This is a genomic window from Tepidicella baoligensis (genome assembly GCF_013432195.1).
Classification (GTDB): Bacteria; Pseudomonadota; Gammaproteobacteria; order Burkholderiales; family Burkholderiaceae_C; genus Tepidicella; species Tepidicella baoligensis.
Map to the genome: position 1 here is coordinate 1 of NZ_JACCDB010000007.1, position 115,343 is coordinate 115,343.

The 115,343-nt window shown below is 64.9% G+C and carries 94 protein-coding genes and 3 tRNA genes (1 of these 97 running past the window's edge); 60 read left to right on the top strand and 37 right to left on the bottom strand.

The annotated features are described in order from the left end of the window. The first annotated feature begins 37 nt into the window (after positions 1-37). Positions 38-114: transfer RNA gene (locus tag HZS63_RS08675), tRNA-Asp, on the top strand. Positions 115-159: 45 nt separating this feature from the next. Here HZS63_RS08675 and cobA read toward each other — a convergent pair. Continuing rightward, entirely contained in the window at positions 160-966 is an 807-nt protein-coding gene (cobA, locus tag HZS63_RS08680) for a uroporphyrinogen-III C-methyltransferase (protein ID WP_180683636.1), read from the bottom strand. A 165-nt stretch (positions 967-1,131) separates the two neighbouring features. On the opposite strand from cobA, the gene tsaD reads away from it, so the two are divergent. The 24 genes from tsaD to HZS63_RS08800 all read left to right on the top strand — a co-directional run bounded on the left by tsaD (position 1,132) and on the right by HZS63_RS08800 (position 24,193). After that, on the top strand, positions 1,132-2,187 hold the full coding sequence (gene tsaD / locus HZS63_RS08685) for a tRNA (adenosine(37)-N6)-threonylcarbamoyltransferase complex transferase subunit TsaD (protein ID WP_180683637.1): 1,056 nt from the start codon (positions 1,132-1,134) through the stop codon (positions 2,185-2,187). Positions 2,188-2,414: 227 nt separating this feature from the next. After that, positions 2,415-3,665 carry a branched-chain amino acid ABC transporter substrate-binding protein gene (locus HZS63_RS08690; protein WP_180683754.1) on the top strand — a complete coding sequence of 417 codons (1,251 nt, stop codon included), beginning with the start codon at positions 2,415-2,417 and terminating at the stop codon, positions 3,663-3,665. A 158-nt stretch (positions 3,666-3,823) separates the two neighbouring features. After that, positions 3,824-4,090: a 30S ribosomal protein S15 gene (gene rpsO / locus HZS63_RS08695; RefSeq protein WP_180683638.1), complete on the top strand. Its 267-nt coding sequence runs from the start codon at positions 3,824-3,826 to the stop codon at positions 4,088-4,090. A gap of 220 nt (positions 4,091-4,310) precedes the next feature. After that, positions 4,311-6,440 carry a polyribonucleotide nucleotidyltransferase gene (gene pnp / locus HZS63_RS08700; protein ID WP_180683639.1) on the top strand — a complete coding sequence of 710 codons (2,130 nt, stop codon included), beginning with the start codon at positions 4,311-4,313 and terminating at the stop codon, positions 6,438-6,440. A gap of 22 nt (positions 6,441-6,462) precedes the next feature. Next, positions 6,463-7,461, top strand: coding sequence for an NAD(P)H-quinone oxidoreductase (locus tag HZS63_RS08705; RefSeq protein WP_180683755.1), 999 nt, complete (start codon positions 6,463-6,465; stop codon positions 7,459-7,461). A 10-nt stretch (positions 7,462-7,471) separates the two neighbouring features. Further along, complete coding sequence (tpiA, locus tag HZS63_RS08710; protein ID WP_180683640.1) at positions 7,472-8,227, top strand: triose-phosphate isomerase; 756 nt, start codon at positions 7,472-7,474, stop codon at positions 8,225-8,227. Between the two features lie 16 nt (positions 8,228-8,243). Then, positions 8,244-8,612, top strand: a complete 369-nt coding sequence (gene secG / locus HZS63_RS08715; RefSeq protein ID WP_180683641.1) for a preprotein translocase subunit SecG — start codon at positions 8,244-8,246, stop codon at positions 8,610-8,612. A gap of 99 nt (positions 8,613-8,711) precedes the next feature. Beyond that, positions 8,712-8,796: transfer RNA gene (locus HZS63_RS08720), tRNA-Leu, on the top strand. A gap of 40 nt (positions 8,797-8,836) precedes the next feature. After that, a complete protein-coding gene (locus HZS63_RS08725) occupies positions 8,837-9,196 on the top strand; it encodes an NADH-quinone oxidoreductase subunit A (protein WP_180683642.1) in 360 nt (119 codons plus the stop codon). 27 nt (positions 9,197-9,223) lie between these two features. After that, positions 9,224-9,703, top strand: a complete 480-nt coding sequence (locus tag HZS63_RS08730; RefSeq protein ID WP_133596185.1) for a NuoB/complex I 20 kDa subunit family protein — start codon at positions 9,224-9,226, stop codon at positions 9,701-9,703. Between the two features lie 21 nt (positions 9,704-9,724). Further along, on the top strand, positions 9,725-10,366 hold the full coding sequence (locus tag HZS63_RS08735) for an NADH-quinone oxidoreductase subunit C (RefSeq protein ID WP_180683643.1): 642 nt from the start codon (positions 9,725-9,727) through the stop codon (positions 10,364-10,366). Between the two features lie 2 nt (positions 10,367-10,368). Further along, positions 10,369-11,622, top strand: a complete 1,254-nt coding sequence (locus HZS63_RS08740; RefSeq protein ID WP_180683644.1) for an NADH-quinone oxidoreductase subunit D — start codon at positions 10,369-10,371, stop codon at positions 11,620-11,622. Beyond that, entirely contained in the window at positions 11,619-12,143 is a 525-nt protein-coding gene (gene nuoE / locus HZS63_RS08745; RefSeq protein WP_180683645.1) for an NADH-quinone oxidoreductase subunit NuoE, read from the top strand. The genes HZS63_RS08740 and nuoE overlap by 4 nt, the downstream gene beginning before the upstream one ends. Continuing rightward, complete coding sequence (gene nuoF, locus HZS63_RS08750) at positions 12,140-13,492, top strand: NADH-quinone oxidoreductase subunit NuoF (RefSeq protein WP_180683646.1); 1,353 nt, start codon at positions 12,140-12,142, stop codon at positions 13,490-13,492. Before nuoE ends, nuoF begins: the two co-directional genes overlap by 4 nt. Before the next feature lie 95 nt (positions 13,493-13,587). Next, entirely contained in the window at positions 13,588-15,723 is a 2,136-nt protein-coding gene (nuoG, locus tag HZS63_RS08755) for an NADH-quinone oxidoreductase subunit NuoG (RefSeq protein ID WP_180683647.1), read from the top strand. Next, the gene (gene nuoH, locus HZS63_RS08760) at positions 15,720-16,796 is read left to right on the top strand and encodes an NADH-quinone oxidoreductase subunit NuoH (protein WP_180683648.1); all 1,077 of its coding nucleotides are present in this window, start codon (positions 15,720-15,722) and stop codon (positions 16,794-16,796) included. The genes nuoG and nuoH overlap by 4 nt, the downstream gene beginning before the upstream one ends. A gap of 14 nt (positions 16,797-16,810) precedes the next feature. Next, positions 16,811-17,320, top strand: coding sequence for an NADH-quinone oxidoreductase subunit NuoI (nuoI, locus tag HZS63_RS08765; protein WP_180683649.1), 510 nt, complete (start codon positions 16,811-16,813; stop codon positions 17,318-17,320). Positions 17,321-17,338: 18 nt separating this feature from the next. Then, complete coding sequence (locus HZS63_RS08770) at positions 17,339-17,992, top strand: NADH-quinone oxidoreductase subunit J (protein WP_180683650.1); 654 nt, start codon at positions 17,339-17,341, stop codon at positions 17,990-17,992. After that, the gene (nuoK, locus tag HZS63_RS08775; RefSeq protein ID WP_180683651.1) at positions 17,989-18,300 is read left to right on the top strand and encodes an NADH-quinone oxidoreductase subunit NuoK; all 312 of its coding nucleotides are present in this window, start codon (positions 17,989-17,991) and stop codon (positions 18,298-18,300) included. Before HZS63_RS08770 ends, nuoK begins: the two co-directional genes overlap by 4 nt. Positions 18,301-18,327: 27 nt before the next feature. Next, positions 18,328-20,358: an NADH-quinone oxidoreductase subunit L gene (nuoL, locus tag HZS63_RS08780; protein ID WP_180683653.1), complete on the top strand. Its 2,031-nt coding sequence runs from the start codon at positions 18,328-18,330 to the stop codon at positions 20,356-20,358. A 13-nt stretch (positions 20,359-20,371) separates the two neighbouring features. Then, positions 20,372-21,847, top strand: a complete 1,476-nt coding sequence (locus HZS63_RS08785; RefSeq protein WP_180683654.1) for an NADH-quinone oxidoreductase subunit M — start codon at positions 20,372-20,374, stop codon at positions 21,845-21,847. Between the two features lie 32 nt (positions 21,848-21,879). Then, entirely contained in the window at positions 21,880-23,367 is a 1,488-nt protein-coding gene (nuoN, locus tag HZS63_RS08790) for an NADH-quinone oxidoreductase subunit NuoN (protein WP_180683655.1), read from the top strand. Positions 23,368-23,383: 16 nt separating this feature from the next. Next, positions 23,384-23,686 (top strand): DUF2818 family protein, encoded by a 303-nt coding sequence (locus tag HZS63_RS08795; protein WP_180683657.1) that lies wholly within the window; start codon positions 23,384-23,386, stop codon positions 23,684-23,686. Positions 23,687-23,716: 30 nt separating this feature from the next. Beyond that, positions 23,717-24,193, top strand: coding sequence for a DUF1178 family protein (locus HZS63_RS08800; RefSeq protein ID WP_180683659.1), 477 nt, complete (start codon positions 23,717-23,719; stop codon positions 24,191-24,193). A 9-nt stretch (positions 24,194-24,202) separates the two neighbouring features. Here HZS63_RS08800 and HZS63_RS08805 read toward each other — a convergent pair whose 3' ends face one another. After that, on the bottom strand, positions 24,203-25,498 hold the full coding sequence (locus HZS63_RS08805; protein ID WP_180683661.1) for a Glu/Leu/Phe/Val family dehydrogenase: 1,296 nt from the start codon (positions 25,496-25,498) through the stop codon (positions 24,203-24,205). 99 nt (positions 25,499-25,597) lie between these two features. After that, complete coding sequence (locus HZS63_RS08810; RefSeq protein WP_180683662.1) at positions 25,598-25,954, bottom strand: ComEA family DNA-binding protein; 357 nt, start codon at positions 25,952-25,954, stop codon at positions 25,598-25,600. A 58-nt stretch (positions 25,955-26,012) separates the two neighbouring features. On the opposite strand from HZS63_RS08810, the gene HZS63_RS08815 reads away from it, so the two are divergent. After that, on the top strand, positions 26,013-26,672 hold the full coding sequence (locus HZS63_RS08815) for a CoA pyrophosphatase (protein ID WP_180683664.1): 660 nt from the start codon (positions 26,013-26,015) through the stop codon (positions 26,670-26,672). Between the two features lie 61 nt (positions 26,673-26,733). Further along, entirely contained in the window at positions 26,734-27,672 is a 939-nt protein-coding gene (locus HZS63_RS08820; RefSeq protein WP_180683666.1) for a CobD/CbiB family protein, read from the top strand. Positions 27,673-27,694: 22 nt separating this feature from the next. Here HZS63_RS08820 and rsgA read toward each other — a convergent pair whose 3' ends face one another. After that, complete coding sequence (gene rsgA / locus HZS63_RS08825; RefSeq protein ID WP_180683667.1) at positions 27,695-28,591, bottom strand: ribosome small subunit-dependent GTPase A; 897 nt, start codon at positions 28,589-28,591, stop codon at positions 27,695-27,697. Positions 28,592-28,601: 10 nt separating this feature from the next. After that, the gene (locus tag HZS63_RS08830; RefSeq protein WP_180683669.1) at positions 28,602-29,888 is read right to left on the bottom strand and encodes a M48 family metallopeptidase; all 1,287 of its coding nucleotides are present in this window, start codon (positions 29,886-29,888) and stop codon (positions 28,602-28,604) included. A gap of 59 nt (positions 29,889-29,947) precedes the next feature. Here HZS63_RS08830 and orn point away from each other — a divergent pair, with 59 nt between their 5' ends. The 3 genes from orn (at position 29,948) to HZS63_RS08845 (ending at position 34,145) form a co-directional block, all read left to right on the top strand. Further along, positions 29,948-30,538 carry an oligoribonuclease gene (gene orn, locus HZS63_RS08835; RefSeq protein WP_180683671.1) on the top strand — a complete coding sequence of 197 codons (591 nt, stop codon included), beginning with the start codon at positions 29,948-29,950 and terminating at the stop codon, positions 30,536-30,538. A 76-nt stretch (positions 30,539-30,614) separates the two neighbouring features. Further along, complete coding sequence (locus HZS63_RS08840; protein WP_180683673.1) at positions 30,615-32,243, top strand: inorganic phosphate transporter; 1,629 nt, start codon at positions 30,615-30,617, stop codon at positions 32,241-32,243. 312 nt (positions 32,244-32,555) lie between these two features. After that, a complete protein-coding gene (locus HZS63_RS08845; RefSeq protein ID WP_180683674.1) occupies positions 32,556-34,145 on the top strand; it encodes a DEAD/DEAH box helicase in 1,590 nt (529 codons plus the stop codon). Here the strand turns inward: HZS63_RS08845 and HZS63_RS08850 are convergent. Further along, positions 34,070-37,048 carry a bifunctional diguanylate cyclase/phosphodiesterase gene (locus tag HZS63_RS08850; RefSeq protein WP_180683676.1) on the bottom strand — a complete coding sequence of 993 codons (2,979 nt, stop codon included), beginning with the start codon at positions 37,046-37,048 and terminating at the stop codon, positions 34,070-34,072. The two genes, HZS63_RS08845 and HZS63_RS08850, sit on opposite strands and share 76 nt — an antisense overlap. Positions 37,049-37,201: 153 nt before the next feature. Between HZS63_RS08850 and HZS63_RS08855 the strand changes: the two genes are divergently transcribed. Continuing rightward, the gene (locus tag HZS63_RS08855) at positions 37,202-38,059 is read left to right on the top strand and encodes an alpha/beta hydrolase (protein ID WP_180683677.1); all 858 of its coding nucleotides are present in this window, start codon (positions 37,202-37,204) and stop codon (positions 38,057-38,059) included. A gap of 9 nt (positions 38,060-38,068) precedes the next feature. Here the strand turns inward: HZS63_RS08855 and HZS63_RS08860 are convergent, their stop codons facing one another. Then, on the bottom strand, positions 38,069-39,046 hold the full coding sequence (locus tag HZS63_RS08860; RefSeq protein ID WP_180683678.1) for a GMP reductase: 978 nt from the start codon (positions 39,044-39,046) through the stop codon (positions 38,069-38,071). Positions 39,047-39,328: 282 nt separating this feature from the next. Here HZS63_RS08860 and HZS63_RS08865 point away from each other — a divergent pair, with 282 nt between their 5' ends. The 3 genes from HZS63_RS08865 to HZS63_RS08875 are packed head-to-tail and all read left to right on the top strand — an operon-like array spanning position 39,329 to position 43,516. Then, positions 39,329-40,186: a motility protein A gene (locus HZS63_RS08865; RefSeq protein ID WP_180683679.1), complete on the top strand. Its 858-nt coding sequence runs from the start codon at positions 39,329-39,331 to the stop codon at positions 40,184-40,186. Beyond that, positions 40,183-41,043 carry an OmpA/MotB family protein gene (locus tag HZS63_RS08870; protein ID WP_219339144.1) on the top strand — a complete coding sequence of 287 codons (861 nt, stop codon included), beginning with the start codon at positions 40,183-40,185 and terminating at the stop codon, positions 41,041-41,043. The genes HZS63_RS08865 and HZS63_RS08870 overlap by 4 nt, the downstream gene beginning before the upstream one ends. Positions 41,044-41,101: 58 nt before the next feature. Beyond that, positions 41,102-43,516 carry a UvrD-helicase domain-containing protein gene (locus HZS63_RS08875; protein WP_180683680.1) on the top strand — a complete coding sequence of 805 codons (2,415 nt, stop codon included), beginning with the start codon at positions 41,102-41,104 and terminating at the stop codon, positions 43,514-43,516. Between the two features lie 16 nt (positions 43,517-43,532). Here HZS63_RS08875 and HZS63_RS08880 read toward each other — a convergent pair whose 3' ends face one another. The 3 genes from HZS63_RS08880 to HZS63_RS08890 are packed head-to-tail and all read right to left on the bottom strand — an operon-like array spanning position 43,533 to position 45,621. Then, a complete protein-coding gene (locus HZS63_RS08880) occupies positions 43,533-44,315 on the bottom strand; it encodes a BPSS1780 family membrane protein (RefSeq protein WP_180683681.1) in 783 nt (260 codons plus the stop codon). Further along, the gene (locus tag HZS63_RS08885) at positions 44,312-45,265 is read right to left on the bottom strand and encodes a homoserine kinase (RefSeq protein WP_180683682.1); all 954 of its coding nucleotides are present in this window, start codon (positions 45,263-45,265) and stop codon (positions 44,312-44,314) included. The genes HZS63_RS08880 and HZS63_RS08885 overlap by 4 nt, the downstream gene beginning before the upstream one ends. Positions 45,266-45,267: 2 nt before the next feature. Then, positions 45,268-45,621, bottom strand: a complete 354-nt coding sequence (locus tag HZS63_RS08890; RefSeq protein ID WP_180683683.1) for a hypothetical protein — start codon at positions 45,619-45,621, stop codon at positions 45,268-45,270. 49 nt (positions 45,622-45,670) lie between these two features. Between HZS63_RS08890 and polA the strand changes: the two genes are divergently transcribed. Further along, positions 45,671-48,472, top strand: coding sequence for a DNA polymerase I (polA, locus tag HZS63_RS08895; protein WP_180683684.1), 2,802 nt, complete (start codon positions 45,671-45,673; stop codon positions 48,470-48,472). A 92-nt stretch (positions 48,473-48,564) separates the two neighbouring features. Further along, the gene (locus HZS63_RS08900) at positions 48,565-49,521 is read left to right on the top strand and encodes a GGDEF domain-containing protein (RefSeq protein ID WP_180683685.1); all 957 of its coding nucleotides are present in this window, start codon (positions 48,565-48,567) and stop codon (positions 49,519-49,521) included. A gap of 27 nt (positions 49,522-49,548) precedes the next feature. Here the strand turns inward: HZS63_RS08900 and HZS63_RS08905 are convergent, their stop codons facing one another. From HZS63_RS08905 to HZS63_RS08925, 5 genes are all read right to left on the bottom strand, one after another. Beyond that, entirely contained in the window at positions 49,549-50,226 is a 678-nt protein-coding gene (locus HZS63_RS08905) for a hypothetical protein (protein WP_180683686.1), read from the bottom strand. A 10-nt stretch (positions 50,227-50,236) separates the two neighbouring features. Next, positions 50,237-51,637 carry an HlyD family type I secretion periplasmic adaptor subunit gene (locus tag HZS63_RS08910; RefSeq protein ID WP_180683687.1) on the bottom strand — a complete coding sequence of 467 codons (1,401 nt, stop codon included), beginning with the start codon at positions 51,635-51,637 and terminating at the stop codon, positions 50,237-50,239. After that, positions 51,634-53,376: a type I secretion system permease/ATPase gene (locus tag HZS63_RS08915; protein WP_180683688.1), complete on the bottom strand. Its 1,743-nt coding sequence runs from the start codon at positions 53,374-53,376 to the stop codon at positions 51,634-51,636. The genes HZS63_RS08910 and HZS63_RS08915 overlap by 4 nt, the downstream gene beginning before the upstream one ends. Before the next feature lie 97 nt (positions 53,377-53,473). Continuing rightward, entirely contained in the window at positions 53,474-55,309 is a 1,836-nt protein-coding gene (locus tag HZS63_RS08920) for a hypothetical protein (RefSeq protein ID WP_180683689.1), read from the bottom strand. 57 nt (positions 55,310-55,366) lie between these two features. Continuing rightward, entirely contained in the window at positions 55,367-55,690 is a 324-nt protein-coding gene (locus HZS63_RS08925; RefSeq protein WP_180683690.1) for a PilZ domain-containing protein, read from the bottom strand. Between the two features lie 135 nt (positions 55,691-55,825). Here HZS63_RS08925 and HZS63_RS08930 point away from each other — a divergent pair, with 135 nt between their 5' ends. The 3 genes from HZS63_RS08930 to HZS63_RS08940 all read left to right on the top strand — a co-directional run bounded on the left by HZS63_RS08930 (position 55,826) and on the right by HZS63_RS08940 (position 58,848). Continuing rightward, positions 55,826-56,515 (top strand): response regulator transcription factor, encoded by a 690-nt coding sequence (locus HZS63_RS08930; protein ID WP_219339145.1) that lies wholly within the window; start codon positions 55,826-55,828, stop codon positions 56,513-56,515. Between the two features lie 96 nt (positions 56,516-56,611). Then, on the top strand, positions 56,612-57,703 hold the full coding sequence (locus HZS63_RS08935; protein ID WP_219339146.1) for a nucleotidyltransferase family protein: 1,092 nt from the start codon (positions 56,612-56,614) through the stop codon (positions 57,701-57,703). Positions 57,704-57,858: 155 nt separating this feature from the next. After that, positions 57,859-58,848: an MBL fold metallo-hydrolase gene (locus HZS63_RS08940; protein ID WP_219339147.1), complete on the top strand. Its 990-nt coding sequence runs from the start codon at positions 57,859-57,861 to the stop codon at positions 58,846-58,848. Here the strand turns inward: HZS63_RS08940 and HZS63_RS08945 are convergent, their stop codons facing one another. Further along, on the bottom strand, positions 58,849-59,961 hold the full coding sequence (locus HZS63_RS08945; protein ID WP_180683757.1) for a substrate-binding domain-containing protein: 1,113 nt from the start codon (positions 59,959-59,961) through the stop codon (positions 58,849-58,851). Between the two features lie 113 nt (positions 59,962-60,074). On the opposite strand from HZS63_RS08945, the gene HZS63_RS08950 reads away from it, so the two are divergent. The 5 genes from HZS63_RS08950 to HZS63_RS08970 all read left to right on the top strand — a co-directional run bounded on the left by HZS63_RS08950 (position 60,075) and on the right by HZS63_RS08970 (position 68,004). After that, positions 60,075-60,818 (top strand): ABC transporter permease, encoded by a 744-nt coding sequence (locus tag HZS63_RS08950; RefSeq protein WP_180683694.1) that lies wholly within the window; start codon positions 60,075-60,077, stop codon positions 60,816-60,818. Then, positions 60,815-61,543 carry an ABC transporter ATP-binding protein gene (locus HZS63_RS08955; protein ID WP_180683695.1) on the top strand — a complete coding sequence of 243 codons (729 nt, stop codon included), beginning with the start codon at positions 60,815-60,817 and terminating at the stop codon, positions 61,541-61,543. Before HZS63_RS08950 ends, HZS63_RS08955 begins: the two co-directional genes overlap by 4 nt. After that, positions 61,543-62,343, top strand: coding sequence for an ABC transporter substrate-binding protein (locus HZS63_RS08960; protein WP_180683696.1), 801 nt, complete (start codon positions 61,543-61,545; stop codon positions 62,341-62,343). The genes HZS63_RS08955 and HZS63_RS08960 overlap by 1 nt, the downstream gene beginning before the upstream one ends. A gap of 219 nt (positions 62,344-62,562) precedes the next feature. Beyond that, complete coding sequence (locus HZS63_RS08965) at positions 62,563-65,784, top strand: response regulator (RefSeq protein ID WP_180683697.1); 3,222 nt, start codon at positions 62,563-62,565, stop codon at positions 65,782-65,784. Positions 65,785-65,793: 9 nt separating this feature from the next. Further along, positions 65,794-68,004, top strand: coding sequence for a two-component system response regulator (locus HZS63_RS08970; protein WP_343039973.1), 2,211 nt, complete (start codon positions 65,794-65,796; stop codon positions 68,002-68,004). Positions 68,005-68,019: 15 nt separating this feature from the next. Here the strand turns inward: HZS63_RS08970 and HZS63_RS08975 are convergent, their stop codons facing one another. Next, positions 68,020-69,126, bottom strand: coding sequence for a helix-turn-helix domain-containing protein (locus HZS63_RS08975; protein WP_180683698.1), 1,107 nt, complete (start codon positions 69,124-69,126; stop codon positions 68,020-68,022). Positions 69,127-69,286: 160 nt separating this feature from the next. On the opposite strand from HZS63_RS08975, the gene HZS63_RS08980 reads away from it, so the two are divergent. The 5 genes from HZS63_RS08980 to HZS63_RS09000 are packed head-to-tail and all read left to right on the top strand — an operon-like array spanning position 69,287 to position 73,481. Then, positions 69,287-69,763 (top strand): 4Fe-4S dicluster domain-containing protein, encoded by a 477-nt coding sequence (locus tag HZS63_RS08980; protein ID WP_180683699.1) that lies wholly within the window; start codon positions 69,287-69,289, stop codon positions 69,761-69,763. Between the two features lie 19 nt (positions 69,764-69,782). Next, on the top strand, positions 69,783-71,630 hold the full coding sequence (locus tag HZS63_RS08985) for an aldehyde ferredoxin oxidoreductase family protein (RefSeq protein ID WP_180683700.1): 1,848 nt from the start codon (positions 69,783-69,785) through the stop codon (positions 71,628-71,630). A gap of 4 nt (positions 71,631-71,634) precedes the next feature. Then, the gene (locus HZS63_RS08990; protein WP_180683701.1) at positions 71,635-72,918 is read left to right on the top strand and encodes an NAD(P)/FAD-dependent oxidoreductase; all 1,284 of its coding nucleotides are present in this window, start codon (positions 71,635-71,637) and stop codon (positions 72,916-72,918) included. Positions 72,919-72,923: 5 nt separating this feature from the next. Continuing rightward, positions 72,924-73,175: a sulfur carrier protein ThiS gene (thiS, locus tag HZS63_RS08995; protein ID WP_219339148.1), complete on the top strand. Its 252-nt coding sequence runs from the start codon at positions 72,924-72,926 to the stop codon at positions 73,173-73,175. Between the two features lie 3 nt (positions 73,176-73,178). Next, positions 73,179-73,481, top strand: a complete 303-nt coding sequence (locus tag HZS63_RS09000) for a hypothetical protein (RefSeq protein WP_180683703.1) — start codon at positions 73,179-73,181, stop codon at positions 73,479-73,481. A gap of 31 nt (positions 73,482-73,512) precedes the next feature. Here HZS63_RS09000 and HZS63_RS09005 read toward each other — a convergent pair whose 3' ends face one another. The 8 genes from HZS63_RS09005 to HZS63_RS09040 all read right to left on the bottom strand — a co-directional run bounded on the left by HZS63_RS09005 (position 73,513) and on the right by HZS63_RS09040 (position 80,029). Continuing rightward, on the bottom strand, positions 73,513-73,851 hold the full coding sequence (locus tag HZS63_RS09005) for a hypothetical protein (protein WP_180683704.1): 339 nt from the start codon (positions 73,849-73,851) through the stop codon (positions 73,513-73,515). A gap of 15 nt (positions 73,852-73,866) precedes the next feature. Further along, positions 73,867-75,183 (bottom strand): NAD(P)/FAD-dependent oxidoreductase, encoded by a 1,317-nt coding sequence (locus tag HZS63_RS09010; RefSeq protein WP_180683705.1) that lies wholly within the window; start codon positions 75,181-75,183, stop codon positions 73,867-73,869. Positions 75,184-75,306: 123 nt separating this feature from the next. Continuing rightward, positions 75,307-75,570: a translation initiation factor IF-1 gene (infA, locus tag HZS63_RS09015; RefSeq protein WP_180683759.1), complete on the bottom strand. Its 264-nt coding sequence runs from the start codon at positions 75,568-75,570 to the stop codon at positions 75,307-75,309. 274 nt (positions 75,571-75,844) lie between these two features. Beyond that, a complete protein-coding gene (gene crcB, locus HZS63_RS09020; RefSeq protein ID WP_180683706.1) occupies positions 75,845-76,228 on the bottom strand; it encodes a fluoride efflux transporter CrcB in 384 nt (127 codons plus the stop codon). A gap of 30 nt (positions 76,229-76,258) precedes the next feature. Beyond that, positions 76,259-77,158, bottom strand: coding sequence for a recombination-associated protein RdgC (locus HZS63_RS09025; RefSeq protein ID WP_180683707.1), 900 nt, complete (start codon positions 77,156-77,158; stop codon positions 76,259-76,261). Positions 77,159-77,247: 89 nt separating this feature from the next. Beyond that, complete coding sequence (locus tag HZS63_RS09030) at positions 77,248-78,543, bottom strand: TRAP transporter large permease (protein ID WP_180683708.1); 1,296 nt, start codon at positions 78,541-78,543, stop codon at positions 77,248-77,250. Further along, on the bottom strand, positions 78,536-79,048 hold the full coding sequence (locus tag HZS63_RS09035; RefSeq protein ID WP_180683709.1) for a TRAP transporter small permease: 513 nt from the start codon (positions 79,046-79,048) through the stop codon (positions 78,536-78,538). The genes HZS63_RS09030 and HZS63_RS09035 overlap by 8 nt, the downstream gene beginning before the upstream one ends. 6 nt (positions 79,049-79,054) lie before the next feature. Next, the gene (locus HZS63_RS09040; protein WP_180683710.1) at positions 79,055-80,029 is read right to left on the bottom strand and encodes a TRAP transporter substrate-binding protein; all 975 of its coding nucleotides are present in this window, start codon (positions 80,027-80,029) and stop codon (positions 79,055-79,057) included. Positions 80,030-80,265: 236 nt separating this feature from the next. On the opposite strand from HZS63_RS09040, the gene HZS63_RS09045 reads away from it, so the two are divergent. Both HZS63_RS09045 and HZS63_RS09050 read left to right on the top strand, forming a co-directional pair. Next, entirely contained in the window at positions 80,266-80,817 is a 552-nt protein-coding gene (locus HZS63_RS09045) for a winged helix DNA-binding protein (RefSeq protein WP_180683711.1), read from the top strand. A gap of 17 nt (positions 80,818-80,834) precedes the next feature. Continuing rightward, positions 80,835-84,527, top strand: coding sequence for a hydantoinase B/oxoprolinase family protein (locus HZS63_RS09050; protein WP_180683712.1), 3,693 nt, complete (start codon positions 80,835-80,837; stop codon positions 84,525-84,527). A 36-nt stretch (positions 84,528-84,563) separates the two neighbouring features. Here the strand turns inward: HZS63_RS09050 and HZS63_RS09055 are convergent. The 6 genes from HZS63_RS09055 to HZS63_RS09080 all read right to left on the bottom strand — a co-directional run bounded on the left by HZS63_RS09055 (position 84,564) and on the right by HZS63_RS09080 (position 91,628). Further along, a tRNA-Gly gene (locus tag HZS63_RS09055) sits at positions 84,564-84,637 on the bottom strand. Between the two features lie 45 nt (positions 84,638-84,682). After that, a complete protein-coding gene (locus HZS63_RS09060; protein ID WP_180683713.1) occupies positions 84,683-86,923 on the bottom strand; it encodes a patatin-like phospholipase family protein in 2,241 nt (746 codons plus the stop codon). A 40-nt stretch (positions 86,924-86,963) separates the two neighbouring features. Continuing rightward, positions 86,964-87,548, bottom strand: a complete 585-nt coding sequence (locus HZS63_RS09065; RefSeq protein ID WP_180683714.1) for an Hsp20/alpha crystallin family protein — start codon at positions 87,546-87,548, stop codon at positions 86,964-86,966. 89 nt (positions 87,549-87,637) lie between these two features. Continuing rightward, complete coding sequence (locus HZS63_RS09070; protein ID WP_180683715.1) at positions 87,638-89,116, bottom strand: NAD-dependent succinate-semialdehyde dehydrogenase; 1,479 nt, start codon at positions 89,114-89,116, stop codon at positions 87,638-87,640. Positions 89,117-89,251: 135 nt separating this feature from the next. Further along, positions 89,252-90,424, bottom strand: coding sequence for a CaiB/BaiF CoA transferase family protein (locus HZS63_RS09075; RefSeq protein ID WP_180683716.1), 1,173 nt, complete (start codon positions 90,422-90,424; stop codon positions 89,252-89,254). A gap of 19 nt (positions 90,425-90,443) precedes the next feature. Next, positions 90,444-91,628 (bottom strand): acyl-CoA dehydrogenase, encoded by a 1,185-nt coding sequence (locus tag HZS63_RS09080; RefSeq protein ID WP_180683717.1) that lies wholly within the window; start codon positions 91,626-91,628, stop codon positions 90,444-90,446. A 128-nt stretch (positions 91,629-91,756) separates the two neighbouring features. Here HZS63_RS09080 and HZS63_RS09085 point away from each other — a divergent pair, with 128 nt between their 5' ends. Both HZS63_RS09085 and parC read left to right on the top strand, forming a co-directional pair. Further along, positions 91,757-92,677 (top strand): LysR substrate-binding domain-containing protein, encoded by a 921-nt coding sequence (locus HZS63_RS09085; protein WP_180683718.1) that lies wholly within the window; start codon positions 91,757-91,759, stop codon positions 92,675-92,677. A gap of 3 nt (positions 92,678-92,680) precedes the next feature. Beyond that, positions 92,681-95,107: a DNA topoisomerase IV subunit A gene (gene parC, locus HZS63_RS09090; protein ID WP_180683719.1), complete on the top strand. Its 2,427-nt coding sequence runs from the start codon at positions 92,681-92,683 to the stop codon at positions 95,105-95,107. A 30-nt stretch (positions 95,108-95,137) separates the two neighbouring features. On the opposite strand, the gene HZS63_RS09095 is transcribed toward parC, so the two are convergent. The 4 genes from HZS63_RS09095 to HZS63_RS09110 form a co-directional block, all read right to left on the bottom strand. Beyond that, positions 95,138-95,608, bottom strand: a complete 471-nt coding sequence (locus HZS63_RS09095; RefSeq protein WP_180683720.1) for a RidA family protein — start codon at positions 95,606-95,608, stop codon at positions 95,138-95,140. An 86-nt stretch (positions 95,609-95,694) separates the two neighbouring features. Further along, complete coding sequence (locus HZS63_RS09100) at positions 95,695-96,597, bottom strand: transglutaminase family protein (protein ID WP_180683721.1); 903 nt, start codon at positions 96,595-96,597, stop codon at positions 95,695-95,697. A gap of 5 nt (positions 96,598-96,602) precedes the next feature. Further along, positions 96,603-99,104: a circularly permuted type 2 ATP-grasp protein gene (locus HZS63_RS09105; RefSeq protein WP_180683760.1), complete on the bottom strand. Its 2,502-nt coding sequence runs from the start codon at positions 99,102-99,104 to the stop codon at positions 96,603-96,605. Positions 99,105-99,230: 126 nt separating this feature from the next. Further along, positions 99,231-102,773, bottom strand: coding sequence for a transglutaminase family protein (locus HZS63_RS09110; protein WP_180683722.1), 3,543 nt, complete (start codon positions 102,771-102,773; stop codon positions 99,231-99,233). Positions 102,774-102,904: 131 nt separating this feature from the next. On the opposite strand from HZS63_RS09110, the gene HZS63_RS09115 reads away from it, so the two are divergent. Beyond that, positions 102,905-105,307 (top strand): DNA internalization-related competence protein ComEC/Rec2, encoded by a 2,403-nt coding sequence (locus HZS63_RS09115; RefSeq protein WP_246316263.1) that lies wholly within the window; start codon positions 102,905-102,907, stop codon positions 105,305-105,307. Positions 105,308-105,395: 88 nt separating this feature from the next. Here HZS63_RS09115 and gabT read toward each other — a convergent pair whose 3' ends face one another. After that, positions 105,396-106,703, bottom strand: coding sequence for a 4-aminobutyrate--2-oxoglutarate transaminase (gene gabT / locus HZS63_RS09120; RefSeq protein ID WP_180683723.1), 1,308 nt, complete (start codon positions 106,701-106,703; stop codon positions 105,396-105,398). A 159-nt stretch (positions 106,704-106,862) separates the two neighbouring features. Here gabT and HZS63_RS09125 point away from each other — a divergent pair, with 159 nt between their 5' ends. After that, complete coding sequence (locus tag HZS63_RS09125; RefSeq protein WP_180683724.1) at positions 106,863-108,287, top strand: aminotransferase-like domain-containing protein; 1,425 nt, start codon at positions 106,863-106,865, stop codon at positions 108,285-108,287. A 110-nt stretch (positions 108,288-108,397) separates the two neighbouring features. Next, on the top strand, positions 108,398-108,625 hold the full coding sequence (locus HZS63_RS09130; RefSeq protein WP_180683725.1) for a sulfurtransferase TusA family protein: 228 nt from the start codon (positions 108,398-108,400) through the stop codon (positions 108,623-108,625). Between the two features lie 12 nt (positions 108,626-108,637). On the opposite strand, the gene HZS63_RS09135 is transcribed toward HZS63_RS09130, so the two are convergent. Beyond that, entirely contained in the window at positions 108,638-111,823 is a 3,186-nt protein-coding gene (locus HZS63_RS09135) for a valine--tRNA ligase (protein ID WP_180683726.1), read from the bottom strand. 267 nt (positions 111,824-112,090) lie between these two features. Here HZS63_RS09135 and HZS63_RS09140 point away from each other — a divergent pair, with 267 nt between their 5' ends. The 4 genes from HZS63_RS09140 to yaaA all read left to right on the top strand — a co-directional run. Then, positions 112,091-112,513, top strand: a complete 423-nt coding sequence (locus HZS63_RS09140) for a rubrerythrin family protein (RefSeq protein WP_180683727.1) — start codon at positions 112,091-112,093, stop codon at positions 112,511-112,513. A gap of 109 nt (positions 112,514-112,622) precedes the next feature. Then, on the top strand, positions 112,623-113,972 hold the full coding sequence (locus HZS63_RS09145) for a (Fe-S)-binding protein (protein ID WP_180683728.1): 1,350 nt from the start codon (positions 112,623-112,625) through the stop codon (positions 113,970-113,972). Positions 113,973-113,986: 14 nt separating this feature from the next. Next, positions 113,987-114,577 carry a DUF3501 family protein gene (locus tag HZS63_RS09150; RefSeq protein WP_180683729.1) on the top strand — a complete coding sequence of 197 codons (591 nt, stop codon included), beginning with the start codon at positions 113,987-113,989 and terminating at the stop codon, positions 114,575-114,577. A gap of 119 nt (positions 114,578-114,696) precedes the next feature. Next, positions 114,697-115,343: the 5' portion of a peroxide stress protein YaaA gene (yaaA, locus tag HZS63_RS09155; RefSeq protein ID WP_180683730.1), read on the top strand. 130 nt of this gene lie beyond the right edge of the window; only the first 647 of its 777 coding nucleotides appear in the window; its start codon is at positions 114,697-114,699; the stop codon falls past the right edge of the window.

Sequence of the window (115,343 nt, forward strand, 5' to 3'; positions counted from 1 at the left end):
GAATCCCCGTAGGGTCGCCAACCACGCACATCTGCCAGGAGTGGTAGTTCAGTTGGTCAGAATACCGGCCTGTCACGCCGGGGGTCGCGGGTTCGAGCCCCGTCCACTCCGCCAACCATTGCAAGCCGTTGCCTTCTCGAGTGCAACGGCTTTTTGCTTTCAGGCGGCCACAGGCCAGGCGTCGGGTTCGGCAGCCATGGAGGCGCTCTGCGCTGCGGCCAGCCCCTGGAGCACATCCCCCACCACGATGATCGACGGGCTGCCCAGCCGGTGGACGCTCAGCGTGTCGCACAACTCGCCGAGGGTGGCCTGGGCATGCCGTTGCTGGGGCAGGCTGGCGTGCTGGACGATGGCCACCGGCGTGTGGGCTGGCAGGCCCTGCAGCAGGCCCTGCTGGATGTCCGCCGCACTGGATATGCCCATGTAGATCACCAGCGTCAGCCGGGCCTGGTGGGCGCATTGCGCCAGCGCCGCCCAGTCGGTGCCTGGATCGCCGGGTTTGGCGTGCCCGGTCACGAACACCACCCCGTGGGCGTGTTCGCGGTGGGTCAGCGGCACCTGCAGGGAGGTGACGGCGGCCAGGCCGGCCGTGATGCCGTTGACCACCTGCACCGCCACACCGGCCGCGCGCAGGTGTTCCACCTCTTCGCCCCCCCGGCCGAAGATGAACGGATCGCCCCCCTTGAGCCGCACCACGGTCTCACCGGTCAGCGCCTGCTGCACCATGAGTTTTTCGATGAAGGCTTGGGGCGTGGAGGCGCATCCGCCCCGTTTGCCGACATGGATGATACGGGCCTCTGGACGGGCATGGGCCAGCACCGCGTCGTTGACGAGGTCGTCCACCAGCAGCACCGTGGCCGAAGCAATCGCCTTCACTGCCTTGAGGGTGAGGAGTTCCGGGTCCCCTGGGCCGGCGCCGACGAGGGTGACGGATCCACGAGATGGGGGAAAAGCGGTGGCGTTCATGGGGTGTTTCCTGCAGAAGGGAAGAAGGGGGCGAGTCGATGGCCTCGAAGCAAGTCGACATGCTCATTGGCCAATTGTGAGCTTTCCTTGATGATTTCGGGTTATATGAAAAGATCGACCCCAGGCATGCCGCAGGGGACTTGCGGGCCGCGTACACTCCCGGGCATGCTGATCTTGGGAATCGAATCCTCTTGCGACGAAACCGGTGTGGCCCTGGTCGAGACCGGTGCCGGGGCGGTGCCCCGTCTGCTGGCGCATGACCTGCACAGCCAGATCGACATGCATCGGGCTTATGGAGGCGTGGTCCCCGAGCTGGCCAGCCGTGACCACATCCGCCGTGTGCTGCCGCTGACCGAGTCGGTGTTGTGGCAGGCGGGCAGGGCGCTTGCTGACGTCGATTGGATCGCCTACACGCGGGGCCCCGGTCTGGCGGGTGCGCTGCTGGTCGGGGCCGGGGTGGCGTGTGCCATGGCCGCTGCGCTCGACAAGCCCACCCTGGGCATCCACCACCTCGAAGGGCATTTGCTGTCGCCGTTCCTCAGTTCGGATCCGCCTGAGTTTCCCTTCGTCGCCTTGCTGGTGTCGGGGGGGCACACCCAACTCATGCGCGTGGATGGCGTCGGTCGCTACGAGCTGCTGGGGGAAACCATCGACGACGCCGCCGGTGAGGCGTTCGACAAGTCGGCCAAGCTCCTGGGGCTGGGTTATCCGGGTGGGCCGGCGCTGTCCCGGCTGGCGCAACAGGGCGATGCCGGGGCGTTCAAGCTGCCGCGCCCGCTGCTGCACAGCGGCGATCTGGACTTTTCTTTTGCCGGACTCAAGACGGCGGTACTCACCCAGGCCCGCAAGCTGGGCGATGCGCTTGAATCCCGCAAGGCCGATCTGGCGGCCTCGACGCAAGCAGCCATCGTGGAGGTGCTGGTCCGGAAATCCTCGATGGCCTTGAAGCAAACCGGCCTGCGCCGGCTGGTCGTGGCCGGTGGCGTCGGGGCCAACGCACTGCTGCGCCAGGAGCTCGACGCGGCTTGTACTGCCGGGGGCGTGAGAGTCCATTACCCGGAGCTGCACCTGTGCACCGACAACGGCGCCATGATCGCCCTTGCCGCGGGTATGCGTCTGCAGGCAGGGTTGGCGTCCATCGGTCCGTCGGACGACCCGAGCCGCAACCCTTACGCTTTCGACGTCCGGCCCCGCTGGCCGCTGGCCGAGCTGGTGAGCTGACACCTCCACCTCCCGGCGGATACCCCTTTCGGGTGTCGATGCTGCACTGCAGTAAACTGGCGCCCCCATGCCCGCCAAGGGGGTGGTCTTTTTGTGTTTCGTTGAGTTCTTGCATGATCTTGTTTTTTCGTGCGTCTTCCTCGGCTCGTCTGGCGCGTCGTTTCTGGTGGGGGGTATGCGGTCGGGTGCTTGCCGTGGGCGTGCTCACGGCCGCTGCGGTGGCCGTGATGGCACAGCCGGCTGCCGGCAACGGTGGACGCAGCGCCCAGCCTGCACCCATACGCATCGCCTTGATCGAGGGCTTGTCCGGTCCCATGGCCAACACGGGCGAGGCCGTATTCCGCAACCTGGTCTGGGCGGTGGAACGTGTCAACGCCCGCGGTGGCGTGCCGCTGCCAGGGGGCGCGCGTCCTTTGCAGATCGACCGCTTCGACAGCAAGGGCCAGACCGAAGAGGCCCTGTCCGCGCTGCGCTCCGCGATCGACGCCCGGATCTCCATCGTGATGCAGGGCAACTCCTCGGCTGTTGCGGCCGGCCTGATCGAAGCCATCCAGCGTCACAACGAGCGCGATCCAGCACGCCGCGTGGTGTTCCTGAACTACGCCGCCGTGGACCCCATCCTGACCAACGAGCGGTGCAGTTTCTGGCATTTCCGTTTCGATGCCCATGCCGACATGCGCATGTCCGCACTCATGGAGGTGCTCAAGGGCGACCAGGAGGTTCGCAGCGTCTACCTGCTGGGCCAGGACTACAGCTTCGGCCATGCCGTGCTGCGCGAGGCTCGTCGCCAGCTCGCCGTCCACCGGCCCGACATCCGCATCGTCGGTGACGAGCTGCACCCGCTCGCCCGCATCAAGGATTTTCTGCCCTACATCGCCAAGATCCGTGCCAGCGGCGCCGATGCGGTGATCACCGGCAATTGGGGCAATGACCTGACCCTGCTCGTCAAGGCGGCGCGCGAGGCCGGCTTCAACGGCAAGTTCTACACCTTCTATGGCAACGCGCTGGGGGCGCCTGCCGCCATGGGGGATGCCGGCATCGGACGTGTGATCGCCGTGGCCGACTGGTTCCCCAATGTGCCCACGGCCGAGTCGCGAGCCTTCTATGAGGCGTTCCGCCAGCGCTTCCCGCGCCCGCAGGACGACTACGTGCACATGCGCATGCAGCTGATGGTGGAAGCGCTGGCCCAGGCCATCGAACGCGCGGGGGCCACGCTGGCCCCCGGACAGGTGCCCGATGCCCTGGCCATTGCCCGGGAACTGGAGCGCGCCGACGTGACGCTGGCTGGCCAGCGCCTCACCATGCGCGCGGCCGATCACCAGGCCCAGCAGCCTCTGGTCGCTGCCGTCATGGAGCGCCAGGGCAGTGCCGGTGTGCCGTTCGACGTGGAGGGCTCCGGGTACGGCTTCCGCGTCATTCGCCAATTGCCCGCCAGCGCCTCCGAGATGCCACACACCTGCCAGATGTCACGTCCCTGAGAGGTTTCAAACAAAGGTCGTGCCTTTTTTCGACTGGGGTTATAATGATCGGCTGTCCGGCATGGGCCGGGCAACACGTCTGCTGCGGCAAACCCCTCGGGTCAATCCCGGTCGGGCCACCTGCGGCAGGTCGCATGTCTCTTCAAAGGTAACGTTTCATGATCAAGCAATCCGTCAAGGCCGAAGTCATCGCCGCCCACGCGCGTGCCGCCAACGACACCGGCAGCCCCGAAGTGCAGGTCGCCATCCTGACTGCCCGCATCAACGAGCTGACCCCCCATTTCAAGACTCACCACAAGGACCATCACGGTCGCCGCGGCCTGCTCAAGATGGTGAGCCGCCGCCGCAAGCTTCTGGACTACCTCAAGTCCAAGGACTCCGACCGCTATGTGGCCCTGATCCAGAAGCTGGGTCTGCGCAAGTAATCCGGTTTGGTGTCTCGCTGAACCACACAAGACGCCTGGGTTGCTCAGCCGCCCCAGGCGTTTTTCGCTTCAATCACCGGAGTTCGCTGTTCAGATCGAAGCTGTGTCATTCCAACGGGGCGGCCCGTGTGCCGGTTCGCTGGAATGGCATCGTGTTCTGAAGGCGTGTCTCCAGGCAGGGTGCGTGGCCTGATACGCACAACACTCACAGGAGCACAACATGAGCCTCTTCAACAAAGTCACCAAAACCTTCCAGTGGGGCCAGCACACGGTCCGCATGGAGACCGGCGAAATCGCCCGTCAGGCCACGGGCGCCGTGCTGCTCGACATGGAGGGCACCGTGGTGCTGGCCACCGTCGTGGCCAAGCAGGACGCCAAGGCTGGCCAGGATTTTTTCCCCCTGACGGTGGATTACATCGAAAAATCCTACGCCGCCGGCAAGATCCCCGGCAGCTTCTTCAAACGTGAAGGTCGCCCGAGCGAATACGAAACCCTCACCAGCCGCCTGATCGACCGCCCGATCCGCCCGCTGTTTCCCGAGGGTTTTTTCAACGAAGTGCAGGTCGTCATCCACACCCTGTCGCTCAACCCCGAGGTGGATGCCGACATCCCCGCGATGATTGCCACCAGCGCTGCGCTGGCCATCTCCGGTATTCCCTTCAACGGTCCCATCGGGGCGGCCCGTGTCGGCTACATCAATGGACAGTACGTGCTCAACCCTGGGCAGACCGAGCGCGCCAACAGCCAGATGGATCTGGTCGTGGCGGGCACCGAAGCCGCGGTGCTGATGGTCGAGTCCGAGGCCCAGCAACTGTCTGAAGAGGTGATGCTGGGGGCCGTGGTGTTTGGTCATGAGCAGGGCAACATCGCCATTGCTGCCATCAACGATCTGGTGCGCGAAGCCGGCAAGCCCGAATGGGATTGGCAGCCGCCCGCCAAGGACGAGACGCTGATCGCCAAGGTCGAGGCTCTGGGTCGTGACAAACTGGTTGCCGCCTATCAGATTCGCAACAAGCAGGCACGCACCCAGGCTTGTCGCGAGGCCTATGCCGCCGTCATGGATGGCCTGAAGGCCGACGGTGTGGAGTTCGACGCAGTCAAGGTTCAGGATCTGCTGTTCAACATCGAGGCTTCGATCGTTCGCGGCCAGATCCTGGCCGGTGAGCCCCGCATCGACGGCCGTGACACGCGCACGGTGCGCCCGATCGAAATCCGCACGGGTGTGCTGCCGCGCACCCATGGATCGGCCTTGTTCACCCGTGGCGAAACCCAGGCTTTGGTCATCGCGACGCTGGGCACCGATCGCGACGCGCAGCGCATCGACGCGCTGTCGGGCGACTTCGAAGACCGCTTCATGCTGCACTACAACATGCCGCCCTTCGCCACCGGCGAAACCGGCCGTGTCGGTTCGCCCAAGCGCCGCGAGATCGGTCACGGCCGTTTGGCCAAGCGTGCCCTGGTCGCAGCCCTGCCCAGCAAGGAAGAATTTCCCTACACCCTGCGTGTGGTGTCCGAAATCACCGAATCCAACGGCTCGTCGTCCATGGCGTCCGTCTGCGGCGGCTGTCTGGCGCTGATGGATGCCGGTGTGCCCATGAAGGCCCATGTGGCCGGCATTGCCATGGGCCTCATCAAAGAGGGCAACAAGTTCGCCGTGCTCACCGACATTCTGGGCGATGAAGACCACCTCGGCGACATGGACTTCAAGGTGGCCGGTACCACCCAGGGTGTGACCGCCCTGCAGATGGACATCAAGATCCAGGGCATCACCAAGGAAATCATGCAGGTGGCCTTGGCGCAGGCCAAGGAAGCGCGCCTGCACATCCTGGGCAAGATGCAGGAGGCCATGGGCGAGGCCAAGGCCGACATTTCCGATTTCGCGCCGCGCCTCTATACCATGAAGATCAACCCCGAGAAGATCCGTGACGTGATCGGCAAGGGTGGGGCCACCATCCGCGCGCTGACCGAAGAGACCGGCACCCAGATCGACATCGCCGAGGATGGCACCATCACCATCGCGTCGGCCGATGGCGCCAAGGCGGAAGAGGCCAAGCGCCGCATCGCCGAAATCACCGCTGAAGTCGAGATCGGCAAGGTGTATGAAGGCCCGGTCACCAAAATTCTCGATTTTGGTGCCTTGGTCAACCTGTTGCCCGGCAAGGACGGTCTGTTGCACATCAGCCAGATCGCGCACCAGCGCGTCGAGAAAGTCACCGACTTCCTCAAGGAAGGTCAGATCGTCAAGGTGAAGGTGTTGGAAACCGACGACAAGGGTCGTATCAAGCTGTCCATGAAGGCGCTGATCGACCGCGAGGAAGCGGCCGCCCAACAGCAACAACAGCAGCAGTGATCGGACCGTCATGACGCAGACCATGCGAGTGGTGGAGATTTCGGCCTATGGTGCACCCGAGGTGTTGCGCCTGGCCGAGCGCGAGCGTCCGGTGCCTGGCGCAGGGGAGTGCCTGATCCGGGTCGCGGCTTCAGGTGTCAACCGGCCCGACGTGCTGCAACGCACCGGCAACTACCCGGTGCCGCCTGGGGCATCCGACATTCCCGGCCTGGAGGTCGCGGGCGTGATCGAGGACGGTGATGCGGCTGCACTGGCCGAGGTCGGGCTGGCCGTGGGGGACCACGTCTGCGCACTGGTGGCCGGTGGCGGCTACGCCGAATACTGTGTGGCTCCGGTGGGGCAGTGCCTGCCGGTGCCCCGTGGCTGGTCTGATCTGGAGGCCTCTGGGCTGCCGGAAACCTTCTTCACGGTGTGGAGCAACGTCTTCGACCGTGGGCGCTTGCAGGCCGGTGAAACCCTGCTGGTACAGGGAGGTTCCAGTGGCATCGGTGTCACCGCCATCCAGATGGCCAAGGCCATGGGGGCGACCGTCATCGTGACTGTGGGCAGCGAAGACAAGGCGCAGGCCTGCCTTGCGCTCGGCGCCGACCACGCCATTCTCTACAAGACGCAGGATTTCGTGCGCGAGGTGGCCGATTTCACCGCTGGCCGTGGCGTGGACGTCATCCTCGACATGGTGGCCGGCCCCTATGTGGCTCGCGAACTCGACTGCCTGGCCGAAGACGGGCGCCTGGTCATCATCGCGGTGCAGGGCGGTGTGAACGCCGAGATTCACGCCGGCAAGGTGTTGCGCCGGCGCCTCACCATCACCGGTTCCACACTGCGCCCGCGTCCGGTGGCCTTCAAGGCTGCCATCGCGCGCCAGTTGCGTGAGCACATCTGGCCGCTGCTGGAGTCCGGGCGTATCCGCCCCGTCGTATATGGCGTGTTCGCACCGGCCGAAGCTGCCCAGGCGCACGCGCTGATGGAGTCCAATCGGCACATAGGCAAGCTCCTGATCGACTGGGGCCGTATCGGCTGAAGGGGGCGAAATGAGGAAAAAACTCATTGTCGGCAACTGGAAGATGAACGGGAGCTTGCAAGCCAATGCCGCGTTGCTCGAGCAACTGCGCAACGGCTACGATCCCGCCCGCGCCGAACTCGCGGTGTGTGCCAGCGCGCCTTACCTGGCGCAACTGCAATCGTTGCTGGCAGGCTCCGGTATCGACTGGGGGGCGCAGGATGTTTCGGCTCACGAACCCGGTGCCTACACCGGCGAGGTCAGCGCCGAGATGCTACGTGATTTCGCCTGTCGTTATGTCATCGTCGGCCATTCGGAGCGTCGCCAGTACCACGGTGAGAGCGACGACGTGGTGGCGGCCAAGGCGCAGCGTGCGCTGTCGGCCGGCATCACCCCCATCGTGTGTGTGGGTGAGACCTGGCGTGACCGCGAAGCCGGGCGGACCGAGTTCGTGGTTAAACGTCAGTTGTCCGCCGTCATCCACACCGTCGGCCATTGCACCAGCGAAATCGTCGTGGCTTACGAGCCGGTCTGGGCCATCGGCACCGGCCAGACCGCCACGCCTGAACAGGCTCAGGCGGTGCATGCCGTGCTGAGGGCCCAGCTGCGTGCGGCCACGGCCCATGCGGATCGCAATCGCATCCTGTATGGCGGCAGCATGAACCCGGCCAATGCGGCCGCTCTGCTGGCCCAGCCCGACGTCGATGGGGGCCTGATTGGAAGCGCCTCCCTGGATGCGGGCCAGTTCCTGTCTATCGTGGCCGCCTGTCCATGGGTGGCCCAGTGATTATTCGGAGTCTTGTATGAACGTCCTGTTGACCATTCTTCTCGCGGTCCAATTGCTGTCGGCACTGGCCATGATCGGCCTCATCCTCGTCCAGCACGGCAAAGGGGCGGACGCCGGCGCCGCTTTCGGTGGAGGCGGGGCTGGCTCGGCGACTCTCTTCGGCGCCAGTGGCGGGGCCAACTTCCTGTCGCGCAGCACCGCCGTGCTGGCCACGGTGTTTCTGGCCTGCACCTTGGGCTTGGCCTATTTCGGTCATCAACGCCCGGTCGCCAGCAGCGGCAGCGTCCTGGAAAACCTGCCGGTGGAAACGGTGCCTGCCGCCCCTGCGCAAATCCCCGATGCCGTGCCCGCTCCGGCTGGTGCCGCCCAGATTCCCGGGCAGTGAGTCGGGCATCCGAAAAAACCCTGATTTTTCAAGGTAGAATCATGGTCTGTCGTGTGGCAGGTGAGGTACAGCAAGAGCCTGCCACCGATGAATTCCCTTGCCGACGTGGTGAAATTGGTAGACACGCTATCTTGAGGGGGTAGTGGCGAAAGCTGTGCGAGTTCGAGTCTCGCCGTCGGCACCAATTCAACAAGGCGCGCCTGGCGCGTCCGCAGGATAGCCAAATGAACCTAGAGCAATACCTTCCAGTTCTTTTGTTTATTCTGGTGGGTCTTGCAGTTGGGGTACTCCCCCAGGTGTTGGGCTACATTCTGGGGCCCAATCGGCCGGACCCGGAAAAAAACTCCCCTTACGAGTGTGGTTTCGAGGCCTTCGAGGACGCGCGCATGAAGTTCGATGTGCGCTACTACCTTGTTGCCATTCTGTTTATCCTGTTCGATCTCGAAATCGCATTCCTCATCCCCTGGGCGGTTGCGTTTTCCGACATTGGGGTGGTGGGCTTCTGGGCTGGGGTGATGTTCCTTGCCATTCTGGTCGTGGGCTTCATCTACGAGTGGAAAAAAGGCGCCCTGGACTGGGAATGACGTCGTCGAACCGGCAAGGAGTCTTGAATGATTGAGGGTGTCTTCAAGGAAGGCTTCATCACCACCAGCTACGACTCGGTGGTGAACTGGGCCAAGACGGGCTCACTGTGGCCCATGACTTTTGGTCTGGCCTGTTGTGCCGTCGAGATGATGCACGCCGCCACGGCGCGCTACGATCTGGCGCGATTCGGTGCCGAGGTTTTTCGAGCCAGTCCGCGTCAGTCCGATCTGATGATCGTGGCGGGCACGCTGTGCAACAAGATGGCGCCGGCCCTGCGCAAAGTCTACGATCAGATGGCCGAACCACGTTGGGTCATTTCCATGGGCTCCTGTGCCAACGGTGGCGGCTATTACCACTACAGTTACTCCGTGGTGCGTGGCTGCGACCGCATCGTGCCGGTGGATGTCTACGTGCCGGGCTGTCCGCCCACGGCCGAGGCGCTGATCTACGGCATCATCCAGTTGCAGCAGAAGATTCGTCGTACCAACACCATTGCACGCGCCTAAAGAGGCGGGGAGGCTCATTCGATGACAGACGCAGTCAAGGGTGCGGTTCATGTGGGGGTGTGGTCTGCCGTGCCACCGCAAGCGTTAAGGGATACCCTCGTGCAGACCCTGGGGGACCGGATCGCTCGCGCGGAGGTGGCGCGTGGTGAAGTCACGCTGGAGGTCCCGGCGGCCCGGTACACCGAGTCGATGCAGATCCTGCGCGATGCGCCCGGTTGCCAGTTCGAGCAGTTGGTCGATCTCTGTGGCATCGATTACGCCGAGTACCGTGACGGTGCCTGGGAGGGTTCCCGCTTTGCCGTGGTGGTGCACCTGTTGTCGGTGAGCCTGAATCAACGGGTGCGCGTGCGCGTGTTTTGCCCCGATGACGATTTTCCGGTCGTCGATTCCGTCACGTCGATCTGGTCTTCGGCAAACTGGTATGAGCGCGAGGCTTTTGACCTGTATGGCATTGTGTTCGAGGGTCACGAAGACCTGCGCCGCATCCTGACCGACTACGGCTTCATCGGGCACCCCTTCCGCAAGGACTTCCCGCTGTCCGGTCACGTCGAGATGCGCTACGACCCCGAGCGTCGCCGTGTGATCTATGAGCCGGTCACCATCGAGCCGCGCGAAATCACGCCGCGCATCATCCGTGAAGACAACTACGGCGGGCTGCACTGATCATGGCTGAAATCAAGAACTACACCCTGAACTTCGGTCCGCAGCATCCGGCCGCACACGGCGTGTTGCGCCTGGTGTTGGAGCTCGACGGCGAGGTCGTGCAGCGGGCCGACCCGCACATCGGGCTGTTGCACCGCGCCACAGAAAAGCTGGCCGAGCACAAGACCTTCATCCAGTCGCTGCCCTACATGGACCGTTTGGACTACGTGTCCATGATGTGCAACGAGCACGCCTATTGCCTGGCGATCGAGAAGCTGCTCGGCATCGAGGTGCCGATCCGTGCGCAGTACATCCGTGTGATGTTTGCGGAGATCACCCGCCTGCTCAACCACCTCATGTGGCTGGGCTCGCACGGCAACGACTGCGGCAGCTCGACCATCCTGATCTACTGCTTCCGCGAGCGCGAGGACCTGTTCGACATGTACGAAGCCGTCTCGGGGGCCCGCATGCACGCGGCGTACTTCCGTCCGGGTGGCGTCTATCGTGACCTGCCGGACAGCATGCCGCAATACAAGCACAGCAAGATCCGCAATGCCAAGGCGCTGGAGGAACTGAACAAGAACCGCCAGGGTTCGTTGCTCGATTTCATCGACGACTTCACCCAGCGTTTCCCCACCTATTTGGCCGAATACCACACCCTGCTGACCGATAACCGCATCTGGAAGCAGCGCACGGTGGGCATTGGCGTGGTCAGCCCCGAGCGTGCGCTCAACATGGGCATGACCGGCCCGATGCTGCGTGGATCGGGTATTGCCTGGGACCTGCGCAAAAAACAGCCCTATGACGTGTACGACCGTCTGGACTTCGATATTCCCGTGGGCAAGACCGGCGACACCTACGACCGCTACCTCGTCCGCATGGAAGAGATGAACCAGTCCAACCGCATCATCAAGCAATGCGTGGACTGGTTGCGGGCCAACCCCGGGCCGGTCATCACCGACAACCACAAGGTGGCGCCGCCTCCGCGCGAGGCCATGAAGTCCAACATGGAAGAGCTGATCCACCATTTCAAGCTGTTCACCGAGGGTTTCCATGTGCCCGAAGGGGAGGCCTACGCCGCGGTGGAGCATCCGAAAGGCGAGTTCGGCATCTATTTGGTCAGTGACGGGGCCAACAAGCCCTACCGTCTCAAGATCCGTGCCCCGGGTTTCGCCCACCTGTCCTGCATGAACGAGATGGCCAAGGGCCACATGCTGGCCGACGCGGTGGCCATCATCGGCACCATGGACATCGTGTTTGGAGAGATCGACCGATGAGCGCAACGCATCAGACCGTGCAGGCCCAGGCGTTTTCGGAAGCGACGCTGGCCCGCTTCGCCCGCGAAGTGGCCAAGTACCCGGCCGAGCAGAAGCAATCCGCCGTCATGGCGTGTCTGGCCATCGTCCAGCAGGAGCAGGGCTGGGTGAGCCCCGAGGCCGAAAAAGGGGTGGCCGACTATCTGGGCATGCCGCCCATCGCCGTGCACGAGGTCACCACCTTCTACAACATGTACAACCAAAAGCCGGTGGGCAAGTTCAAGCTCAACGTATGTACCAATCTGCCCTGTACGCTGCGCGACGGTGGCAAGGCGCTGCAGTACCTGGAACAGAAGCTCGGTATCCACATGGGAGAGACCACCGCTGACGGCCTGTTCACCCTGCAACAGAGCGAGTGCCTGGGTGCCTGTGCCGACTCGCCGGTGATGCTGGTCAATGATCGTCACATGTGCAGCTTCATGAGCCACGACAAACTCGATCAGCTCATCGACGGTCTCAAGGCTGCGGAGGGCAAGGTATGAACGCCCAACAAGTGCTTGCACAGTTCCAGGCCCGCGGCGTGGAAACCTGTTTTCACGATCGCCACATCAACCCCCAGATCTATGCCGGGTTGAACGGCAACAACTGGTCGCTCAAGGACTACGAGGCGCGCGGTGGCTACCAAGCTCTGCGTAAGATCCTCGGCCAGGACGGTGGCGAGGGCCTGACGCAAGACCAGGTCATTGCCACGGTCAAGGAGTCCGCCCTGCGCGGTCGTGGCGGTGCGGGCTTTCCCACCGGCTTGAAGTGGAGCTTCATGCCGCGCCAGTTCCCGGGCCAGAAATACCTGGTCTGCAATTCCGACGAGGGGGAGCCCGGCACCTGCAAGGATCGCGACATCCTCATGTACAACCCGCACATCGTCATCGAAGGCATGGCGATTGCGGCGTATGCCATGGGCATTTCCGTGGGCTACAACTACATCCACGGCGAAATCTTCCAGGTCTATGAGCGCTTCGAGGCCGCGCTGGAAGAAGCGCGTGCAGCGGGTTATCTGGGTGAACGCATCATGGGCTCGAACTTCTCGTTCCAGCTCCATGCACACCACGGTTTCGGTGCCTACATCTGCGGCGAGGAAACCGCGTTGCTCGAATCGCTGGAAGGCAAGAAGGGCCAGCCGCGCTTTAAGCCGCCGTTCCCGGCCAGCTTCGGCCTGTATGGCAAACCCACCACCATCAACAACACCGAGACCTTCGCGGCCGTGCCCTGGATCATCCGTCACGGTGGTCAGGCCTACCTCGAATGCGGCAAACCCAACAACGGTGGCACCAAGATCTTCTCTGTCAGCGGTGACGTGGAGCGCCCCGGCAACTACGAGATTCCGCTCGGCACGCCGTTCAGCAAGCTGCTGGAACTCGCCGGTGGTGTGCGCACCGGCCGTCAGCTGAAGGCTGTGATTCCGGGTGGGTCGTCCGCTCCGGTGCTGCCCGCCCACATCATGATGGACTGCACGATGGACTACGACTCCATCAGCAAGGCGGGCTCCATGCTGGGTTCCGGCGCGGTCATCGTGATGGACGACTCGCGCTGCATGGTCAAGTCGTTGCAGCGCCTGAGCTATTTCTACATGCACGAATCCTGCGGCCAGTGCACGCCGTGCCGTGAAGGCACGGGCTGGCTCTGGCGCATGGTCGATCGTATCGAACGCGGCGAAGGCAAGCCCAGCGATCTGGCCTTGCTCGACAACGTGGCCGAGAACATCATGGGCCGCACCATCTGCGCCCTCGGTGATGCGGCGGCCATGCCGGTGCGCGGCATGATCAAGCATTTCCGCCACGAGTTCGAGCACCACATCGAACACAAGACCTGCATGGTCCCGGCCTACGTCTGAGGCAAACATCGATATGGCCCCCACGCTCACTCATCGTTCGCTGCCCCCCGAGGGGGCGCCCGCCTTTCTTGGGGCGGCCCAGCGAAAGGCTTAACATGGTTGAAATCGAACTCGACGGCAAAAAGGTGGAGGTTCCGCCCGGCAGCATGGTGATGCATGCGGCCGAGAAGGCGGGGACCTACATCCCCCACTTCTGTTACCACAAGAAGCTGTCCATCGCAGCCAACTGCCGCATGTGCCTGGTGGACGTGGAAAAAGCCCCCAAACCCATGCCGGCCTGTGCCACACCGGTCACGCAGGGCATGATCGTGCGCACCAAGAGCGACAAGGCGATCAAGGCGCAGCAGTCGGTCATGGAGTTTCTGCTGATCAACCACCCACTGGATTGCCCCATCTGTGACCAGGGCGGGGAATGCCAGCTCCAGGATCTGGCCGTGGGCTATGGCGGTGGCACCTCCCGCTACGAAGAAGAAAAGCGCGTCGTGTTCCGCAAGGACGTGGGGCCGCTGATCGCCATGGAGGAGATGAGCCGCTGCATCCACTGTACCCGCTGCGTGCGATTCGGCCAGGAGATCGCTGGCGTCATGGAGCTCGGCATGTCGCACCGCGGCGAGCACTCCGAGATCGAAACCTTCGTCGGCCAGAGCGTGGACTCCGAACTGTCGGGCAACATGATCGACATCTGCCCGGTCGGCGCGCTGACCAGCAAACCCTTCCGTTACCAGGCCCGCACCTGGGAACTCTCGCGCCGCAAGAGCGTGAGCCCGCACGACTCCACCGGAGCCAATCTGATCGTGCAGGTGAAAAATCACCGCGTCATGCGTGTGGTGCCTCTGGAAAACGAGGCCGTCAACGAATGCTGGATCGCCGACCGCGACCGCTTCAGCTACGAGGCCCTCCATGGCGATGACCGCTTGACCCAGCCCATGCTCAAGCAGGGCGGCGTATGGAAGGAGGTCGACTGGCAGACCGCGCTGGAATACGTGGCCAACGGCCTCAAGCAGGTGCAGTCGGAGCAGGGCGCATCGGCCATCGGCGTGGTGGCCAGCCCGCACAGCACGGTCGAGGAACTGCACCTGGCCGGTGCCCTGGTGCGTGCTCTGGGCAGCCAGAACATCGATACCCGACTGCGCGCAGCCGACTATGGAAATGCCGCACCGGCCGGCTCGGCCCGCTGGCTCGGCCTGCCGATTGCCGAACTGTCAACGTTGGACCGCGTGCTGGTGGTGGGCTCGAACCTCCGCAAGGACCACCCCTTGTTTGCTCAGCGCATCCGCCAGGCTGCCCGCAAGGGGGCACAGGTGAATGCGCTCTGGGCGGCCCCCCAGGACTGGGCGCTGCCGGTGGCCAACGCCGTGCAGGCCGATCCGGGCTACTGGGCGCTTGCGCTGGCCGGTATCGCCGCCGCCGTGGCCGAAGCCAACCGCGTACCGGCACCGGCGAACGTGGAGATCACCGCCGACGCCCGTGCCGTGGCGGGTTCCTTGCTGTCGGGTGAACGCAAGGCCATTTTGCTCGGCAATGCCGCTGCTCACCACGAGCAGGCCTCCAGCCTGCTCGCGTGGGCGCAGTGGATCGGTGAGCAAACCGGCGCTCGTGTCGGTTACCTGACCGAAGCCGCCAACACCGTGGGCGCGCAGCTCGTGCGTGCCCTGCCGGGCGAGGGGGGGCTGAACGCCACCCAGATGCTGACCGGTGGGCTGAAGGCCGTGCTGCTGTTGAACGTGGAACCGGGGCTGGACACGGCCGTGTGCAGCCAGGGTCTGAAGCAGACCGACATGGTCGTCACCCTCAGCCCCTTCAAGACCAATCTGGACGTGAGCGACGTGCTGTTGCCGATCTCACCGTTCACCGAAACATCAGGCTCTTTCGTCAACGCCGAAGGGCGTCTGCAAAGTTTCTACGCAGTGGTCAAACCGTTGGGTGAAACCCGGCCGGCTTGGAAGGTGTTGCGCGTGTTGGGCAACCTGCTGGGCCTGCCTGGTTTCGATGCCGATACCTCGCAGGCCGTGCTGGCCCAGGCCCTGCCGGGCGTGGACCATGGCGCTGTCGTCGATGCCACCCGACTCGACAACCGCACCACCGCCCCCCTCGACACCCAGGTCACTTCCGGCACGCCCTGCGTGGCCGCGATCTACCAGCTCGACGGACTGGTGCGGCGTGCTCCGTCGCTGCAACTGACCGCCGATGGCCGGGCCGCCCGGCGTGCTGAAGAGGGAGTGTGCGCATGATCGACGCGATGTACTACGGTGGCCTGAACCTGCTGTCCGACCCGTGGTGGCAGACGGCGGCTTGGCCCGTCATCTGGAACCTGATCAAGATCGTGGCGGTGCTTGCGCCGCTTATGGGCGCGGTGGCTTACCTCACGCTATGGGAGCGCAGGCTGCTGGGCTTCATGCAGGTGCGCCTGGGCCCCAACCGGGTGGGCCCCTTTGGCCTGCTGCAACCGATCGCCGACGCGGTCAAACTGCTGAGCAAGGAACTGATCAGCCCGACGGCCGCCTCCAAAGGGTTGTTCCGCCTGGGCCCGATCATGGCCATCATGCCGGCCTTGGCTGCCTGGGTGGCCGTGCCCTTCGGCCCCGAAGCCATCCTGGCCAATGTCAATGCCGGTTTGCTCGTCATCCTGGCCATCACCTCGATCGAGGTCTATGGGGTGATCATCGCGGGCTGGGCCTCGAACTCCAAGTATGCCTTCCTGGGGGCCTTGCGTGCCTCGGCTCAGATGGTCAGCTACGAGATCGCCATCGGGTTCTGTTTCCTGGTGGTGGTCATGACGGCCGGCAGCCTGCACCTGGGCGAAATCGTGTCCTCGCAGCAAAGCGGCATGTTCGCGGACATGGGCCTGAACTTCCTGTCCTGGAACTGGTTGCCGCTGTTGCCCATTTTCATCGTCTATCTGATTTCCGGCGTGGCCGAAACCAACCGCCATCCGTTCGACGTGGTGGAGGGGGAGGCCGAAATCGTGGCCGGTCACATGGTCGAGTATTCGGGCATGGGCTTTGCGATCTTCTTCCTGGCGGAATACGCCAGCATGTGGCTGGTGTCCATTCTCGCGGTGCTGATGTTCCTGGGTGGTTGGGACGCGCCGGTCGCCGCGCTGGATTTCATTCCCGGCTGGATCTGGCTGGGCATCAAGACCTTTGTGGTCGTCTCCATGTTCATCTGGATCCGGGCCACCTTCCCGCGCTTCCGCTATGACCAGATCATGCGTCTGGGCTGGAAGATCTTCATTCCGGTGACCCTGGTGTGGTTGCTGGTCGTGGGGGCCTGGATGCAGACCTCCTGGAACATCTGGAACTGAGGGAGGCATTCGGCATGTCTGCTACCGTTGTCGCGCCTTTTTCGATCAAGGATTTCTTCAAGAGCTTTTTGCTGGTCGAACTCATCAAGGGTATGGCCCTGACGGGCCGTTATGCGCTGCGTCGCAAGGTCACGGTCCAGTTTCCCGAGGAAAAGACGCCGTTGTCGCCGCGCTTTCGTGGTCTGCACGCCCAGCGCCGTTACGAAAATGGCGAAGAGCGTTGCATCGCCTGCAAGTTGTGTGAGGCCGTGTGCCCGGCCTTGGCGATCACCATCGAGTCGGCGGAGCGTGAGGATGGGACCCGCCGCACGACCCGTTACGACATCGACCTGACCAAGTGCATCTTCTGCGGCTTCTGCGAGGAGGCCTGCCCGGTCGATGCCATCGTGGAAACCCACATCCTCGAATACCACGGGGAAAAGCGGGGCGACCTGTATTTCACCAAGGACATGCTGCTGGCCGTGGGCGATCGCTACGAAAAAGAGATCGCCGCAGCCAAAGCGGCGGACGCCAAATACCGCTGAAAAACCAGGCAGAACAACATGGATTACCAAGCGGGCTTTTTTTACGTCTTTTCGGCCGTGCTGCTGTTCGCGGCGTTCAAGGTCATCACGGCGCGCAATCCGGTGCATGCCGTGCTGTACCTGATGCTGGCCTTCTCGCAGGCCGCCGCGGTGTGGCTGCTGCTCAAGGCCGAGTTCCTCGGCATCACGCTGGTGCTGGTCTATCTGGGCGCCGTGATGGTGCTGTTCCTGTTCGTGGTCATGATGCTCGACATCAACGTCGATGCCATGCGTCAGGGCTTCTGGCGGCACTTTCCACTCGCTGCCGTCTTGGGCGGCATCGTCAGTGCACAACTGATCGCCGTGCTGTGGGTCGGGTTCCCGACCCTGACGGTCAACGAGCTCGCCGCCACGTCCGCCATGCATGCACCGGATCACTCCAACACCTATGAACTGGGGGTGCTGTTGTACTCCGAGTACCTCATGCCCATTCAGGTGGCGGCCGTCATCCTGCTGGTTGCGATGATCGCGGCCATCGCCCTGACGCTGCGTCAGCGCAAGGACAGCAAAGCCATCGACCCTGGGGATCAGGTGCGGGTGAAGGCCGCCGACCGGCTGGTGGTGGTCCCGATGGCCGCCACACCCAAGGCCGCCGACACCGCAGTGGCGGCCAGCGAGGAGGGCAAGGCATGAGCACGTTGACACTGGGGCATTTCCTGTCGCTGGGCGCGATTCTGTTTGCGCTGTCGGTGGTCGGGATCTTCCTGAACCGCAAGAACCTGATCGTGCTGCTGATGGCCATCGAGCTGATGCTGCTGGCGGTGAACATGAACTTCGTGGCGTTCTCCCACTACCTGGGCGATCTGCACGGCCAGGTGTTCGTGTTCTTCATCCTGACCGTCGCGGCCGCCGAGTCGGCCATCGGTCTGGCGATTCTCGTCCTGCTGTTCCGCAACAAGTCGTCCATCAATGTGGACGAACTCAACACGCTCAAGGGCTAAGGCTCGGGGCCCAACGACTTCACAAGCATGAGTACAAGCCTTTCTGCAAGCACGCTGCTGGCGGTTCCCCTGGCGCCGCTGGTGGGGTCGGCATTGGCCGGCATCCTGGGCACCAAGCTGGGCGGCAACTGGTTCGGTCGCCGCCTCTGCCATTCCCTCACCATTTTGGGTGTGCTGGTGTCGTTCATCCTCTCGGCCATGACGCTCAAGGCCGTGGCCATGGACGGCGCCCGCTTCAACGAGACCATTTACGAATGGATGGTCATCGGCGGCCTGAAGATGGAGATCGGCTTTCTGGTCGATGGCCTCACGGCCATGATGATGTGCGTGGTGACCTTCGTGTCGCTGATGGTGCACATCTACACCATTGGCTACATGGAAGAGGACGCAGGCTACAACCGCTTCTTCGCCTACATCTCGCTGTTCACCTTCTCCATGCTCATGCTGGTCATGAGCAACAACCTGCTGCAACTGTTCTTCGGCTGGGAGGCGGTGGGGCTGGTGTCGTACCTGCTGATCGGCTTCTGGTACAACAAGCCCACGGCCATTTTTGCCAACATGAAGGCTTTTTTGGTCAACCGGGTGGGCGACTTTGGCTTCATCTTGGGCATCGGCCTGATCGCGGCCTACACCGGCTCGCTCAATTACACCGAGATTTTCGAGAAGCTCCCCGAGCTTGCCCAAGTCGAGTTCCCTTGGTACATCCTCGGTCAGGACGCCATGCTGATGACGGTGATCGGTATCTGCCTGTTCATCGGCGCCATGGGCAAGTCGGCACAGTTTCCGCTGCACGTCTGGCTGCCGGATTCCATGGAAGGTCCGACGCCCATCTCGGCCCTGATCCACGCCGCCACCATGGTGACGGCCGGCATCTTCATGGTGGCGCGCATGTCGCCCATCTATGAACTGTCGGATGCGGCGCTCAACTTCATCCTGGTGATCGGCGCCATCACAGCGCTGTTCATGGGCTTCATGGGCATCATCCAGAACGACATCAAGCGCGTGGTGGCCTATTCCACCCTCTCGCAGCTCGGCTACATGACGGTGGCGCTCGGTGCCTCCGCCTACTCGGTGGCGGTGTTCCACCTGATGACCCACGCCTTCTTCAAGGCACTGCTGTTCCTCGCGGCCGGCTCAGTCATCATCGGTATGCACCACAATCAGGATATCCGCTGGATGGGCGGGCTGCGCAAGTACATGCCCATCACCTGGATCACCTTCTTGCTGGGCACGCTGGCGCTGATCGGCACGCCGCTGTTCTCGGGCTTCTATTCCAAAGACAGCATCATCGAGGCGGTGCACTTCAGCAACCTGCCGGCCTCGGGTTTTGCCTACTTCGCTGTGCTGGCGGGCGTGTTCGTGACGGCGTTTTACTCGTTCCGTCTCTATTTCCTCGTCTTCCACGGGCAGGAGCGTTACGACCAGAACCCGGACGCGCACCACGACGACCACCACCATGATGACCATGGCGACGGCAAGCCACACGAGTCGCCCTGGGTGGTGACCGTGCCGCTGCTGCTGCTGGCCATCCCGTCGGTGGTGATCGGCTACATGACCATCGGCCCGATGCTGTTCGGCGACTTCCTGGCCGATGCCATCACGGTGAACACCGAAGCACACCCGGCCATGGCTGAGTTTGCCGCGATGTTCACCAGCCCCCTGGGCATGGTCGCGCACGCTTTCTTCACCCCGCCGCTGTATCTGGCGGCCGCCGGGGCGCTGACGGCCTGGTACATGTACATGGTCAACCCGGCGCTGCCGGCAGCCATCGCGCGCAAGCTGCGTCCGATCGTGGTCATCCTGGAAAACAAGTACTACATGGATTGGATCAACGAAAACATCATCGCCAAGGCCGCCCGTGGCATCGGCATCGGCCTGTGGAAGGGGGGAGACCGCGGCATCATCGAAGGTGCAGTGGTCAACCTGAGCTGGAAGATCGTCGGTTTCGTGGCGGGTATCGTGCGCCGCGTGCAGACCGGCTACCTCTACCACTACGCTTTCGTGATGATCGTCGGGGTGCTGGCGTTCATGACCTACTTCGTCTGGCTCGCCAAATAAGGAGAACAAGAACATGGGTTTGCTGAGCCTTGCGATCTGGACGCCGATCCTTTTCGGTGTCGTCCTGCTCGCGATCGGTCGAGACGAGCACGCCGGCATGGTGCGCTGGATCGCACTTATCGGTGCGTTGCTCGGACTGGCCGTGACCATTCCGCTGTACACCGGCTTCGAGGTCGGGTCCGCTGCCATGCAGTTCGTCGAAAAGGCGGTCTGGATCGAGCGCTTCAACGTTCACTACCACCTGGCGGTGGACGGCATCTCGCTGTGGCTGGTGCTGCTGACCGCGTTCATCACGGTGATCGTGGTGATCGCGAGCTGGGAGTCCATCACCGAGCGCGTGAACCAGTACATGGGCGCGTTCCTGATCCTCTCGGGTTTGATGATCGGCGTGTTCGCGGCGGCCGACGCGATGCTGTTCTACATCTTCTTCGAAGCCACGCTGATCCCGATGTACCTCATCATCGGCATCTGGGGAGGACCGAACAAGATTTACGCGGCTTTCAAGTTCTTCCTCTACACGCTGCTCGGCTCGTTGCTGTTGTTGATCGCGCTGATCTATCTCTACAACGTCTCGGGGGGTACCTTCGATCTGGCCATCTGGTACCAACTGCCTTTGAGCAGCGCCGAGCAAACGCTGCTGTTCTTTGCCTTCTTCGCGGCCTTTGCGGTCAAGGTTCCCATGTGGCCGGTGCACACCTGGTTGCCCGACGTGCACGTGGAAGCGCCGACCGGGGGGTCCGCCGTGCTGGCCGCCATCATGCTGAAGTTGGGGGCCTATGGTTTTCTGCGTTTCTCGCTGCCCATCCTGCCCGATGCCTCCCAGGAGTGGGCCGGGCTGATGATTGGCCTGTCGCTGGTGGCCGTGATCTACGTCGGCCTGGTGGCGATGGTCCAGCAGGACATGAAGAAGCTGGTGGCCTACTCGTCGGTGGCGCACATGGGCTTTGTGTCGCTGGGCTTCTTCCTGTTCAACGACCTGGCCTTGGCCGGAGCCATCGTCCAGATGATCGCGCACGGCTTCGTCTCGGCCGCCATGTTCCTGGGCATCGGCGTGCTCTACGACCGCGTGCATTCGCGTGAAATCGCCGACTACGGCGGGGTCATCAACACCATGCCCAAGTTCGCCGCTTTTGCGCTGCTGTTCACCATGGCCAACGCGGGCCTGCCGGGTACGGCCGGTTTCGTGGGCGAATGGATGGTGATTTTGGGCGCGGTCCAGGTCAATTTCTGGGTCGGTTTGGGGGCTGCGACCGCGCTCATCCTCGGCGCTTCGTATTCGCTGTGGATGTTCAAGCGCGTCTACCTGGGCGCGGTGGCCAACGACAACGTCAAAGCGCTGCTGGACATCAACAAGCGCGAGTTCTTCGTCATGGTGTTGCTGGCCATCATGGTGTTGTACATGGGGGTCTATCCCAAGCCGTTCACCGATGTGATGATGCCGTCCGTGACCGAGCTGCTGCAGCACGTGGCGGTTTCCAAGTTGCCTTGAGTCGCATCCACTGGTTTTGAAAGAGCACCACAATGATTGACAGTCTCAGCTGGGCCACGGTCTATCCCGAACTGCTGCTATTGGGCGCGGCCTGTGTGATCGCGATCTATGACTTGTTCGTCAAGTCGCCCCTGCGCGGTTCTACCCACCGCCTCACGCTCCTGACCCTGGCCGTGGTAGCCGTGCTCACCGGCTATATGGCTTCCAGCGGGGAAACCCTGAGCGGTTTCGGCGGCATGGTCGTGAGCGACCCGATGGGCAACTGGCTCAAATGTTTCGCGGCCATTGCCATGCTGGTGACGCTGGTCTATGGGCGTTCCTACGCCGGCGCACGCGACATGCTGCGGGGCGGCGAACTGTTCACGCTGGCCATGCTGGCGTTGCTGGGCATGTTCGTGATGATCTCCGGGCACAACTTCCTGGTGATCTATCTCGGTCTGGAGCTGTTGACCCTGTCCAGCTATGCCTTGGTGGCTCTGCGGCGCGACGATTTGCAAGCCACCGAGGCGGCGATGAAGTATTTCGTGCTCGGTGCGCTGGCCAGCGGCTTCCTGCTGTATGGTCTTTCGCTGGTATATGGCACCACCGGATCGCTCGATATCCCGACCGTGACACAGGTCATCGCTGCGGGTGTCGATCAACCCCAGGTGCTGGTGCTCGGCCTGGTGTTCGTGGTGGCCGGTCTGGCCTTCAAGTTGGGTGTGGTTCCCTTCCACATGTGGGTGCCCGACGTGTACCATGGCGCGCCGACCGCCGTCACCCTCCTCATCGGGGGGGCGCCCAAACTGGCGGCCTTTGCCATCGTGATGCGCCTGCTGGTGGAAGGGCTGGTTCCCCTGGCTTTCGATTGGCAGCAGATGCTGGCGGTTCTGGCGGTGGTGTCGTTGCTGGTGGGCAACCTGGCTGCCGTGGCGCAGACCAACTTCAAGCGCATGCTCGCCTTCTCCACCATCGCGCAGATGGGCTTCATGCTGCTGGCCCTGGTGGCCGGCGTCGGGGCGGGCGGTGATGGCAGCAACATGACCAATGCCTACAGCGCGGCCATGTTCTATGTGGTGACTTACGTGCTCACCACGTTGGCCACCTTCGGTGTCGTGCTGCTGCTGACCCGACAAGGCTTCGAGTCGGAGGAGATCGCCGATCTGGCGGGCCTGAACCAGCGCAGCCCGCTCTATGCCGGTGTGCTGGCGGCGTGTATGTTCTCGCTCGCGGGCGTGCCGCCGCTGGTGGGTTTCTATGCCAAGCTGTCGGTGTTGCAGGCCCTGTTGGAAGCAGGCGGCAGCGCTCACCTCTGGCTGGCCATCTTTGCCGTGCTGATGTCGCTGGTCGGGGCGTTTTACTACCTGCGCGTGATCAAGGTCATGTATTTCGACGCTCCGAGCCAGACCGCCACCATCGAGGCGCCCCTGGATGTGCGGGCAGTGCTGTCGGTGAACGGTGCGCTGGTGCTGCTGCTGGGGATCGTTCCGGGGGGCCTCATGGCATTGTGCGTTCAGGCCATCGCTGCCATGATGGCTTGAGTGAAGCAGCGGTGTCATGACATCGACGTTTTCCGTGTGGTTGGTCATAGGTTTGGCGCTGTTTTGTGCCAACTTGCCTTTCCTCAATGACCGGGTGCTGGCGCTGGTGCCTTTGAAGATCGGACGTAAACCGCTGTGGGTGCGTCTGCTGGAATTGCTGCTGCTGTATTTCGTGGTCGGTGCCGTGGGGCTGGCCTTGGAGCATCACGAAGGGCAAATCTACCCACAGGGGTGGGAGTTCTATGCCATCACGGCCGCGATGTTCCTCACCTTCGCATTCCCTGGTTTCGTTTACCGGTATCTGGTGCGCCGACGCTGAAGGGGCGGCAGAGCCACGATAATCGGGCCTATGAAGGTGCTGGATCTGGCCTGTGACCACGGGCATGTGTTTGAGGGGTGGTTTGCGTCGGAAGACGATTACGCCGCCCAGCGCAGCCGTGGCTTGCTGGAATGCCCGGTGTGCGGTTCGGTGCATGTGGAAAAGCGGCTGACCGCGCCCCGGCTCAATTTGGGCAAGGGCCAACCAAGCGCTGCAGCAGCCCCGCATGCCGATCATCCTGAAGCGGCTGCCGGGGCGCGTGAGCAGCTGGCATGGCCACGAGACGTTCAAGCGGCCTTTGTTCAGGCCTTGCGGCATGTCGTTACCCACACGGAAGACGTAGGTGAGCGCTTTGCCGAGGAAGCCCGCCGGATGCACCATGGTGAGATACCCGCACGTGGCATCCGGGGGCAGGCCTCGGTGCGCGAGGCCGCTGAGCTGGTGGAGGAAGGTATCGAGATCGTTCCCTTGCCCGACCTTCCCTTGCTCAAGAAAACCCTGCAGTGAGCCCTGTGCTCAGGGGTACAGACCCCTGAGGTCGCGTGCATGCAGGATGCGTTGGCAGGCCACGATGAAGGTGGCCGTGCGCAGGCTGACGCCATGGTCCTCTGCCACCTGCCAGATGGCTGCGAACGCACCGCGCATGATTCTGGCCAAGCGGTCGTTGATTTCCTCCTCGCTCCAGAAGAAGCTGGAGAAATCCTGTACCCATTCGAAGTAACTCACGGTCACACCGCCGGCGTTGGCGATCACGTCGGGGATGACGAGCACGTTGCGTTCTTTGAGGATGTCGTCGGCCAGCGGCGTGGTGGGGCCGTTCGCGCCTTCGATGATCATGCGTGCCCGGATGCGGCCGGCATTCGCCTCGGTGATCTGCCGTTCCAGGGCCGCCGGGACGAGGATGTCGCAATCGACGTCCCAGAACTGATCGGTGGGCAGGGCCTCGGCATGGGGAAAGCCAGCGACGCTGCCGGTGCTGGCCACGTGCTGTGTCAGGGCCGGGATGTCGATGCCGCCCGGGTGGTACACCGTGCCGGCATGGTCCTGCACCGCGACGATGCGTGCGCCGGCTTCGGCAAACAGTTTGCCGGTGACGCCCCCCACATTGCCGAAGCCCTGAATGGTCACACGGGCTCCTTGAATGTCCAGTCCGATGCGCCGGGCCGCTTCCTGACCGATGATGAAAACGCCGCGGCCCGTGGCTTCGCGTCGTCCCAGCGAGCCGCCAAGGTCGATCGGTTTGCCGGTGACGACGCCGGTGGCCGTTTCACCCACGTTCATCGAGTAGGTGTCCATCATCCAGGCCATGACGGCTTCGTTGGTGTTGACGTCGGGTGCGGGAATGTCCTTGGTCGGGCCGATGATGATGCCAATCTCGCTGGTGTAGCGGCGGGTGACGCGTTCGAGCTCGGCGGCCGTCAATTCCTTCGGGTCCACCCGGATACCGCCTTTGGCGCCTCCGTAGGGTACGTTCACGGCGGCGTTCTTGATCGACATCCACGCCGCCAGCGCCATGACCTCGGAGAGGGTCACGTCTTGGTGGAAGCGCACGCCGCCTTTGCCCGGACCTCGCGACGTGTTGTGTTGAACCCGGTAGCCTTCGTAGTGGGCCACACGGCCATCGTCCAGGTGGACGGGGACGTCCACGATCAGGATGCGCTTGGGGCGCTTGAGGGTTTCCACCCAGCGTCCGAGTTTGCCCAGGTAAGGGGTGACGCGGTCTACTTGTTGGAGAAAATCGCCCCACGGCCCGAGGTGGCTCGGGTCCAGATAAGAAGGCAGGGCGTGCGCAGATTCGGGTTTCAGGCTCATGACCTCAAAGTGGTGGTGAACAAGCCATCAGCTTACGAGGAGCTTGCAGACTTGTCCAAGGCCGCGTGGTGATGCCCTCATGCATTCCTTGCATGAGGATCAGCGTGGTGATTCCAAGGGGCGGGGCACCATGGGTTGCCAGAGCACTTCCGGCGATCCCTCGGCCGCGGCGGGGTAGCGTGTGCCGTTCACCGTCAGGCCATTGGCCGACAGTTTGCCTGCGGTGGTGGGCCCGATGCCGCGTACTCGGCGGATGAAATCGTCCCAATCGCGGAAGGGCTGCTCGCGACGGGCCTCGACGATGCGCTGGCTCGTGGCCGGCCCGATGCCCTTGATGGCCACGAGATCCTGAGGGGGGGCTTGGTTGGCTTCCACGGCCGACCAGGCCAGGCCGATCTGGGTCAGCAAGGCCAAGACGAGCAGCCTGAAGCCCAGGCGACACTTGAACGTGTTCATGAATTCTCCCTGACGTGTTGTCATTGCACAATGAGGTGCATTGCTGTCGAGTCCTGCCATGATAGATCCTCGAACCATCCCTGTCGTGGGGGTGGACCATCACCTGCCGCCGGTCAGCCCCCAGCGTTGCCAGCCCGAAGCCTTGCGCGAGCGGTTCCGCGCGCCGCCGCCTTGGGCGCCCGAGGTGCGCCAAGAGCCCCGCTTCACCGACCGGCCCGTCATGCACGCGGCCGTGCTCATTCCCTTGGTGATGCGGGTGCAGCCCACGGTGCTGTTGACGCAACGCACGGCACATTTGCCCACGCACGCTGGGCAAGTCGCCTTTCCAGGCGGGAAAATCGATGCCGGCGACAGCGATGCCGTGGCTGCCGCACTGCGTGAAGCCCGGGAGGAGGTGGGTCTGTGGCCAGATGCCGTGGAGGTGCTGGGGACTTTGCCAGAATATGTCACCGGCACGGCGTTCGTCGTGACGCCGGTGGTGGCCTTGGTCGATCCGGCGCACACGTTGCAGCCCAATCCCCATGAGGTGGCCGATGCCTTCGAGGTGCCGCTGGCCTACCTGATGAACCCAGCACACCATCGCCGGCACGAGGTGCTGTGGGAAGGCCATCTGCGGCAATGGTTTTCCATGCCCTATTACGATGGGCGTCAAGAGCGTTTCATCTGGGGGGCGACGGCGGGCATGGTGCGCAATTTATACCGCCTGCTGAGCGCATGATTTCGGGTTATCCCGAGGCGCACCCGCGTGCGGCTTGCCATTCGATCGCTATGATGCCGGCATGAGTTTTTTCGCGATTCTGCTGGCGCTCATGCTCGATCAGGCCAAGCCGCTGGGGCGCCACAACCCGATTCACGAGGGCATGCGCTCGTGGGCGCGCTGGACGCGCCAGACGCTCGATGCCGGACAGTCGCATCATGGCTGGCTCACCTGGGCGCTGGCCGTGCTGGGGCCTGCGTTGGCCGCGGCTGTGGTGTATGGGGTGTTGTGGGCGATTCATGGGCTGTTGGCCTTTGTTTGGTTGACGTTCACGCTTTATCTCACGTTGGGGTTTCGGCAATTCAGCCACCATTTCACGGCCATTCGCGTGGCCCTGGAGTCGGGCGACGAGGCGGGTGCGCGGGCCGCGCTGGCTCGTTGGAAGGGCGGGGAGGTGGCCGAGCTGCCGCGTGAGGAATTGCTTCGGCAGGCGATCGAGCACGCTGTCGTGGCCGCCCATCGGCATGTGTTCGGGGTGCTGGTGTGTTTCGTGGTGTTGGCGGCTTTCGGGCTCGGGCCAGCCGGTGCGGTGCTCTATCGCATGGCTGAACACGTGTCCCGGCGCTGGCAGCAGACGGCGCCGATGGCGGGGGACAGTGACGCGTCCAGGCAAGCCGCCCTCACGGGCTGGCACTGGATCGATTTCCTGCCGGTACGTGTGACCGCGCTGGCTTTTGCGGTGGTGGGGAACTTCGAGGAAGCCATCGCGAACTGGCGCCAGGAGCGTCCAGCCTCTGCGGGCAACGATGCGGTGTTGCTCGCCGCCACAGCCGGAGCGATCAACGTTCGTTTGGGTGGTCAACTCGCCGGGGCCGGATCGGCCGATGATGCCGGCTGGGAGGGGGCTTCCAGCCGAGCGCCCCAGTTGGCGCATCTTGCCAGTGTGGTGGGTTTGGTGTGGCGCTCGGTCCTGCTCTGGTTGTTGCTGTTGGCCTTGGGGATGTTGGCCAGATTTTGGTAGGTGGTGCGCTCGGCTTGGCGGTTCAATAGCGTCGGGCGGCCGCCAATTCCTCGTACAGGTCGGTGTAGAGTCGGTGGCGTTGTTCATGGATGCCGTGGCCGATCGCGGCCAGCACGGCGCATCCGGGTTCGTGGCGGTGGCTGCAGTTGTGGAACCGGCACTGTCCCAGATAGGGCTCGAAGTCGGGCATGAGCGACGCCAGTCGCTCCACCGGGATGTGGTGCAGACCGAATTCCTGAAAGCCGGGGGAATCGATCAGCGCGGAGCGGCGATCCGGATCGAGCCAGTACCAGGTGGTGCTCGTGGTGGTGTGCCGGCCGGAGTGCAGGGCCTTCGAGATCTCGCCGGTGGCGGCCTGGGCATGCGGGACCAGCCGGTTGACCAAAGTGCTTTTGCCGGTGCCTGAAGGGCCGAGCACCAGGGTGGTCTGCCCCAGGAGCCGCGCCTGTAAAGTGTCCAGCCCCTCGCCGCTGAGCAGACACAGGGGCAGGACGGTCTGGCCCATGTCGCGGTAGGGCTGCAGCCGGGTCCAGGCGCGCTCGAAGGGCTCGGTCAGGTCGCGTTTGTTCAGCACGATCAGTGCCGGCAGCCGTTCGGCACGGGCAGCGATCAGTGCCCGGTTCAACTGGCTCTCGGAAAACACCGGCTCTGCTGCCAGCAGGATGAGCACTTGGTCCAGATTGGCTGCGAAGGATTTGGTCCGCAGTTCGTCCTGCCGATAGAGGAGGTTGCGCCGTTCCTCGATCTGCTCGATGGTGCCTTCGTCCTGGCTGGCCTGCCACCAGACCCGATCGCCCACGACGGGGGTCTGGCGCTTGCCACGCGGGTGGCACAGGCGCCGCTCTCCGGTTTCGGTCTCGACCCAGCAGTGGCGGCCGTGGGTCGCCACCACCGTTCCTCGTTTCCAGCCAGGCTTCATGTGTGGGTACTCATGCGGGTACTACGGGTCCGGGCAGTCGTGCCAGCCGTTCACCAGCCGGCGGGTGAGAGTAGTAGAAACGCACGAACACCGGGTCGGGGGTGAGGGTGCTGGCGTTGTCCTTGTGCAGCTTCAGCAACGCGCTGGCCAGGGCGTGGCCGTCTGCGTGCTGGGTAGCGTAAGCATCTGCCTCGAATTCGTGCCGCCGCGACAGGGCGCTGGTCAGGGGGGTCACGAAGAAGGTGAACAACGGCACCACACTCATGAACAGGATCAGGGCCAAGGCGCTGTTGCCGTGGGTGAGGCTGGGCGTGACCCCCAGGCCGGTGTAGAACCAGGGCTGTTGGGCGGCCCAACCGAGCAGGGCGAAGCCGAACAGGCTGACACCGAACGACAACACGATGCGCTGGACGATGTGACGGTGTTTGAAATGCCCGAGTTCGTGGGCCAGGACCGCATCGATCTCCGAGGGGGTGAGTTGTTGCAGCAGGGTGTCGAAGAACACCACGCGCTTGGCTGGACCGAAGCCGGTGAAGTAAGCGTTGGCATGGGCGCTGCGCTTGCTGCCGTCCATGACGTAGAGGCCCTTGGCGCTGAAGCCGCAGCGCGCCATCAGGGCTTCGACGCGCTGGCGCAGCGTGGTGTCCTCCAGCGGCTCGAAGCGGTTGAACAAGGGAGCGATCACGCTGGGGTAGAGCACCAGCAGAAGCAGGTTGAAACCCATCCATGCCATCCAGGCCAAGAGCCACCAGAGCGGGCCGGCACTGTCCATCAGCCACAGCACCAGCGCCACGATGGGCAGGCCGATGACGGCACCGAGCAGCAGTCCCTTGATGCCATCGGCCAACCACAGGCGCCAAGTCATGCGGTTGAAGCCGAACCGTTCTTCGAGTCGGAATGTGCGGTACCACGCCAGCGGCAGGTCGATCAGTGCACCGATCAGCACGAATGCGGCGACCAGCGCGACCTGCTGATGCAGGCCCGCGCCCATCCAGGCGAGCAACGTCTGCTGCAGGGCTTGGAGCCCACCCAGCAGCGTCCAGCCGACCAGGATGGCGGACCCCAGAGCCATTTCCAGCATGCCCAGCCGTGTCTTGGCCAGGGTGTAGCGGGCTGCCTTTTGATGGGCTGCCAAGTCCACCGTTCGGTCGAAAGGGGCGGGAACCTCATGGCGGTGGGCCGCCACATGCCGCATCTGACGGCTGGCCAGCCACAGACGGGTGAGCAGGCTGGCCAGCAAGACCACGCAAAAAGTGGCCGTCCAGAGCAGCTCTGCTGAGATGGAAACAACATTCATGGCCACAAGTCTAGCCAAGTTGATGGGGGCGCGTTCGGGATCGGCGAAAATCTCGCCCCATGGATGCACACATCAATGCCTCTGAGGCTGCGGGGCGGCCGCCCGAACTCACCAAGAGCGACCAGAATCTGGTCTGGATTGATTGCGAGATGAGCGGGCTGGATCCGGACAAAGAGCGGCTGCTCGAGGTGGCGGTGGTCATCACCGGCCCACAACTGACACCGCGTATCGATGGGCCTGTGCTGGTGATCCATCAGAGCGATGCCGTTCTCGACGCCATGGACAACTGGAACAAAGGGACACACGGCAAGAGCGGCCTGATCGACAAGGTGCGTGCCAGCACCTTGTCGGAGGCCGACGCCGAGGAGCAATTGCTGGACTTCATCCGGCGCTATGTGCCCAAAAATGGTTCCCCCATGTGTGGCAACACCATCGGCCAAGACCGGCGTTTTCTGGTCAAGTACATGCCGAAGCTGGAGGGGTACTTCCATTACCGCAACCTGGACGTGAGCACCCTCAAGGAGCTGGCCAAGCGCTGGCGCCCCGAGGTGTATGCGGCCTTCAAGAAGCAGCAACGGCACACGGCGCTGGCCGATGTGCACGAGTCGATTGACGAACTGGAGCACTACCGGCAACATTTCCTGCGCTGAATCTGCCCCCATCCTTTCCCGCAATGGTCGATCGCCTGCCCTCAGAGCGACGGCGGCCCAGATACTTCGAAACCACATGAACATCCCTCTCAAGCCTGCCACCCGAGCGGGCGAAGAACACCTGCGCCAGATGCTGCGGTTGGCGGCTGCGGTGGCGTTTCTGGTGGCCGTCGGGCTTTACGCGGCCTTCCATGTCACCCGCCTGCCCGGCCTGAGCACGCAGGCACTGTGGTTCCTGGTCGTGGCCGCGGCCGTGGGTGGCTACATGGCCATGAACATCGGCGCCAACGACGTGGCCAACAACATGGGGCCGGCGGTCGGTTCCGGCGCCATCACCCTGGGCTGGGCGATCTTGATCGCCGCTGTGTTCGAGGCCCTGGGGGCGATCGTCGCAGGCGGGGAGGTCGTCGGCACCATCAAGGGGGGAATCATCGACACCCGTGCCTTCGATGACCCTGAGCGCTTCACCTGGCTGATGCTGGCGGCCCTGCTGGCGGGCGCGCTCTGGTTGAACCTGGCCACCATGCTGGGGGCGCCGGTCTCCACCACCCACTCCATCATCGGTGCGGTGATGGGGGCGGGTATTGCCGCCGGCGGGTGGGGCCTGGTCAACTGGGGCACCATCGGCTCCATCGTGGCCAGCTGGGTGATTTCGCCGCTCATGGGTGGCGTGATCGCGGCCGGGTTTCTCTATGTGATCAAGCGCACGATCACCTACCAGGGCGACATGTCGCAGGCGGCGGCCCGGATGGTGCCGCTGCTGGTTGCTCTCATGGTCTGGGCCTTCGGCACATTCATGTTGCTCAAGGGCGTCTCCCAAATCATGAAGGTGAGCTTTCAGGTGGCGCTGATCGGAGGGCTGGCCATGGCGGTGGCGGCTTACCTGCTGCTGCGCCAGCCGATCAGCCTCGCTGCGCGGCGTCTGCCCAGCAGCAAGGACAGCGTCAACGCCCTGTTCACCTGGCCGCTGGTGTTCGCGGCAGCCCTGCTGAGCTTTGCCCACGGGGCGAACGACGTGGCCAACGCGATCGGTCCGCTTGCTGCGATCTATGAGGCCGTGGCCAGTGGCGCGGTGGCTGCTCGTGCAGTGACGCCGATGTGGATCATGATCCTGGGGGCGATCGGGCTGTCGGTGGGGCTGGCGCTCTATGGTCGACGTCTCATTCTCACGGTGGGCAAGGAGATCACGGAGCTCGACCGCATGCGGGCCTACTCGATTGCCATGGCGGCCACCATCACGGTGATCGTGGCCGCGCAACTGGGCATGCCGGTGTCCACCACCCACGTGACGATCGGGGCGGTGTTCGGTGTGGGTTTCCTGCGGGAGTTGCTCAAGGTCAATTACGCCAAGATGGAGGCGGTGGTGCGTGCCGGGCATCAGGGCGAGGACCGAGAGGCCGTGGAGGCCTACCTGGTCCGGTTCGAGGCCGCGCCCGTGGACGAGAAAAAGCGCATGCTGGCGGAGATGAAGCGGCGCGCGGATGCGTTCAAGCACAAAACGGCGCTCCTGGAGCCTGTGCAGCAAAGCGTACCGGCGCCGTTCGACAAGAAGGAGCGCAAGGCCTTCAAGAAGGCCTACAAGAAGGAGCTGGTCAAGCGCTCCGTGGTGATGCGCATCGTCGCGGCCTGGATCGTGACCGTGCCGGCCACAGCGGTGTTGGCTGCGCTTCTGTACCACTTGTTGGTGGACATGCTGTCTGCGTGAGACATGGGGGGTTGGGGGAAAACCCTCAATCTATGGCATAATGAGAAGCTCATCCCTGAATTGGGGGTGAATTCTTGCATCTGCCTCACGCTCTGCGGGATGGGCGATCGGCTTGAGCCGAATATCGGGTTTACCCATGACCTGCGCCCACAATCCCATGCGTCGCTGGGCCGTCTGAGGGCGGCGCTGTGCCGCCGATTTGTTTGTGGTCGATGTTTCTTTCCACCACGAACCGATCGGGCACACCGAGGCGCTGATATCTGCCTGTGCTCGTGGAGTTCTGTTGCGCCTCATGGCGCATGGACCGACGACATGACAGAAAACCTGAATTTCCAACTTCCCGCTGCCACACCGGCCATCCCCGAGGCGTTTGCCGCGCTCGGCTTAGCACAGCCGCTGCTCCAGGCAGTCGCCGATCTCGGCTTCACCCAGCCCACCCTTGTTCAGCAGGCAGCGATCCCGAAGGCCATGCAGGTGGATACCGAAGGCCACGCATACACCGATCTGATGGTGTCGAGCCAGACCGGCAGCGGCAAGACGGCGGCTTTTTTGCTGCCTGTGCTTCACACCTTGATCGAGCAACAAGCAGCCCGCGATGCGCAGGAGCGCGCCGACTGGGATCGCCAGGTGGCCGAGGCCGAGGCTGCTGGCAAGCCGGCACCGAAGCGCCCGAAGCGCAACAACCCGTTGCTGGCGCGCCATTTCAAGCCCGCCGTGCCGGGCGCGCTGGTGCTCTGTCCCACGCGTGAACTGGCCCAGCAGGTGGCCCATGACGCCATCGATCTGGTCAAGCATTGTCGTGGCCTGCGCATCGCCAACGTGGTGGGGGGCATGCCTTACCAGATGCAGATCGCCAAACTGCAGAACGCCAACCTCGTGGTGGCCACGCCGGGGCGCTTGCTGGACTTGCAGCGCAGCGGCCAGATCCAGCTCGACCAGGTCCAGTTCCTGGTGGTGGACGAGGCCGACCGCATGCTGGACCTCGGCTTTGCCGATGACCTGGCCGACATCAACCGCCTGACGGCCCGCCGCCGCCAGACCATGATGTTCAGCGCCACCTTTGCGCCCCGCATCCAGACGCTGGCGACCCGCGTGATGCGCGAGCCGCAAAAGGTCCAGATCGACACCCCCCAGGACCGCCATGTCAACATCGAGCAGCGCCTCTACTGGTGCGACAGCCCCGAGCACAAGCGCAAGCTGCTCGACCACTGGCTGCGCGATGCCTCGATCGACCAGGCCATCGTGTTCGCCAGCACCCAGATCGAGTGCGACGCTTTGGCCGGTGACTTGCAGCAGGCCGGTTTTGCCGCAGTGGCCCTGCATGGGGCGCTCAGCCAGGGACTGCGCAACCGCCGCCTGATGGCGCTGCGCAACGGGCAGGTCCAGATTTTGGTGGCCACCGACGTGGCGGCCCGTGGCATCGATGTGCCCACCATCACCCACGTGTTCAACTACGGTCTGCCCATGAAGGCCGAGGACTACACCCACCGCATCGGCCGCACCGGCCGTGCGGGTCGTCAGGGCCTGGCCGTGACCATGGCCGAGTTCCGCGACCGCCGCAAGATCGGCGAGATCGAGGCCTTCAGCCAGCAGCGCATCGAGACGCAGACCATTCCCGGTCTGGAGCCGCGCAAGCCGGTCTATGAGTTCAACGACGATCGCCGTGGCGGTCGCGGTGGACGCCACGGCCGTCATGGCGCAGGTCGCAACGAAGGGGGCTTGCGCAGCGAAGGCGGTTTCCGGGCTGCGCCTCATCACGCCCGCGGGGCCGCAGAGGCAGCCCGTGTCGGGTTCTCCAAGCCGACCGGCAGTGGCGGTCCGGGCCGTCAGGCCTTGGGCGACAAGCGTGCCCGCCACCAGGACTCGAAGTCCTTTGCGGGCAAGGGGCGCGCCAGCAAGTAACCCTGCATCTGGTCGCAGCCGCGGCGCTGCAGAAAGTCGCGCTGCGCCTCGGTTTCCACGCCTTCGGCGATGGTCTTCAGGCCGAGGCTGCGCGCCATCTGGATGATGGTCTCGACGATGCCGGCGTCCTCCGTATCGCTGGGCAGATCGCGGATGAAAGACTGGTCGATCTTGAGCTTGCCGATCCGGAACCGCTTGAGATGGTTGAGCGACGAGTAGCCGGTACCGAAGTCGTCGAGCGACAGGTGGACACCCAGAGCCCTGAGCGCATCCACGGTGGCGATCGCCGCTTGTGGATCGTGCATGGCGGTGCTTTCGGTCAATTCCAATTCCAGCTGATGAGCCGGCAGGGCGAAAGTGGTCAGCACCTGTTCGACCTGGTGCACGAGGTCTGGCTGTAGGAACTGGGTTGCCGACAGGTTGACCGCCACCACCAGCGGCGGCAAGCCTGCATCGCGCCATTGCTGCATCTGGCCACAGGCTTCGCGCAGCACCCACTCACCGAGGGCGATGATCTGTCCGGTGTGTTCGGCGATCGGGATGAATTCCGCGGGTGAAATGCTGCCGAGTTCCGGATGTGTCCAGCGCAACAGTGCTTCGGCCCCCACGAGCGAGCCGTCCTCAAGGGCGATCTGAGGCTGGTAATGCAGGCTCAGCTCCCGTCGATCGATGGCCCGGCGCAGGGCGTTTTCCAGCTGCAGTCGGCGCATGGCCAAGGCCTGCATCTCCCGCGTGAAAAAGGCGTGGCGGTTGCGTCCTTCCTGCTTGGCGCGGTACATGGCGGTGTCGGCGCAGCGGTAGAGGGTCTCGAAGTCCGCACCATCGTCGGGGAAGACGGCGATTCCGATAGACGGTGTGACGGTCAATTCATGGGGCCCCAGAACGTAAGGTTGGGAGAGGGCTTTGAGGATGACCATCGCGGCGTGGGCGGCACCGCTGGTGTCCGTTTCGGGCAACACCGCCACGAATTCGTCACCACCCAGACGAGCCACGGTGTCCTGTTCGCGCACCAGCCCGCTGATGCGGTGGGCCACCTCGATCAGCAACTGATCGCCTACCTGGTGGCCGAGTGAATCGTTGACGTGCTTGAAGTGGTCCAGATCGATGAACAGCAGGCTCAGTGGGGTGTCATGGCGGCGGGCCATGCTCAGATCGTGTTCCACGCGCTCGCGCAGCAGGGATCGGTTGGCCAGACCGGTGAGCCCGTCGTAGTAGGCCAGGTCCCGAATACGGGCCTCCTGCTCCAGGCGCCGGCTGATGTCGCTGAAAATGGCGATGTAATGCGTGGCGTGACCGTCGGTGTCCTGGAGGCGGCTGATCGACAGCCATTGCGGGTATTCCTCCCCGTTGTGGCGCCGGTTGCGGACCTCGCCTTCCCAGTGTCCCTTGAGGTCGATTTCGCGCCACATGGCGTCGTAGAACGCCGGATCGTGCCGGCCCGAGGACAGGATGCGGGGCGTCTGCCCGATCACCTCTGCCTCGGCATAGCCGGTGATGGCCGTGAAAGCAGGGTTGACCTGGATGATGCGTTGCTCGGCGTCGGTGATGACGAAGCCCTCGCTGCTGCCGGCGAAGAACTGTGCGGCGAGTTGGTATTTCAACTCCGCTTCCTTGCGCGCGGTGATGTCACGGGCCAGCGCGATGAAGCGCGGCGACTCTGCGTCGCTTGAAGATGGCACACGGCCCTTGGCGGCGATCGACAACTCGAACCATTGCCGGGAGCGCGGCCCGTCGATCGGGTACTGCCGGCCGCTGGATCGGCCCTCGTGCGAGGCTTCTGCCATGGCGTCGCGGAAGGCCTGTAGCGCCTCCAAGGGCAGGAAGTCGGCGATGTTGCGGCCCAGTATCTCTTGAGTGGAGTAGATGCGCAGGGGGTGCTCGTGGGAATGCACAGCGTGCAGGGTGCCGTCGGCATCGAGGTCGAACAGGATGTCTGGCACAGCGTTGAGGGTGGCTTGGAGCTGGTTGCGTGCCTCTTCGATTTCCTGGGTGCGTTGCACGACCTCGTGTTCCAGCGCGATCTTCTGTGTGCCCCGCGCCAGAAACAGGCGGACCAGCACAGCGAGCATGGCGCTGAAAGCGACAGCCGCGAGCCCCTGGATCAGGATGAGGCCGGGCTGTAGCCAGCCGTGGCGCGGCTCGACCTGCAGTGTCCATTCTCCATTGGGGACCTTGACCGACCGGTCCACCGGCTGTCGCAAGGTGGCGCCGGCGCGTACGTCGGCAGAGGCCGCGATGACTTGCTTGACATGCGTCTGCGGGTGTTCGCGCCAGAGCTCATAGCGGTATCCCAGTTCCGTGAGGCCGTCGAGCCCGGTGCCCTGGAAGGCGTCGGGGAAGCGCACCGTCACGAAGGCAAAGCCCCAGAACTCGGTGCCTCGCCGATGCGGATGGGGCAGGAAAATGGGCAGGCGGCCCACCGCACCCAGACCGCCCTGGACCAGGTCCAACGGGCCGGCCAGCGTCAGACGGCCGTTGTCGCGGGCCAGAAATGCCTCTGGACTCTGTACGGGGTCCGCCAACTGATTGAAGCCGATGGAGGCGCGGTTGGGCTCCAGGGGAACGGCGTAGCGGACGATGCCACCGGGGGCCAGCCCCAGAGAAGAGACGCCGGGGTAGAAAGGCAGCATTTCGGTGGCGAGCTGCTCGAACTGGATCACCTCGCCCTGGTTGGCACGAACGTACGCCGACAGCAGGTAGGTGGCCGACATCAGCCGTTCCATACGGCTCTCCAGGGCTTGGGCGTTGTCACCTGCGAGTACCAGCACGGTGGCGCGGTGGGCTTCGATACGCCGCGCTTCGAGCAGCCAGGTGAGCCCGCCCAGCACCACGCTGCTGATCAGGAACACGGTCAGCGCGATCCAGCCATGACGGCGCGCGAGTGCGCGCAAGGCTGCGGTCATGTGAGTGACCTGGTTCCCGGAAAATGCAACCGAGATGCCGGCGGAGGCGAAAGCGCAAAGTTCAGCATGGTCAACGACGCCAGATGTGTAATATCCATCGACCGTGTCCGTCTTCGCGGTCACTGGTCTGGGCGAATCTTACAGGAGAGTCCGATGTCAAGCCGCCGTGTGAAAGAGCTGGATCACCAATACAACAACCGCGCGCTCGTGCCCGATTTCGCGGCTCATTTTCAGCGCTGGCAAGCCGATTCCGAGCGGGCACGCGCCAGTCAGCCGGTGGTGCTGGATGTGCCCTACGGTCCGGGGCCGAACGAGACGCTGGATGTGTTCCCCGTGACTGGGGGTGCATCGTCGGCGCCGGTGATGGTGTTCATCCACGGAGGCTACTGGCGCTCGCTCGACAAGTCCGACCACTCCTTCGTGGCGCCGGTGTTCACCCGGCAGGGGGTGTGCGTGGTGGTGCCCAACTACGCCTTGTGCCCGGCCGTCACGATTCCCGAGATCGCGCTGCAGATGGTCCGGGCGCTGGCCTGGACGCATCGGCACATCGCAGCCCATGGCGGCGATCCGTCGCGTATCAGCGTGGTCGGGCATTCGGCCGGGGGGCATCTGGCCGCCATGTTGCTGCTGTGCCGTTGGCAGGAGGTGGGTGGCGACTTGCCCGAGCATCTGGTGCGGCGGGCGCTGTCGATTTCCGGCCTGTACGACTTGGCCCCCTTGCGCAAGACCTCTTTTCTCCAGCCCGACCTGCGGCTCACGCCAGCGCAGGTTCGCCGGGTCAGCCCCGCTCTTCTGCCCCGGCCCGAGAAAGGGCGGCTGTACGCGGTGGCGGGTGGGGATGAGAGCGAGGCGTTCCAGCAGCAGAACCGGCTGATCCGCCAGGCCTGGGGGCGCAAGCGTGTGCCGGTGTGCGAGCTGCTCCCGGGCCTGAACCACTTCAGCGTGCTGGAGGCACTGGTCGAGCCCGGTCACCGGCTGCACCGGCTGGCCCAGGAGCTGTTGGCGGGCTGAGCCGCCGAATCACATCAGCAGGTGCTCGCCTGCGTTGTCACCCCCCAGGACGACGTAGTTCACTTTGCGGATGTCCATCAACTGCTTGCCGCCGGCGTAGCTGATGGAGCTTTGCAGGTCTTCCTGCATTTCACGCAGCGTATCGGCCAGTTGGCCCTTGATCGGCTCCAGGATGCGCTTGCCTTCCACGTGCTTGTACTCCCCCTTGTTGAAGTCGCTGGCGGAGCCGTAGTATTCCTTGTAGAGCTTGCCGTCCACCTCCACCGTCTGGCCGGGGGACTCCTCGTGCCCCGCCAGCAGCGAGCCAATCATCACCATGGTGGCGCCGAAGCGGATGGACTTGGCGATGTCGCCGTGCTCGCGGATGCCGCCGTCGGCGATGATGGGTTTGGTGGCCACGCGCGCGCACCACTTCAACGCCGACAGTTGCCAGCCACCCGTGCCAAAGCCGGTCTTGAGCTTGGTGATGCACACCTTGCCCGGGCCGATGCCCACCTTGGTGGCGTCGGCGCCCCAGTTCTCCAGGTCGATCACCGCCTCGGGTGTGCCCACGTTGCCCGCGATGATGAAGCTCTGCGGCAGCTTTTCTTTCAGGTGCGCGATCATGCGTTGCACGCTGTCGGCATGGCCGTGCGCGATGTCGATGGTGATGTAGGCCGGCACCAGGCCTTCAGCGGCCAGGCGGTCGGCGGTGGCGTAGTCGGCCGCTTTCACGCCCAGCGAGATCGAGGCGAACAAGCCGAGGCCGTGCATGCGCCGCGCGAAGGCCACGTTGTCCAGATCGAAGCGATGCATCACGTAAAAGTAGCCGTGGGCGGCCAGCCATTCGGCGATCTTCTCGTCGATCACGGTTTTCATGTTGGCCGGCACCACCGGCAGCTTGAAGCGCCGGGGGCCGAGTTGCACCGAGGTATCGCATTCCGAGCGGCTTACCACGCGGCATTTGCGCGGCAGCAGCAGGATGTTGTCGTAGTCGAAAATTTCCATGAGCCAGGCTCCCAGTCCAAAACAAAAAAGTGAGCGCTTGGCCTGAATCCGGCAACAAAAAACCGGACGCCAGAATCTTGGGCCCGGTGACTGATTGTATACAGTTTGACGGATGGGGGCTTCCGCGCCCGGAAGGGGTTGCCCTGGCCGGCGCGCGGCGATTCGCCGGAACAGGCGAGCCACTGGCCTGCTTTTCGGGCTTTAGAAAACCCCGGTGGCTGCCTGTGATGCGGCACAATGACAGTCTATGGTGTTGACGTGCCGCCGTGAGGAGTCCCCCGGATGAACCCATCCACCCTGATCGGGATGGTGGCCAGCGTCTTGCTGCTGGTCGTCGTCATGATATTCGCGGCTGAGGATCCGCTGCTGTTCATCGATCTGCCGGGCCTCGGTATCGTGCTGGTGGGGACGATGGCCGCCACCTTCATGAGCTACCCGCTCAAGGAGGTGTTGCGCGTGTTCAAGCTGATCAAGACGGTGATTCGCAACGAACAGCTCTACACCCAGAAGGACATCGAGGAGCTGGTGGACGTCTCGCGCCTGTGGATACGGGATGACCCGGTGGCGGTCGAGAAGGCGTTGCAGCGCGTGACCAACCCGTTCCTGCGCACGGGCGTGCAACTGGTGATCGAGCGCACGCCCGAAGAGGACATTCTGGACCTGCTGCAATGGCGCATCGCGCGGCTGCGGGCCAAGGAAGCGGCCGAGGCGCAACTGTTTCGCGTGATGGCCAGCTACGCGCCCGCGTTCGGGATGATCGGCACGCTGGTTGGGCTGGTCAACATGATGGACATCCTCGGCACCGGCGACATGGTGGTGATCGGAGGGCACCTGGCCGTGGCCCTGATGACCACCTTCTACGGCATCCTGCTGGCCAATCTGGTCTTCAAGCCGGTGGCCGTGAAGCTCGAACGCCGCACCGAGCAGCGCGTGGTGCTCATGAACATGGTGATGCAGGGGATTGCCATGATGACGGCCAAGCGCAGCCCCTCGCTGATGCGCGAGACGCTCAAGTCCTTCGTGGCGCACTACGAAGACGAGATTTTTGACGGTCCTCAAGACAACGGGCGCCGTCCGGGCCTGTTGCGCCGGGCACCCGCAGCCAAGAAGCCCGCCGCCGGAGCGGGCCCCCGGCCATGAGTGGTGGAGCTACCCTGCTGGAGAAGATGCTGAGCGAGATGCAGGCCCCAGCCTCGGCTCCCGCAGCCCAGGCAGCTGGCGGTGCCGGCCCCAACCGGGCCATCAGCGCCCTGCGCAGTGGCCGCTTCGAGCGCTGGCACACCGAACCCGTTCCTCCCCAGGAAGAAGAGGCCTGGCTGATCGCCTACCTGGATGTGATGACGCTGTTGCTCGCCATGATGGTGGTGATGCTGGCGTTTTCCGAGCCGGTGAGCGAGTCGTTTCGGGGTGAAAAGCGTGAAATCGCGCTGGATCGGCAATCCCCCGTCGCCCAGACGGCCTCCGATGCCGGCACGACCATCGTGCCACCGATCCCGCTGCCGCATCCAACCACGGCTGCTCAGCGGGTCGAAGGCGATCCGGTGGATGTGCGTGAAGCCCCGGTGCGTCCCTCCATCGAGCTGGGCGATCTGGGGCAGGGCATCGAGGTCACATCGGGGCAGGGCGTGATGCGTTTCCGCATCAGCAGCGAGGTGTTGTTCGCCTCTGGCGATGCCTCGCTGACGCCGGCTGGCCGCGAGGTGATCGACCGACTGTTGCCGGCCTTCAACCAGGCCCCGGACCACACCATCGTCGTCGAAGGCCATTCCGACAACATACCCATCAACACACCGCGTTTTCCGTCGAACTGGGAGCTGTCGGCTGCGCGGGCCGCAGCGGTGGTGCGGCACCTCGAAACCCGGGGTCTGAACCCGACCCGCCTGCGGGCGGCCGGTCTGGCCGAGACCCGGCCCATCGCGTCCAACGCCACGCCGCAGGGGCGCAGCCAGAACCGGCGCGTGGAAATCGTGATGGAAGCGCCCGACCCACAACGCTGACCCGCCGTCGGGCGCACATCCGCCGTCGGGCGCAGGTGGCAGTTCCTACAATCGGTGTATGTTCGCTTCTGTTTCGCCCGAATCGGCTTCGGCCTCTGCCCTGTTGCAATCCCTCAACGAGGAGCAGCTCGCCGCTGTGACGCTGCCCCCCGAGCATGCCCTCATCCTGGCGGGAGCGGGTTCGGGCAAGACGCGGGTGCTCACCACCCGCATCGCCTGGCTGCTGAGCACCGGGCAGGTCACGCCGGGCGGTATTCTGGCCGTGACTTTCACCAATAAGGCAGCCAAGGAAATGCTCACCCGTCTGTCGGCCCTGCTGCCGATCAACGTGCGGGGCATGTGGATCGGCACCTTTCATGGGCTTTGCCACCGCATGTTGCGGGCCCACTGGAAGCTGGCCAATTTGCCACAAACCTTCCAGATCCTGGACACACAGGACCAGCTCAGCGCCATCAAGCGGCTGGTCAAGCAGTACGGCATCGACGAAGAGCGGTTCAAGCCCAAGGAGCTGCAGTGGTTCATCGCCGGCTGCAAGGAAGACGGTCTGCGCCCTTTTCAGGTGGTGGCGCGTGACGAGGACACCCGAAAAAAGATCGAGATCTACCAGCTCTACGAAGACCAGTGCCAGCGCGAAGGCGTGGTGGATTTTGGCGAGTTGATGCTGCGCAGCTTTGAGTTGCTGCGTGACAACGATCCGCTGCGCGAGCACTACCACCGGCGTTTTCGCCACATCCTGGTGGACGAGTTTCAAGACACCAACCGCCTGCAGTACGCCTGGCTCAAGCAGCTGGCCGGGCACGAGGTGGACGGCCGTTTCGTGCCCGGTGGCAACGCCGTGCTCGCGGTGGGGGACGACGACCAGAGCATCTACGCCTTCCGTGGTGCGCGCGTGGGCAACATGGCCGACTTCGTGCGCGAATTCAACGTTCGACACCAGATCAAGCTGGAGCAGAACTACCGCAGCCACGCGCACATCCTGGAGGCAGCCAACCAGCTCATCGAACACAACCGAGGTCGCCTGGGCAAGAACTTGCGCACCGACCAGGGCGCCGGCGAGCCGGTGCGCGTCTATGAGGCGCCCACCGACTTTGCCGAGGCGCAGTGGATCGTGGACGAGATGAAGCAGCTCATCCGCAACGACGGCTACCCGCGCCACGAGGTGGCGGTGCTCTACCGCAGCAACGCGCAAAGCCGCGTCATCGAAAGTGCGTTGTTCAACGCTGGCATGCCATACCGGGTGTACGGCGGGTTGCGTTTTTTCGAGCGCGCCGAGATCAAACATGCGCTGGCCTACCTGCGCCTGCTCGACAATCCCCACGACGACACCAGCTTCCTGCGCGTGGTCAACTTTCCGCCACGGGGCATCGGGGCCCGTTCGATCGAAGCTTTGCAGGACGCCGCGAAAGCCGCCGGCTGCTCGCTGCACGACGCGGTCAGCAGGCTCAGCGGCAAGGCCGGTGCCAACCTCTCGGCCTTCGTGGCCAAGGTGGACGTGATGCGCGAGCAGACCGAAGGGGCCACCCTGCGCGAGATCATCGAGCTGGTGTTGCAGCACAGTGGGCTGCTGGAGCACTACCGCGCCGACCGCGACGGTGCCGACCGGGTGGAGAACCTGGAAGAACTGGTCAATGCCGCCGAAAGCTTCGTGATGCAGGAGGGCTTTGGCCGCGATGCGGTGGCCTTGCCGCTGGACGAAACCGCGCCGACCGGCGGGGCAGGGCTCAGCCAGTCGCCTGCCAGCCAGGGGCTGGATGCGTCATCGCCCATGCTGGATCTTCCCCTGCCCGAGGCGTTGCCCGACACGGGTGAGACGCTCAGCCCGTTGGTGGCCTTCTTGACCCACGCCGCGCTCGAGTCGGGCGACAACCAGGCCCAGGCCGGCGAAGACGCCGTGCAGCTCATGACCGTGCACGCCGCCAAGGGGCTGGAGTTCGATGCGGTGTTCATCACCGGGCTGGAAGAAGGGCTGTTCCCGCACGAGAACAGCCTCAGCAGCCTGGAGGGCCTGGAGGAAGAGCGCCGCCTCATGTATGTGGCCATCACCCGCGCACGCAAGCGGCTGTACCTGACCCACGCCCAGACGCGCATGCTGCACGGGCAGACACGCTACCACCTGCGCAGTCGGTTTGTCGATGAGCTGCCCGAAACCAGCCTGAAATGGCTCACGCCCCAGCAGGGAATGTGGGCGAACCATGGGCAGGGCGGGGTCGCAGGGCAGCCTGCCTGGGGGCGCAGCGGGTTGATGGGGGATGCCCGTGCTCCCGTCTCGTCGGCACCCGCCACACCTGTGCCTCGAAGCAGCGAGTCCCCCCACGGCATCCGGGCCGGCATGCAGGTGTTCCACAACAAGTTTGGTGAAGGGCGTGTCCTCACCGTCGAGGGGCAGGGTGACGATGCCCGTGCCCAGGTCAGCTTCAGCCGCCACGGCACCAAATGGCTGGCGCTCAGCGTGGCCAAGCTCACGCCGATCTAGACGGGGCCATCATGGCTCAGGCCGGTGTGTTGCCTTCGTCGGTGGTGAAACTGTCGCGGAAGGTGAAGTACAGCGACGAGAAGAACATCGCGCTCATCAGCATGGCCACGGGGAAGAGGAGCAGGCTCAACAACTGCGGTCCGCCGAAGGCCGTGGCGAACAGCACCAGCACCAGCGAGACGCCGAAGAACACGCCGGTCCAGCCGAGGAAATAGACGACCAGCGCGGCCTTGTTGGTCCAGCAGGCCAAGGCGCTGAAGAAAAGGCTCTTGGCGGGCGATACCCCGTGCCAGTGCACCAGTGCAGGCGCGTGCCAGAACAGCAGGCCAAGTGGCACGTACAGCACCAGGCTCACGATGATGCCGCGCATCACGCCGGGCTGGCGCAGCAGCTCGCCGGCCGACTCGACGTTTTCCGGGTCGAAGCCCACCGGGCCACTGCCTGCGATCAGCGCCGTCAAACCCATGATCACGAAGGAGCCCACCGCATAGATCGCGCCCAGCACCAGCATGGCGCGCATGCGGTCCTTGCCCGCCTGGAAAGCGCTGGCCAGCACGGTGGGCATGGGGAATTGCCCGGCCGCGGCCTCCCGGGTGGCCGCCATCAGCCCGAGCGTGGCGGCCGGCAGCAGCGCCAAAGCCAGGGCATGCCCGAGCAGGGGGATGATGGACAGCACCGACACCACCAACATGAACATGAAGAACAGGCCGGCCAAGGCCAGCGGCTGGCGGAAGAAGGTGCGTATGCCCAGCTTGACCCATAGGATGCCAGTGCTGGCGGGGACTTTGTGCAGCTTCATAAGGCGTGTATCCGTGCGCGCAGGACGCGTTCGAAATGGGTGGGATCGTGGGGCTTGAGCATAGACGCCTCGCGCGGCAGGTACCAGTCCCACAGACGCGAAATCCAGAATCGCAATGCCCCAGCCCGTTTCATGGCAGGGAGCAACTGGCGTTCGGCCCCTGTGAGCGGGCGCACCCGCTCATAGGCCTCCACCATGGCCTGCTCGCGTGTCGGGTCGGCGCAACCGGTTTCCAGGTCGATACACCAGTCGTTGAGGCACACCGCCAAGTCGAACAGCCAAGTGTCGCAGCCGGCGAAGTAGAAGTCGAAGAGCCCGCTGAGCTGGCCATGGTCGAACATGACGTTGTCGCGAAACAGATCGGCGTGGATAGGGCCGCGCGGCAACGATGCGTAGGCCGGGGTTTCGGCCAAGTGGTTCTGGTAGGCCAGCTCGCTGCGCAGCAGGTTCGCCTGCTCGGCGCTCACATAGGGTAGCACCACGGGAACAGTCTCATTCCACCAGGGCAGACCCCGCAGATTGGGTTGTTCGCGATCGTAGTCCTGCCCGGCCAGATGCATGCGCGCCAGCATCGCTCCCACCTGGGTGCAGTGCGTCGTGCCTGGAGCGAGTTCACTGCGGCCGCGCAGGCGGTTCACCACGGCCGCGGGCTTGCCCTGAACCCGGTGCACGATCTCGCCCTGGGCATCGCAGGCCGGAGCCGGCACGGGAATGCCTTTGGCGGCCAGGTGCTTCATCAGGTGCAGGTAGAACGGCAACTGCTCGAAGGTCAGGCGCTCGAACAGCGTGAGCACGTAGTCATGCCGCTGCCCCTCGCGCTCGGTGGAGACGAAATAGTTGGTGTTCTCGATGCCCCCGGTGATTCCTGCCATGTCGGTCAGTTCCCCCAGGCCGAGCCGGCGCAGCAACGCCGCGGCCTCATCGCGTGAGACTTCGGTGAAGACGGCCATGATCAGAATTTCAGCACGCGCCAGCTGCTTTTGCCTGCCGGCCCCTTGTCGTCCGGGCTGCGGGCGGGGTCGATGGGCTGCACCTGATAGCCTGGCACGCGGCTGTTGGTCTGCACCTCGATGCTGCGGGTCTGACCGCCCACGCGCAGTTCTTCGATCCGGCTGCCCGCGTCGTGGTGTACGATGCGCTCGGTTTTCTGCTCCAGCGTGCGCACCGGCTCGCGCTCCAGCGCTTCGCCCGAGGTGGTTTCGGCATGAGCCTGGCCAACCGTGAGCAGGGCAGCGAGGAAGGCAGGAGAAATCCAGCGCGCGAGGCGCGCGCGCGATGTCGGGCGGCGGTGGGAAAAGCGGTCCATGCCTCCATTGTAGGCAATGCCCCCGTTGGTTTGCCGGCACAATCTTGACATGAGCGAACCCCAGAAAACCCTGGTGCTGGTGGACGGTTCCAGTTACCTCTACCGTGCCTACCATGCGATGCCCGATCTGCGCGCCGTGCCGGGCGACCCCAGCAGCCCTGCCACCGGTGCCATCCGCGGCATGATCAACATGCTGCAGGCGTTGCAGAAAGAGCACCCAGCCGACTATGCGGCTTGCGTGTTCGATGCCTCCGGCCCTACCTTCCGCGATGCCCTGTACCCTGAATACAAGGCCCACCGCAGCCCCATGCCCGATGACTTGCGTGCCCAGATCGCGCCCATTCAGGAGGTGGTGCGCCTGCTGGGTTGGACCGTGCTGGATGTGCCCGGCGTGGAGGCCGACGACGTGATCGGCACGCTCGCGGCCACGGCGGCCGCGCAGGGGGTGCGCGTGATCGTCTCCAGCGGCGACAAGGACCTGAGCCAGCTCGTCAACGAACACATCACCATCAAGGACTCCATGAGCGGCAAGGTGCGCGATGTGGCGGGCGTGACCGCCGAGTTCGGCGTGCCCCCTCGCTTGATGGTGGACTACCAGACCCTGGTGGGTGATGCGGTGGACAACGTGCCCGGCGTGGACAAGGTGGGCCCCAAGACCGCGGCCAAGTGGCTGCTGGAATACGGCTCTCTCGACGGGGTGCTGGCCCATGCAGAGCAGATCAAGGGCGTGGCCGGGGAGAACCTGCGCAAGGCGCGGGACTGGCTGCCCACTGGGCGGCAACTGGTGACGATCAAGACCGACTGCGACCTCAACGGTTTTGTGCCCGGTCTGCCCGCGCTGGACAGTCTGGCGCTGCGTGAGCGTCAAGACGCCGCCCTGCGCGACTTTTACGAGCGCTATGGCTTCAAGAGCCTGGCGCGTTCGCTGACGCAGCCCCCAAACCATGCCGGACGGGCGCCAGGCGCAGGGCCAACAGCCGCCAGCCCTTCTGCCGGTATGAGCGGTGAGCTGTTCGCCACTGCACCCCGCAGCGCCTCCGCCGTGCCCCCTCGGCGCTACGATACCGTGCTGACCTGGGAGGCGTTCGATGCCTGGCTGGCTCGCATCGAGGCGGCAGAGCTGGTGGCGGTCGATACCGAAACCACCTCACTCGACGAAATGTACGCCGAAATCGTGGGCATCTCCTTCAGCGTGAAGCCCGGTGAGGCCGCGTACGTGCCCCTGGCGCACGACTACCCGGGCGTGCCCGCCCAGTTGCCGCGTGACGAGGTGCTGGCACGCCTGCAGCCCTGGCTGGAGAACCCCGCCGCGGCCAAGCTGGGCCAGCACGTCAAATACGACCGACATGTGTTTGCCAATCACGGCATTGAGGTGCGGGGCTATGCGCACGACACCATGCTGCAAAGCTATGTACTGGAGGTTCACAAGCCGCACAATTTGGGCAGCCTGGCCGAACGCCATCTGGGGCGTAGCGGCATCAGCTATGAAGAGTTGTGTGGCAAAGGTGCGCATCAGATGCCCTTTGCCCAGGTGGCCATCGACAAGGCCGCTGAATACGCCTGCGAAGACAGTGACCTGACGCTCGATGTGCATCTGGCCCTGTGGCCGCGCCTGCAGGCCGATGACAAGCTCAAGGCCATTTACGAGCTGGAAATCGCCAGCAGCGAGGTGCTCTACCGCATGGAGCGCCACGGGGTGCTGATCGACGCCGATACCCTGGCGCGGCAGAGTCACGAACTGGGCCAGCGTATCCTGCAGCTGGAACAGGAGGCCTACGCCATCGCCGGTCAGCCCTTCAATCTCAGCAGTCCCAAGCAGCTGGGTGAAATCTTCTTCGACAAGCTGGGCCTGCCGGTGGTGAAGAAGACCGCCACCGGCGCGCGCAGCACGGACGAAGAAGTGCTGGAAAAGCTGGCCGAGGACTACCCGCTGCCCGCCAAGATCCTCGAACACCGCTCACTCACCAAGCTCAAGGGCACCTACACCGACAAACTGGCCAGCATGGCGCACCCGCGCACCGGCCGCGTCCACACCCATTACGCGCAGGCCGTCGCCGTGACCGGGCGCTTGTCCAGCAACGACCCGAACCTGCAGAACATCCCGATCCGCACGCCCGAGGGACGGCGTGTGCGCGAAGCCTTCGTCGCGCCGCCGGGGCACGTGATCGCCAGTGCCGACTATTCGCAAATCGAGCTGCGCATCATGGCCCACCTGAGCAACGACGAGGCCCTGCTCAAGGCCTTTGCCGAGGGCATGGACGTGCACCGCGCCACGGCGGCCGAAGTGTTCGGCCTGGCGCCGGAGCAGGTCAGCAGCGAGCAGCGCCGCTACGCCAAGGTCATCAACTTCGGGCTCATCTACGGCATGAGCAGCTATGGCCTGGCCAAGGCGCTGGGCATCGACAACACGGCGGCGAAAAACTACATCGAGCGCTACTTCCAGCGCTTCGCGGGGGTGCGCCGCTACATGGACGACACCAAGGCCCAGGCCAAGGCGCGCGGCTACGTGGAAACGGTGTTCGGCCGCCGCCTCTACCTGCCCGAGATCAACAGCCCCAATGGCCCGCGCCGCGCCGCCGCCGAGCGCGCCGCCATCAACGCGCCGATGCAGGGCACCGCGGCCGACCTCATCAAGATGAGCATGGTGGCGGTGCAGCAGGCGCTGGACGCGCAAGGCAAGGGCACGAAGATGATCATGCAGGTGCACGACGAGCTGGTGTTCGAGGTGCCCGAAGCCGAGGTGAACTGGCTCAAGACCGAGGTGCCGCGCTTGATGGCCGGGGTGGCCCGGTTGCAGGTTCCACTGCTCGCCGAGGTGGGTGTGGGCGCCAACTGGGAGCAGGCCCACTGACCCTGCAGCGTTTGGCGGCCCGCATGCAGCATGCTTCTCATGGAAAACGCCAGATGTGCACCGAAACGTGCGGCCTGACATAATCAGGTGCCATGTTTGTCGCAGCTCCCCTACCGTCCAGCTCCTCCCGACAAGTCGAGTCGTCGGCGCTGGCGTGGGTGACCCGGCTGATCGGGGCTCGCGATCGGCGCGAGCTCGGGCAATTATTGCGGCAGGGTGTTTTGTCCTGGCCCACCGTGGAGCGCGCAGAGCTGGTCGAGCAAGCGGAACTGCTCGACAACACCCCCATGCCAGACCGCGGCGCTTGCCAGTGTTGGGAAATGCGTTCCGAGTTTGGTGAGCTGACTTTGTTGTGCGTCTGGTCGCCGCCGCATGACAGCGACACCCTGGAGTTCATCGGGTATCTGGTGCAGGCGTATCAGCACGTCCTGCGCCTGCTGGACGGAGCCGAGCGTGATCCGATGACAGGGCTGTTCAACCGCAAGTCGTTCGACGAAACCTTCTGGCGCCTCAGCATGAACAGTTGGGAGTCCCCTCAGCACGCCGACTCGGGAGCCCCGATGTCAGGGCGGCCGGAGCGCCGGCATGAGGACGGCCCTCCCGGTTACTGGCTCGGCGTGCTGGATGTGGACCATTTCAAGCGCGTCAACGACGAGCACGGGCACCTCATTGGCGACGAGGTGCTGATCCTGCTGGCGCGGCTGATGCGACAGGTGTTCCGCCGCCAAGACCGCTTCTACCGGTTTGGGGGCGAGGAGTTCGTGGTGCTGCTGCCTTCGACCGATGCGGCCATCGCCGACTCGCTGTTTCAGCGCCTGCGCCGCACCGTGGAGACGCACGACTTCCCGCAGGTCGGTCGCATCACCGTGAGCCTGGGCTATACCCAGATCCGCTCCAAGGACAGCCCGGCTGCTGCCTTCGACCGTGCCGACCAGGCGGTCTATCTGGCGAAAAAAGGTGGGCGTAACCGGGTGGTGTGCTTCGATACCGAGCCGGCCCTGCGTTCCACGCCGGCGCTGCCACCGGCCGGCGACATCGAGCTGTTCTGACGTGTCAGGCCCGCAGCCGCAGCGCCTTCAGCGAACGGCCGTGGCCAGCCCCATGGCCAGGGCTTCCTGGGGGCCGTACACGTCGGGGCTGCGGCAATTCGCCGCTTCCAGTTTCTGGTACACGGCCAGTGCCGTCGGCGGCGGCAGCATGGCCCGCAAATAGCGCAACAGCGTGAGTTGCTGGCCTCGGCTCAGTTCGGTTTCGCACACATGGCGGCCGAAATCGGCGTCGGGCGGGATCTGCGAGAAGGCGATGCGCGCCGGCACGGGTTCTGCAGGCAGCCAGCGCTCGGTACCGGCGGCAAACACCATCATGCAGGGGGTGTTGCAGGTGGCCCCCGGTGCCACCTGGGTGTTGTAACCGCGGTTGCGGATCATGGAGCCGAGCGTGATCGCATCGCCCAGTACCCCCTGGGTGGCGTCCAGCGCCAGTGTCTTGTGCGTGCATCCGGCCTGCTCGATGGCCTGCAACGGCGCGGTCATCTGCCGGACGGTGGCCGCCTGGATTTCCCCTTTGAGCTCCAGCAGGCAGGTGGTGCCCTGCGTCTTGACTGTGAGCAGCCCACCCGTGTAACGAAACACCTGGGTCGACGGGGTGGTGGGCGCTTCCTGGCGGGCGGGTGGCGGGCTGGCGCAGGCACCCAGCAGAGCCGCGAGGCCGAGGAGCGTGAGGCGAAGATGGGCAGGGATGCGCAACGGGTTCATCTTGTTATTGTCAACTTTCCGTGAGGGCGGTGGTGAAGCGGCGCAGCAGCGGTTGGGCCAAATAAACCATGAGGGAGCGTTCCCCGGTCTTGACCATGACCGTCGTCGGCATGCCCGGTTGCAGCCGCAGGCCGCGCAGCTTGTCCGCTTCCTCAGGGCTGACGTGGATGCGCAAGGCGAAATAGGGATGGCCACTGAGCGGGTCCGTCAGCACGTCGGCCGACACCATGGTTACTTCGCCGGTGATCACGGGGCGCTCTACCCGTGCCGAGTAGGCGTCGAAGTGCACGTCGGCCGACAGGCCGGGGTGCACCCGGTCGATGTACTGAGGCGCCAGCCTCGCCTCGATGATCAGGTTGTCGTCATCGGGCACGATGTCCATGACCCGATCGCCGGGCCTGACCACGCCGCCCACGGTATGCGTCGTCAGGTCCACCACGATACCGTCCACCGGGGCACGCAGCACCAGGCGGTTGACGGTATCCTGCTGCGCATTCAGGCGTTCACCCAAGGTGGCCACCTCGCGCTGGATCTCGGTGAGCAGGCTTTCCACTTCGCGCCGGTACTCGGTTTCGCGCTGCGCGCCACGCATCCGGAACTCGGCCAGCCGGGCGTTGATGCCCGCGATATTGGACATGTCTTCACTGAGCTTGCTCTGTACCTCGGCGAGCTGGCGCTCTAACTCGAGCAGGCTGTTGCGCGAGACAAACCCCTGATTGTGCAAATCCCGAAAGGAGACGAGCTGCTCGTTGAACAGTGCGATCTGGGTTTCCCGTCCCTGGCGCAATTGGGCCAGGCTGGCGAGCTGCATTTCCAGCCCGCGTACCGATTCGCGGATGATGCGCAGCTCCCCCCACAGCGCCTGGCGCCTGGAACGGAACAGGCTTTCTTGGGTGCGGATCAGCGCGGCCACCTCCGGGTCGTTGATGGCGGCGGCCTGCAGTTCAGGAGGGAAGGCAATGGTCGGCGTGTCGTCGCGCTCCGCTCGCAGTCGTGCCAGCGTGGCGATGGCCGTCAGCCACTGGGTTTGCGTGGCATTCAGGGCCGAGCGGCTTTGTGTCTCGTTGAGCACGAGCAACGCGTCACCCGCCTTGACGCGTTGGCCCTCACGTACCAGGATCTGCTCCACGATGCCGCCTTGCAGGTGATCGATGGTCTTGCGGCTGCTTTCTACCACTACCATGCCGGAGGTTGGGATGCCCTCATCCAGCGGGGCCAGGGTGGCCCAGGCCAGAAAGCCGCCGAAGCCGAGCAGCAGGATCCACAGCCCCCGGCGCAGGATGCGCTGGTAGTCGGTGTCGGGCAGGACTGGTGTCTCGTGGGGCAGTGGTTCCGCGTCCAGCGTGAGCGAGGTGGCGGGAGCCACGACATGGGCGCTTTGCAGGGCAGGGGTGGGGGCGTCGGCACTCATGTTTGAGCCTCATTGGGCAACTGCGCGTCCGGTGACGCGGTGGCCATGGCGGGTTTGTGCAGCGGGCGCAAGGTTTTCATGACGGCATCGCGCGGGCCATAGGCCTGGATGGTGCCGTTGGCGAGCACCAGAATGGCATCGGCTTCGGCCAGCAGGTTCATGCGGTGGGTGATCACGAAGACCGTGCGCTTTTCTTCTTTCATCACGCGCAGGGCGCCTATCAGTGCCGCGTCGCCGGCTTCGTCCAGGTTGGCGTTGGGCTCGTCCAGCACCACCAGGGCCGGGTCGCCGTACATGGCGCGCGCCAGGCCGATGCGCTGGCGCTGCCCGCCCGAGAGGGCCATGCCGCCTTCGCCGATGGGGGTGTCGTAGCCCTGGGGCAGGCGCAGGATCATGTCGTGCACGCCGGCGCGTTGGGCAGCCGCGACGGTGCGGGCTGCATCCGGCGTGCCGAAGCGGGCGATGTTTTCCGCCACCGTGCCCTCGAACAATTCCACGTCCTGCGGCAGATAGCCCAGCCAAGGTCCCAGCTCTTCCTTGTTCCATTGCGACACGTCGGCCCCGTCCAGCCGCACGGTCCCGCTCATGGGCGGCCAGACGCCCACCAGCGCCCGTGCCAGCGTGGACTTGCCCGACGCGCTGGGACCGATGACAGCGACCAGCATGCCCGGGGTGGCGCCAAACCGCAGCCCCTTGAGCACCGGCACTCGCCCGCCGGGTGGGCCGGCGACGAGGTTTTCCACGGATACCACGCCCTCGGGACGGGGGAGCGCAGTTCGGTGTTCGGGCTCGGGGTGTGCCTGTAGCAGATCGTTCAGTCGGTCATACGCACCCCGAGCCTGAACCAGATTCCGCCATTGGCCGATCACCCCGTCCACCGGGGCCAGAGCCCGCCCCAGGAGAATGGACGCAGCGATCATGCCGCCTGGCGTCAACTGGTTGTCGATGACCAGTAAGGCACCCAAGCCCAGCACGCCGGACTGGAAACCCATGCGGGTGAAGCGCGTGACCCCCGAGACGGCAGCTGCCCGATCGCTGGCTTGTGCCTGCAGAGCCAGCATGCGTTGCTGGCGCCGTTGCCACCCCTGGCGCAGCGTGCCGAGCATTCCAAGTGCAGCAACCACTTCGGCATTGCGCAGGCTGCCCTGGGCGTACTGAGTGGCCCGCTGGGCTTCCCGACTGGCTTCCTGCAACGGATTGGCGGTCAGCTTTTCGTTCAGGTACGCCAGCGCCAGCAGCACACAGGCCGCCACCAGACCCAAGGCTCCCAGCCAGGGGTGCAGCAGGAAGATCACCAGCAGGTACAGCGGTGTCCAGGGAGCATCGAAAAAAGCGAAAAGCCCTCGGCCGGTCAGGAACTGACGGATATGCGTCAAATCCCCGAGCGATTGGGCGGCACTCGCGTTGCGCCCATGGAGGGTGCGTCCGAACGCGGCTTCGAACACGCGCGAACCGAGCCGTATGTCCATGGCGGCACTGCCGCGCACCACCGCCTGACCGCGTACCCATTCCAGCAGGGCTTCCAGGGCCAGCAAGCCGAGCATGATGACCGTGAGCATGAGCAACGTGGTGGTGTTGCGGCTGGCCAGCACCCGGTCGTAAATCTGCAGCATGTACACCGCTGGTGTGAGCATGAGCAGGTTGATCACGAAGCTGAAGGCAGCGACCGTGATGAACAACGACCGGAAGGCCGCCAGATGTTCATTCAGTCCCTGGGCTGTCTGTGGTGGCTTGACCATGACCCGACTGTATTCGATCGTTCGGCTTGGTGTGATGAAGGCCAAGCGTAAAAAAGCCCCCTGCGGGGCAGGGGGCGTGACAGCATGAATCGGTGACTCAGGCGATGATGAAGTCGTCTGCGTTCACGGTAACGCCGATCAGTTCGAGGCTCATTTCCCAGGTGCTGGTGTCGCCATCCAGATCGATGTTCACGGTGTCCCCAGTTTGCTCGAAGCTGAAAGCGGTGGGGTCGGCGATCAGCGCTCTCAGGTCGATGGCGTCCTGCCCCTGGGTAAATCCATAGATACGGTCCGTGAAAGTGCTCCCATCGGACTGGCTGGTGGAGGTGAACACCAGTACGTCTGCGCCAGCGCCAAAGTGATACACGTCGCTGCCATGGGTGGCGTAGATGGTCGAGCCGCCGGAGCCAATCGACATCACGTCCGCATCGTTGGAGCCAGAAATGGTCAGGTAGCCGGTGTGGGCGGTGGCGTCCACGATCACGGCATCGGAGAAGGCGGGCGCGTCGCTTCCGTTTTGTCCTGTAGCGCCGCTGGTGCCAGCGGTCCCGGCCGAGCCGTCTGCACCGTCCGACCCAGTGGCGCCTGTGGCCCCGGTGGCACCAGGAGCGCCGGCCGTGCCTTGATTCCCGGGGGCGCCACCCGTGCCGCCGGCTCCGCCAGCACCGGGAGCACCGGCTTCACCGCCACTGCCGGGAGTGCCAGCGTCAGCGCCTGCGCCGCCCTGGCCGCCTTCGCCGCCTTGCCCACCCAGGATGGTCACGTCGTGACCGCCAATGATGAAGACCTTCTGAACATCGCCATTGACGATGGCGTAGGCGCCGTCACCGCCATCGCCGCCGTCGCCGCCATGGCCTCCATCACCGGCCGCGCCACCATTGCCGCCGTCACCGGCCGCGCCACCCTCGCCACCGGTGCCTCCGGCCCCACCTTGGCGGTAGATACCTCCGTCGGCGTTGGAGTTGATGCCCGAACCGCCGGTGCCGCCGGCACCGCCAGTGCCGCCGTCACCGCCGTCACCGCCGTCACCGCCATTGCCACCGGTGCCTCCATCCCCACCTGAACCGCCGGCACCGCCGTTGCCGCCCAGAATCGTGACATCGCCTTCAGTGGCGTCGATCAAGATGGCGGTGTGGCCGGCGTCGGGGTCGATGACCAAGGCCGGGGATCCATCTCCACCATTGCCGCCCGCTTCGCCTGCTTTCCCGGGTGAGCCATCGGTCCCGTCAGTGCCATTGGCACCAGCAGTCCCCGCTGAGCCCGTGCCGCCCGCCCCGGCAACGGATTGTTGATTCTGGGCTGCGGGGCCAGTGGCGCCAGTTACGCCGTTCGAACCGTTCGCCCCATCGGTGCCGTCCGTACCATGGGCACCGTTTTCGCCCGGTGCTCCATCAGCGCCTGCCACGCCGTCTTCGCCTTCGATGTTCGCTTCGCCGGCCACCACAAAGGGGTTGTCTCCCCAGGGAGGGGTATAGCCATCATCGTATTCGGCTGCCGTGTCCACCCACTTGATGCTGCCGCTGCCGTTCACGCTGGTGGCGCGCACACCAAGCGTGATGCCTTCGGGGTCAAAGCCTTGTGGTGCATCAAAGGAATAGCTTTCACCTTCCGAAATGAAAGAGGATTTGTTGGTGCCTTCCTTGCCCAGGCCGGTGCTGGAGAGTTTCAAGTAGCTGTCCCACACGATCTTCGCCGTGGTGGCGTTGCCATCGTCGTCCCACACGGTGTTGTCACCGTTCATGTTCAGGCTGTTGTCGCTCTTGGCCAGGCTGAAGCCGTCGGACGTGGCGTTGCCGTCGGAGAACCACAGGGCGTTCAGGTCGAAACTGCCCTCGAGGCTGTTGACCGTGAACTGTTGGTTCCCGGTGTCGTAAACGATGGTGAAGTGCAGGCCCGATCCCGCGGCGCCAAAAGACCATGTGTAGGTTGCCATTTCTCGAACTCCTGTGGTTGTCGAAGGCGCTCCGCCCCCTGTGGTGTGGTTAAGTGATCACTCGGCAGGCTCCAGCCGCGACGTCACGAGCTGCACGGCGATTCCCTTGCGGTTGCCATTGGGCTGCACGCGTACGACCTGGCCGCGCGCCACCAGCTTCAACGGCCCGACGGACGTTTCCAGGTGGATTTCGAAGCTCACCTCGCTGTCCAGGGGGGAGTTGCCATCCAGCTCCAACAGCACGCCTGTGGCGCTGATGTTTTTCGTCCAACCTTCGCGGCCGTCTGCCAGTCGAGCGGGGAGCTCGACGGTTTCGCGGATGCTGCTGCGGTTGTCTGAAAACATGGTCGCCAGTATGACCAGCAGGCGGATGTTCTCCATGGGCCCTGTCTGTGGTTTTCCTGTGGTTCGGCTCCCAGAAAAAGATAGGGTTGGATAGGAGGTTTGTCCTGGTACAGAGGTACTGCTATGATGATCGAAAAGAATGATCGTCCCAAATAATCCATGGAGGGTGGCTTGGCCGCTGAAGGAAAAGAAACCTGGCCTGCGCGTGTGATGCTGGTGGCCTTGCCGCTGACGGCGTGGGGGCTGGAGCGCCTGTTGTTGGCGGACCTGGAGCAGGTGTTGTGCATCGGTGCGGTGCCTTCGGTGGCGGCTGCCCTGCCGGCGCTCGACCGGCTGCAGCCCGACGTGATCGTGGTGGACCTGGACGGGGAGGACGACCCTGACGTTCTGGTTTCTCTCCACGCGCACACGGCGGCTCGGTTGTTGGCCTTGACCAGTTCCCGCCGTGAGGCGGTACACGATGCGGCGGTGCTGGCCGGTGCCCGGGGGGTGGTGCTGAAGGCCGATGACCCGGACAGCCTCTTGAAGGCGATTGCCAAAGTCCACCGCGGAGAGCTTTGGATAGACCGCCAGGCCACCGGACGCATCTTCATGGAACTGGCCCGGCAGAAGCATGCCGCGGTGAAGAATCCTGAGCGGGACCGCCTCGAGCTGCTCACCCCGCGCGAGATGCAGATGGTGGTGGCGATTGCCACCGATGCCGCCGCCCCGGGCAAGGTGCTGGCCCAGCGGCTGCACATCAGCGAAAACACCCTGCGCAACCACCTCACGTCGATCTACAGCAAGCTCGGGGTGAGCAACCGCATGGAGCTCTACGCGCTCGCGCACCGCCATGGCATGGTGTCTGGCCAGCCTGCGTGAGGGCGGTCACCGAATCGGCATGCCGATCGGGTACAGTGGCGACGATTGCATACTTTCCTATGGGCGCAATGCCCACGACGACCAATGGCCAAAGGCATGATTCTGGCCGCGGGACAGGGCACCCGCGTGCGACCGCTTACCAAAGACCTGCCCAAACCGATGGTGCCCATCCTGGGCAAGCCGGTGATGGAATACCTGATCGAGCATCTGGCGCGGCACGGCATCACCCAGATCATGGTGAACGTGGCCTACAACCACCGCAAAATCGAGGAGTATTTTCGTGATGGGCGTCGCTGGGGGGTGGAGATCGGCTATTCCTACGAAGGCGTGTACGACCATGGCGACATCCTGCCGCGTCCCCTGGGTTCGGCCGGTGGCATGCGCCACATTCAGGACAACAGCGGCTTTTTCGACGACACCACGATGGTCCTCTGCGGCGATGCGCTGATCGACTTGGACATTGGCGCAGCGCTGGAGGAACACCGGGCCAAGGGCGCGCTGGCGAGTGTGGTCACGCTGGACGTGCCGCGCGACCAGGTGAGCAACTACGGCATCGTGGTGGCCGACGAGCAGGGCAAGGTACGCTCGTTCCAGGAAAAACCCAGTCCCGAAGCGGCGCGGTCCACGCTGGCCAGCACAGGCATCTATATTTTCGAGCCGTCGGCCCTGGACCTCATTCCTTCCGGGCAGGTGTTCGACATCGGCAGCCAGCTCTTTCCCCTGCTGGTGGAGAAGGATCTGCCTTTCTATGCCCAGAGTCGCCCGTTTCACTGGATCGACATCGGCCGGGTAAGCGATTACTGGTCGGTTCTGCAACGGGTGCTCAAGGGCGAAATCGACCAGATGCGCATGCCGGGCACCGAGGTCAGGCCCGGGGTGTGGGTGGGGCTGAACACCCGGGTGGATTGGAATACGGTGCACATTCAGGGCCCGGTGTATCTGGGCTCCAGTGTGCGGCTGGAGCCGGGGTCTGCCATCATCGGGCCGGCATGGATCGGACACGGCTGCCACGTACGGGCCGGCTCCCGGGTGGAGCGCAGTGTGCTGTTCGAGTACACCCGCATCGGGGCGGGCATGCTTTTCCAGGACATGATCGTCTCGCCCAGTTATTGCGTGGATCGCCTGGGCAACGCCACCTACGTGGGCGACGACCGATTTCCGCTGCGCTGGGGCGACGCCCGGGCCTGATCGACAGGGCCTGCCGCCGGTTTTGACTTTTCCGGAGCGGAAGGCCACAATGAACATCATTTTTCAATGATGTACGAATGTTTGGACTGAGAAATTCCACATCCGCCTCGCCGAGGTCGCCGTCGCTCAAGGGCTGGAGTCGGCGTCGCTGGCTCATGGCCGCCACGGGCACGGCTGTCGTGGCAGGTGGCTTGGCGGCCATGCCCGAGGTGCGGCTGTTTGCCCAGCAGGTGCAGGATTTCATCGAGGGCCCGCCGGTGCCGGACATCCAGCCGCAGCGCCTGTCCGAGCATGTGTGGATGATCTACGCCAAGGACGGTTTCCCCACCCCGGAAAACCAGGGCATGATGGCCAATGTGGTGTTCGTGGTCACGGATGCCGGGGTGGTGGTGCTGGACAGCGGCGGCTCGCTGCAGATCGGCGAGATGGCGATCCGCATGATTCGCCAGGTCACGCCGCAGCCGGTGGTGGCCGTCTTCAACAGCCACTACCACGGCGATCACTGGCTGGGCAACCACGCTTTCGCGAACGTTTATGGGTCGGATCTGCCCATCTACTCGCTGGCGCACAACATCGAGCAAATCCAAGGGGTACAAGGCAACCTGTGGCGCAGCCTCATGGAACGCTGGACCAACCAGGCCACGCTGGGCACGAAAGTGGTGGCTCCGAACCGGGAGGTGGAACACGGGCAGAGCTTCCGATTCGGCAACGTGACGCTGAACATGCACCATTACGGCACGGCCCACACGCCGTCGGACCTGAGTGTGGAGGTGCTGCCCGACCGCGTGACCTATGTGGGCGACGTGGCCATGGATAACCGCATCGCCAACATGGACGATGGCTCCTACGTGGGCACCTTCAAGTATTACGAGGCACTCACCCAGGCCGCGGGTGATCAGCTCTGGTTGCCGGGCCACGGCCGCCCGAGCCGCACACTGCTGAAAGACTATGGCGAATTCATGGCCGGCATCTACGAGCCCGCCCTCAAGGCCGTGGAGGACGGCCACGGCGTGGAGGTGGCACGCGCCAACGTGCTGAAGGACCCGCGCGTCGCCAAGCGCGCGCCCACCATGCTGGGTTTTGAGAGCAATATCGGCAAGTACGTGAGTCTGGCCTATCTGGAAGCGGAAAAGGTCGCGTTCTGATCAGCTCGCTGCTGCTGTTGCACGCCGGCGCTCAAAAGTCCACCAGGGCAGCACTGCACGCATCGCACGCACTTGGCCACTCGCTTCGGGGGTATAGCCCGGCAGTTTGGCGAGCTGGCTCTGCCAGGCCGCACGGGCCAGCACCTGCCGCAAGGCCAGCACGGCAGGTTGGTCGATGGCCGACTTCAGGCAGGCCAGGTGGTAGCTTTCGGTGACCAGCGGCAGGAAGTCCAGTCCATGTGCCCTTGCTGCGGCTTCGGTGCCCAGCCCGGCATCGGCATGGCCGCTGGCCACGGCCAGGGCAACCGCGCTGTGCGAAGGCTCGCAGCGGTCGTAGCCGTGGATTTGTGCTGGCCGCAGCCCTTGCTCAGCCAGCAACTCGTCCAGCAGCACCCGGGTGCCCGCACCGGGGGCGCGGTTGACGAAGCGCAGCTTCCAGGCAGCGAGCCGTTTCAGACCGTCGATGCGCCTCGGGTTGCCCGGGGCCAGCATCAGGCCTTGGGTGCGCCGGGCGAAGCCGATCAGCTTGTGCAAGCCCGGCTGCAGCAGGGGTTGGTAGGTGCGCGCGGTGAGGCTGCCGGGGGCCGGGCGCTCGCGGGTGTGAAACCCCGCCAGAACACAGCGCCCTTCATTGAGGGCACGGATCGCGTCCACGCTGCCGCAGAAGCGGATGTCCAGGTGCAGCCTTGCGTGGGCCGAGGCGTAGGTCTGCAGGAGGGGTAGCGCGTCGTCGTGGCTGGCGTGCAGGCTGAGCACGTGGGCCTCGGGGTCGAAGGCCAGGGCCAGCGTGCGTTCCAGTTCGGCACGCAAGGTTTCGATCTGTGGTGCCAGGCGTGCCTGCGCCAGCTGCTCGGTCCACAACAGCTTGTCGGCGAAGGGGGTGAGCCGGGCGGCCTGTCCCCGCTCCCACACGATGAGCGGCTGACCCAGCGTCGCCTCCCAGTTTTTGAGTTCCCCCCAGACGTGCCGGTAGGACAGCCCCAGCTCCCGCGCCGCGGCGGAAATGGAGCCCCGGGTCCGTACCGCCAGCAGCAAGGCGATGAGGTCGTTGTGGATCCGGGCCTCGGCCGGACGTTCAGACTGCAGGCGGTAGCTCAGGTGGATCTTGCGCATGGCGTGAGTGTGCCGCAAGGCTCGGATCGAGCGGAATGGCGTATGCATGCGCATGCATAACTCGACAGTCCGCAGTGCGCAAGGCCGCCTTTGCCCCTAGGATGCCACTGCGCATGAACACCTTCACCGAAAGCTTTCAAACCGCGCTGATGTTGATCGGCTCCTTCGACCCCGGGCTGTGGGCCGTGGTGCGCCGGTCGTTGGCGGTCAGCGGATTGGCCACACTGCTGGCCTGCGCGGTCGGCATGTTCGCCGGTGCCTGGCTGGGCGTGGCCCGGTTTCGTGGCCGGGGCGCGGTGGTCATCTTGCTCAACACGGCGCTGGCGGTGCCGGCCGTGGTGGTGGGGCTGGTGGTGTATCTGCTGTTGTCGCGCTCGGGGCCGCTCGGGTTTCTGGGCTGGCTGTTCAGCTTCCAGGCCATGGTGCTGGCGCAGACGTTGCTGGTGTTGCCGATTGCCATGGCTTTGACCCGTCAGGTGATCGAGGACGCGGAGCGCCAGCACGGTGAACAGTTGGCCTCTCTGGGCGCAGGAACGGGGACTCGGGCCCTGTTGCTCGCCTGGGACGAGCGTTATGCCCTGCTGACGGTGCTGCTGGCGGCGTTTGGCCGCGCCATCGCCGAAGTGGGCGCGGTGATGATCGTAGGCGGCAACATCGACGGCTTTACCCGGGTGATGACCACGGCCATTGCCCTGGAAACCAGCAAGGGCGATCTGCCCATGGCCCTCGGGCTCGGGCTGGTGCTGCTCGCGGTGGTGCTGCTGCTCAATGCGCTGGTGGCCGGCATACGGCGCTGGCGCGAGCGTGCCGACAGTGGTGCCCAGGCGGCACAGGCCGGGCAGGCGGTGCTGGCATGACGGCGCTGTTCGAGTGGCGGGGCGTGGATGTGCGACTGGGCGGCAATGGCCAGGTGCACGCGCTCAGGAACGTGTCGTTGCGGATTGCACCGGGCGAGCGGGTGGCGGTGATCGGTCCCAACGGCAGTGGCAAGAGCACGCTGCTGCGGGCCCTGCACGGTCTGGTTCGGGTATCGGCGGGGCAGGCAATGGCACAGCCGCGAACCGGGCCCCACGCGGTCCGGCAGGCCATGCTGTTCCAGCGACCGTTTCTGTTGCGGCTCAGTGCGCTGCACAACATCCGGCTGGGGCTGTGGCTGGCCGGGAACCACACCTGGAGGCAGACGCGGGCTCCCGCTTGGGAGGCCCTGGAGCGGGTGGGGCTGGCCGACGTGGCGGACCGCAATGGCCGGGCGCTGTCCGGTGGGCAGCAACAACGGCTGGCGCTGGCGCGGGCCTGGGCCCTCAAGCCACAGGTATGGCTGCTGGACGAGCCCACCGCCAGTCTGGATCCACACGCCAAGCGCGACGTGGAGCAACTGATGGCCTCCTTCGCGCAGGAGCCGGGGGCGACCATGGTGTTCAGCAGCCACAACCTCGGACAGGTGAAGCGGCTGGCCCAGCGGGTGCTGTATTTGGAAAGCGGTCAACTGCTGGCCGATCTACCGGTCGAACGGTTTTTCAACGAGTCGGTGCTGCAGGCGGTCAGTCCGCAGGCGCTGGCTTTCATCAAAGGAGAAGTGTGATGCTCAAGAAATTGTCATGGGTTTTGGGTACGCTGCTGGTGGCTGTGGCCGTCCAGGTGCAGGCGCAATCGATCGTGGTGGCTTCCACCACATCCACCGAACAGTCGGGGTTGTTTGGTCACATCCTGCCTCGGTTCAAACAGGCCACAGGCATCGACGTGAAGGTGGTGGCGCTGGGCACCGGCCAGGCTATCGACATGGCGCGCCGAGGCGATGCCGATGTGCTGTTCGTGCACGACAAGGCCGCCGAAGAGAAGTTCGTCGCCGAGGGTTTCGGTGTCAAGCGGTTTGACGTGATGTACAACGACTTCGTGCTCGTGGGCCCCAAGGCCGATCCGGCGGGGGTCAAGGGCAATGACATCGTGGTGGCCTTTCAAAAGCTGGCCGCAGCCAACGCACCTTTCGTCTCTCGCGGCGACAAGAGTGGCACGCATGCCGCCGAACTGCGCTTCTGGAAAATGACGCCCGATGAAGCCAACAAGGGCAGTGGCTACAGGGAGTGTGGCTGCGGCATGGGTCCGGCGCTGAACATGGCGTCCTCATCCAACGCCTATGTGCTGACCGACCGCGGCACCTGGCTGAGCTTCAGGAACCGGGGCGACCTGACCGTGCTGGTCGAAGGTGACCAGCGCCTCTTCAACCAGTACGGGGTGATGCTGGTGAACGCGGCCAAGCATCCCCATGTGAAGACGGCCGATGGCCAGACATTCGTGGACTGGGTGATCGGTCCTGAAGGCCAGGCTGCCATTGCCTCCTACAAGGTGGGCGGTGAGCCGCTGTTCTTCCCAAACGCCCGCTGAGCCTGGGGTTGCCCGCACGGCTTGCTTTTGTGCCGCCGCAGCTTGTGATAAGGTGACATCCACGATGTCTTTCCACCCGGCGATGGCGGGGGGATGCATCGAGGGGGACCCACATGCACACCGATCGTCGGCCCGCTGCGGAGCCATTTCAATCCAGTCGTTTTCAGTGGATGCCCATGCCCCCCGTGGAGCACGGGGGCGCGCCGCCGGAGGCCTGACATGGCCCGTTGCCTGGCCTGGTGGGGGCTGGCCGGTGCGCTGTGGCTGGCCGGTTGCGGTGCCTTCGATGCCGCCACCAACCAGCGCGTGGTGCGCGTGGGCTTGTACCAGAATGCTCCCAAGGTCTATTCGGACGAACAGGGCAAGCCGGCAGGCCTGTTTCCGGAGCTCCTCGACGCCATCGCCCAGCGCGAGCGCTGGCGCCTCCATTACGTGCCTTGCGAATGGGCCGACTGCCTGCGCCAGTTGGAAGAGGGCACCATCGATCTCATGCCCGACGTCGCCTTCTCGGCCGAGCGGGCGCAGCGGTTCGATTTTCATCAAGTCTCGGTGGCCAACAGCTGGTCACAGGTCTATGCGCATCCCGACCTGCGCGTGCAGACCCTCTCCGACCTGACGGCGCGCCGCATTGCGGTGTTGGAAGGGGGTATCCAGCAGCATTTCCTGGGACAGTTGTTGACCGCCAGCGGCATTCCCTATCAAGCGGTTCCCGTGGGTTCGCTGGATGAAGGCTATCGGGCGGTGCGGGACGGGCGGGCCGACGCCGTGGTCACCAACAGCTTTTTTGCCATACGCAATGGCCAGATGTACCGGCTCGGCGAGACCCCCATCGTGTTCCTGCCGTCTTCCCTGTATGTCGCGGCCCCGAAAGGCCGCCATGCCGACCTCCTCGCGGCGATCGACCGCCACATCAGTGCCTGGCGCAGTGACGCGAATTCGATCTACTACGACGCGATGCGCCGTACCATGGCATCGCCCACGGCTACCTCCACGCCGGACTGGGTGGGCTGGTCGCTGACCACACTCCTGGGTGTGCTGCTGTTCCTCGGGGGGGCGACCCTGATGCTGCGCAGCAAGGTTCAGCGGCGCACCCGTCGGCTCGTGGAAACGCTGGAGATCCTGCGCCAGGAGCGGGCCAATCTGGAGCAGGTGGTGGCCGAGCGGACGGCGCAACTGCGCGCAGCCAAGGAAGAAGCGGAGGCGCTTTCCCGCGCCAAGAGCGACTTTCTGGCCGTGATGAGTCACGAGATCCGCACCCCGATGAATGCCATTCTGGGTATGCTCTATCTTGCGCTCAAGCGAGATCTGGATGCTTCCCTGCGTGATCAGTTGACCAAGGCGCAAGGCGCGGCGCGTTCCCTGCTGGGCATCATCAACGACATCCTGGACATCTCCAAGATCGAGGCCGGCAAGCTGGAGATCGAGCAGGTCGAGTTCGGCCTGGATTCGGTGCTGGAGCAGCTGACCGATGCCATCGGCTACCAGGCCGAGCAGAAGGGGATCGAGTTCCTCATCCGTTACGACCCCGCCATTCCCCATCGGCTCATTGGCGACCCCTTGCGGCTGGGCCAGGTGCTGCTCAACCTGTGTGGCAATGCGGTCAAGTTCACCGATGAAGGCGAGGTGGAACTCGCTTTCCAGCAAATCGACAGCGGGGAGGCTGGCATCCAGGTACAGGTGTGTGTGCGCGATTCGGGCATTGGCATGACACCGGACGTGCAACGCCGCCTGTTCGAGAAATTCACCCAGGCCGATCAATCCACCACGCGGCGTTTCGGTGGCACCGGCTTGGGGTTGGCGATTTCGCGCCATCTGGTCGAACTCATGGGTGGCCGGATTTGGGTGGAGGATTCCCGTACCGGGCAGGGCACCACCATGTGCTTTACTGTCCGGTTGCAGGTGCCCAAGGCGTCGCGCGAGCACCAGATGGCGTTGCGGGAACAGGTGGGCCCCTTGTTGCGGGGCGTGCGCGTGCTGGTGGTGGACGACAACCAGGTCTCGCGCGAGATCCTGACCGAGATGCTGCGCTTTTTCCACGTGGATGTGGCCGGGGTGCCCGGTGGGCCGCCAGCGATCGACTTGCTGCGGGTGGCCTGTCCACCCTATGACCTGGTGCTCATGGACTGGCGCATGCCCGGCATGAACGGCGATGAAGTGGCGCAACGTATCCACCAGGATGCTGCGATCCGCACACAGCCCCGCATCGTCATGGTCACGGCCTACGGGCGCGAGGAGGTGATCCGTCAGCTCGAGCAGGTGGGGGTGGACGGCATCCTCATCAAGCCGGTGTCTCCGTCCACGCTGCTGGACACCGTTTTGTCGGTGCTGGGGCGGGGGCGCATCTTCGAGCGGCGCAGCTCCGCGGCCCAGGTGCCGGACATGCACGCCGGTGGCCGGTTGGCCGGCGCTCGGGTGTTGTTAGTCGAGGACAACGACATCAACCGGGAATTCGCCGTCGAGCTCCTGCACAGTGAAGGCTTGGTGGTGGAGGAGGCGGTCAACGGCCAGCAGGCGCTGGAAAAGGTGCAACAGCACGACTATGACGCGGTGTTGATGGACATCCAGATGCCGGTCATGGACGGTCTGGAAGCCACCCGCCGCATCCGAGCCCTGTCGGCGCAAGAAGGGGGCGAGCGGTACGCCCGGCTGCCCATCATCGCCATGACCGCGCTTGCCATGGCCAGTGATGCCGAACGCGCCCGCGCCGCCGGGATGAACGATCACGTGACCAAGCCGATCGAACCCGGTCACTTGTTTGCCGCCCTGTTGCGGGCGGTCCAGATGCCGGTGGTGTCTGATGAAGGGCCTGACCGGCTGGCGGCAGCGCCTTCCACGGCCCCCGAGCCGCTGATGCAGAGTCTGACCGGCCTCACCAGCCTGGACGTGCACGGCGGGGTGCGGCGCATCGGCGGAAGGGTGGATGCCTATCTCAAACAGCTGCGACGTTTCCGGGAGAACCACCACGAGGCGGTCGATATCCTGCGCCAGAAGATCGCTGCCGGGGACCTGCAGGCGGCCGAGGCGTACTGCCATGCGCTCAAAGGCGTGACCGGCAATCTGGGGGCCACCAGGGTCTTTCTGGCGCTGGATGCGATTGATCAACCTCTCAAGGCTGCCCAAGTGCCGACCGATGCGGCGCTGGCGTCGTTGCAGGCGGCCATCGAAGCGCTGTTGGCCGACATCGACAGTCTGCAACGCCCAGCCCCACCGCCCGTACAGACCACCCGGCTCGAAGGTGCGGCCCTGCGTGCCCATCTGGATCGCCTGTCTCGAGCATTGGAGTACGATTTAGGGGCCGTGGAACCCCTGCTGGCCGAGTTGCAGGCGGGGGTGGCCGGTACCCCGCTGGAGGAGCCGGTCGCCTCGATCACAGCGTTGGTCGATGTGTTCGAGATCGACGCCGCCCAGGAGCGCCTGCGCGCGCTGTCCAACCAAGTCTGAGGCCCCTGCGTGAACACCCAAGACCACGTTTCCATGGTGCAACGCGACCGCATACTCATCGTGGATGACGTGCACGAGAACCTGCACGGGCTCATGCAGATCCTGCGCGACGAGTATGCCATCGTCGCGGCGACGAGTGGCGAGAAGGCGCTGGAGCTCGCGCGGCGCCAGCCCCCGCCTGACCTGATTTTGCTCGACATCAAAATGCCGGGCATGGACGGCTATGCGGTCTTGTCACAGCTCAAGATCGACCCGCAGACCGCCGACATCCCGGTCATCTTTGTCACGGCATTGGCCGACGCTGCCGACGAGGCGCAGGGGTTGAACATGGGCGTGGCGGATTACATCACCAAACCCTTCAATCCCGACCTTCTGCGGGCCCGCGTTCGTACCCAGCTGGAGCTGCGCCGTCATCGGCGCCACTGCGTGACCTTCGATGTGCTGGCGCACGCCCAGCCAGAGCGGGACCAGACCCTGCTCGTGGTGGACGACATACCCGACAACATCCACGAGCTGCTCGAAGCGCTCAAGGAACGTTACCGCATCCAGGTGGCCAACACGGGGGAGCGGGCGCTGGAGATCGTGGCCGGTCCGAACCCGCCGGATCTGGTGCTGCTCGACGTGAAGATGCCCGGTATCGACGGCTTCGAGGTCTGCCGCCGGATCAAGGCCATGCCGGCCGGCCATCGGATTCCGGTGATTTTCGTGACCGTGCTGGATGCGGTCCGGCAGATCGTCAAGGGTTTCGAGCTGGGGGCGTCGGATTACATCACCAAGCCCTTCGATGTCGATGAGGTCCATGCCCGGGTGCGCACCCACCTGGAGCTGGCCCGACTGCGGCGCTTGCTGGAGGACATGGTCGCCCAGCGCACCGCCATGCTGCAAGTCAGTGAGGAGAGGTACCGCATCCTCGCCCAGCGCGATCCGGTCACGGGACTGCCCAACCGGGCCCTGTTCGCCGAATTGCTCACCCATGCGGTCCAGCAGGCGCAGCGCACCGGCACGCCTTTCGCTCTGCTGTCGCTGGACCTGGACAACTTCAAGACCATCAATGAGAGCCTGGGTCACCGCCGGGGCGACCAACTGCTGGCGGAGGTGGCGCGCCGGTTGCAGAAGTTGTTGCCCGAAAGCGATGCCATGGCGCGGCTGGGGGGTGACGAGTTCGCGGTGATCGTCGAGCGCCAGGAGGACATGCCTTGGGTCGATCTGCTGGCGCAGCGCATGATCGAGGCCCTCGCCACGCCTTTCGTCTTCGACGGTGAGCCGGTGTATGTGGGAGCGTGCATTGGCATTGCGCTCTACCCGAACGATGCGGCCGATGCCGATACCCTGCAGCGCCACGCCGATGCCGCGTTGCACAGGGCCAAGGCCCAGGGCCGGGGCATGCTGCAATTCTTCGCGCCTGAACTCTCGAACCAGGCCCGTTCGCGGCTCACCCTGGACTCCGAATTGCGTCGCGCGATCAGTGGGGACGAACTGCGCCTGCACTACCAGCCGCAGATCGACCTGCACAGTGGGCGCATCATCGGCATGGAGGCCTTGGTGCGCTGGCAGCATCCGGCGCGCGGCATGGTGCCCCCTGGCGAATTCATCGCATTTGCCGAGGAAAGCAGCCTGGTGGTGCGGCTCGGCAAATGGGTGCTGGAGGAGGCCACCCGCCAAATGCGCATCTGGCTCGACGAGGGCATCGATCCACCTCCGGTGTCGGTCAATGTGTCGGCGGTCCAACTCAGCCGGGGGACGATGGCCGGGTATGCGGAGCAGGCACTGTGCGCCAACCGGCTCCGCCCCGACCAGCTGGAGCTGGAGATCACGGAAAGCTTCATCATGCGCGACCGGGAGCGTTCGCTGCGCTCGCTGGCCGAGCTCAAGGCGCTGGGCGTGCGGTTGACGATCGACGACTTCGGCACCGGCTATTCCTCGCTGGCCTATCTGCAACAACTGGAGGTGGACAAGCTCAAGGTGGACATGTCGTTCGTGCAGGACATGACCGATAACCCCGGCAAAGCCTCCATCGTGCGCGCCGTGATCGCCATGGGGCACAGCCTGGGGCTGGGCATCGTGGCCGAAGGGGTCGAAACCGACGAGCAGGCGCGCGAGTTGCGGCGCTTGCAGTGCGATGCGATCCAGGGGTATCTCGTCAGCCGGCCCCTGCCGGCGGACGACATGGGGGCTTTCCTGCGCCGATTCAGCCCCTGGACGGTCAGCGAGTGGGACTGAGCCCGAGCCTCAGCCTTAACGCCGTTCCAGTTTGCGGTAAACCGTGGCGCGGCTGATGCCCAAGGCACGCGCGGCCTCTGCCACGTTGCCACCGGCGTCTTCCACCGCCTTGCGGATCATGGCGGTTTCCACGTCCCGCAGGGGCACGGCATGGCCGTGCGGCACGCCATGGCCGGCCGAGATCGGGTGGTCGGCGTGGAGCAGCGGCATCACCAGTATCCGCAAACCGGACCACAGCGGCAGTTCCAGCACGCCCCGTCGTTGCCGGGCGGCATCGAACAGGCTGTTCGTGGGCACGGCAAACACGTCGCTGCAATGGGGCCACCCAGCGCCGGTAGGCAGGGTCAGCATGTCCACCGCGTTGCGGTTGGCCCCGGTGATCAGGCCATCGGCATCGACGGCGAGCAGACCGTCGCCATCCTCACCGATCAGGTGGCCCGGCCATTGCAGCCGCAGCAGCAGGTGATGCGGCTGGGCGAGGGTGAGGGCGTTTTCGATGCTGCGCACCGACTGGGTGACCAGGTGCTTGAGGGCGGGGCGCTCGGGCACGTCGATGCCGGTGAGGTCCAGCATGCCGATGCAGCGGCCATCGGGGCCGATGACCGGCGCCCCGGCGCAGCTGTAAATGGCGGTGTCGTCGAAGAAATGCTCGCCACGGTGCAACCACACTGGCTGGATGTCGGTCAGGCTGGCGCCGATGGCCGTGGTACCGACGGCGGCTTCCGAGAGGTCCACGCCAACCCGGGCGATGGAGGTGGCGCGGGGATCGTGCCGGTCTATGGGGCCGTTGACGTCGATGACGATGCCATCGGCGTTCGTGAGGATGGCGAAGTAGCGGGTGTGTGCCATGGCCCGCGCCAGGGAGCGGATCACCGGGCCGGCGGCCTGCAGCAGCGGCTGGCTGGTTTCGATTGCCCGCCGCATGGCGGCAGCCGAGACGGTCTCGAACACCACGCGCTGGCGCGGGTTCTGGCCGCGGGCCAGACAGCGGCGCCATGAACGCTCTACCCAGGCCGCAATGCAGCCGGGCTCGAGTGGGGCCTGATCCATCAGCAGGGTCTGGCGTGCCCGTTCGATCTGCCAGATTCGGCGCTCTGCGGTGTGCATCGGTTTCTGCGACATGACGCCATTACACCAGTGTTTCATTTTGAGAATAAGTATGGGCTTCAATGGTTGATTGGGGTTTTCCCTAGGTTCAAAGGCAAGGGGCGGATTCAACAATGCATAGGCAACGGCATTCATAGGCAAGGCGCGTTCGCGTCAATACCCACAGGAGAACCACATGCAGAAAGTCCTGCACATCAACCCGGACAAATGCACCGGCTGCTTGCAGTGCGAAATGGCCTGCTCGTTCGAGAACTATGGCACCTATGCCACTTCCAAGTCGCGCATCAAGGTGTTCGACTTCCATCACACCGGCAAAAAGGTGCCTTACACCTGCACGCAGTGCGACGAGGCTTGGTGTCTGCATGCCTGCCCGGTGGAGGCCATCACCGTGGACAAGCTGACCGGCGCCAAGGTGGTGAGCGAAACCACCTGTGTAGGCTGCAAGGTGTGCACCATCGCCTGTCCCTTTGGCACCATCAATTACGTGCAGGAAACCGGCAAGGTCCAGAAGTGCGACCTCTGTGGCGGCGAGCCTGCTTGCGCTGACGCCTGCCCGACCGGGGCCATCACGTTCATCGATGCCAACTGGACCGGCCTCGACAAGATGAAGCAATGGGCCGACAAACTCGGTAACCAGGCGGCTGCCGCCTGATCACGCAAGGAGCACTGACATGTCTTGGGCTGGAAAAATCCTCCGCGTCAACCTGACGGCTGGTACCGTCACCCCCGAACCCCTGAACATGGAATGGGCCAAGGCCTATCTGGGCTCTCGGGGTCTGGCGTCCAAATACCTCATCAGCGAGATCGACCCCAAGGTCGATCCGCTGTCGCCCGACAACAAGATCATCTGGGCCACCGGCCCGCTGACGGGCACCATGGCCTCCACCGGCGGCCGCTACACCGTGGTCACCAAGGGCCCGCTGACCGGCGCCATCGCCTGTTCCAACTCCGGCGGCTACTGGGGCGCCGAACTGAAGATGGCCGGCTGGGACATGATCATTTTCGAGGGCAAGTCTCCCAAGCCGGTGTACCTGTACGTCAACGACGACGTGGCCGAGCTGCGTGACGCCTCCCATCTGTGGGGGCAGAGCGTCTGGAAAACCGAGGAGATGCTCAAAACCAGTCTGCAGGATCCGCTGCTGCGCATTTCCAGCATCGGCAAGGCGGGTGAGAACGGTGTGCTGTACGCTGCAGTGGTGAACGATCTGCACCGTGCGGCTGGCCGCTCGGGCGTGGGTACCGTCATGGGCAGCAAAAACCTCAAGGCGATTGCGGTGCGTGGCACCAAGGGCGTGGGCAATGTCCGCGATCCCAAGGCCTTCATGGCCGCCACCAAGGCGGCCAAGAAAGTGCTGGCCGACAACGCCGTGACCGGCCAGGGCCTGCCGACCTACGGTACCCAGGTGCTCATGAACGTGATCAATGAAGTCGGCCTGCTGCCCACCCGCAACCACCGTGATGTGCAGTTCGAAGGTGCCAAGGACATCTCTGCCGAGGCCATGGTCACGCCGCGTGCCACCGATGGCAAGAAGCATCTGGTGACCAACCAGGCCTGCTTTGGATGCACCATCGCCTGCGGGCGCATCAGCAAGATCGACGAAACTCACTTCAGCGTGCAGAACAAGCCCCAATATTGGGGGGCCAGCGGGGGGTTGGAGTACGAAGCGGCCTGGGCACTGGGGGCCGCCAACGGCGTCAACGATCTGGAAGCGCTGCAATACGCCAACCTGATCTGCAACGAGCAGGGGATGGACCCGATCAGCTTCGGTGCCACCGTGGGTGCCGTGATGGAGTTGTACGAGATGGGTGTGCTCACGAAGGAGCAGATTGGCATCGAGGCGCCTTTCGGATCCGCCAAGGCTCTGTGCGAACTGGCCGACATGACCGCCAATGGGGTCGGTTTTGGCAAAGAGATCGGTCTGGGCTCCAAGCGGCTGACGGCCAAGTACGGGCACCCCGACCTGTCCATGAGCGTGAAGGGGCAGGAGTTCCCCGCTTACGACGGGCGCGTGGCCCAGGGCATCGGCTTGGCCTATGCCACCAGCAACCGTGGGGCCTGCCACCTGCGTGGGTACACCATCGCTTCCGAGGTGTTGGGCATTCCGGTCAAGACGGAACCCACGGCCTCCGAGGGCAAGCCTGAACTGGTCAAGGCCTTCCAGGATGCGACCGCTGCCTTCGATTCGGCCGGTATCTGTATTTTCACCAGCTTTGCCTGGACGCTGGCCGACGTGGCCCCGCAGATCCAGGCCGCCTGTGGTGAGGAATTCACCATGGAGCACCTGAACCTGATCGGGGAGCGCATCTGGAACATGGAGCGCGAATTCAACAACGCCGCCGGCTTCACGTCCAAGGACGACAGTCTGCCCAAGCGCCTGCTCACGGAACCGGCCAAGACCGGTCCGGGCAAGGGCTCGGTCAGCAAGCTGCCGGAAATGCTGCCCAAGTACTACGAAGTCCGGGGTTGGGACGCCGAGGGACGCCCCACCGCGGCCACCAAGGAACGCCTGGGTCTGTGAGCGCATGGCACACCACCTGATCCTAGGCGCGGGGCCGGCTGGCGTGATCGCGGCGGAAACCCTGCGCAAGCACGCCCCGGCCGATCGCATCACTCTGGTTGGTGATGAGCCGGAGCCGCCATACTCCCGCATGGCCATTCCCTATTTGCTCATCGGCGATATCGACGAACGGGGCACTTATCTGCGCAAATCGCCCGACCACTTCGCGCGACAGCGCATCGACGTGGTCCGTGGGCGGGTCACCCGGCTCGACACCGCGGCCCGCACCGTGACGCTGGACCACGGCCAGACGCTCGGGTTTGACCGCCTGCTCATCGCCACCGGCTCGCACCCGGTGCGTCCGCCCATTCCTGGCATGGACCTGCCGGGGGTACACCCTTGCTGGACGTTGGAGGATGCGCGCGCCATCATGCGGTTGGCCCGTCCCGGAGCCCGGGTGCTGCAAATGGGGGCGGGCTTCATCGGCTGCATCATCATGGAGGCGCTGAAGCAGCGTGGGGTGGCCCTGACCGTGGTCGAGATGGGTGACCGCATGGTGCCTCGGATGATGGGGCCGGCGGCCGGCGGCATGATACGCGCTTGGTGCGAGTCGAAAGGCGTTCGCGTGTTCACCAGTACCAAGGTGGAGGCGATCGAGCAGGCCGATGGCCAGGCTTTGCGGGTGCGCCTGTCCAACGGCGAGGCGTTGGAGGTCGATTTGGTGATCAGTGCCACGGGCGTGCGTCCGGCCATCGGTTTTCTGGAGGGGTCGGGCGTCACCTGTCTGCTGGGCGTGCTCACCGACGAGCACATGCAGACCAACGTGCCCGGTATCTACGCTGCCGGTGATTGTGCCGAAGCCTTCGACAAGGTCAGCGGCAAGGCCATCGTCAGCGCCATTCAGCCCAATGCAGCCGACCAGGCTTATGTGGCGGCCATGAACATGGCAGGCAAACCGGTCGAGCTCAAGGGCGTGACGCAGATCAACGTGCTCGATACCCTGGGGCTGATTTCGGCGAGCTTCGGGAATTGGGAGGGGGTGCCGGGTGGCGAATCGGTCGAACGGCACGACCCCGAGCGCCACCGGGTCCTCAGCCTCCAGTTCGATGGTGACGTGATGGTGGGATGCAACAGCGTGGGCTGGACCGATCATATTGGGGTCATGCGCGGCCTGGTGGAAGGGCGGGTGCGGCTGGGTGAGTGGAAAGACCACCTGTTGCAGGACCCGACGCAGCTCATGAAAGCCTACCTCGCCACGGCGCAAGGGCAGGGACAGTGGAGCGGCGCCAACGACACCCGCCGCCGTTGATGCCGATGCGAGTGACGCTGAAACTGTTCGCCACCTTGGGCGACTACCTGCCTCCGGGCGCCCGCTTCAACCAGATCGAGCTCGATCTGGACCACGGTACCACCGTGCAGGCGCTGATCGACCGTTACAGCCTGCCACCCAAGCTGGTGCATTTGGTGCTGGTCAATGGTCATTTCGTGCCGCCCGAGGAACGCGCCACCCGTGCGCTGAACGAGGGGGACGTTCTGGCCATCTGGCCACCTATTGCTGGCGGTTGAGCCGTGCAGTCCCATTACCCCGAGGCCTTCGAGCGCGACATGGCCTGCTCGTTGGCGGAATGGGAGTCTCGCTTGCCATCGGCCATCGGGAAGGTGCCGTGGGAACGTGTGGCGGCAGCAGCGGTTCAGGTCCGGCTACCGGGTGGGTGGCTGGAGCTGAGCTGGTCGCCGCTGCCGGACCGAGTCATTGCCCTGATGCGCATGCCCCGTCTGGCGGTGCGGTTTCGCTTCGTCGGGGTGCCGGCCGAGGAGCGGCTGCACTTCATGAGGCATTTCGATCTCGTGTTGCAACGCGGCGGGGGGTGAGGGCACTCCCCCGCCACCAGTCCAGACCGATTCAGCTGCGACGGGCCAGCCAGGCCAGCAGCGGCCAGGCGGCGAGGGCGGCACCCGTCCCCGCGGCGAGTGCGCTGCCGCCCAGGAAAGCCCAGTCCACCCAGTACCTGAGCTCGCTCAGGCTGGAGGCGGTGAACACCGGGCCCAGTACGAAGGTGGCGACTGCAGCGAACGCCCCGAGAATGAGGGTGGCGGGCAGAGCCTTGCGCCAGTCTGCCCGGGATGACCGCACCACCGCAAACAGCAGCGCGAGCCAGAGCAGTGCCACAACCAGTAGCCAACCGAGCGCAGGGCGCACGGTTTCGTAGATGATGTTGAGTCCGAGCCAGATTTCGTACATGATGTGCCTCCTTCCTCAGGCGTGGCCCTTGAGCACGGCGATGTAGGCGGGCTTGAGCATGCGGTGCTTCATCACCCACGCGAAGTAGCTTTCCTGCATCGGGTCGATGAATGGCAGGGTGGGGGTGAGGCGGCCTTCGTAATCGAATTCGATCAGCATGGCCGAGCCTTCGCGCAGAATCAGCGGACAGGAGGTGTAGCCATCGAAGCGCTGGCTCGGTTCGCGTCCGCTGATCACGTCGATCAGGTTGGTGGCGACCATGGGAGCGCTCTTTTTCACCGTGGCAGCGGTTTTGCCGCGTCGGGTGCCATTGACATCGCCCAGACCGAACACGTTGGGGTAGCGGCGGTGGCGCAGGGTTTGCTCGTCCACCTCCAGCCAGCCTCCGGCCGCGAATGGGCCCTCTTTCCAAGCGAGATCGCTCTGGCGTACCACGTCGGGTGCGCTCATAGGGGGCACCACGTGGATGAAGTCGTAGTCCACGGTGGTGGCTTCCCCTTCCGGCGAGTGGAAGGTGGCACGCCGGCTGCCGATGTCGATGGCGCTGAGGCGCTGGTTGTACTCCACGTCGATGCCCAAGCCGGCCCACCGCTCGAGAATGCTGTCGTTGACGGCCTTGACCCCAAACACGCTGCCAATGCCGGAATAGAACGTGATTTCGGAGTCCGTCAGCCGGCCGGTCTGGCGCAGCCGGTCGGCCAGCATGAACGTCATCTTGATCGGGGCGCCGGCGCATTTCAGTGGCGTGGCAGGCAGGGTCATCACTGCCCGCCCTCCTGTTCCACGGAAGGCATCCATCGCCGACCAGGTGGCGACAGCCGCATCCGGGCTGGCATAGACCGAAGCGAGGCCATTCTGACCGATGGCCGCCACGTCCATGCCTTCGATGGCGCTGTAGTTGAGTTGTACGCCCGTGGCCACCACCAAGTAGTCGTATGACAGGCGCTGGCCGCCGCGCGTCACGATGACGTTGGCAGTCGGATCGAATTCAGCGACGAAGTCTTTGACCCAATCCACTCCCGGCGGGTGATAGCGGGCGTTGTGGTCGATCACTTTGCTGACCGGCCAAACGCCGCTGGCCACCAGCGTCCATCCGGGTTGGTAGTAGTGGGGTTCGCGCCCATCCACGATGGTGATGCGGGCCCCGTCGAGCCCTTTGCTCAAACGATTGGCCACCGCGATACCGGCGAGGCCGCTGCCCGCAATGACGATGTGTGCATTCGTCTTGACGCGGGCTTGGGCGGGCGGACTGGCCGTTGCCAGGGAGGTGGCCAGCGGCGCAGCCACCAAGCCGCCGAGAAGCCGGCGGCGCTGGAGATTGGTGAGGCTCATGTGAGGTCTCCTGACATTTATACTCTAGGGAGTTTATGGTACGAGGTGCCCGACTGCCCGAGTTTGATTTTTGTCAAAGAGCCTCGAAGGGCAAGCGAAGGTTGCGCTCACCCAAAGGGTGGATCAGCGGTAGCTGCGCCGGGCCGGGGCCGGGCTGCCGGAACGCTGCTCGATGTGGCGGAAAGTGATCCGGCCTTTGGTGAGGTCGTAGGGCGAGAGTTCGAGCGACACCTTGTCACCCGCCAGAATGCGGATGTGGTGCTTTTTCATCTTGCCCGCGGAGTAGGCGACCAGGGTGTGGCCGTTGTCGAGCGTGACGCGGTAGCGCGAATCGGGCAGGACTTCGTCCACCTTGCCCTGCATTTCAATAAGGTCTTCTTTAGCCAATGGTTTTTCCTTGGAACGGTTGTCGTTGCCAAGCCGGTGCCTGGGCAACGTGATGGGTTGATTCAAGGCCTCCGCATGTCTGGAGCATGGTCCATCCGGAGTCGACCCGGAGGCGGAGTCCTACGCAAGGGTGCGCCCGCCACGAACATTGAAGTTGACGCCTCGGAAGGACCGCAAGGCGCTTCAAGGTGGCTACAGGCCCGCGGAGGGCCAGGCGTGTCATACGACAGAGGTTGCGACGACGAGCAAGCCGCAACCCCTAGATTTTAACCGTTTATGGCCGAACGTGCCACCAGGTCTGGGCGCTGAGCAGTCCACCCCAGGTGAGCAACAGCGAACCGATCAGGTGCAGGCCGGCATTGAGCACCGCCAGCCCAACGCGGCCACTCTGCAGCATGGTCACCGTTTCGACCGAAAAGGTGGAGAAGGTGGTCAGTGCGCCCAGCAGGCCGGTCACGATGGCCAGCCGCCACGCCGGGTCCAACCCGCTGTGATGCTGGAAGAACACCACCGCCACCCCCACGGCATAGGCACCGATCCAGTTGGCGGCGAGCGTACCCCAGGGCAGCAGTTGTCCCGGGTTGAGCCAGACGCTGAGCTGCCACCGGCTCAAGGCGCCGATGCAGGCGCCTGCGCAGATCGCGGCAATGGTGAGCATGGCGGCAGTTTAACGCGGCGGGGGCGAGGCTCAGAGCAGTTCGCCGCCCAGGGCTTCGGTGAGGTCGTCGATGAGGGCGCCCAGCTCGCCCGTCGCGATGGCCACGTCGGCGTCGAAGCCGCCTTCATCTTCGGTGGTGGCGCTGTCTTCGAACACCCCGTCCAGGAAAGCGATCTTGCTGAGCACGGTGCTTTCGGTGAGCACGAAACTGACCCGGCCGTCCCAGTCCAGCGCCAGCTTGGTGGGCAGCTTGCCCTGGCCGATGTGCAAGCGCATCTGCTCGTCGTCGAGGTGGTGGCGGGTGAACTTGACCACGGACTTCAGCTCGTCGGCCGACTTCAGTTCGACTTCCCGGCCGGGCGCGAAGTGGGCGGGCCAGTCATCGGCGCTGCCGGTCAGCCAGGCGGTCATGGCGGCCTGGGGTGACATCTGGGTGTTGAAGGGGCTCAGTTGCAGGCCATCCAGCCCTTTGACCAGCGCGGTGATGACTTCATCGGCACGGGCCTGGCTGCTGGTGTCCAGAACCAGGCGGCCGGCCTGCAGGTCCATCCACACCATGACGCTGGCCGTCTTGGCAAAGGCCATGGGCAGCAGGTCCTGCACGATGTCGTCGCGCAGGTCGCGGCTTTCCTTGCGGCCGGGTTTGCGGCCCTCCTTGGCCTCGATCTGCGCCACGCGCTCGTCGAAGTGGCGCTTGACGACCGCACCCGGCACGGCCTTGGTCTCGATCTGGAAGCGCATGATGCGGTGGCCGCCGACCAGTTCCACCAAGGCGCCGTGGGCCTGGCCTCGCGGTGGCACCCAGCCCACCGATTTCTCCTGTGTGGCGCTGCACGGAGCAAACGGCATGGCCGCCAGCGCTGCTTCCATGGTTTCCACCGGAGCCGACCAGCCGGCACCGATGCGGTAGATCATCACATGCTTGAACACGGGTTCCCTTGTGGTCGTTGTGAGTCCGGCATCTTAGTGGATGCCGGGCAGCTTCAGGTGGGGGCGCACCTGGGGAGCCCTCACATGCCTCACATGCGCGAGGGCAGCCAGGTGGCGATGCCGGGGAACCACCACAGCAGCAGCAGGGCCAGCGCCATGAGCGCGAAGTAGGGCGCGGTGACCTTGGCGATGTAGGTGATCTCGCGCCCCGTCATGCCCTGCAGCACGAACAGGTTGAAGCCCACGGGAGGCGTGATCTGCGCCATCTCCACCACGATCACCACGAAGATGCCGAACCAGATGAGGTCGATGCCGGCACCGCCGATGGTGGGCAGGATGACGCCCATGGTCAGCACGATCATGGAAATACCGTCGAGAAAGCAGCCCAGCAGGATGTAGAACAGCGCAATGGCCAGAATGAGCACGCCGGTGGACAGGCCCAGCCCGGTCACGAACTCGGCCAGCTGGCGCGGCAGGCCGATGAAGCCCATCGAGAGGGTGAGGAAGGCGGCCCCGGCCAGGATGAGCGCGATCATGCAGTACAGGCGGGTGGCGCCCAGCAGCGAATCGCGAAAGGTGCGCCAGTTCAGCGACCCCTGGCTGGCCGACAGGATGAGAGCCCCCACCACGCCGACGGCTGCGGCTTCGGTGGCCGTGGCCACCCCGCTGTAGATGGAGCCGATGACACCGCCGATGAGCAGGATCACCGGCAGCAGGTGGCGCGACTCCCACAACTTGCGGCCCAGGCTGGTGGCGGCCTCGGCGCGGGGCACCTGGTCGGGGTTGAGCAAGGCCCAGACCATGAGATAGCCACTGAACAGCGCGCCCAACAGCAAGCCCGGCAGCACCCCGGCCATGAACAGCTTGGCAATCGACACCTCGGCCGCCACGCCATAGACGATCATGATGATGGACGGCGGGATCAACAGGCCCAGCGTGCTGGCGCCGCCCAGGGAGCCGATGATCTTGTCGGGCGGGTAGTTGCGCTGGGTGAGCTCGGGGATGCTCATCTTGCCGACGGTGGCGCAGGTGGCGGCCGAAGAGCCCGAGACGGCGGCAAAGATGGTGCAGCCCACCACATTGGTGTGCAGCAGGCGCCCGGGCAGCGGGTTCACCCACGGGGCCAGCCCCTTGAACATGCTTTCCGAGAGTTTGGTGCGAAACAGGATTTCCCCCATCCAGATGAACAGCGGCAAGGCCGTGAGCGTCCAGCTGCTGGAGGCCCCCCAGATGGTGATGGCCATGGCGTCGCCCGCCGGCCGGGAGGAAAACAGCTCCATGCCGATCCAGGCCACGCCCGCCAGCGTGAGGCCGATCCACACGCCGCTGCCCAGCAGGGCAAACAGCGCGACGATCAGGGCCAAAGTGAGGACGGCCTCATTCATGGGGAGCGTCTCCGGCTTGGGCAGCGGCGGGGCGGCGCAGGCCGCGCCATTCGAGCACCCATTCGTCGATGAGGGCGATGAGCAGCACCAATGTGCCGATCACCATGCTGATCTGGGGAATCCACAGGGGCGTGGCGTCGCTGGAGGTGGAGATGTCGTTGAACAGATGCGACTGCCAGGCCAGCCGGGCGGCGTAGAAGGCAAACAGGCCGGCCAGCAGCACGGCAATGGAGAGCGACCACAATTCCAGGGCCCGCCGCGCGGAGCCCTGCAGCCGGCCGATGATGAGCGTGACGCGGATGTGCTCCCCCCGCTTGAGGGTATGCGCCAGCGCCAGGAAACCCGCCCCGGCCGTGGCGTAGCCCGCGTAGGCGTCGGTGCCGGGCACGTAGAAGTGAAACAGGCGGCTGACGATGGACAGCAGAACCATCAGCAGCACGCCGATCATGAAAAGCGCCGCCAGCCAGGCGGCGCTCATGTAGAGGGCGTCGAGCAGGCGGCGCATGGTGGCTTACTTGCGGAAGGCGGCGAGCAGGGCTTGACCTTCGGGGCCGGCTTTCTCCAGCCATTCCTTCAGCATGGTTTCACCGACTTTTTCCATGTCGGCCTTGAGCTGGGCCGATGGGGGCAGCACCTCCATGCCGTTGGCCTTGAGCGTGGCCAGGGTGTCGGCGTTGACCTTGCGCGAGGCTTCCCAGCCGCGCTTTTCGGCATCGGTAGCGGCCTTGAGCACGGCGTCCTGGGTCGCCTTGTCGAGGGCATTGAAGGCGCGCTTGTTCGCGATCACCGCGTTCTTGGGCAACCAGGCCTGCACGTCGTAGTAGTACTTGAGGTGTTCGTAGAGCTTGCTGTCCACGCCGGTGGCGCCGGAGGTCATGTTGGCCTCGACCACGCCGGTGGCCAGGGCCTGCGACAGTTCGGCGGCCTGGACAGTGACCGGCTGTGCGCCCACCAGTTGGGCGATGCGGGTGGTGGACGGGCTGTAGGCGCGCCACTTGCTGCCGCGCAGGTCGGCGGCGCTGTTCAGCGGCTTTTTGCTGTAGATGCCCTGGGGCGGCCAGGCCACGGCATACAGCAGCATCATGCCTTGCTCGTCGAGCTTCTTCTCCAGAAAGGGTTTCTGGGCCTGGTAGAGCTTGAACGATTCGTCGTAGCTGGTGGCCAGGAACGGGATGCCATCGGCGCCGAAGATTTCCCATTCGTTCTGGTAGGCCGCCAGCAGGATTTCACCGATCTGGGCCTGGCCGCCTTGCACGGCGCGCTTGATTTCGGGGGCTCGGAACAGCGAGGCGTTGGCGTGCACCGTGATCTTGAGCTTGCCGCCGGTGGCCTGGTCGATGTCGGCCGCAAACTGGTTCAGGTTGGCGGTGTGGAAGTTGGAGGCCGGGTAGGCGGAGGGCAGGTCCCAGCGGGTCTGGGCCTGGGCATGGCTGCCAAAGGCCAGTGCACTGGCGGCCAGGGTGAGGGTGAACAGGCGACGCTTCATGACGACTCCAATCGGTGCATGTGGGTTGAGATCGGGAACACGTAGCAAAGGGCGGGCCAGGCCCGCCGTCTGGCCGCGGGCGCCCAGGGGTCAGAGCGCAGCGCGAGGCGTCACCATTGTGGCGGGAGATGTTTCAGGTGTCATACGTGTTTTCCCTAAATGTCGATAAATTGTTGGCATTTTGTTGGAAAAATTCTTAGACTACCGGGTCGTGATCCTGCACAGGAGAATTGCCCATGCCCCGTACGCGTACCGGTCCCCGCCAGGGGAACGCCTCCGGCTCCGAGCAGCCGCGCATCGTCTCTTCGGCCCACCTGGTCTCGCCGCAGAGCGCCGAGATGAGCGAGTTCGAGTTCGGCCTGATCGTCGCTGGCAATGCGTTCCACCGCTGGATCGTCCATTGCATGAGTGCGGCTGGCTTGAAAGACCTCACGCCGCTGGACGTGCTGGTGTTGCACCATGTGACGCATCGGGCCCGCGACAAGCGGCTGGCCGATATTTGCTTCATCATGAACGTGGAGGACACCCACCTCATCAACTACTCGCTCAAGAAGCTGCAAGGGTTGGGGGTGGTGGCGTCGAGCAAGAACGGCAAGGAAGTCACCTATGCCGCCACCGACACCGGCAAGGCCTATGTGGAACGTTACCGGGCGATCCGCGAGGCCTGCCTCATCAACGCGCTCAAGGCGGATGATGCGCTCAACCGTGACATCGGTGAACTGGCACGGCTGCTGCGCGTGCTCTCCGGCGTGTATGACCAGGCGGCCCGGGCGGCGGCCTCCATGTAACTCTTTTCAAGTCCATCATGCCAACCACATCCACGCAGACCCCTCACGCTCGCTGGCAGTTCTGGATCGACCGCGGCGGCACCTTCACCGACATCGTGGCACGCCGGCCCGACGGCAGCCTGATCACGCACAAGCTGCTGAGCGAGAACCCCGAGCAGTACCGCGATGCGGCGGTGGCCGGCATTCGCCACCTGCTGGGCCTTCGACCTGGCGAACCCATCACGCCCGAGCAGGTGGAGTGCGTCAAAATGGGCACCACCGTGGCCACCAACGCGCTGCTGGAGCGCAAGGGCGAACCCACGCTGCTGGTGACCACCCGGGGCTTTCGCGATGCGCTGCGCATCGCGTATCAGAACCGGCCGCGCCTGTTCGACCGCCACATCGTGCTGCCCGAGCTGTTGTACGAGCGCGTGATCGAGGCGCAGGAGCGCATGAGCGCCCAAGGCGAGGTCATCGAGCCGCTGGACGAGCTCCACCTGCGCGAACGCCTGTGGGCCGCCTACGACGCCGGCCTGCGCAGCGTGGCCATCGTGTTCATGCACGGCTACCGCTACACCGCGCACGAGGCCCGTGCCGCCGAACTGGCGCGCGAAGTGGGCTTCACGCAGATCAGCACCAGCCACGGCACCAGCCCGATGATGAAATTCGTCAGCCGGGGGGACACGACGGTGGTGGACGCCTACCTCTCGCCCATCCTGCGCCGTTATGTGGACCAGGTGGCGGCCGAGATGCCGGGTGTGCGTCTGTTTTTCATGCAGTCCTCCGGTGGGTTGACCGATGCCCACGCCTTCCAGGGCAAGGACGCCATCCTCTCCGGCCCGGCAGGGGGCATCGTGGGCATGGCGCGTACCGCCAGCCTGGCCGGGCATGGCAAGGTCATCGGCTTCGACATGGGGGGCACCTCCACCGACGTGAGCCACTACGCGGGTGCTTTCGAACGCGAGTTCGAAACCCAGGTGGCCGGTGTGCGCATGCGTGCGCCCATGATGAGCATCCACACCGTGGCGGCCGGCGGGGGCTCGCTGCTGCAGTTCGATGGCGCCCGTTTCCGTGTGGGACCCGAGAGCGCAGGCGCCAACCCCGGCCCGGCCTGCTACCGCCGTGGCGGTCCGCTGGCCGTGACCGATGCCAATGTGATGGTGGGCAAGCTGCAGCCCGATCACTTCCCGCGCACCTTCGGCCCCCAGGCCGACCAGCCTTTGGATGCCGACGTGGTGCGCCGGCGCTTTGCCGAACTGGGGGCGCAGACCGGACTGAGCCCCGAAGCCTGCGCCCAGGGTTTCATCCGCATCGCTGTGCAGCAAATGGCCAACGCCATCAAGAAAATCTCGGTGGCGCGCGGTTATGACGTGACGCGCTACACCCTGCAATGCTTTGGCGGTGCCGGTGGTCAGCACGCCTGCCTGGTGGCCGACGCGCTGGGCATGACGAAGGTGTTCGTGCATCCGCTGGCAGGCGTGCTCAGCGCCTACGGCATGGGCCTGGCCGACCAGAGCGTGATGCGCGAGCAGGCGGTGGAAGTCCCGCTGGAGGCGGGGGCGCTCGCCGGCATCGCCGCCCAACTCGATGCGCTGGCGGCAGCCGCCACCGATGAATTGCAGCGCCAGCAAGTGGGGCGAGGGCAGGTGGTGGTGCACCGCCGGGTGCATGTGCGCTACGCCGGCAGCGACTCGGCGCTGGTGGTGCCCTTTGGCGACCTGGCCACCATTGTGTCGGGTTTCGAGCAGGCCTATCGCCAGCGCTTTGCCTTCGTCATGAAGGGCAAGCCCTTGGTGGTGGAAGCGGTATCGGTCGAGGCGGTGATCGGTGGTGAGGCGCCGACCGAGCAGGCGCAGCCACTCGCCCCGGCGCGAGAGGCGCCACGCCGGGCCACCGTGCGCGTCTATACCGAAGGGGTGGACGGTGCCGACGCCTGGCACGACGCCGCCCTGGTGGTGCGTGAAGACCTGCGCCCCGGCGACGTGATTCCCGGTCCGGCCATCATCGCCGAGAAAAACGCCACCACCGTCGTGGAGCCCGGCTGGCAGGCCACGCTCACCGCGCTCGACCACCTCGAACTGGTGCGCACCATGCCGCGCGCGCAGCGCTTTGCCGCCGGCACCCAGGTGGACCCGGTGCTGCTGGAGGTGTTCAACAACCTGTTCATGAACATCGCCGAGCAGATGGGCCTGCAGCTGCAAAACACGGCCTACTCGGTCAACATCAAGGAACGGCTGGACTTTTCCTGCGCCCTGTTCGACGCCGAAGGCCACCTGATCGCCAATGCCCCCCACATGCCGGTACACCTGGGCAGCATGGGCGAAAGCATCCAGACCGTGATCCGCGAGAACCGTGGCCGCATGAAGCCTGGCGACGTGTACGTGCTCAACGACCCCTACCACGGCGGTACCCACCTGCCGGACGTGACCGTGATCACCCCCGTGTACGTGGGTGATGCGGCAGAGCCCACCTTCTACGTGGGCTCGCGCGGCCACCACGCCGACATCGGCGGCACCACCCCGGGCTCCATGCCGCCGTTTTCCACCCGCATCGAGGAAGAGGGCGTGCAGATCGACAACTTCCTGCTCGTGCAAGGGGACGGGCAGGGCGGCGGCACGCTGCGCGAGGCCGAATTGCTGGCGCTGCTGGGCAGCGGCCCCTATCCGAGTCGCAATCCGCAGCAAAACCTGGCCGACCTGAAGGCGCAGATTGCCGCCAACGAAAAAGGCGTGCAGGAATTGCGCAAAATGGTGGAACAGTTCGGGCTGGACGTGGTGCAGGCCTACATGCACCACGTGCAGGACAATGCCGAGGAGGCCGTGCGCCGCGCCATCGACCGCCTGTCCAGACGACTGAAGGACGGCCATTTCACCCTGCCGCTGGACAACGGCGCACAAATCCGCGTGGCGGTGCGCATCGATGCGGCCAGCCGCAGTGCCGTGATCGACTTCACCGGCACCAGTCCCCAGCAGAGCAACAACTTCAACGCGCCCAAGGCCGTGTGCATGGCAGCGGTGCTGTATGTGTTCCGCACCTTGGTGGACGATGACATCCCGCTCAATGCGGGTTGCCTCAAGCCGTTGCGGGTCGTCATTCCTGAAGGCTGCATGCTCAACCCGAACCCCCCTGCTTCGGTGGTGGCGGGGAATGTCGAAACGTCGAGCTGCATCACCAACGCGCTGTTCGGCGCGCTGGGCGTCATGGCCGGCGCCCAGCCGACCATGAACAATTTCACCTTCGGCAACGCGCAACACCAGTACTACGAAACCATTTCGGGCGGTAGCGGCGCCGGTGGCGAGTTCGACGATCAAGGCCGGCTCGTGGGCGGCTTCGACGGCACCAGCGTCGTGCAGACCCACATGACCAACTCGCGCCTGACCGACCCCGAGGTGCTGGAATTCCGCTTCCCGGTGCGGCTGGAGAGCTACGAGATCCGCAAGGGATCGGGTGGTGCCGGTCGCTGGAGAGGCGGCGACGGTGGTGTGAGGCGCGTGCGCTTCCTGGAGCCGATGACCGCCAGCATCCTATCCAACGGTCGGGTGCACCCGGCGTTCGGCATGGCCGGGGGGCAGCCCGGTGCGCCAGGCATCAACCGGGTGGTGCGAGCCGATGGTTCTGTGGAAACGCTGGCGCACATCGGCCAGGCCGAGATGCTGCCGGGCGATGTGTTTGAAATCCACACGCCGGGGGGTGGGGGTTTTGGCGTTCCTGACGAGACAGCGGCCGCATAAGTCAAGTCGAGGCCGCTTGGAACGCCTACAAGATGATGGAGCGGCTGATGGGAATCGAACCCACGTCTTGAGCTTGGGAAGCTCAGGTCCTACCATTGAACGACAGCCGCATGACCAGCGAGTTTACCGCAATCGCAGCCAGTCCTTGACGCGGCTCAAGGTCGGCCCAGCACGAAGTACACCCCGGTGTAGCCCTGTGGCGCATGCACCAGCCCCAGGTACAGCGGGCCGATGCCCGTGTCCGCCCCGATGTAAAGGCTGGAGCCCAGGCGCCAGCGCCGCTGCTCAGAGCCCGGTGGGGCCAGCGGGCCATTCGTCCAGGCGGCGCCGGTTTCCAAGGTGCTGCCCACGTACAGGCTGCGGACGAGGCCAGGCTGGTAGGGCAGCCGCTGGTAATAGCCCAGGCGCAACAGGGCCAGGCGGTTGCCTGCCAGCTGTCCCAGCCGGTAACCCGAAAGGTTGTGGAAGCCGCCCAGGGCATATTCGTCCACGGCACCGGGTGCTACCGTGCTGGAGCTTGCCACACGCAGGTAGGCATTCCAGGTGTGTGGGCCGTCGCTGAGGGCGTGTTGGGCAGTGAGGTTCCAGCGCGTGAAATCGGTTCGCTGGCCAAGCACACGGTAGCGTCCCTGCTGGGTGTCCAGCGTGTAGCGGTAGCCGCTCGTGGGAAAGTGGGCGCGGTCGAGTTGGTCCGTTACCCAGGCCAGTCGCCAGGCGGCCTCGGTCCACGCAATGGCGGTGATGGTTTGCGTTTCCGGGGCGTTCACGTAGTCGGGCGTGGACTGGCGCCTGGCGCCCAGAAGGCCAAGGCGCAGATCGCCCGCTTCCTGTGTGCGGCCGAGGTGCCAGCCCAGATCGAGGCCGATGCGGCTGGTGCGGCGCCGGAACAGTGCATACGGGTTGCCCTGCGGGTCGAACCATTCGATTTTGCGCAGCTCGTGGTCGAGGTAGCTGCTGATGAATCCCTGACGGTTTCGCCCCAGAGGATGGTACAGCTCCGTCCCGGCACCTATGGTGGCCCCCAGTTCCAGATGGCTGCGCCACTGGGTGCCGAGCGTCGGCAGGTCGCGGCGGGTATGGCTGAGGCGCAGGCTGAAATCGCCGATTCCTTGAAAATCGGTCCTCAGATCCAGACCTACGCGGAATTGGTGTACCGCGTTTGAATCGTCTCCCAGGATGTAGGTGAGTCCCTCCTGCCCAGTGTCGGGATCGCGTTCCAGCCGGTAGTCGATCCGGCGGGTGCTGTCGAGCGCGATCAAGCGCAGCAAGTCAGCTTCCACCGCGGCGGATTGCAAGGCGTCGCCGGGTTGGACGTCGAGCTGACGCAGCAGCCTGGAGGCTTGCTGTTCATCGGCACCCTGCAGGCGAACGAAGGCCAGCGTCTCGGGCAGGCTGTCCATCAGCATGGCGTGGCGTTGCCGCCGTTGCTCCTGCCAAGCAAGGTAGTCCTGCGCAGGCAGGGCGAAGCGCTCCAGAGAAGCGGCCACACTGGCGCCATATTGCAGACCGAGTCGTATCAGTTCATCGGCCCGGTCGAAACTGGCCGATGTCAAGTCGCCTAACTGGGGTTGCAGCAGCAGGTCGTCGAGCGCCAGCAGGGCGGTGGAGCGCTGCACGTTCTGCTCTGTGAGGATGTTGATCATTTGCAGCGTGACGCCAATCACGCTGTCGAGGCTCTCACGGCTGGCCAGTGGGGTGCCAATGTTGACGGCGATCACCCGATCGGCACCCATGCGCCGCGCCACGTCCACCGGGAGGTTGTTGACCAGTCCTCCGTCGCCCAGCAATCGGCCCTCCCACTCCAGCGGCGAGAACACGCCTGGGACCGACATGCTGGCCCGCAACGCCGCTGCCAGATCGCCTTGCCGCAGCAAGACGGCCTCGCCGCTGACCATGTCGGTGGCCACGGCCCGGAACGGGATGGGCAATTCGTCGAAATCGGTCAATTCGCGTGTATGCAGGGTGTAGCGCCGCAGCAGCAGCTCTAGAGAGCGGCTGGAAACGGCGCCGCTGGGCAGAACGAACTGGCCGTCCCGAAACCCCAGCTGCAATACGGGGGAGAAGGTGAAGTCCTCTTCTTTTTGGCGTTGCGAGAGCGAGCGCCTGGGGACACGTGACGCGAACAGGCTGTTCCAGTCCACCGCGAGGATCTCGCGTTCCAATTCGGCTGGCGTCATGCCGCTGGCGTACAGGCCGCCGATGATCGCGCCCATGGAGGTGCCGACCACCATGTCCACCGGCACACGGGCCTCTTCCAAGGCTTTGAGGATGCCCACATGGGCAAAGCCCCGTGCCCCACCGCCCGACAGGACGAGCGCGATCTGGGGGCGGGGCTCAGCAAGGGCAGTGGCCGGAGCCAGGCCACTCCACACCCCTAGGGCGATGGCCCAGTGCAAGCACCAGTTAGGGACGGAACGCGCTGGGTATGCGCGAGAGTCAAGTCTGGATCGAAATCGTGCGACCTTTCGGGGTGGTTTCCATCTCTCGTTTGTCCACCGTGATGGTGAGTACGCCATTTTTAAACGTTGCCTTGATGCTGTCTTGCTGGGCATTCGCGGGCAAATTCAGTGCACGCTGAAAACTGCCGTAGCTGCGCTCGACCCGATGGTAGTGACCATCCTGATGCGCTGATTCGTGGCGTTTTTCACCCCGGATCCACAGAATATCATCCTCCAGCGTCAACTGAATGTCTTTCTCGTCCACCCCGGGAACTTCGACTGTGATGCGGTACTGCTTCTCGGTTTCCTCAATATCCAGCGAGGGGCGCAGCATCGTCGGCCAGGGTGAGGCGGCCAGGCCCGGTGACGTCAGCCGTGGCCAGGACAGGCCGAAGCCGCGAAAGGCATCATCGAACAGCCGATCCACTTCGCGGTGGAGTTGGAGCAATGGGTCCAGCGTGGTGGCTGGAGCCGCAGCGGGTACCGTGGATTTGCTGATGGGAAGCTGGGAGGACGCTTGCTGGGTTTCCTGCTCTTTCTTGAACCAGTTCCACGGAGCCAGTTTCTTGAAGTCGAAATCCATGATGCACTCCTTTCATATGGCTTGCCATACAGCCCGATGGGCGTTTGCCACACGATTTTTAGGGCTGGACGGGAAAATTCAAGTCGTGGTCACTTCAGGATGTCGCCCACGCAGAGGTACTTGATTTCGACATAGTCGTCCATGCCGTAATGCGAGCCTTCGCGGCCCAGTCCGGACTGCTTGACGCCGCCGAAAGGCACGTGTTCGGTCGCCAGAATGCCCACGTTGATGCCGACCATGCCGTATTCCAGCGCCTCGCTCACGCGGAAGATGCGGCCCACGTCGCGGCTGTAGAAGTAGCTGGCCAGGCCGAACTCGGTGTTATTGGCGGCATCGATGGCTTCCTGCTCGGTCTTGAACTTGAAGATCGGCGCGAAGGGGCCGAAAGTTTCCTCGCGGGCGCAGAGCATGTCGGCCGTGGCGTCGGCCACCACCGTGGGTTCGAAGAACTGGCCCTGCAGGCGTTTGCCGCCCACCAGCAGGCGGCCGCCTTTGGCCACGGCGTCGTCCACATGGCGCTGCACTTTTTCCAGCGCGGCTTCCTCGATCAGCGGGCCCTGGTTGACGCCTTCTTCGAAACCGTTGCCCACTTTGGCGGTTTTGACCTTGGCGGCGAACTTGGTCACGAACTCGTCGTACACACTCTCTTGCACGTAGATGCGGTTGGAGCACACGCAGGTCTGCCCTGCATTGCGGTATTTGCTGGCGAAGGCGCCTTCGACGGCGGAGTCGATGTCGGCGTCGTCGAAGACGATGAAGGGGGCGTTGCCACCCAGCTCCAGCGACAGCTTCTTGACGGTGGGCGCGCACTGCGCCATGAGGATGCGGCCCACCTCGGTGGAGCCGGTGAAGCTGAGGTGGCGCACCACGTCGCTGGCGCACAGCACCTTGCCCATGGCAATGGAGTTGGCGCTGTCGGCGGTGATGACGTTGAGCACGCCCGCCGGGATGCCTGCGCGCATGGCCAGCTCGGCGGCGGCCAAGGCGGTGAGTGGCGTGAGTTCGGCGGGCTTGATGACGACCGGGCAGCCTGCGGCGAGTGCGGGGGCCACCTTGCGGGTGATCATGGCCAGCGGAAAGTTCCACGGGGTGATGGCCGCACACACGCCGATGGGCTGCTTGAGCACGAGCAGGCGGCGGTTGTTGTCGAACTGGGGAAGGGTTTCGCCGTTGACGCGCTTGGCTTCTTCAGCAAACCACTCCACGAAGCTGGCGCCATAGGCCACTTCGCCCTTGGCTTCGGGCAGGGGTTTGCCCTGTTCGGCGGTCATCAGCCGGCCCAGGTCGTCCTGGTGGGCCATGAGCAGGTCGTACCACTTGCGCAGGATGTTGCTGCGTTCCTTGGCGGTCTTGTTCTTCCAGCCGCCCCAGGCGGCGTTGGCGGCGGCGATGGCGGCTTCGGCCTCGGCCGGGCCGAGGTTGGCCACGTCGGCCAGGTGCTGGCCGGTGGCCGGGTCGTATACGGCGAAGCGGCTGTCACCTGCCACCCACCGGCCGTCGATCAGCGCGTCCGTCTTGAGCAGGGTGGGGTCTTTCAGTTGCGCGAGGGGGGAGGCCTTCATGTCCATGGTTGTCTCTCTTGAGGTGTGTGGGCTACGACAAATCCGTAGCGTAAACCGAAACCACCATGCCCTGCATGTACAGCACGCTTTCAGTTCCTGCGCACTGTGTAGCTGTCAGGGCCTATACAGATCGACAGAGGTCTAACTGGCCAACCACTGGGCTTCGGCTTGGCCAAGCGCGGGGGGCGGTAACTCGGCGGTGGGGCGTTGGCCGTCGAACAGGATGGGGTGGGCCACCATGGGAGGGCGGCCACCTTGTGCCGGCAGCGTCATGCCGCGTGCGGCCACGTGGGGGTGTTCCATCACCTGGGCCACGTCCAGAATGGGGGCGCAGGGCACGCCGGCCTGGTCGAGCACGCGTACCCATTCGGCAGTATCGCGCTTCAGCGTCCAATCGGTGATCAGGGGGACCAGCGTCTGGCGGTTCGCCACGCGGGCCGGGTTGGTGGCGAAGCGGGCGTCGCGTGCCACGGCGGCGTGGCCAGCGGCTTCGCAGAAGCGGGTGAACTGCCCGTCGTTGCCCACGGCCAGCACCATGTGCCCGTCGCGGGTGGGGAACACCTGATAGGGCACGATGTTGGGGTGGGCGTTGCCCATGCGGGTGGGCCGCGTCTGGCCTACGAGCTGGTTGCTGGCCTGGTTGGCCAGCATGGCCACCTGCACATCGAACAGGGCGGCGTCGATCACCCGGCCCTTGCCGGTGCGCTGGCGCTCGTGCAGCGCGGCCAGAATGGCGGTGGCCGCGTACACGCCGGTCATCAGGTCGGTTACGGCCACGCCCACCTTCTGGGGCTCCTCGTCCTTGTTGCCGGTGATGCTCATCAACCCGCCTTCGGCCTGGATGGCTAAGTCGTAACCCGCCTTGTGCGAGAGCGGCCCGGTCTGCCCGTAGCCGGTGATGGAGCAGTAGATCAGCCCTGGGTTGAGCGCCTGCAGGCTGGGGGCGTCCAGCCCGTACTTGGCGAGCTGGCCGACCTTGTAGTTCTCGATCAGCACGTCGGCCTCGCGGGCCAGCTCGCGCACCTGCTGGACGCCTTCGGGGCTGGCGATGTCGATGGCCACCGAGCGCTTGCCCCGGTTGGCGCACAGGAAGTAGGCCGCCACGCGGTCTGGCCCTTCGCCCCACCAGGGCGGGCCCCAGGCGCGGGTGTCGTCACCCGTGCCGGGGCGTTCCACCTTCAGCACGTCGGCGCCGTAGTCGGCCAGGATCTGCCCAGCCCAGGGGCCGGCCAGCACGCGCGAAAGGTCCAGCACCTTCAAGCCTTCGAGCGGGCGCGGGGGTGGGGCAGGGGGGCGAAAGTCGGGTAAGGCCATGGGCAGGGGGCTGTGCGGCTCAGTTGGAGAACGCGGCAATGCCGGTGATGGCGCGGCCCAGGATGAGGGCGTGGATGTCGTGCGTGCCTTCGTAGGTGTTCACCACCTCCAGGTTCACCAGGTGACGGGCCACGCCGTATTCGTCGCTGATGCCATTGCCGCCCATCATGTCGCGCGCCATGCGGGCAATGTCGAGTGCCTTGCCGCAGCTGTTGCGTTTGAGGATGCTGGTGATCTCTACCGCGGCGGTGCCTTCGTCCTTCATGCGGCCCAGGCGCAGGCAGCCTTGCAGGCCCAAGCTGATTTCGGTCAGCATGTCGGCCAGCTTCTTCTGGATGAGCTGGTTGGCGGCCAGCGGTCGGCCGAACTGCTGGCGGTCCAGCACGTACTGGCGGGCGCGGTGGAAGCAGTCCTCGGCGGCGCCCAGCGCGCCCCAGGCAATGCCGTAACGCGCGCTGTTCAGGCAGGTGAAGGGGCCCTTGAGGCCGCGAACCTCGGGAAAGGCGTTTTCTTCGGGGCAGAACACCTCATCCATCACGATTTCGCCGGTGATGCTGGCGCGCAGGCCCACCTTGCCGTGCACGGCTGGGGCGCTCAGTCCTTTCCAGCCCTTTTCCAGAATGAAGCCGCGAATCTGGCCCTCGTCGTCCTTCGCCCATACCACGAACACGTCGGCGATGGGGGAGTTGGTGATCCACATCTTGGCGCCGCTCAGGCTGTAGCCATCCGGCACCTTCTTGGCGCGGGTGATCATGCTGCCGGGGTCGGAGCCGTGGTTGGGCTCGGTCAGCCCAAAGCAGCCCACCCATTCGCCGGTGGCCAGCTTGGGCAGATACTTTTGCTTCTGTGCCTCGGTGCCGAATTCGTAAATGGGCACCATCACCAGCGAGCTCTGCACGCTCATCATGCTGCGGTAGCCGCTGTCCACGCGCTCCACTTCGCGCGCCACCAAGCCATAGCACACGTAGTTCAGGCCAGCGCCGCCGTACTGTTCGGGAATGGTCGGGCCCAGCAGGCCCAGCTCACCCATCTCGTTGAAAATGGCGCGGTCCGTCTTCTCGTGGCGGAAGGCGTCTTGCACGCGGGGCAGCAAACGTTCCTGGCAATAGGCGTGGGCCGCGTCGCGGACCTGGCGCTCGTCGTCGGTGAGCTGGTCGTCCAGCAGAAAAGGGTCGGACCAGGAGAAGCGTGCGTTAGAGGCCATGGGTTTGTCTCACATGTTGAAGGTTGCAGATGGACCCATGCTAAGAGCACATCAGCCCACTGGCAAGCGAAAATTTTTCCTTCAGATATGAGCTTTTGTATTGAATGATGTGATAGTGTGCGCTGAAGATGAGACGCAAACTGCCCTCCACCCAGGCCCTGAACTGCTTTGAAGCTGCCGCCCGTCACCAGAGCTTCACCCGCGCCGCCCAGGAGTTGAACCTGACGCAAGGCGCCGTGTCGCGCCAGGTGGCGGTGCTGGAGGACTTTCTGGGCGTACCCCTGTTCCGCCGTACCCAGCACGGCATGGTGCTCACCCCCGCCGGGGCCGACTATGCGCGCCACGTGAGCCAGCGGCTGGATGCGCTGGAGCGCGACGCGGTGGAACTCATGGGCCGGCGCGGGCAGGGCGACAGCCTCACCCTGGCCGCCGTGCCCACCTTCGCCACCCGCTGGTTGATCCCCCGCTTGCACCGCCTGGCCGCCGAGCAGCCTGATCTGCTGGTGCACTTTGAAACCCGCACGCGCCCCTTTCTGTTCACCGACACGGGTATAGACGCCGCCATCTGGGCCGGCACGGCGCAGCAATTGCAGCAATGGGCCGGCACCCAGGCCACGCACCTCATGGACGAAGACGTGCTGCCCGTGTGCAGCCCGCGCCTCTTGACGGGCGGACAGGAGGTGGAGCCCCATGTCCTGGCCCAGATGCCCTTGCTGCAACAAGCCACCCGGCCCGAAGCCTGGCGCCAGTGGTTCGACGCACAAGGCGTGGACGCCCCTCGCGCCATGGCGGGGCCCAGGTATGAGCTGTTTTCCATGCAGGCGGCTGCCGCCATGAGCGGTCTGGGTGTGGCGCTGATGCCCACCCTGCTGGTTCAGGACGAGCTGGCCAGCGGCGCGCTGGTGGTGGCGTGCGCCCGCCCCTTGAAAGCGCAACGGGCCTATTACCTGGTCCAGCCGCAAGTGGGCGAAAGACCGGCGTTGGCGGTGTTCAGGGAATGGGTGGTTCGGGAGTGTGGATCACCGGCCGATCCTTCCTGGCGACAATAAAGCATGAGCTTCGATTCAATGCCTCCATCCGATACGCGGCCCACCGAACCGATGGGCGACCCCGACAGCCTGGCTGCTTACGCCCAGCGGGCCTACCTGGAATATGCCTTGAGCGTGGTCAAGGGCCGCGCGCTGCCCGATGTGTGCGACGGCCAGAAGCCCGTGCAGCGGCGCATTCTGTACGCCATGCAGCGCATGGGCCTGGGCTATGGCGGGCCCAACAGCAACACGCCCGCCAAGCCGGTGAAGAGCGCCCGTGTGGTGGGCGACGTGCTGGGCCGCTTTCACCCCCACGGCGACCAGGCCGCCTACGACGCGCTGGTGCGCATGGCGCAGGACTTTGCGCAGCGCTACCCGCTCATCGACGGGCAGGGCAACTTTGGCAGCCGCGACGGTGACGGCGCCGCCGCCATGCGCTACACCGAGGCGCGGCTGGCCAAGATCAGCACGCTGCTGTTGGACGAAATCGACCAAGGCACGGTGGACTTCATTCCCAACTACGACGGTTCCACCGAAGAGCCCAAGCAGTTGCCCGCGCGCCTGCCCTTTGTGCTGCTCAACGGCGCCAGCGGCATTGCGGTGGGCATGGCCACCGAGATTCCCAGCCACAACCTGCGCGAGGTGGCCGACGCCTGCGTGGCCTTGGTCAAAACCCCGAAGCTGACCGACGAGGAGCTGTTTGCCTTGCTGCCGGGGCCGGACTATCCCGGCGGCGGCCAGATCATCAGCCCGCCGGGCGACATTCACGACGCCTACCGCACCGGGCGCGGCAGCCTGAAGGTGCGCGCCCGCTGGAAGATCGAAGAGCTGGCGCGCGGCCAGTGGCAACTGGTGGTGACGGAGCTGCCACCCGGGGTGAGCAGCCAGAAGGTGCTGGAAGAGATCGAGGAGCTGACCAACCCCAAGGTGAAGGCGGGCAAGAAGGCGCTGACGCAAGAGCAGACGCTGCTCAAGGCCAGCATTTTGGCGGTGCTGGACGGCGTGCGCGACGAGTCCAGCAAAGACGCGCCGGTGCGCCTGGTGTTCGAGCCCAAGAGCAGCCGCATCGGTCAGCAGGAACTCATCACCGCGCTGCTGGCGCACACCAGCCTGGAAACGTCTGCCCCCATCAACCTGACCATGGTAGGCCTGGACGGCAAACCCGTGCCCAAGAGCCTGCGCCAGATGCTGGAGGAATGGATCGCCTTCCGCCAGACGACCATCACCCGCCGTTCGCAGCACCGGCTGGGCAAGGTGCTGGACCGCATCCACATCCTGGAAGGGCGGCAGATCGTGCTGCTCAACATCGACGAGGTGATTGCCATCATCCGCGCCAGCGACGAGCCCAAGGCCGCGCTGATGGCACGCTTCAACTTGAGCGACCGGCAAGCCGAGGACATTCTGGAAATCCGCTTGCGCCAGTTGGCGCGGCTGGAGGCCATCAAGATCGAGCAGGAACTCAAGGAGCTGCGCGAAGAACAGGGCAAGCTGGAAGACATTCTGGCCAACCCCAGCAGCCTGCGCCGCCTGATGGTGAAAGAGATCGAGGCCGACGCCAAGGCCTTTGGCGACGAGCGTCGCACGCTGATTCAGGCCGAGAAGAAGGCGGTGGCCGAGATCAAGGTGGTGGACGAGCCGGTGACGGTGGTGGTGTCGGCCAAGGGCTGGGTGCGTGCGCGCACCGGCCACGGGCACGACGCGGGGAGCTTTGCCTTCAAGGCGGGCGACGGCCTGTACGGCACCTTTGAATGCCGCACCGTGGACACGCTGATTGTGTTTGGCAGCAATGGCCGGGTGTACAGCGTGCCGGTGGCCAGCCTGCCGGGCGCGCGCGGCGACGGCCAGCCCATCACCACGCTGATCGACCTGGAAGTGGGTACGCAGCCGGTGCACTACTTTGCGGGCGCGGCCGGCACCACGCTGCTGCTCAGCGGCTCGGGCGGCTACGGCTTCCTGGCCACGGTGGACGACATGGTGAGCCGCCAGAAGGCGGGCAAGGCCTTTGTGAGCTTGAACGAGGGCGAAGCCCTGTGCCCCCCGTCTCTGGCCAGCGGTGGCATGGTGGTGCGCCTGGCCGGGCAGGGGGGCAGCGTGATCGCCCCGCCCACGGCCCCCGAGGGCGGCGAGGCGGCGAGTGCCATGGCGCAGGCCACACACGTGTGCTGCGTCTCCACCGCAGGCCGGATCCTGACCTTTGAACTGAGCGAGTTGAAGCGGCAACCCAAAGGCGGCCGAGGCCTGATGCTGCTCAGCCTGGACGGCCAGGACACGCTGGCCGGCGCGGCGGCGTACACGCGCAGCGTGCGCATCGAAGGCGTGGGCCGTGGCGGCAAGCTGCGCGACGAGACGCTGGAAATCCGCAGTCTGAACAACGCTCGCGCCGCCCGGGGCCGCAAGGGGCGGGATGCGAGCTTCGGCTTCAAGCCGATGCGCGTGTTCAGGCTGGTTTGAGCCGGGCGGGCAGCGGCTTACGCTGTCCGATCAGGCCAGTTCGGCCATCAACTCGATTTCCACGCACACGCCAAACGGCAGTTGTGCCACGCCAAAGGCACTGCGGGCATGGGCCCCCACTTGCGGGCCAAACACCTGCCCCAGCAGTTCGGAGCAGCCATTGGTGACCAGGTGCTGTTCGGTGTAGGTGTTGGTGGAGTTGACCAGGCTGAGCACCTTGACGATGCGCTTGACGCCGTCGAGGTCGGTGCCGGCAGCCACGCAGGCCGCGTGCAGCGTGCCCAGCAGGTCGATCGCCACGGCACGCGCGGCGGCCTGGCCTTCTTCGGTGGTGGTGGTCAGGCCGAGTTGGCCGACCCAGGGTTTGCCGTCCCGCTTGGCAATGTGGCCACTGAGCAGCACCAGCTTGCCCGTTTGCACGAACGGTACATAAGCGGCAGCCGGTGTGGCGACTTCGGGCAGTTGGATGTGGAGGGATTTGAGGGTGTCATAGACGCTCATGCGGTTTCTCCGTAGGGTGTGTCGGATCGGCAAGGAAACCGATTCTAGGCAGAGACAGGAGCGTGCCGCGGTGTCATCAGTTGAATTCATGCTGCCGTGAGGCGACTGAACTCCGCGTCCGGGGCCACCGTCACCGCCACGTCCAGCTGGTGCGATCCACCGCCCTGAATCACGCCGCGCAGCGGTGAGACGTCGCCAAAGTCCCGGCCTGTGGCCAGGATGACATAGTCTTCGCCGGGGCGTTGCAAGCCGCAGCGCTTGTTGGTGGGGTCGAAGTCGGCCCAGCCGGTGGCATGGGGCACCGATACCCAGGCGTGGGAGGCGTCGGCCCCGATGAGCCGTGGCTGGCCAGGAGGCGGCTGCGTGAGCAGGTAGCCGCTCACGTAACGCGCGGGCAGACCCAGGCTGCGCAGGCAGGCGATCATGATGTGGGCGAAATCCTGACACACGCCCTTGCGTTGTGCCAGGGCGTCCCGCGCCGGGGTGTTGATTTCGGTGCTGGCAGTCTGGTATTCGAGTTCGGTGTGGATGCGCACCATCAGGTCGTGGCAGGCATCCAGAAACGGTCGGTGGGGGGCGAACACCGGGCGTGCGAAGTCGGCGAAATCGTCGTGGCGCGGCACGTAGGGTGAGGGAAAGACGAATTCGGCGCTGGCTTCATAGGGGGCTTGGGCGCGGTATTGGAGTCGATCCCGCACGGCCTCCCACGGCGGGCTGTCTTCCAGTTCCAGGCCGGCCTGGGTATCGACCAGGCTGGAGGCGGTCACATCCAGCGTGTCGTGGGGGTTCTCCAGGGCAAAGAAGGTGCGCCAGTTACCGAAGGCGTCGCGTGTTTCTTCCCGCAGCACAGGCTCTGGCTCTATGGTGAGTGTGTGGCTGAGCACCGTTTGCCCGGGGGCTTCGAGCGGGCGCAGGTGGGCCAGATGTTGCGCCACCACGACCGGGGTCTGGTAAGTGTAGCGGGTGTGATGCAAGATGCGCAGCAGCATGGGGGTCAGAGCAGGAAGCTGCGGTTGACGCGGTCCGCATGGCTGAAGTAGAGGTGCCCGATCCGATCCGACAGGTCGTAGGCGGCTTGGGTGCACGATTGCAGCAGTTCGATCAGCGCCAGATAGGCATTTTGCTGGCCGGCCGGGCCGGCCATGGCGCCACTGAGGGCAATCAGGTCCCAGCTATCGGGGTTTGGCAGACCTTCCAGTAGCGGCTCGGGACCGCCGATGTGGGCGCTGGGGAGCTTTTTCAGGCGCGAACGCAGCGTGGAGAGTACCCAGGCGAGCGAGCGGGGGTTGTCGCGCTGCGTGACCAGCATGTCCAGCAGGGCCACGAGGTCCCGCCGCTGCTGGTAGTGGGCGTGGAAGGTGATGGTGCTGTCGAAGAAGGCGAGCAGGGCTTCGAAGCCGCTGTTCTCGAACGCTGCACCGGTTTGCAGCGCCTCGGCCAGCGCATGCGACAGCGTGGCCAGCCGCTCGATGTGGCGGCCGATGCTGAGCATGCGCCAGCCGTCGTCGCGCATCATGCGGTCGGTTTGGGCGCCGGTGATGGCCGACAGCAGTTCGCTCGCTTCCTCCAGGGCTTCCAGTGCCTGCTGGGAGGCGAAGTCGCCGTCTTCGCCGAGGCCCTGCATCCGCGCAGTGAATTCGCTGTCCAGCCGTTCGATGAGGTTGCGCTGTTCCTGTGACAACCGTTCGCGCACGTGGCTGGCGGCCCGGCGCAGGGCGCGCAGGTTGTAACCGACGCTGTGGGCTTCTGAATCGGGGCTGAGCATCGCCACCAGGGAACGCTCGAACACGCGGGGGGCTTGTGCGGCGTCGGGCACGGCAGGGAGCACCAGCCCGTTGTGCTTGGCGCAGACCGACAGCCATGCCATCAGCTCGGGCGTGCTCTCGTCTTCGCCCTGCAGGCAGCGAAGGGCGGTGCGGGCCAGGCGCAGGGCGTTTTCCGAGCGTTCGGTGTAGCGGCCCAGCCAGTACAGGTTTTCGGCCGAGCGGCTGGTGACCACACGCTTTTGCAGCGCCATGCTGAGCGTGCTGGGGGCGCTGTGCAAGAGGCTGGTGCGGTCCACCTCGCCGTGGGTAAGCACCCAGCAGTCGGCGCTGCTGCCGCCGCGCTGCATGGAGGCGATCTGTTGACCGTGTGGAGCCAGCCGAACCATGCCGCCAGGCAGCACGCGCCAGGAGCGAGGACCGTCGGCCAGTGCAAAGACGCGCAGCATGGCCGCGCGGGGCGCGATGTCTCCTGCGCGCCAGGTGGGTTGATGCGACAGGGGCAGATAGGCCTGGAGGGTGTATTCATCGGGCCGGCGCACGATGCGGCCGGTGAGCTGTTCCACCTCCGACGAGGTGAGGCTGGGGCCGATCACGGCTTCGCTGCCATGGGTGGGCCAGGTGCTCTTGATCACGCTCTGCTTGATGAGCGGCAGGCCGCTTTGCAGGCTGGCGGCTTCGCCGCACCACCAGGTGGCCAGCGAAGGCAGGGCCAGCGGTTCGCCCAGCAGATGTTCGCTGATGGCGGGCAGGAAACCCAGCAGGGCGCTGGACTCCAGCGGTGCGGAGCCGGGAGCGTTGGCCAGCAGCACGTTGCCGGCCCGCACGGCCTGCATCAGGCCCGGCACGCCCAGGGCTGAGTCGCTGCGCAGCTCCAGCGGGTCGAGCCATTGGTCGTCGAGCCGTTTGATGAGCACGTCCACCGGCTCCAGGCCGTCCAGGGTCTTGAGGAAGACACGGCGGTCGCGCACCATCAGGTCGCTGCCCTCGACGAGGTTCAGGCCCAGGTAGCGCGCGAGGTAAGCGTGTTCGAAGTAGGTTTCGTTGTAGGGGCCTGGCGTGAGCAGGGCGATGCGGGCGTCTCGGCCCTTGGGCGACAGGCTGGACAGCCCTTGCATGAGCGCCTTGTAACTGGCGGCCAGCCGCTGCACGTGCATCTCGCCGAAGGCTTTGGGGAACAGGCGCGAGATGACGATCCGGTTTTCCAGCAGGTAGCCCAGCCCGGAGGGGGCCTGGGTTCTTTGCGACACCACCCACCACCGCCCATCAGGTCCGCGGGCCAGGTCGAAAGCGGCGATGTGCAACCAGGTATCTCCCGGCGGGGTGACACCGATCATGGGACGCAGATAGCCAGGGTGGCCCTGGACCAGGGCCGGGGGCAGCAGCGAGTGCCGCAGCAGATCTCCTGGGCCATAGATGTCGGCGAGGATACGGTCCAGCAACCGGGTGCGTTGCAGCACGCCGGCTTCGATGGTGGCCCAGTCCTCGGGGGGAAGGATCATGGGGAAGAGGTCGAGTGACCAGGGGCGTTGCTGGCTGTCCTCGTCGGCATAGACGTTGTAGGTGACGCCGTTGTCACGCAGTTGCTGCTCCAGGTTCTGCTGGCGCCGGTTCAGATCGCCAAAGCCGTCGAAGCCCAGGTGCTCGAAAAACTGTGCCCAGTGGGGTGCCAGCACGTGCTTGCTTTGGCCTTGCAATCGCAGCTCGTCGTAGTGCCCCACGGGCGCAGGCATGGCGACTGCGGCAGCCAGCGCGGAGACGCTGGTGGTGCCGGGAGCGTCGTTGGACAAGGGCGTCGGGGCTTGGGGGGTCACGGACTGGCAGTATGCCGCAAACGGCGGATGGCGGCGGTTGATCGTTCAATTGCGGCGCAGATCGAGGGTGAAGGGGAACTCCTGGCTTGGGCGGGCTGGCTCGGCCTGCATGGTGCCGGGCGTATGGCCCATCTGGAAGAAGCGGGCCAGGCGACGGCTTTCGGCTTCGTAGGCGTTGATGGGGAAGGTGTCGTAGTTGCGCCCGCCCGGGTGCGCGACGTGGTACTGGCAGCCGCCCAGGGAGCGTTTCATCCAGGTGTCCACGATGTCAAAGGTCAGCGGCGCGTGCACCCCGATGCTGGGGTGCAGGCTCGACGGCGGGTTCCAGGCCTTGTACCGGACACCGGCCACGTAGTCGCCCACGGTGCCGGTGTTTTGCAGGGGCAGGGCGCGGCCGTTGACGGTGACCACATAGCGGCTGTCGTTGTAGCCGCTCACGTGGACCTCCAGTCGCTCCAGGGAAGAATCCACGAAGCGCACCGTGCCGCCCACAGCCCCTTCTTCACCCATGACGTGCCAAGGCTCCAGCGCATTGCGCAACGTCAGCTCGATGCCTTTCGCCGTGACCTGACCGATGAGCGGGAAGCGGAACTCGAAGTGCGGGTCGAACCAGCTTTTTTCGAACCGGTAGCCGTATCGGGCCAGGTCGTCGAGCACATCGTCGAAGTCCATGCGCACGAAGGTGGGCAGCAGGAAGCGGTCGTGCAGCTCGGTGCCCCAGCGGGTGAGCTTGCCGTGCCACGGCTCATTCCAGAAGCGGGCCACCAGCGCACGCAGCAGCAGTTGCTGGGCCACGCTCATGCGGGCGTGGGGCGGCATTTCGAACGCGCGCAACTCCAGCAGGCCCAGGCGGCCGGTGGGGCCATCGGGGCTGAACAGCTTGTCGATGCAGAACTCGCTGCGGTGGGTGTTGCCGGTCACGTCCACCAGGATGTTGCGCAGGGTGCGGTCCACCAGCCAGGGCGGCATGTCCTGGCCGTAGACCTGGCGGTTTTTCTCGATCTGGTTCAGCGCGATTTCGAGTTCGTAGAGCTGGTCGTTGCGGGCTTCGTCCACCCGTGGAGCCTGGCTGGTGGGCCCGATGAACAGGCCGCTGAACAGGTAGCTCAAGGACGGGTGGTTGTGCCAGTAGGCGATGAGGCTGGCCAGCAGTTCCGGCTTGCGCAGGAAGGGCGAGTCGGCCGGGGTGGCGCCACCGAGCACAAAGTGGTTGCCGCCGCCGGTGCCGGTGTGGCGGCCGTCGGTCATGAACTTGTCGGCGCACAGGTGGGTGTGGTGGGCCGCGTCGTACAGGAATTCGGTGTGCTCGACCAGTTCGCCCCAGTTGTGGGCGGGGTGGATGTTGACCTCGATCACGCCCGGGTCGGGGGTGACCTGGAGCATTTTCAGGCGCGGGTCGCGCGGCGGCGGGTAGCCTTCCAGCACGATCTTCACGCCCAGTTTCTCCGCTGTTGCCTCGATGGCGGCGAGCAGGTCCAGGTAGTCTTCCAGCCGCTGCAGCGGCGGCATGAACACATAGAGGTGGCGGCTTTGGCCACCGAGGGTCGATTCCGCCTTGGGGCCGTTGGCGCGTTGCGGGTCGCGGGCCTCCACGCAGAGGGCGGTGCGGGTGAGCCAGGCCGCCGATTCGCCACGCTGGGGGTAGCGGGCACTCATGGGCTGCGCGGGGGCGGCACCGGCCACGCCCAGGCCGGCGGGGTCGCCTTGCCAGACCGGCGTGTCGCTTTCCGGGTTGCCATTGGCGTCGAGGTGCCAGCCGTACTCGCTGCCCTGCATGGACACCACGCCGCCTTCGGCAAAACCGCCCCCCACCTGATGCGGGGCGTACTGATGGCGGAAGGCGGTGCCTTCAGGCAGGGCATCGCGCGGGGCCGACGGGTCCTGCTCGATGTGGTAGGGGTAGTCGCTCGCGGCCACCCAGGGCAGGGAGTTCAGCGGCAGGCGGTAGCCCATGGGGGAATCGCCGGGGATGAGGTACATGCGTTCGTCGCGGAAGAACCAGGGGCCGGTGGCCCACCGTGTGGAGGCGGCACCGCTACGTACCCCCTTGGGCTGGCCGTTCGGCACGGCATGGGCCTGTAAGGGAAGCACATAACCGACGACGCTGTCCAAACCTTGGTCGAAGACACGGCGCAGGCGCACGCGCTCCAGTTCGTCGCTGAGCTTGGCGTCGAACGGGTCCACGTTGACGGGCAGCTTGCGCTCGCGCCACAGGTAGTACCAGGTGTCTTCGTAGCCGGGGGTGATGTACTGGGTGCTCAGACCCAGCTTGCGTGCCAGCGTCTGGATGAAGCGCTGGGCGTCGGCGTCGGTGTATTGCGCGGGGTCGCGCTCGTCGGCCAACAGGGCCGGGTGGTGCCAGATGGTCTGGCCGTCGGCCCGCCAGTACAGCGAGAGTGCCCAGCGCGGCAACTGTTCACCAGGGTACCACTTGCCCTGGCCCAGGTGGATGAAGCCGCCGGCGCCGTACTGCTGGCGCAAGCGGTGCAGCAGTTCGGTGGCGTAGTTGCGTTTGGTGGGGCCCAGGGCGTCGGTGTTCCATTCGGCGGCATCGCGGTCTCGGGTGGCCACGAAGGTCGGCTCGCCCCCCATGGTCAGGCGCACGTCGCCTTGTACCAGATCGGCATCGACTTGCTCACCCAGGGCGTTGATGGCGGTCCATTGCTCGTCGGTGTAGGGCTTGGTCACGCGCGGCGATTCATAGATGCGGGTGACCTGCATCTGGTGCTCGAACGTCACCTCGCATTCGTCCAGTGCGCCGTCGATGGGCGCGGCGCTCGAGGGCTGCGGGGTACAGGCCAGTGGGATATGGCCTTCACCGGCCAGCAGGCCAGAGGTGGGGTCCAGCCCGATCCAGCCGGCCCCCGGCAGAAACACCTCGCACCAGGCGTGCAGGTCGGTGAAGTCGGCCTCGGGGCCGCTCGGGCCGTCCACCGCCTTCACATCGGGCGTGAGCTGGATCAGGTAACCCGAGACGAAACGGGCCGCCAGCCCCAGATGACGCAGCATGTGCACCAGCAGCCAGCCCGTGTCGCGGCAAGAGCCGCTGGCCTTGATGAGCGTTTCCTCGGGCGTCTGTACGCCCGGTTCGAGCCGGATGGTGTAGGCAATGTCCTGCTGCAGCTGCTGGTTGAGCGACACCAGAAAATCGATAGTGCGCACGTCACCTTTGGCGAGCAGGGTGCGGGCACGGTCCAGATAGGCGTTCAGCCTGGGCGTGAGTTCACCCAAAACCAAGTAAGGAGTCAGATCGTTTTTGAGGGCATCAGGGTAGGCGAAAGGCACTTTTTCAGCGTAGGGCTCCAGAAAGAAGTCGAACGGGTTGTAGACCGCCATTTCGACCACCAGGTCCACCGTGACCTTGAATTCGCGCATCGGCTTCGGGAACACCAGCCGGGCCTGGTAGTTGGCAAACGGGTCTTGTTGCCAGTTGATGAAGTGTTCTGTCGGCTCGATGCGCTGCGAGTACGACAGCACCTTGGTACGGCTGTGAGGGGCTGGCCGCAGGCGTACCACGTGAGGGGCCAGGTTGACCAGCCGGTCGTAGTGGTAGTGCGTAATATGATTCAGCGCAACATGGATGGCCATGGGTGTTTTCAGAAAAAAGGGAGGAAGCCATGCGAGTACTCGGACGCGTTTTGCCGCGCCTGTGCAAAGCCATCCTAGCAAGGATTGAGCCAGTTTGGGTGAATGTGGCCTGCCACGGCTGACGGCAGAAGATGGTTCGTCTGCTGGCGTTCATGCTGGGCAGCGTGCTCGGCGCCCTGGCCCAGTTGCAGCAAACGCAACTGTGGCCGGTGCAGGCCTATGCCATGCCGGCCAGTGCAGCGTGGCTGCTGTTGGGGCTGGCCTGGCGGCTCAGGGTGCGTGACAATGTCCAGGCCCTGCTGTGGGCCCTGGTGGGGGCGTTGTCGATCTTCGCCTTCACGGGCTGGCGTGCGTTGCACCACCAAGGTAGCGGATTGGATCCAGCCCTCGAAGGGCGTGACCTGCTGCTGGAAGGCTGGGTGGCGGAAATGCCCAGACGCGGCGAGGCCGGCTGGCAGTTCGAGTTCGTGCCTGAACGCGCCTGGTTGGCGGGGCAGGAGGTGCAACTGCCGCCTCGCCTGCGCCTGAGCTGGGCGGATCGGTCCAGTCGTGGTGCGCGCGCGGTTTCAGAACCCTTGGCGCTGGGCCCAGACGCCCTGCCTGCAAACGGATTGCGTGTCGGACAGCGATGGCGGCTCGTGGCCCGGCTCAAACGCCCGCATGGGCTGTCCAACCCACACGGTTTCGATGCCGAGCTGTGGATGTGGGAGCAGGGCCTGCAGGCGACGGGTTACGTGCGCCAGGGGCGTGGTGTGGACGCGCCGGTCTGGCTGCAGGACACTGGGCGCTACCCGATCCAACAGGCCAGGCAGTGGATACGGGACCGGGTGATCGACCGCGTCTCCTCACCCGAGGCGGCCGGCGTGCTCGCGGCCCTGGCCACCGGAGACCAAGGGGCGATTCCGCGTGCGCTGTGGGACACCTTCCGCGTGACGGGCGTCACCCACCTGGTGGTCGTCTCCGGCATGCACATCACGATGTTTGCCTGGTTGGCGGTGGCCGGTGTGGGTTGGGTTTGGCGCTTGGCTGGCAGGGCCCGGCCAGCCCTGCTGGAGACCCTTCCCTTGCCGGTGGCGGCTGCCATGGGCGGCTTGCTGCTGGGGTGGGGTTACGCCGTGTTTTCGGGCTGGGGCGTGCCGGCGCAACGTGCGATAGGGATGTTGACGGCCGTGGTCCTGCTGCAGCTCAGTGGCCGGCGGTGGCCCTGGCCGCTGATGTGGCTGGCTGTGATGACCGTGGTGGTGTGGCTGGACCCTTGGGCGCTGTTGCGGGCTGGCTTCTGGTTGAGCTTCGTCGCGGTGGCGGTGTTGTTCGCCGCAGGCAGTCCGTTGCCCGAAACCGGCCAGCGCTGGCGGGGCCAGGTGTGGCGGCTGATCCGTACCCAGGGCTGGGTCACGGTGGCACTGGCTCCGTTGACCCTGCTGTGGTTCGGCGAGTTTTCCATGGCCGGCTGGCTGGCCAACCTGGTGGCCATTCCCTGGGTGACGCTGGTGGTGACGCCGCTGGCACTGGCCGGCATTGTCTTGGCCCCGCTCTGGCAGATCGGGGCCTGGGCGGTGGAAGGGTTGGTGGGGGTGCTGGGCGTCATGGCGGCTTGGCCCTGGGCGGCCGTGAGCCGACCGGCCGTGCCTGGGGTACTCGCCCTGATCGCCGTCCTGGGCGGGGTCATACTGGTCAGCGGCTTGCCGTTCGCCTGGCGGGTTTGGGGCATGTTGCTGCTCTGGCCTGCACTGGCGTACACGCCGCCCCGCCCCCCGCCTGGTCATTTCGAATGGATCGCTGCCGATGTGGGCCAGGGCACGGCGGTCATTGTGCGCACCCACCGCCACACCCTCGTTTACGACACCGGACCGCCCATGGGTCCGCAGGCGGACGCGGCCCAACGGGTGTTGTTGCCCCTGTTGCGGCGCCACGGCGACGCACCCGACGCGGTGGTGGTGAGCCATGCCGACAGCGACCATGCCGGTGGCATGGGGACGCTCGCGAAGGCCTATCCCCGCACGGCATGGTGGACCTCGTTCGACACCTCCGAGCGCTGGGGCATGGACAGCCGACGCTGCGAGGCCCCCATGGGCTGGGAATGGGACGGTGTGCCTTTCCGCTTCCTTCATCCCTGGCCCGAGGACGACCCGCGGCGCCTGTCCTCCAACGCGATGTCATGCGTGCTCCTGGTCGGCGAGGGCGATGCCAGCCTGTTGCTGACCGGAGACATCACCGTGTCGGAGGAAACGCGTCTGGCCCTCGCGCATCCGGAGCTGCGGACACGGGTGCTGCTGGCTGCACATCATGGCAGCAAGACGTCTACCGGGCCCGTGTGGCTCAACACCTTGCGTCCCGAATGGGTGGTGATTCAGTCTGGTTACCGCAATCCCTACGGGCATCCGGCAGCGGAAGTGATTCGACGCCTGGATGCCAGAGGTATACGCTGGGTCGCCAGCCCCGACTGCGGCGCCGCCATGGGCAGCAGCCTATGGCCCGTTGAAGTCAGGTGCCACCGCCACGCCGTGCGGCGATACTGGCATCACCCAAAATGAGCGCTGGCTCCGGGGTCGAACCAAGTGCATGCAGGCATGCATGAGATGGGCGCGTCGCGTGGCAGGATGAGCTGCTGGGGTCTGCCGTTCAGCCCTTGGCGGCCTTCAGCGCCTCGGCCATGATGGCCAGCCCCTCGTCCAGCAGTTCATCGCTGGCGGTGATCGGAACCAGAATGCGGATGACGTTGGCGTACACCCCGCACGACAGCAGCACCAGCCCGCGCTGGAGCGCTTCGGCGCACATGCGCTTGGTGAGTTCAGCCGCTGGCTTGCTGCGGTCGCCGCCTTCGAACAGTTCGATGGCCACCATGGAGCCCAGGCCGCGCACGTCCTGGATTTCCGGGTGCTGTTGCGCCAGCGTGCGCAGGCTGGCTTTCAGGCGCTCACCCACGGCGTTGGAACGCTCCAGCAGTTTTTCTTCCTCGAACACGTCCAGCACGGCCAGTGCGGCGGCGCAGGCCAGGGGGCTGCCGGCGTAGGTGCCGCCCAGGCCGCCGGGCAGGGGTTTGTCCATCAGCTCGGCCTTGCCGATCACGGCCGAGAGCGGGAAGCCGCCCGCCATGCTCTTGGCCATGGTGATCAGGTCGGGCGCCACGCCCCACTGCTCGCAGGCCAGCCAGGTGCCGGTACGGCCGGCACCGGTCTGCACCTCGTCGGCAATCAGCACAATGCCGTGCTGGTCGCACAGGGCGCGCAGGGCCCGCGCGAACTCGGGCGGGGCGACGTAGAAGCCGCCTTCCCCCTGCACCGGTTCCAGAATGATGGCGGCCACACGCTCGGGCTCCACGTCGTACTTGAAAATGTGCTCCACCGAACGCAAGGCGTCGGCCACGCTCACGCCGTGCAGCGGGTTGGGGAATTCGGCGTGGTAAATCTCGGCCGGGAAGGGGCCGAAGCCCGCTTTGTACGGGGCCACCTTGCCGGTGAGCGCCATGCCCAGCAACGTGCGACCGTGGAAGCCGCCGCCGAAAGCAATGACGGCCTGGCGCTTCGTGGCGATGCGCGCGATCTTGACGGCGTTTTCCACCGCCTCGGCGCCGGTGGAGAGAAAGTAGGCCTTTTTGGGGAAGTTGCCCGGCGCCTTGGCAATGAGGCGCTCGGCCAGTTCCACGTAGGGTTCGTAGGCCACCACCTGAAAGCAGGTGTGGTGGTAGTGGTCGAGCTGGGCCTTCACGGCTTCCACGATCCTGGGGTGGCGGTGGCCGGTGTTGAGCACGGCAATGCCGCCGGCGAAGTCGATGTAGCGGCGGCCTTCCACGTCCCAGAGTTCGGCGTTCTCGGCGCGCTCGGCAAAAACCTCGTAGGTCTGGCCCAGGCCGGCGGGGAGGGCGGCGCGGCGGCGCGCCATGAGGTGGGCGTTGGTCTTGGCTTCGGTGAGCTTGGGGTCGCGGTGCATGATGGGCTCCTGGAGGGTGGCGTGCCCTTGCGACAGCACGCAGGGGTCATGCCTGCACTGTAGGGGCCGAGACCACCTCGTTAACATATACAGACAGGCGGTCGAGGCCGACACACTGTGCAGCCCCACCGACCAATACAGTCCAACCCTGATCCTTACATGTTCACGCTCGATCCGCAAGATGCCACCCCGCTCGTCACCCAGATCGTGGAAGGGTTCCGGGGCCTGATCGAGTCCGGTGCGCTGCGGCCGGGGGCCAAGGCCCCGTCGATCCGCCAGTTCGCGCACGCGCATGGGGTGAGCGTGTATACGGTGGTGGACGCCTACGACCGGCTGGTGGCGCTGGGTTATTTCGTCTCGCGTCCGCATTCCGGTTTTTTCGTGCGCCGCCGCGAGGTGAGTGTCAGCGTGGCCGGGCGGTCGGGAGCCAACTACCACTTCGACTCGATGTGGTACCTGCGCAGTGTGTTCGAGAACCGCAACCTGGACCTGAAACCCGGTTGCGGCTGGCTGCCCGGCGAATGGCTGTTCGAGGAAGGGCTGCGCCGCAGCCTGCGCAGCCTGGCGTCCAACCCGGTGGACCTGGGGGGCTACGGCGAGCCCAAGGGGTTCCTGCCGGTGCGCCAGCTGGTGCGCGACATGCTGGCCGAACAGGAAATCGCCCTGACGGCCGAGCAGGTGTTGCTGACCAACGGTTCCAGCCAGGCCATGGACATGGTGGCCCGGCGTCTGGTGCAGCCCGGCGACGCGGTGCTGGTGGACGAGCCCGGTTACCCGAACCTGCTGTTTTCGTTGCGCTTCCTGGGCGCTCGGCTGATCGGGGTGCCGCGTACCCCCAACGGCTACGATCTGGCGGCACTGGAAGACCTGGTTCGCGTGCACGAGCCCAAGGTGTTCTTCACCCAGCCGCGTTTGCAAAGCCCCACCGCTTCGGTGGCCAGCCTGGCGCATCTGCACCGCGTGGTGCAGCTGGCCGAACGCCACCAGTTCACGGTGGTGGAAAACGACATCTATGCCGACTTGGACCCGGAGCCGCGCCCTTCGCTGGCCAGCCTGGACCAGTTGCAGCGGGTGGTGTACATCAGCAGCTTTTCCAAGACGGTGTCGCCCAACCTGCGCGTGGGCTATGTGGCGGCGCACCCGGACGTGCTCGAAGACCTGGCCCAGCTCAAGATGATTTCAGGGCTCACGTCTTCGGAGTTCGCCGAGCGGCTCACCTACGGCGCGCTCATCGACGGGCGCTGGCGCAAACACCTGCGTGGCCTGCGCGACCGGCTGGCGCGCGCGCACCAGGCGGTGGCGGAAAAGCTGGAGGCCCACGGTTTCGAACTGTTCAACGAACCCAAGGCCGGCATGTTCCTGTGGGCGCGACACCCGCGTGTGGACAATGCCACCGAACTCGCCTACCAGGCCACGGAGCATGACATCCTGCTCGGCCCCGGACACCTGTTCACCACCGATCTCCAACCCAGCCCGTGGATGCGCTTCAACGTGGCATTCGCTGAAGACGAGCGGTTGTGGTCGGTGTTGCGCAGGCTGTTGCAAGCTCGCTCAGCGCCAGGCCCGAGGGCGACGCAGACCTGACGGAACCCCTGGGGGTTTTCAAGTCGCCCGGGCGGGTGAGGAAGCCCTTGCACCGCCATGCGACCGGTGCAATTGCTTAGAATTCGGCCACTATCCCGAGGATGAATGGCATGAATATCGACCGAGAACTCGACGCGCGCGGCCTGAACTGCCCGTTGCCGATTTTGAAAGCCAAGAAGGCGCTGGCCGACATGAGCAGCGGCCAGGTGCTGAAGGTGATCGCTACCGATTCCGGCTCGATCCGCGACTTCCAGGCGTTTGCCAAGCAGACCGGCAACGAGTTGCTGCAGCAGGAGACGGCAGGCCCCGACTATGTGTCGGTCCTGCGCCGCCGCTGAGCATCAGAGGCATCACGCACCCAGACGCTGCAACTGCTCCTGCAGCCGGGCCAACGCAGCACCGAAGTCGGCCACACGTTTCTTTTCCTGCTCGATCACGGCTGCTGGAGCCTTGGCCACGAAGGCCTCGTTGCCAAGCTTGGCCTTGGCCTTGGCGATCTCGCCTTGGAGCCGATTCACTTCCTTGCCGAGTCTGGCCTTTTCCGCCGCCACATCGATTTCCATGAACAGACACAGCCGGGCCACATCGGCCGCGCCCAGGCTCACCACAGCCACGGGTGCTGTCTGAGCGGCTGCCGCCCAGCTGGCTTCGTCGTCGAATACCTTCACCTCGCTGAGCTTGGCCAGGGCCTGCAGCACGGGGGCGACGTCGTGCAAAAAAGCTGCGCCGGCCGGGCTGCCGGCCACGGCGTACAGCGGCAGGCGCTGGGCGGGTGACACGCCCATTTCGCCACGCAAGTTGCGGCAGGCATCCACCAGCGCCTTGAGCTGGGCCACATGGGCTTCGGCCTGCTCGTCGATGCGTTCCGGTTGGCTCACCGGGTAGGCTGCGATGCTGACCGACGGACCCGAACGGCCGGCCACGGGAGCCACCTTCTGCCACAGCTCTTCGGTGATGAAGGGAATGATGGGGTGCGCCAAGCGCAGGATGGTCTCCAGCGTGCGAATCAGGGTGCGACGGGTGCCGCGCTGTTGTTCGGCGTTGCCGGTCTGGATCTGCACTTTGGCGATTTCCAGATACCAGTCGCAGAACTCGTTCCAGACGAAGTCGTAGATCGCGTTGGCCACATGGTCGAGCCGGTAGTCGGCAAAGCCTTTGGCAACGTCGGCTTCCACCCGCTGCAGGCGCGAAACGATCCAGCGGTCGGCCTGGCTGAAGTGCAGGTAACCGCCGCCGGGCCGCCCCAAGGCGGTTACAGCCCCCTCGGGGGGCAGCGAAGCGTGGGGGCTTGTACCACCGCCGCCGGGTACGCACTGGTCGGCGGTGTGGTCGCTCAGACCGCAGTCGTGGCCTTCGCAGTTCATCAGCACGAAGCGGGCGGCGTTCCAGAGCTTGTTGCAGAAATTGCGGTAGCCCTCACACCGCTTGCTGTCGAAATTGATGCTGCGGCCCAGCGAGGCCAGCGCGGCAAAGGTGAAGCGCAGCGCGTCGGCGCCATAGGCAGGGATGCCGTCGGGGAATTCCTTTTCGGTCTGCTTGCGCACCTTGGGTGCGGTTTCGGGCTTGCGCAGCCCGGTGGTGCGTTTCTCCAGCAGCTCGGGCAGGCTGATGCCATCGATCAGGTCCACCGGGTCCAGCACGTTGCCTTCGGACTTGCTCATTTTCTGGCCCTGGGCGTCGCGCACCAGGCCATGGATGTAGACGTGCTTGAATGGCACGCGGCCGGTGAAGTGGGTGGTCATCATGATCATCCGGGCAACCCAGAAGAAAATGATGTCGTAGCCAGTGACGAGGACGCTGGAGGGCAGGTAGAGGTCGTAGTCGGTGGTGCTGACCGCTGCGCCGCTGGCCGTGCCGGGCACGCTCTGGCTCATCCGTCCTGCGGCCGGGAAATCGCCCGGCTCGCGTCCGGCGCTGCCAGCGGCTTCCTGGTGGGCAGCGGCTTCAGGCCAACCCAGCGTGCTGAAGGGCACCAGGGCACTGGAGTACCAGGTGTCCAGTACGTCGGGGTCGCGCTTCAGTCCGCCGGCCAGCAAGGCGGCGCGTTGGGTGTCGCTCAGGTTCGCGGCGTAGGCCTGCAACTGGGCCTGGGCCTCGGCTTCGTCGCGGGCCACATAGACGTTGCCTTCCACGTCGTACCAGGCGGGGATTTGATGACCCCACCACAACTGGCGGGAAATGCACCAGTCCTGAATGTTGTTCATCCACTGGTTGTAAGTGTTGACCCAGTTTTCGGGCACGAAGGTCACCTGGCCGCTTTGTACGGCGTCGATGGCCTTTTGCGCGATGGAGCGAGTGTCCTGGTCGGGGCCAGCCCCCCCGGGGGGCGGCGAACCATACGCAGGGGAGGGTGTGGGGGCCTTGTTCATGGCGACGAACCATTGGTCGGTCAGCATCGGCTCGACCACCTGGCCGGTGCGGGCACAGCGCGGCACCATGAGCCTGTGTTTCTTCACCTCCACCAACAAGCCTGCGGCCTCCAGGTCGGCCACGATCTGCTGGCGGGCCACGAAGCGGTCCAGCCCACGGTATTTCGCCGGCCCGTGGTCGTTGATCTTGGCATCCAGCGTCAGTACGCCGATCGTCGGCAGCTGGTGGCGCTGGCCCACGGCATAGTCGTTGGCGTCATGTGCCGGGGTCACTTTCACCACGCCGGTGCCGAATGCGCGGTCGACGTACTCGTCGGCAATCACAGGGATTTCGCGGTCGCACAGCGGCAACTTCACATACTGGCCCACCAGGTGGGCGTAGCGTTCGTCTTCGGGGTGCACCATCACGGCCACGTCGCCCAGCAGGGTCTCGGGGCGGGTGGTGGCCACCACCATTTGGCCTTCGCCGCTCACCAGCGGGTAGGCGATGTGCCAGAGGAAGCCGTCTTCCTCCTCGCTTTCGACCTCCAGGTCGGACACCGCGCTCATCAGCACCGGGTCCCAGTTGACGAGGCGTTTGCCACGGTAGATCAGGCCTTGCTCATACAGCCGCACAAAGGTCTCGGTCACCACGCGGGACAGTTTGTCGTCCATGGTGAAATACTCGCGGCTCCAGTCCACGCTGTCGCCCATGCGGCGCATCTGCTGGGTGATGGTATTGCCCGACTGTTCCTTCCACTCCCACACCTTGGCCACGAAGTTCTTGCGGGCGATTTCCGGGGTGGGGCCCATCTCGTGGCGGCTGATGCCCTGACTTTGCAACTGGCGTTCAACCACGATCTGCGTGGCGATACCGGCGTGATCCGTGCCGGGAATCCACACCGTGTTGAAGCCCATCATGCGGTGGTAGCGGGTCAGGCTGTCCATGATGGTTTGGTTGAAGGCGTGCCCCATGTGCAGCGTGCCGGTCACGTTGGGCGGCGGCAATTGGATGGCAAAGTTGCGGCCAGCGGCAGCTGCCTCGGCATTGGGTTGAGCGGTGCCCCGGAAGCCGGCTCGGCCGTAGCCCCGACGCTCCCATTCCGGGCCCCAATGGGCCTCCAGTGCGGCAGGCTCGAATGATTTGGACAGGGCTTGCAGGCCGGGTTGGGCAATGGCGTCTGACATGAGGGTTCGTTGGGTACAGGCAGAGAAATCCAAGGATTTTACGAGGGCCTTTCCACCGCAGCGGTGGTGTGGATGCATGGATGGGGGTTCTGGTAAATAGGAATCATTATATTGATGTGTTTGGCTGATAGACAATGTTTATCCTGTACATAGGCGCGGCCAATTAGACATCTGACCCAAATGGCGTTATGGTTAATAAGGTCGGTAGGGCATGGTCGGATCCGACGGTGCCCAGCGGCAACTTCAACCACCCAGAAGGAGATGAACATGCCTCAACTCAAAGGCTCTAAAACCGAGCAATGCCTGAAGGACGCCTTTGCTGGCGAATCCCAAGCCAACCGGCGTTACCTCTACTTCGCAAACAAGGCCGATGTGGAAGGCCAGAACGACGTGGCGGCCCTGTTCCGCTCCACCGCCGAGGGCGAGACTGGTCATGCCCATGGCCACCTGGAGTTCCTGGAAGCCGCAGGTGATCCAGCCACCGGCTTGCCCATCGGCAGCACCCGCCAGAATCTGGAGTCGGCCATTGCTGGGGAAACCCACGAATACACCGACATGTACCCTGGCATGGCCAAGACGGCCCGCGAAGAAGGTTTCGACGAGATTGCCGATTGGTTTGAGACCCTGGCCAAGGCCGAGCGCTCACATGCCAATCGCTACAGCAAGGCCCTGGCCGAGCTGGTGGACTGAGTCGGCACATTGAGCGTCGGGCGTTGGCCTCAGGGCCAGCGCCCTTTTCTGAATGTGTCACAGCTGCATGCCATCAAGCGGCACCCCATAACAACGAAAAGGAGCAACCATGTCGAGAGAAGGCAATCTGGAAGCCCCCACCCGGCACCCCCTGGACTGGAAAAACCCGGATTTCTACAACGAAGACAAGTGCTTCGAGGAGCTGGAACGCATTTTCGACATCTGCCACGGTTGTCGCCGCTGTGTGAGCCTGTGCGGGGCCTTTCCCACGCTGTTCGACCTGGTGGACGAAAGTCCGACCATGGAAGTGGATGGCGTGAAAAAAGAAGACTACTGGAAAGTGGTGGACCAGTGTTACATGTGCGACCTGTGTTACATGACCAAGTGCCCGTACACCCCGCCCCACGAGTGGAACCTGGACTTCCCGCACACCATGCTGCGCGCCAAAGCCATCAAGTTCAAGAAAGGCGGTGTCAAGTTCAGTGAAAAGCTGCTGGCCTCGACCGATGTGCACGGTTCGCTGGCCGGCATACCGGTGGTGGTGCAAGCGGTCAACGCCGTGAACAAGACCCAGGTGGCCCGCAGCGTGATGGAGAGCGCGCTGGGGGTGGACAAGCGGGCCTGGTTGCCGTCGCTGGCCACGCGGAAATTCCGCTCGTCGGCACCCGAAGCCCAAGCCACGGAAGTGAAGAACGGCGAGCGCACCCCCGGCAAAGTGGTCATCTTTTCCACGTGCTACGTGAACTACAACGAGCCCGGCATCGGTCATGACCTGTTGAAGATCCTCGACCATAACGCCATTCCCTACGTGCTGGTCGAGAAGGAAAAGTGCTGTGGCATGCCCAAGCTGGAACTGGGCGATCTGGACGCGGTGGCCGCCAGCAAGGAGGCCAACATCCCGGTACTGGCGAAATACGCCAAGGACGGCTTCGCCATCTTGAGTGCGGTGCCGAGCTGTACCCTGATGTTCAAGCAGGAAATCCCGCTGATGTTCCCCGACTGCCCCGACACACAGCTGGTGAAGGAGGCCATGTGGGACCCGTTCGAATACCTCGTCGCCCGCAAGCGCGATGGTTTGCTGAAGACCGAATTCCCTCAGAAACTGGGCAACGTGAGCTACCAGGTGCCTTGTCACAGCCGGGTGCAGAACATCGGCAAGAAGACGGAGGAATTGCTCAAGCTGGTGCCCGGCACCACGGTGCAAACCATCGAGCGCTGTTCCGGCCACGCCGGCACCTACGGCGTGAAAAAAGGCAGCCATGAGATGGCGATGAAGATCGGCAAACCGGTGTTCAAGGCCATGTCGCAGATGAAGGACGGCGCCAAGCCCGACTACATCAGCTCCGATTGCCCGCTGGGCGGCCACCATATCGCCCAGGGGTTTGAAGTCAACCAGCTGGGAGAGCCCACACTGGCGCACCCCTTGACGCTGGTGCGCATCGCCTACGGTCTGAAATAAAGGGGAACCATGCCATGCAACTGACCGGAAAGATCACCCCCGACAGCCTGATGACCCTGGAGGCCTACGCCAAATGGCGCAAGGTCCACAAGCCCGACATCATGGCGCATCGAAAGCTGCGTACCGTGCATTTGGGCGAACACATCAGCGTGCAGTTCGAAAGCGAGCTGAGCATGCGCTACCAGATCCAGGAGATGCTGCGCATCGAAAAAATCTTCGAGGAAGAAGGCATACAGGACGAAATCGATGCCTATGCCCCCCTCGTGCCCGATGGCACCAACTGGAAGGCCACCATGATGCTCGAATACCCCGATATCCACGAGCGTCGGCGCGAACTGGCCAAGCTGATCGGGGTAGAAGACCACATGTTCGTGGAGGTCGAGGGGCACGAGCGCGTGTATGCAATCGCCGACGAGGACCTGGATCGGGAAACACCGGAAAAGACCTCGGCGGTCCATTTCCTGCGCTTCGAGCTGACGCCCGCCATGCGCGCCGCGGTAAAGGCAGGGGCGGGCGTCAAGCTCGGGTGTGACCATACGCATTACCCCGCCCATGTGCAGATTGCACCGGAAACGCTGGCCAGTTTGGCCGGGGATCTGAAATAGCCCAGGTCGGCCCACCGGCGGCGAGGCCACTGCGACGGCGCGAGAGCGTGGCTGAGCGGGCCTAGGGTGTGGGCTTGTTCACGCTTGCCAGATAATCGCCTGGGTAGAGGATATTGAACATGTTGTTTTTATTGTCTCCGGCCAAGGCGCTCGACTATGAAACGCCCCCCCACGTGGACCTGCACACCCAGCCGCTGTTCGTGCCGCAGGCGCAAGAACTGATCGCCGTGTTGCGCGAAAAAACGCCCCAGGAAATCGCGTCGCTGATGAACCTGAGCGACTCGCTCGCGGGCCTGAACGTCGCACGCTACCAAGCTTGGGAGCCGACTTTCACCACGGCCAACTCGAAGCAGGCCGTATTGGCTTTCAATGGTGATGTCTATGAAGGGCTGGACGCCCGCAGCCTCGACGCATCGCAGCTCGCCTGGTTGCAGGAGCACTTGTGCATCCTGAGCGGCCTGTACGGGGTGTTGCGCCCGCTCGATCTGATGCAGCCTTACCGGCTGGAGATGGGCACCCGGCTGGTCACGCCCAAGGGCAAGAACCTCTACCAGTTCTGGGGCACGCAGATTGCCGACTACCTGAACCAGCGCGCGGCCGCCCAGCGGGTGTCGGTGATCATCAACCTCGCCAGCGAGGAGTATTTCAAATCGGTGGACCTCAAGGTGCTCAAGCCGCAGGTGGTGAGCTGTGTGTTCGAGGAACTCAAGGCCGGGCGGTACAAAGTCATCAGCTTCATGGCCAAGCGGGCCCGGGGTTTGATGAT

What these genes read in the sequence shown, in the direction of transcription:
- cobA (WP_180683636.1), bottom strand. Translation starts at nt 966, where the DNA reads ATGAACGCCACCGCTTTTCCCCCATCTCGTGGATCCGTCACCCTCGTC.
- tsaD (WP_180683637.1), top strand. Translation starts at nt 1,132, where the DNA reads ATGCTGATCTTGGGAATCGAATCCTCTTGCGACGAAACCGGTGTGGCC.
- HZS63_RS08690 (WP_180683754.1), top strand. Translation starts at nt 2,415, where the DNA reads ATGGCACAGCCGGCTGCCGGCAACGGTGGACGCAGCGCCCAGCCTGCA.
- rpsO (WP_180683638.1), top strand. Translation starts at nt 3,824, where the DNA reads ATGATCAAGCAATCCGTCAAGGCCGAAGTCATCGCCGCCCACGCGCGT.
- pnp (WP_180683639.1), top strand. Translation starts at nt 4,311, where the DNA reads ATGAGCCTCTTCAACAAAGTCACCAAAACCTTCCAGTGGGGCCAGCAC.
- HZS63_RS08705 (WP_180683755.1), top strand. Translation starts at nt 6,463, where the DNA reads ATGCGAGTGGTGGAGATTTCGGCCTATGGTGCACCCGAGGTGTTGCGC.
- tpiA (WP_180683640.1), top strand. Translation starts at nt 7,472, where the DNA reads ATGAGGAAAAAACTCATTGTCGGCAACTGGAAGATGAACGGGAGCTTG.
- secG (WP_180683641.1), top strand. Translation starts at nt 8,244, where the DNA reads ATGAACGTCCTGTTGACCATTCTTCTCGCGGTCCAATTGCTGTCGGCA.
- HZS63_RS08725 (WP_180683642.1), top strand. Translation starts at nt 8,837, where the DNA reads ATGAACCTAGAGCAATACCTTCCAGTTCTTTTGTTTATTCTGGTGGGT.
- HZS63_RS08730 (WP_133596185.1), top strand. Translation starts at nt 9,224, where the DNA reads ATGATTGAGGGTGTCTTCAAGGAAGGCTTCATCACCACCAGCTACGAC.
- HZS63_RS08735 (WP_180683643.1), top strand. Translation starts at nt 9,725, where the DNA reads ATGACAGACGCAGTCAAGGGTGCGGTTCATGTGGGGGTGTGGTCTGCC.
- HZS63_RS08740 (WP_180683644.1), top strand. Translation starts at nt 10,369, where the DNA reads ATGGCTGAAATCAAGAACTACACCCTGAACTTCGGTCCGCAGCATCCG.
- nuoE (WP_180683645.1), top strand. Translation starts at nt 11,619, where the DNA reads ATGAGCGCAACGCATCAGACCGTGCAGGCCCAGGCGTTTTCGGAAGCG.
- nuoF (WP_180683646.1), top strand. Translation starts at nt 12,140, where the DNA reads ATGAACGCCCAACAAGTGCTTGCACAGTTCCAGGCCCGCGGCGTGGAA.
- nuoG (WP_180683647.1), top strand. Translation starts at nt 13,588, where the DNA reads ATGGTTGAAATCGAACTCGACGGCAAAAAGGTGGAGGTTCCGCCCGGC.
- nuoH (WP_180683648.1), top strand. Translation starts at nt 15,720, where the DNA reads ATGATCGACGCGATGTACTACGGTGGCCTGAACCTGCTGTCCGACCCG.
- nuoI (WP_180683649.1), top strand. Translation starts at nt 16,811, where the DNA reads ATGTCTGCTACCGTTGTCGCGCCTTTTTCGATCAAGGATTTCTTCAAG.
- HZS63_RS08770 (WP_180683650.1), top strand. Translation starts at nt 17,339, where the DNA reads ATGGATTACCAAGCGGGCTTTTTTTACGTCTTTTCGGCCGTGCTGCTG.
- nuoK (WP_180683651.1), top strand. Translation starts at nt 17,989, where the DNA reads ATGAGCACGTTGACACTGGGGCATTTCCTGTCGCTGGGCGCGATTCTG.
- nuoL (WP_180683653.1), top strand. Translation starts at nt 18,328, where the DNA reads ATGAGTACAAGCCTTTCTGCAAGCACGCTGCTGGCGGTTCCCCTGGCG.
- HZS63_RS08785 (WP_180683654.1), top strand. Translation starts at nt 20,372, where the DNA reads ATGGGTTTGCTGAGCCTTGCGATCTGGACGCCGATCCTTTTCGGTGTC.
- nuoN (WP_180683655.1), top strand. Translation starts at nt 21,880, where the DNA reads ATGATTGACAGTCTCAGCTGGGCCACGGTCTATCCCGAACTGCTGCTA.
- HZS63_RS08795 (WP_180683657.1), top strand. Translation starts at nt 23,384, where the DNA reads ATGACATCGACGTTTTCCGTGTGGTTGGTCATAGGTTTGGCGCTGTTT.
- HZS63_RS08800 (WP_180683659.1), top strand. Translation starts at nt 23,717, where the DNA reads ATGAAGGTGCTGGATCTGGCCTGTGACCACGGGCATGTGTTTGAGGGG.
- HZS63_RS08805 (WP_180683661.1), bottom strand. Translation starts at nt 25,498, where the DNA reads ATGAGCCTGAAACCCGAATCTGCGCACGCCCTGCCTTCTTATCTGGAC.
- HZS63_RS08810 (WP_180683662.1), bottom strand. Translation starts at nt 25,954, where the DNA reads ATGAACACGTTCAAGTGTCGCCTGGGCTTCAGGCTGCTCGTCTTGGCC.
- HZS63_RS08815 (WP_180683664.1), top strand. Translation starts at nt 26,013, where the DNA reads ATGATAGATCCTCGAACCATCCCTGTCGTGGGGGTGGACCATCACCTG.
- HZS63_RS08820 (WP_180683666.1), top strand. Translation starts at nt 26,734, where the DNA reads ATGAGTTTTTTCGCGATTCTGCTGGCGCTCATGCTCGATCAGGCCAAG.
- rsgA (WP_180683667.1), bottom strand. Translation starts at nt 28,591, where the DNA reads ATGAAGCCTGGCTGGAAACGAGGAACGGTGGTGGCGACCCACGGCCGC.
- HZS63_RS08830 (WP_180683669.1), bottom strand. Translation starts at nt 29,888, where the DNA reads ATGAATGTTGTTTCCATCTCAGCAGAGCTGCTCTGGACGGCCACTTTT.
- orn (WP_180683671.1), top strand. Translation starts at nt 29,948, where the DNA reads ATGGATGCACACATCAATGCCTCTGAGGCTGCGGGGCGGCCGCCCGAA.
- HZS63_RS08840 (WP_180683673.1), top strand. Translation starts at nt 30,615, where the DNA reads ATGAACATCCCTCTCAAGCCTGCCACCCGAGCGGGCGAAGAACACCTG.
- HZS63_RS08845 (WP_180683674.1), top strand. Translation starts at nt 32,556, where the DNA reads ATGACAGAAAACCTGAATTTCCAACTTCCCGCTGCCACACCGGCCATC.
- HZS63_RS08850 (WP_180683676.1), bottom strand. Translation starts at nt 37,048, where the DNA reads ATGACCGCAGCCTTGCGCGCACTCGCGCGCCGTCATGGCTGGATCGCG.
- HZS63_RS08855 (WP_180683677.1), top strand. Translation starts at nt 37,202, where the DNA reads ATGTCAAGCCGCCGTGTGAAAGAGCTGGATCACCAATACAACAACCGC.
- HZS63_RS08860 (WP_180683678.1), bottom strand. Translation starts at nt 39,046, where the DNA reads ATGGAAATTTTCGACTACGACAACATCCTGCTGCTGCCGCGCAAATGC.
- HZS63_RS08865 (WP_180683679.1), top strand. Translation starts at nt 39,329, where the DNA reads ATGAACCCATCCACCCTGATCGGGATGGTGGCCAGCGTCTTGCTGCTG.
- HZS63_RS08870 (WP_219339144.1), top strand. Translation starts at nt 40,183, where the DNA reads ATGAGTGGTGGAGCTACCCTGCTGGAGAAGATGCTGAGCGAGATGCAG.
- HZS63_RS08875 (WP_180683680.1), top strand. Translation starts at nt 41,102, where the DNA reads ATGTTCGCTTCTGTTTCGCCCGAATCGGCTTCGGCCTCTGCCCTGTTG.
- HZS63_RS08880 (WP_180683681.1), bottom strand. Translation starts at nt 44,315, where the DNA reads ATGAAGCTGCACAAAGTCCCCGCCAGCACTGGCATCCTATGGGTCAAG.
- HZS63_RS08885 (WP_180683682.1), bottom strand. Translation starts at nt 45,265, where the DNA reads ATGGCCGTCTTCACCGAAGTCTCACGCGATGAGGCCGCGGCGTTGCTG.
- HZS63_RS08890 (WP_180683683.1), bottom strand. Translation starts at nt 45,621, where the DNA reads ATGGACCGCTTTTCCCACCGCCGCCCGACATCGCGCGCGCGCCTCGCG.
- polA (WP_180683684.1), top strand. Translation starts at nt 45,671, where the DNA reads ATGAGCGAACCCCAGAAAACCCTGGTGCTGGTGGACGGTTCCAGTTAC.
- HZS63_RS08900 (WP_180683685.1), top strand. Translation starts at nt 48,565, where the DNA reads ATGTTTGTCGCAGCTCCCCTACCGTCCAGCTCCTCCCGACAAGTCGAG.
- HZS63_RS08905 (WP_180683686.1), bottom strand. Translation starts at nt 50,226, where the DNA reads ATGAACCCGTTGCGCATCCCTGCCCATCTTCGCCTCACGCTCCTCGGC.
- HZS63_RS08910 (WP_180683687.1), bottom strand. Translation starts at nt 51,637, where the DNA reads ATGAGTGCCGACGCCCCCACCCCTGCCCTGCAAAGCGCCCATGTCGTG.
- HZS63_RS08915 (WP_180683688.1), bottom strand. Translation starts at nt 53,376, where the DNA reads ATGGTCAAGCCACCACAGACAGCCCAGGGACTGAATGAACATCTGGCG.
- HZS63_RS08920 (WP_180683689.1), bottom strand. Translation starts at nt 55,309, where the DNA reads ATGGCAACCTACACATGGTCTTTTGGCGCCGCGGGATCGGGCCTGCAC.
- HZS63_RS08925 (WP_180683690.1), bottom strand. Translation starts at nt 55,690, where the DNA reads ATGGAGAACATCCGCCTGCTGGTCATACTGGCGACCATGTTTTCAGAC.
- HZS63_RS08935 (WP_219339146.1), top strand. Translation starts at nt 56,612, where the DNA reads ATGATTCTGGCCGCGGGACAGGGCACCCGCGTGCGACCGCTTACCAAA.
- HZS63_RS08940 (WP_219339147.1), top strand. Translation starts at nt 57,859, where the DNA reads ATGGCCGCCACGGGCACGGCTGTCGTGGCAGGTGGCTTGGCGGCCATG.
- HZS63_RS08945 (WP_180683757.1), bottom strand. Translation starts at nt 59,961, where the DNA reads ATGCGCAAGATCCACCTGAGCTACCGCCTGCAGTCTGAACGTCCGGCC.
- HZS63_RS08950 (WP_180683694.1), top strand. Translation starts at nt 60,075, where the DNA reads ATGAACACCTTCACCGAAAGCTTTCAAACCGCGCTGATGTTGATCGGC.
- HZS63_RS08955 (WP_180683695.1), top strand. Translation starts at nt 60,815, where the DNA reads ATGACGGCGCTGTTCGAGTGGCGGGGCGTGGATGTGCGACTGGGCGGC.
- HZS63_RS08960 (WP_180683696.1), top strand. Translation starts at nt 61,543, where the DNA reads ATGCTCAAGAAATTGTCATGGGTTTTGGGTACGCTGCTGGTGGCTGTG.
- HZS63_RS08965 (WP_180683697.1), top strand. Translation starts at nt 62,563, where the DNA reads ATGGCCCGTTGCCTGGCCTGGTGGGGGCTGGCCGGTGCGCTGTGGCTG.
- HZS63_RS08975 (WP_180683698.1), bottom strand. Translation starts at nt 69,126, where the DNA reads ATGTCGCAGAAACCGATGCACACCGCAGAGCGCCGAATCTGGCAGATC.
- HZS63_RS08980 (WP_180683699.1), top strand. Translation starts at nt 69,287, where the DNA reads ATGCAGAAAGTCCTGCACATCAACCCGGACAAATGCACCGGCTGCTTG.
- HZS63_RS08985 (WP_180683700.1), top strand. Translation starts at nt 69,783, where the DNA reads ATGTCTTGGGCTGGAAAAATCCTCCGCGTCAACCTGACGGCTGGTACC.
- HZS63_RS08990 (WP_180683701.1), top strand. Translation starts at nt 71,635, where the DNA reads ATGGCACACCACCTGATCCTAGGCGCGGGGCCGGCTGGCGTGATCGCG.
- thiS (WP_219339148.1), top strand. Translation starts at nt 72,924, where the DNA reads ATGCGAGTGACGCTGAAACTGTTCGCCACCTTGGGCGACTACCTGCCT.
- HZS63_RS09005 (WP_180683704.1), bottom strand. Translation starts at nt 73,851, where the DNA reads ATGTACGAAATCTGGCTCGGACTCAACATCATCTACGAAACCGTGCGC.
- HZS63_RS09010 (WP_180683705.1), bottom strand. Translation starts at nt 75,183, where the DNA reads ATGAGCCTCACCAATCTCCAGCGCCGCCGGCTTCTCGGCGGCTTGGTG.
- crcB (WP_180683706.1), bottom strand. Translation starts at nt 76,228, where the DNA reads ATGCTCACCATTGCCGCGATCTGCGCAGGCGCCTGCATCGGCGCCTTG.
- HZS63_RS09030 (WP_180683708.1), bottom strand. Translation starts at nt 78,543, where the DNA reads ATGAATGAGGCCGTCCTCACTTTGGCCCTGATCGTCGCGCTGTTTGCC.
- HZS63_RS09035 (WP_180683709.1), bottom strand. Translation starts at nt 79,048, where the DNA reads ATGCGCCGCCTGCTCGACGCCCTCTACATGAGCGCCGCCTGGCTGGCG.
- HZS63_RS09040 (WP_180683710.1), bottom strand. Translation starts at nt 80,029, where the DNA reads ATGAAGCGTCGCCTGTTCACCCTCACCCTGGCCGCCAGTGCACTGGCC.
- HZS63_RS09045 (WP_180683711.1), top strand. Translation starts at nt 80,266, where the DNA reads ATGCCCCGTACGCGTACCGGTCCCCGCCAGGGGAACGCCTCCGGCTCC.
- HZS63_RS09050 (WP_180683712.1), top strand. Translation starts at nt 80,835, where the DNA reads ATGCCAACCACATCCACGCAGACCCCTCACGCTCGCTGGCAGTTCTGG.
- HZS63_RS09065 (WP_180683714.1), bottom strand. Translation starts at nt 87,548, where the DNA reads ATGGATTTCGACTTCAAGAAACTGGCTCCGTGGAACTGGTTCAAGAAA.
- HZS63_RS09070 (WP_180683715.1), bottom strand. Translation starts at nt 89,116, where the DNA reads ATGGACATGAAGGCCTCCCCCCTCGCGCAACTGAAAGACCCCACCCTG.
- HZS63_RS09075 (WP_180683716.1), bottom strand. Translation starts at nt 90,424, where the DNA reads ATGGCCTTACCCGACTTTCGCCCCCCTGCCCCACCCCCGCGCCCGCTC.
- HZS63_RS09080 (WP_180683717.1), bottom strand. Translation starts at nt 91,628, where the DNA reads ATGGCCTCTAACGCACGCTTCTCCTGGTCCGACCCTTTTCTGCTGGAC.
- HZS63_RS09085 (WP_180683718.1), top strand. Translation starts at nt 91,757, where the DNA reads ATGAGACGCAAACTGCCCTCCACCCAGGCCCTGAACTGCTTTGAAGCT.
- parC (WP_180683719.1), top strand. Translation starts at nt 92,681, where the DNA reads ATGAGCTTCGATTCAATGCCTCCATCCGATACGCGGCCCACCGAACCG.
- HZS63_RS09095 (WP_180683720.1), bottom strand. Translation starts at nt 95,608, where the DNA reads ATGAGCGTCTATGACACCCTCAAATCCCTCCACATCCAACTGCCCGAA.
- HZS63_RS09100 (WP_180683721.1), bottom strand. Translation starts at nt 96,597, where the DNA reads ATGCTGCTGCGCATCTTGCATCACACCCGCTACACTTACCAGACCCCG.
- HZS63_RS09105 (WP_180683760.1), bottom strand. Translation starts at nt 99,104, where the DNA reads ATGCCTGCGCCCGTGGGGCACTACGACGAGCTGCGATTGCAAGGCCAA.
- HZS63_RS09110 (WP_180683722.1), bottom strand. Translation starts at nt 102,773, where the DNA reads ATGGCCATCCATGTTGCGCTGAATCATATTACGCACTACCACTACGAC.
- HZS63_RS09115 (WP_246316263.1), top strand. Translation starts at nt 102,905, where the DNA reads ATGGTTCGTCTGCTGGCGTTCATGCTGGGCAGCGTGCTCGGCGCCCTG.
- gabT (WP_180683723.1), bottom strand. Translation starts at nt 106,703, where the DNA reads ATGCACCGCGACCCCAAGCTCACCGAAGCCAAGACCAACGCCCACCTC.
- HZS63_RS09125 (WP_180683724.1), top strand. Translation starts at nt 106,863, where the DNA reads ATGTTCACGCTCGATCCGCAAGATGCCACCCCGCTCGTCACCCAGATC.
- HZS63_RS09130 (WP_180683725.1), top strand. Translation starts at nt 108,398, where the DNA reads ATGAATATCGACCGAGAACTCGACGCGCGCGGCCTGAACTGCCCGTTG.
- HZS63_RS09135 (WP_180683726.1), bottom strand. Translation starts at nt 111,823, where the DNA reads ATGTCAGACGCCATTGCCCAACCCGGCCTGCAAGCCCTGTCCAAATCA.
- HZS63_RS09140 (WP_180683727.1), top strand. Translation starts at nt 112,091, where the DNA reads ATGCCTCAACTCAAAGGCTCTAAAACCGAGCAATGCCTGAAGGACGCC.
- HZS63_RS09145 (WP_180683728.1), top strand. Translation starts at nt 112,623, where the DNA reads ATGTCGAGAGAAGGCAATCTGGAAGCCCCCACCCGGCACCCCCTGGAC.
- HZS63_RS09150 (WP_180683729.1), top strand. Translation starts at nt 113,987, where the DNA reads ATGCAACTGACCGGAAAGATCACCCCCGACAGCCTGATGACCCTGGAG.